This is a genomic window from Actinoallomurus iriomotensis, from assembly GCF_030269445.1.
Lineage (GTDB): Bacteria > Actinomycetota > Actinomycetes > Streptosporangiales > Streptosporangiaceae > Actinoallomurus > Actinoallomurus iriomotensis.
In genome coordinates this window covers 339914-453236 of record NZ_BSTJ01000008.1, presented here as the reverse complement: position 1 = coordinate 453236, position 113323 = coordinate 339914, and the positions used below count along the sequence as shown (strand labels likewise).

At 70.7% G+C, this 113323-nt stretch carries 102 protein-coding genes, 1 tRNA gene, 1 other RNA gene and 3 pseudogenes (2 of these 107 cut by a window edge); 52 read left to right on the top strand and 55 right to left on the bottom strand.

Going from position 1 to position 113323, the window contains the following annotated elements:
- Together QSK37_RS31700 and QSK37_RS31695 are read right to left on the bottom strand one after the other, a co-directional pair.
- On the bottom strand, positions 1-437 hold the beginning of the coding sequence (locus QSK37_RS31700; RefSeq protein ID WP_285628590.1) for a ferrochelatase. 559 nt of this gene lie to the left of the window's left edge; the window shows 437 of its 996 coding nt (coding positions 1-437); the start codon lies at positions 435-437; its stop codon lies off the left edge, out of view.
- A 42-nt stretch (positions 438-479) separates the two neighbouring features.
- The gene (locus tag QSK37_RS31695) at positions 480-1637 is read right to left on the bottom strand and encodes a lytic transglycosylase domain-containing protein (RefSeq protein WP_285628588.1); all 1158 of its coding nucleotides are present in this window, start codon (positions 1635-1637) and stop codon (positions 480-482) included.
- 500 nt (positions 1638-2137) lie between these two features.
- On the opposite strand from QSK37_RS31695, the gene QSK37_RS31690 reads away from it, so the two are divergent.
- From QSK37_RS31690 to QSK37_RS31655, 8 genes are all read left to right on the top strand, one after another.
- A complete protein-coding gene (locus tag QSK37_RS31690; RefSeq protein ID WP_285628585.1) occupies positions 2138-3445 on the top strand; it encodes a D-arabinono-1,4-lactone oxidase in 1308 nt (435 codons plus the stop codon).
- A gap of 272 nt (positions 3446-3717) precedes the next feature.
- A complete protein-coding gene (gene sepH / locus QSK37_RS31685) occupies positions 3718-5118 on the top strand; it encodes a septation protein SepH (protein ID WP_285628582.1) in 1401 nt (466 codons plus the stop codon).
- 107 nt (positions 5119-5225) lie between these two features.
- A complete protein-coding gene (locus QSK37_RS31680; RefSeq protein ID WP_285628579.1) occupies positions 5226-5777 on the top strand; it encodes a helix-turn-helix domain-containing protein in 552 nt (183 codons plus the stop codon).
- A gap of 3 nt (positions 5778-5780) precedes the next feature.
- Complete coding sequence (locus QSK37_RS31675) at positions 5781-6143, top strand: hypothetical protein (RefSeq protein WP_285628576.1); 363 nt, start codon at positions 5781-5783, stop codon at positions 6141-6143.
- Positions 6140-7030, top strand: coding sequence for an ABC transporter ATP-binding protein (locus QSK37_RS31670; RefSeq protein ID WP_285628573.1), 891 nt, complete (start codon positions 6140-6142; stop codon positions 7028-7030). The genes QSK37_RS31675 and QSK37_RS31670 overlap by 4 nt, the downstream gene beginning before the upstream one ends.
- Positions 7027-7824, top strand: coding sequence for an ABC transporter permease (locus tag QSK37_RS31665; protein ID WP_285628570.1), 798 nt, complete (start codon positions 7027-7029; stop codon positions 7822-7824). The genes QSK37_RS31670 and QSK37_RS31665 overlap by 4 nt, the downstream gene beginning before the upstream one ends.
- 122 nt (positions 7825-7946) lie before the next feature.
- Entirely contained in the window at positions 7947-8918 is a 972-nt protein-coding gene (locus QSK37_RS31660; protein ID WP_285628567.1) for an ATP-binding cassette domain-containing protein, read from the top strand.
- On the top strand, positions 8915-9727 hold the full coding sequence (locus QSK37_RS31655; protein ID WP_285628564.1) for an ABC transporter permease: 813 nt from the start codon (positions 8915-8917) through the stop codon (positions 9725-9727). Before QSK37_RS31660 ends, QSK37_RS31655 begins: the two co-directional genes overlap by 4 nt.
- Before the next feature lie 10 nt (positions 9728-9737).
- Here the strand turns inward: QSK37_RS31655 and QSK37_RS31650 are convergent, their stop codons facing one another.
- On the bottom strand, positions 9738-12905 hold the full coding sequence (locus tag QSK37_RS31650) for an AfsR/SARP family transcriptional regulator (protein WP_285628562.1): 3168 nt from the start codon (positions 12903-12905) through the stop codon (positions 9738-9740).
- Between the two features lie 161 nt (positions 12906-13066).
- On the opposite strand from QSK37_RS31650, the gene QSK37_RS31645 reads away from it, so the two are divergent.
- From QSK37_RS31645 to QSK37_RS31635, 3 genes are all read left to right on the top strand, one after another.
- Complete coding sequence (locus QSK37_RS31645; RefSeq protein WP_285581612.1) at positions 13067-13483, top strand: MarR family winged helix-turn-helix transcriptional regulator; 417 nt, start codon at positions 13067-13069, stop codon at positions 13481-13483.
- 189 nt (positions 13484-13672) lie between these two features.
- The gene (locus QSK37_RS31640) at positions 13673-14236 is read left to right on the top strand and encodes a YbhB/YbcL family Raf kinase inhibitor-like protein (protein WP_285628559.1); all 564 of its coding nucleotides are present in this window, start codon (positions 13673-13675) and stop codon (positions 14234-14236) included.
- Between the two features lie 241 nt (positions 14237-14477).
- A complete protein-coding gene (locus QSK37_RS31635; RefSeq protein WP_285628557.1) occupies positions 14478-16223 on the top strand; it encodes a hypothetical protein in 1746 nt (581 codons plus the stop codon).
- A 418-nt stretch (positions 16224-16641) separates the two neighbouring features.
- On the opposite strand, the gene QSK37_RS31630 is transcribed toward QSK37_RS31635, so the two are convergent.
- From QSK37_RS31630 to QSK37_RS31610, 5 genes are all read right to left on the bottom strand, one after another.
- Positions 16642-17169 (bottom strand): Imm21 family immunity protein, encoded by a 528-nt coding sequence (locus tag QSK37_RS31630; RefSeq protein WP_285628554.1) that lies wholly within the window; start codon positions 17167-17169, stop codon positions 16642-16644.
- Positions 17170-17761: 592 nt separating this feature from the next.
- Positions 17762-18154, bottom strand: an RNA gene (gene rnpB / locus QSK37_RS31625) — RNase P RNA component class A.
- 44 nt (positions 18155-18198) lie between these two features.
- Positions 18199-19311 (bottom strand): bifunctional RNase H/acid phosphatase, encoded by a 1113-nt coding sequence (locus QSK37_RS31620; RefSeq protein ID WP_432705617.1) that lies wholly within the window; start codon positions 19309-19311, stop codon positions 18199-18201.
- Complete coding sequence (locus QSK37_RS31615) at positions 19308-20051, bottom strand: zinc ribbon domain-containing protein (protein ID WP_285628551.1); 744 nt, start codon at positions 20049-20051, stop codon at positions 19308-19310. Before QSK37_RS31615 ends, QSK37_RS31620 begins: the two co-directional genes overlap by 4 nt.
- The gene (locus QSK37_RS31610; protein ID WP_432705621.1) at positions 20048-20872 is read right to left on the bottom strand and encodes a Nif3-like dinuclear metal center hexameric protein; all 825 of its coding nucleotides are present in this window, start codon (positions 20870-20872) and stop codon (positions 20048-20050) included. The genes QSK37_RS31615 and QSK37_RS31610 overlap by 4 nt, the downstream gene beginning before the upstream one ends.
- A gap of 110 nt (positions 20873-20982) precedes the next feature.
- On the opposite strand from QSK37_RS31610, the gene QSK37_RS31605 reads away from it, so the two are divergent.
- Both QSK37_RS31605 and QSK37_RS31600 read left to right on the top strand, forming a co-directional pair.
- Entirely contained in the window at positions 20983-21348 is a 366-nt protein-coding gene (locus tag QSK37_RS31605; RefSeq protein ID WP_285628545.1) for a DUF6191 domain-containing protein, read from the top strand.
- Between the two features lie 51 nt (positions 21349-21399).
- Positions 21400-21768, top strand: a complete 369-nt coding sequence (locus QSK37_RS31600; protein ID WP_285581595.1) for a hypothetical protein — start codon at positions 21400-21402, stop codon at positions 21766-21768.
- On the opposite strand, the gene QSK37_RS31595 is transcribed toward QSK37_RS31600, so the two are convergent.
- Positions 21752-24601 carry a helix-turn-helix transcriptional regulator gene (locus tag QSK37_RS31595; protein WP_285628542.1) on the bottom strand — a complete coding sequence of 950 codons (2850 nt, stop codon included), beginning with the start codon at positions 24599-24601 and terminating at the stop codon, positions 21752-21754. The genes QSK37_RS31600 and QSK37_RS31595 overlap by 17 nt on opposite strands.
- Before the next feature lie 128 nt (positions 24602-24729).
- On the opposite strand from QSK37_RS31595, the gene QSK37_RS31590 reads away from it, so the two are divergent.
- The 5 genes from QSK37_RS31590 (at position 24730) to QSK37_RS31570 (ending at position 31091) form a co-directional block, all read left to right on the top strand.
- The gene (locus QSK37_RS31590; protein ID WP_285581590.1) at positions 24730-25500 is read left to right on the top strand and encodes a class I SAM-dependent methyltransferase; all 771 of its coding nucleotides are present in this window, start codon (positions 24730-24732) and stop codon (positions 25498-25500) included.
- A gap of 96 nt (positions 25501-25596) precedes the next feature.
- Positions 25597-28548 carry a serine/threonine-protein kinase gene (locus QSK37_RS31585; protein WP_285628539.1) on the top strand — a complete coding sequence of 984 codons (2952 nt, stop codon included), beginning with the start codon at positions 25597-25599 and terminating at the stop codon, positions 28546-28548.
- A 250-nt stretch (positions 28549-28798) separates the two neighbouring features.
- Positions 28799-29950, top strand: a complete 1152-nt coding sequence (locus tag QSK37_RS31580) for a DUF222 domain-containing protein (protein WP_285628536.1) — start codon at positions 28799-28801, stop codon at positions 29948-29950.
- A 175-nt stretch (positions 29951-30125) separates the two neighbouring features.
- Positions 30126-30734: a DJ-1/PfpI family protein gene (locus QSK37_RS31575; RefSeq protein ID WP_285628533.1), complete on the top strand. Its 609-nt coding sequence runs from the start codon at positions 30126-30128 to the stop codon at positions 30732-30734.
- A 114-nt stretch (positions 30735-30848) separates the two neighbouring features.
- Positions 30849-31091, top strand: a complete 243-nt coding sequence (locus QSK37_RS31570; protein WP_285628530.1) for a hypothetical protein — start codon at positions 30849-30851, stop codon at positions 31089-31091.
- A gap of 24 nt (positions 31092-31115) precedes the next feature.
- Here QSK37_RS31570 and QSK37_RS31565 read toward each other — a convergent pair whose 3' ends face one another.
- The 7 genes from QSK37_RS31565 to QSK37_RS31535 all read right to left on the bottom strand — a co-directional run bounded on the left by QSK37_RS31565 (position 31116) and on the right by QSK37_RS31535 (position 38068).
- Complete coding sequence (locus QSK37_RS31565) at positions 31116-31865, bottom strand: class I SAM-dependent methyltransferase (RefSeq protein WP_285628527.1); 750 nt, start codon at positions 31863-31865, stop codon at positions 31116-31118.
- A 77-nt stretch (positions 31866-31942) separates the two neighbouring features.
- Positions 31943-33157 (bottom strand): CaiB/BaiF CoA transferase family protein, encoded by a 1215-nt coding sequence (locus QSK37_RS31560; protein WP_285628524.1) that lies wholly within the window; start codon positions 33155-33157, stop codon positions 31943-31945.
- A 24-nt stretch (positions 33158-33181) separates the two neighbouring features.
- Positions 33182-34375 (bottom strand): acyl-CoA dehydrogenase family protein, encoded by a 1194-nt coding sequence (locus QSK37_RS31555; RefSeq protein WP_285628521.1) that lies wholly within the window; start codon positions 34373-34375, stop codon positions 33182-33184.
- Positions 34372-35016, bottom strand: a complete 645-nt coding sequence (locus QSK37_RS31550; protein WP_285628519.1) for a carboxymuconolactone decarboxylase family protein — start codon at positions 35014-35016, stop codon at positions 34372-34374. The genes QSK37_RS31555 and QSK37_RS31550 overlap by 4 nt, the downstream gene beginning before the upstream one ends.
- Before the next feature lie 12 nt (positions 35017-35028).
- Positions 35029-35595, bottom strand: a complete 567-nt coding sequence (locus QSK37_RS31545; protein ID WP_285581576.1) for a VOC family protein — start codon at positions 35593-35595, stop codon at positions 35029-35031.
- 6 nt (positions 35596-35601) lie between these two features.
- Positions 35602-37131: a class I adenylate-forming enzyme family protein gene (locus tag QSK37_RS31540; RefSeq protein WP_285628517.1), complete on the bottom strand. Its 1530-nt coding sequence runs from the start codon at positions 37129-37131 to the stop codon at positions 35602-35604.
- A gap of 10 nt (positions 37132-37141) precedes the next feature.
- A complete protein-coding gene (locus QSK37_RS31535; RefSeq protein ID WP_285628515.1) occupies positions 37142-38068 on the bottom strand; it encodes a cyclase family protein in 927 nt (308 codons plus the stop codon).
- A 121-nt stretch (positions 38069-38189) separates the two neighbouring features.
- Between QSK37_RS31535 and QSK37_RS31530 the strand changes: the two genes are divergently transcribed.
- The 3 genes from QSK37_RS31530 to QSK37_RS31520 are packed head-to-tail and all read left to right on the top strand — an operon-like array spanning position 38190 to position 40577.
- Entirely contained in the window at positions 38190-38807 is a 618-nt protein-coding gene (locus QSK37_RS31530) for a TetR/AcrR family transcriptional regulator (RefSeq protein ID WP_285628512.1), read from the top strand.
- Between the two features lie 10 nt (positions 38808-38817).
- Positions 38818-39231, top strand: coding sequence for a nuclear transport factor 2 family protein (locus QSK37_RS31525; protein WP_285581568.1), 414 nt, complete (start codon positions 38818-38820; stop codon positions 39229-39231).
- Complete coding sequence (locus QSK37_RS31520; protein WP_285628509.1) at positions 39228-40577, top strand: phosphotransferase family protein; 1350 nt, start codon at positions 39228-39230, stop codon at positions 40575-40577. Before QSK37_RS31525 ends, QSK37_RS31520 begins: the two co-directional genes overlap by 4 nt.
- Positions 40578-40614: 37 nt before the next feature.
- On the opposite strand, the gene QSK37_RS31515 is transcribed toward QSK37_RS31520, so the two are convergent.
- The 4 genes from QSK37_RS31515 to QSK37_RS31500 all read right to left on the bottom strand — a co-directional run bounded on the left by QSK37_RS31515 (position 40615) and on the right by QSK37_RS31500 (position 45642).
- Entirely contained in the window at positions 40615-42171 is a 1557-nt protein-coding gene (locus tag QSK37_RS31515; protein ID WP_285628507.1) for a glycoside hydrolase family 13 protein, read from the bottom strand.
- Between the two features lie 82 nt (positions 42172-42253).
- Positions 42254-43213 (bottom strand): carbohydrate ABC transporter permease, encoded by a 960-nt coding sequence (locus QSK37_RS31510; RefSeq protein ID WP_285628504.1) that lies wholly within the window; start codon positions 43211-43213, stop codon positions 42254-42256.
- A gap of 14 nt (positions 43214-43227) precedes the next feature.
- Positions 43228-44103: a carbohydrate ABC transporter permease gene (locus QSK37_RS31505; RefSeq protein WP_285628501.1), complete on the bottom strand. Its 876-nt coding sequence runs from the start codon at positions 44101-44103 to the stop codon at positions 43228-43230.
- Positions 44104-44259: 156 nt separating this feature from the next.
- Complete coding sequence (locus QSK37_RS31500; RefSeq protein ID WP_285628498.1) at positions 44260-45642, bottom strand: ABC transporter substrate-binding protein; 1383 nt, start codon at positions 45640-45642, stop codon at positions 44260-44262.
- 274 nt (positions 45643-45916) lie between these two features.
- On the opposite strand from QSK37_RS31500, the gene QSK37_RS31495 reads away from it, so the two are divergent.
- Complete coding sequence (locus QSK37_RS31495) at positions 45917-46783, top strand: LLM class flavin-dependent oxidoreductase (RefSeq protein ID WP_285628495.1); 867 nt, start codon at positions 45917-45919, stop codon at positions 46781-46783.
- 18 nt (positions 46784-46801) lie between these two features.
- Here QSK37_RS31495 and QSK37_RS31490 read toward each other — a convergent pair whose 3' ends face one another.
- Together QSK37_RS31490 and QSK37_RS31485 are read right to left on the bottom strand one after the other, a co-directional pair.
- Complete coding sequence (locus tag QSK37_RS31490; protein WP_285628492.1) at positions 46802-47842, bottom strand: LacI family DNA-binding transcriptional regulator; 1041 nt, start codon at positions 47840-47842, stop codon at positions 46802-46804.
- 116 nt (positions 47843-47958) lie between these two features.
- On the bottom strand, positions 47959-50259 hold the full coding sequence (locus QSK37_RS31485) for a discoidin domain-containing protein (protein WP_285628490.1): 2301 nt from the start codon (positions 50257-50259) through the stop codon (positions 47959-47961).
- A gap of 321 nt (positions 50260-50580) precedes the next feature.
- On the opposite strand from QSK37_RS31485, the gene QSK37_RS31480 reads away from it, so the two are divergent.
- Positions 50581-52158: an alkaline phosphatase D family protein gene (locus QSK37_RS31480; RefSeq protein ID WP_285628487.1), complete on the top strand. Its 1578-nt coding sequence runs from the start codon at positions 50581-50583 to the stop codon at positions 52156-52158.
- A gap of 40 nt (positions 52159-52198) precedes the next feature.
- On the opposite strand, the gene QSK37_RS31475 is transcribed toward QSK37_RS31480, so the two are convergent.
- The gene (locus QSK37_RS31475) at positions 52199-52744 is read right to left on the bottom strand and encodes a TetR/AcrR family transcriptional regulator (RefSeq protein ID WP_285581549.1); all 546 of its coding nucleotides are present in this window, start codon (positions 52742-52744) and stop codon (positions 52199-52201) included.
- 125 nt (positions 52745-52869) lie between these two features.
- Between QSK37_RS31475 and QSK37_RS31470 the strand changes: the two genes are divergently transcribed.
- Entirely contained in the window at positions 52870-53751 is an 882-nt protein-coding gene (locus QSK37_RS31470; protein ID WP_285628484.1) for an SDR family oxidoreductase, read from the top strand.
- Between the two features lie 60 nt (positions 53752-53811).
- Here the strand turns inward: QSK37_RS31470 and QSK37_RS31465 are convergent, their stop codons facing one another.
- From QSK37_RS31465 to QSK37_RS31455, 3 genes are all read right to left on the bottom strand, one after another.
- Positions 53812-55176 (bottom strand): FG-GAP repeat protein, encoded by a 1365-nt coding sequence (locus QSK37_RS31465; RefSeq protein WP_285628481.1) that lies wholly within the window; start codon positions 55174-55176, stop codon positions 53812-53814.
- Between the two features lie 79 nt (positions 55177-55255).
- On the bottom strand, positions 55256-56461 hold the full coding sequence (locus QSK37_RS31460) for a L,D-transpeptidase (protein ID WP_285628478.1): 1206 nt from the start codon (positions 56459-56461) through the stop codon (positions 55256-55258).
- A gap of 219 nt (positions 56462-56680) precedes the next feature.
- Positions 56681-57442, bottom strand: coding sequence for an iron-containing redox enzyme family protein (locus QSK37_RS31455; RefSeq protein ID WP_285628475.1), 762 nt, complete (start codon positions 57440-57442; stop codon positions 56681-56683).
- Positions 57443-57569: 127 nt separating this feature from the next.
- Here QSK37_RS31455 and QSK37_RS31450 point away from each other — a divergent pair, with 127 nt between their 5' ends.
- The gene (locus QSK37_RS31450) at positions 57570-58892 is read left to right on the top strand and encodes an FAD-dependent oxidoreductase (RefSeq protein ID WP_285581539.1); all 1323 of its coding nucleotides are present in this window, start codon (positions 57570-57572) and stop codon (positions 58890-58892) included.
- A gap of 3 nt (positions 58893-58895) precedes the next feature.
- Here QSK37_RS31450 and QSK37_RS31445 read toward each other — a convergent pair whose 3' ends face one another.
- Positions 58896-60395 carry a coiled-coil domain-containing protein gene (locus QSK37_RS31445; protein ID WP_285628472.1) on the bottom strand — a complete coding sequence of 500 codons (1500 nt, stop codon included), beginning with the start codon at positions 60393-60395 and terminating at the stop codon, positions 58896-58898.
- Between the two features lie 266 nt (positions 60396-60661).
- On the opposite strand from QSK37_RS31445, the gene QSK37_RS31440 reads away from it, so the two are divergent.
- The 4 genes from QSK37_RS31440 to QSK37_RS31425 all read left to right on the top strand — a co-directional run bounded on the left by QSK37_RS31440 (position 60662) and on the right by QSK37_RS31425 (position 65243).
- Positions 60662-61018, top strand: coding sequence for a four-helix bundle copper-binding protein (locus tag QSK37_RS31440; RefSeq protein ID WP_285581536.1), 357 nt, complete (start codon positions 60662-60664; stop codon positions 61016-61018).
- 177 nt (positions 61019-61195) lie between these two features.
- Positions 61196-61648 carry a MarR family winged helix-turn-helix transcriptional regulator gene (locus tag QSK37_RS31435; RefSeq protein WP_285628469.1) on the top strand — a complete coding sequence of 151 codons (453 nt, stop codon included), beginning with the start codon at positions 61196-61198 and terminating at the stop codon, positions 61646-61648.
- Positions 61645-63459, top strand: coding sequence for an ABC transporter ATP-binding protein (locus QSK37_RS31430; RefSeq protein ID WP_285628466.1), 1815 nt, complete (start codon positions 61645-61647; stop codon positions 63457-63459). Before QSK37_RS31435 ends, QSK37_RS31430 begins: the two co-directional genes overlap by 4 nt.
- Complete coding sequence (locus QSK37_RS31425; RefSeq protein ID WP_285628463.1) at positions 63456-65243, top strand: ABC transporter ATP-binding protein; 1788 nt, start codon at positions 63456-63458, stop codon at positions 65241-65243. Before QSK37_RS31430 ends, QSK37_RS31425 begins: the two co-directional genes overlap by 4 nt.
- 1 nt (position 65244) lies before the next feature.
- Here the strand turns inward: QSK37_RS31425 and QSK37_RS31420 are convergent, their stop codons facing one another.
- Entirely contained in the window at positions 65245-65670 is a 426-nt protein-coding gene (locus QSK37_RS31420; RefSeq protein WP_285628461.1) for a PaaI family thioesterase, read from the bottom strand.
- Positions 65671-65781: 111 nt separating this feature from the next.
- Here QSK37_RS31420 and QSK37_RS31415 point away from each other — a divergent pair, with 111 nt between their 5' ends.
- The 3 genes from QSK37_RS31415 (at position 65782) to QSK37_RS31405 (ending at position 68433) form a co-directional block, all read left to right on the top strand.
- Entirely contained in the window at positions 65782-66657 is an 876-nt protein-coding gene (locus QSK37_RS31415) for an SDR family NAD(P)-dependent oxidoreductase (protein ID WP_285628458.1), read from the top strand.
- A 9-nt stretch (positions 66658-66666) separates the two neighbouring features.
- The gene (locus tag QSK37_RS31410; RefSeq protein ID WP_285628455.1) at positions 66667-67146 is read left to right on the top strand and encodes a MerR family transcriptional regulator; all 480 of its coding nucleotides are present in this window, start codon (positions 66667-66669) and stop codon (positions 67144-67146) included.
- Positions 67147-67332: 186 nt separating this feature from the next.
- Positions 67333-68433, top strand: coding sequence for a hypothetical protein (locus QSK37_RS31405; protein WP_285628453.1), 1101 nt, complete (start codon positions 67333-67335; stop codon positions 68431-68433).
- A gap of 70 nt (positions 68434-68503) precedes the next feature.
- On the opposite strand, the gene aceE is transcribed toward QSK37_RS31405, so the two are convergent.
- Positions 68504-71293: a pyruvate dehydrogenase (acetyl-transferring), homodimeric type gene (gene aceE, locus QSK37_RS31400; RefSeq protein WP_349498003.1), complete on the bottom strand. Its 2790-nt coding sequence runs from the start codon at positions 71291-71293 to the stop codon at positions 68504-68506.
- Positions 71294-71555: 262 nt separating this feature from the next.
- Between aceE and QSK37_RS31395 the strand changes: the two genes are divergently transcribed.
- From QSK37_RS31395 to QSK37_RS31375, 5 genes are all read left to right on the top strand, one after another.
- Positions 71556-71969, top strand: coding sequence for a secondary thiamine-phosphate synthase enzyme YjbQ (locus QSK37_RS31395; RefSeq protein ID WP_285628450.1), 414 nt, complete (start codon positions 71556-71558; stop codon positions 71967-71969).
- 149 nt (positions 71970-72118) lie between these two features.
- On the top strand, positions 72119-72541 hold the full coding sequence (locus tag QSK37_RS31390) for a DUF3052 domain-containing protein (RefSeq protein ID WP_285581524.1): 423 nt from the start codon (positions 72119-72121) through the stop codon (positions 72539-72541).
- Between the two features lie 120 nt (positions 72542-72661).
- Positions 72662-73123 carry a peroxiredoxin gene (locus QSK37_RS31385; protein ID WP_285628447.1) on the top strand — a complete coding sequence of 154 codons (462 nt, stop codon included), beginning with the start codon at positions 72662-72664 and terminating at the stop codon, positions 73121-73123.
- Positions 73124-73181: 58 nt separating this feature from the next.
- The gene (locus QSK37_RS31380) at positions 73182-73511 is read left to right on the top strand and encodes a hypothetical protein (RefSeq protein WP_285628444.1); all 330 of its coding nucleotides are present in this window, start codon (positions 73182-73184) and stop codon (positions 73509-73511) included.
- Positions 73512-73587: 76 nt separating this feature from the next.
- Positions 73588-73660 (top strand) — tRNA-Val (locus QSK37_RS31375).
- 134 nt (positions 73661-73794) lie between these two features.
- Here QSK37_RS31375 and QSK37_RS31370 read toward each other — a convergent pair.
- The 4 genes from QSK37_RS31370 to QSK37_RS31355 all read right to left on the bottom strand — a co-directional run bounded on the left by QSK37_RS31370 (position 73795) and on the right by QSK37_RS31355 (position 77002).
- Positions 73795-74166: a DoxX family protein gene (locus QSK37_RS31370; RefSeq protein WP_285628441.1), complete on the bottom strand. Its 372-nt coding sequence runs from the start codon at positions 74164-74166 to the stop codon at positions 73795-73797.
- A gap of 83 nt (positions 74167-74249) precedes the next feature.
- Entirely contained in the window at positions 74250-75107 is an 858-nt protein-coding gene (locus QSK37_RS31365) for an alpha/beta fold hydrolase (RefSeq protein WP_285628439.1), read from the bottom strand.
- A gap of 120 nt (positions 75108-75227) precedes the next feature.
- On the bottom strand, positions 75228-76136 hold the full coding sequence (locus QSK37_RS31360) for an NAD-dependent epimerase/dehydratase family protein (RefSeq protein WP_285628437.1): 909 nt from the start codon (positions 76134-76136) through the stop codon (positions 75228-75230).
- An 11-nt stretch (positions 76137-76147) separates the two neighbouring features.
- Positions 76148-77002, bottom strand: coding sequence for an SDR family NAD(P)-dependent oxidoreductase (locus tag QSK37_RS31355; RefSeq protein WP_285628436.1), 855 nt, complete (start codon positions 77000-77002; stop codon positions 76148-76150).
- Between the two features lie 32 nt (positions 77003-77034).
- On the opposite strand from QSK37_RS31355, the gene QSK37_RS31350 reads away from it, so the two are divergent.
- The gene (locus QSK37_RS31350; RefSeq protein ID WP_285628434.1) at positions 77035-77541 is read left to right on the top strand and encodes a MarR family winged helix-turn-helix transcriptional regulator; all 507 of its coding nucleotides are present in this window, start codon (positions 77035-77037) and stop codon (positions 77539-77541) included.
- A 327-nt stretch (positions 77542-77868) separates the two neighbouring features.
- Here the strand turns inward: QSK37_RS31350 and QSK37_RS31345 are convergent, their stop codons facing one another.
- Positions 77869-78420, bottom strand: a complete 552-nt coding sequence (locus QSK37_RS31345; protein WP_285628431.1) for a nitroreductase family protein — start codon at positions 78418-78420, stop codon at positions 77869-77871.
- 11 nt (positions 78421-78431) lie between these two features.
- Between QSK37_RS31345 and QSK37_RS31340 the strand changes: the two genes are divergently transcribed.
- On the top strand, positions 78432-79094 hold the full coding sequence (locus tag QSK37_RS31340; protein WP_285628428.1) for a TetR/AcrR family transcriptional regulator: 663 nt from the start codon (positions 78432-78434) through the stop codon (positions 79092-79094).
- 975 nt (positions 79095-80069) lie between these two features.
- Here the strand turns inward: QSK37_RS31340 and QSK37_RS31335 are convergent.
- The 10 genes from QSK37_RS31335 to QSK37_RS31290 all read right to left on the bottom strand — a co-directional run bounded on the left by QSK37_RS31335 (position 80070) and on the right by QSK37_RS31290 (position 90923).
- Positions 80070-80855, bottom strand: a complete 786-nt coding sequence (locus tag QSK37_RS31335) for an IclR family transcriptional regulator (RefSeq protein WP_285628425.1) — start codon at positions 80853-80855, stop codon at positions 80070-80072.
- A gap of 48 nt (positions 80856-80903) precedes the next feature.
- A complete protein-coding gene (locus QSK37_RS31330; protein WP_285628423.1) occupies positions 80904-81839 on the bottom strand; it encodes a PDR/VanB family oxidoreductase in 936 nt (311 codons plus the stop codon).
- The gene (locus QSK37_RS31325; protein ID WP_285628420.1) at positions 81836-82042 is read right to left on the bottom strand and encodes a hypothetical protein; all 207 of its coding nucleotides are present in this window, start codon (positions 82040-82042) and stop codon (positions 81836-81838) included. Before QSK37_RS31325 ends, QSK37_RS31330 begins: the two co-directional genes overlap by 4 nt.
- Complete coding sequence (locus QSK37_RS31320) at positions 82039-83085, bottom strand: aromatic ring-hydroxylating oxygenase subunit alpha (RefSeq protein ID WP_285628417.1); 1047 nt, start codon at positions 83083-83085, stop codon at positions 82039-82041. Before QSK37_RS31320 ends, QSK37_RS31325 begins: the two co-directional genes overlap by 4 nt.
- Before the next feature lie 169 nt (positions 83086-83254).
- Positions 83255-84076: an alpha/beta fold hydrolase gene (locus tag QSK37_RS31315; RefSeq protein WP_285628414.1), complete on the bottom strand. Its 822-nt coding sequence runs from the start codon at positions 84074-84076 to the stop codon at positions 83255-83257.
- A 24-nt stretch (positions 84077-84100) separates the two neighbouring features.
- Positions 84101-85543, bottom strand: a complete 1443-nt coding sequence (locus QSK37_RS31310) for an alpha/beta hydrolase domain-containing protein (RefSeq protein WP_285628411.1) — start codon at positions 85541-85543, stop codon at positions 84101-84103.
- Positions 85540-86580, bottom strand: a complete 1041-nt coding sequence (locus tag QSK37_RS31305) for an oligopeptide/dipeptide ABC transporter ATP-binding protein (RefSeq protein WP_285628408.1) — start codon at positions 86578-86580, stop codon at positions 85540-85542. The genes QSK37_RS31310 and QSK37_RS31305 overlap by 4 nt, the downstream gene beginning before the upstream one ends.
- Entirely contained in the window at positions 86577-88505 is a 1929-nt protein-coding gene (locus QSK37_RS31300; protein ID WP_285628405.1) for a dipeptide/oligopeptide/nickel ABC transporter permease/ATP-binding protein, read from the bottom strand. The genes QSK37_RS31305 and QSK37_RS31300 overlap by 4 nt, the downstream gene beginning before the upstream one ends.
- A complete protein-coding gene (locus QSK37_RS31295) occupies positions 88502-89443 on the bottom strand; it encodes an ABC transporter permease (RefSeq protein WP_285628402.1) in 942 nt (313 codons plus the stop codon). The genes QSK37_RS31300 and QSK37_RS31295 overlap by 4 nt, the downstream gene beginning before the upstream one ends.
- 40 nt (positions 89444-89483) lie before the next feature.
- Complete coding sequence (locus QSK37_RS31290) at positions 89484-90923, bottom strand: ABC transporter substrate-binding protein (protein WP_285628399.1); 1440 nt, start codon at positions 90921-90923, stop codon at positions 89484-89486.
- On the opposite strand from QSK37_RS31290, the gene QSK37_RS31285 reads away from it, so the two are divergent.
- The 5 genes from QSK37_RS31285 (at position 90913) to QSK37_RS31265 (ending at position 96131) form a co-directional block, all read left to right on the top strand.
- Positions 90913-91098 (top strand): hypothetical protein, encoded by a 186-nt coding sequence (locus QSK37_RS31285; protein WP_285628396.1) that lies wholly within the window; start codon positions 90913-90915, stop codon positions 91096-91098. The two genes, QSK37_RS31290 and QSK37_RS31285, sit on opposite strands and share 11 nt — an antisense overlap.
- A gap of 307 nt (positions 91099-91405) precedes the next feature.
- Positions 91406-92548, top strand: coding sequence for a 2-hydroxyacyl-CoA dehydratase family protein (locus tag QSK37_RS31280; RefSeq protein ID WP_285628393.1), 1143 nt, complete (start codon positions 91406-91408; stop codon positions 92546-92548).
- Positions 92545-93846, top strand: a complete 1302-nt coding sequence (locus tag QSK37_RS31275) for a 2-hydroxyacyl-CoA dehydratase subunit D (protein ID WP_285628390.1) — start codon at positions 92545-92547, stop codon at positions 93844-93846. The genes QSK37_RS31280 and QSK37_RS31275 overlap by 4 nt, the downstream gene beginning before the upstream one ends.
- On the top strand, positions 93847-95151 hold the full coding sequence (locus tag QSK37_RS31270; RefSeq protein ID WP_285628387.1) for a CaiB/BaiF CoA transferase family protein: 1305 nt from the start codon (positions 93847-93849) through the stop codon (positions 95149-95151). It abuts the gene before it with no gap.
- Positions 95148-96131 (top strand): PaaX family transcriptional regulator, encoded by a 984-nt coding sequence (locus tag QSK37_RS31265; protein ID WP_285628384.1) that lies wholly within the window; start codon positions 95148-95150, stop codon positions 96129-96131. The genes QSK37_RS31270 and QSK37_RS31265 overlap by 4 nt, the downstream gene beginning before the upstream one ends.
- A 101-nt stretch (positions 96132-96232) precedes the next feature.
- On the opposite strand, the pseudogene QSK37_RS31260 reads toward QSK37_RS31265, so the two are convergent.
- The 6 genes and pseudogenes from QSK37_RS31260 to QSK37_RS31240 all read right to left on the bottom strand — a co-directional run.
- Positions 96233-96388, bottom strand: a pseudogene (locus QSK37_RS31260) (alpha/beta hydrolase); the annotation flags it as partial.
- 283 nt (positions 96389-96671) lie between these two features.
- Positions 96672-96893: pseudogene (locus tag QSK37_RS51855) on the bottom strand (alpha/beta fold hydrolase); the annotation flags it as partial.
- A gap of 538 nt (positions 96894-97431) precedes the next feature.
- Positions 97432-98355 (bottom strand): CPBP family intramembrane glutamic endopeptidase, encoded by a 924-nt coding sequence (locus QSK37_RS31255; protein WP_285628381.1) that lies wholly within the window; start codon positions 98353-98355, stop codon positions 97432-97434.
- Between the two features lie 126 nt (positions 98356-98481).
- On the bottom strand, positions 98482-99168 hold the full coding sequence (locus QSK37_RS31250; RefSeq protein WP_285628842.1) for a response regulator: 687 nt from the start codon (positions 99166-99168) through the stop codon (positions 98482-98484).
- A gap of 2 nt (positions 99169-99170) precedes the next feature.
- Complete coding sequence (locus QSK37_RS31245; RefSeq protein ID WP_285628377.1) at positions 99171-100334, bottom strand: sensor histidine kinase; 1164 nt, start codon at positions 100332-100334, stop codon at positions 99171-99173.
- A 363-nt stretch (positions 100335-100697) separates the two neighbouring features.
- A complete protein-coding gene (locus QSK37_RS31240) occupies positions 100698-101213 on the bottom strand; it encodes a uridine kinase family protein (RefSeq protein ID WP_285628375.1) in 516 nt (171 codons plus the stop codon).
- Positions 101214-101233: 20 nt separating this feature from the next.
- On the opposite strand from QSK37_RS31240, the gene QSK37_RS31235 reads away from it, so the two are divergent.
- The gene (locus tag QSK37_RS31235) at positions 101234-101524 is read left to right on the top strand and encodes a hypothetical protein (RefSeq protein ID WP_285628372.1); all 291 of its coding nucleotides are present in this window, start codon (positions 101234-101236) and stop codon (positions 101522-101524) included.
- Positions 101525-101546: 22 nt separating this feature from the next.
- On the opposite strand, the gene QSK37_RS31230 is transcribed toward QSK37_RS31235, so the two are convergent.
- Positions 101547-102308, bottom strand: coding sequence for a hypothetical protein (locus QSK37_RS31230; RefSeq protein ID WP_285628369.1), 762 nt, complete (start codon positions 102306-102308; stop codon positions 101547-101549).
- A gap of 260 nt (positions 102309-102568) precedes the next feature.
- On the opposite strand from QSK37_RS31230, the gene trpD reads away from it, so the two are divergent.
- Positions 102569-103609, top strand: coding sequence for an anthranilate phosphoribosyltransferase (gene trpD / locus QSK37_RS31225; RefSeq protein WP_349498002.1), 1041 nt, complete (start codon positions 102569-102571; stop codon positions 103607-103609).
- A 383-nt stretch (positions 103610-103992) separates the two neighbouring features.
- On the opposite strand, the gene QSK37_RS31220 is transcribed toward trpD, so the two are convergent.
- On the bottom strand, positions 103993-104208 hold the full coding sequence (locus QSK37_RS31220) for a hypothetical protein (protein ID WP_285628363.1): 216 nt from the start codon (positions 104206-104208) through the stop codon (positions 103993-103995).
- 551 nt (positions 104209-104759) lie between these two features.
- Here QSK37_RS31220 and QSK37_RS31215 point away from each other — a divergent pair.
- Positions 104760-106076, top strand: coding sequence for an MFS transporter (locus tag QSK37_RS31215; protein WP_285628360.1), 1317 nt, complete (start codon positions 104760-104762; stop codon positions 106074-106076).
- 461 nt (positions 106077-106537) lie between these two features.
- Here the strand turns inward: QSK37_RS31215 and QSK37_RS31210 are convergent, their stop codons facing one another.
- Positions 106538-107032, bottom strand: a complete 495-nt coding sequence (locus tag QSK37_RS31210; RefSeq protein WP_285628357.1) for a hypothetical protein — start codon at positions 107030-107032, stop codon at positions 106538-106540.
- Positions 107033-107243: 211 nt separating this feature from the next.
- Here QSK37_RS31210 and QSK37_RS31205 point away from each other — a divergent pair, with 211 nt between their 5' ends.
- Both QSK37_RS31205 and QSK37_RS31200 read left to right on the top strand, forming a co-directional pair.
- On the top strand, positions 107244-108035 hold the full coding sequence (locus QSK37_RS31205; protein WP_432705616.1) for a DUF7662 domain-containing protein: 792 nt from the start codon (positions 107244-107246) through the stop codon (positions 108033-108035).
- Positions 108036-108094: 59 nt separating this feature from the next.
- Positions 108095-108733, top strand: a complete 639-nt coding sequence (locus QSK37_RS31200; protein WP_285628351.1) for a hypothetical protein — start codon at positions 108095-108097, stop codon at positions 108731-108733.
- Positions 108734-109012: 279 nt separating this feature from the next.
- On the opposite strand, the gene QSK37_RS31195 is transcribed toward QSK37_RS31200, so the two are convergent.
- Both QSK37_RS31195 and QSK37_RS31190 read right to left on the bottom strand, forming a co-directional pair.
- Positions 109013-109186 carry a hypothetical protein gene (locus QSK37_RS31195; protein WP_285628348.1) on the bottom strand — a complete coding sequence of 58 codons (174 nt, stop codon included), beginning with the start codon at positions 109184-109186 and terminating at the stop codon, positions 109013-109015.
- Positions 109187-109421: 235 nt separating this feature from the next.
- Positions 109422-110675 carry an alpha/beta hydrolase family protein gene (locus tag QSK37_RS31190; RefSeq protein WP_285628345.1) on the bottom strand — a complete coding sequence of 418 codons (1254 nt, stop codon included), beginning with the start codon at positions 110673-110675 and terminating at the stop codon, positions 109422-109424.
- Between the two features lie 281 nt (positions 110676-110956).
- On the opposite strand from QSK37_RS31190, the pseudogene QSK37_RS31185 reads away from it, so the two are divergent.
- The 3 genes and pseudogenes from QSK37_RS31185 to QSK37_RS31175 form a co-directional block, all read left to right on the top strand.
- A pseudogene (locus tag QSK37_RS31185) lies at positions 110957-111496 on the top strand (ATP-binding cassette domain-containing protein); the annotation flags it as partial.
- A 157-nt stretch (positions 111497-111653) separates the two neighbouring features.
- Positions 111654-112268, top strand: coding sequence for a hypothetical protein (locus tag QSK37_RS31180; RefSeq protein WP_285628339.1), 615 nt, complete (start codon positions 111654-111656; stop codon positions 112266-112268).
- On the top strand, positions 112258-113323 hold the 5' portion of the coding sequence (locus QSK37_RS31175; protein ID WP_285628336.1) for a sensor histidine kinase. The gene runs 176 nt beyond the window's last position; only the first 1066 of its 1242 coding nucleotides appear in the window; it begins with the start codon at positions 112258-112260; the stop codon falls past the right edge of the window. Before QSK37_RS31180 ends, QSK37_RS31175 begins: the two co-directional genes overlap by 11 nt.

Genomic DNA, 113323 nt, shown 5'->3' with positions numbered 1-113323 from the left:
TTGAAGTAGATCCGCAGCTTGTCGATCTCGGGCGCGCCCTCGACCTCGGCCCGGGCCCGCTCGATGTCCTCCAGGTACTGCCGGCAGCAGGAGTAACCGCTGTAGGCGGAGGTGACGAACGCGGCCGCCCGCCGTACGCCGTCGGCCTTCATCTCGCGCAGCGTGTCGGCGAGGAACGGCCGCCAGTTGCGGTTGCCCCAGTAGACCGGCACGTCGAGCCCATGGCCGGTGAGGTCGGCCTCGATCGCGGCCTTCAGGTCACGGCACTGCTGGTTGATCGGGCTGACGCCGCCGAAGTGGTGGTAGTGCTCGGCCACGGCCTCCAGCCGCGCGCGCGGCACGCCACGGCCACGCGTGACGTTCTCCAGGAACGGCATCACCTCGTCCGGCCCCTCGGGACCGCCGAAGGACAGCAGGAGCAACGCGTCGTAGGCCATGTCTCCATCAAACCAGCCGCGCGCGCGTACCCGCTCCGGGGCTCACGAGAAACGACGCGCGTAGGAGTGGGCGAGGGACAGGACCGCGTTCACATACGCCTGCGAGTGGTTGTAGGCCCAGATCGCCTTGGACAGCGAGCCGCGCCCGGCGCCGCTCGCGCACAGGTACTTGGCGGCCGCGGGCACGGCGTCGAAGGGGTCCATGATGTCGGCCTTGCCGTCACCGTCGCCGTCCACGCCGTACGAGCGCCAGGTGGCCGGCATGAACTGCATGGGCCCGAGCGCTCCGGCGCTGGAGGGCCCGACGTTGCGCCCGTGGTCACTCTCGATCTGGCCGATTGCCGCGAGCACGGTCCACGACAGGCCCGGACAGGTGCCCGCGGCCTGCTGGTACAGCTGCAGGTAGCTGGTCGGGCGGCCGCTCTTCTTGCTCGCCTTCGGCTGGTACTGCTTCTCGTGCAGGTTGATGATCTGACTCTGCGCGCCGACCGCACGCCGCAACCCGGACTGCAGCGTGTCGAGGTCGGCACCGGGCGCGTTGACGAGCAACCCGATGTCGGGAACCAGGCCGATCCTGCGCCCGGCCGTCCGCCCGACGAGCACGTTGATGCCGGGCAGGCCGAGCGACCCGGCCCCGCCCATCGTCGCCATGAGCTGGGTGCGGCCCTGGATCGCGTACTGCATGCCGGAGCGGAGCCCGAGCTGCCGCTGCACGTCGTCGGAGACGACGAACTGGTCACGGCCCAGCGCGGTCCACAGCGCGTCGTCGGTGGCGGTGTCGAGCGGTGTCCAGGCACGGAAACGAGCCGGGTCGACGGCGAACATGTTGGCCTGGCCGCCCTGCAGACGTATCGCGCCGGCGTCGACGGTGATGACGTCGCGTACGTGCGCGAGCTTGGACACCTTGGCCAACTGCCGCTTGCTCACGGGCTGCCCGGAGATGATGAGGAAGTCCGGCGGGACGACGTGCTTGAGCGCGGACGGCTGCTCGGACGCGGGCACGACGGTGGTGGGACGCGCCGCCGCCGCGGGCGTGCGTCCCGGCGTGGCCCGGCCGGTTTCGGACTGGCCGGTTTTGGGCTGGGAGGTCACGACGTACGCCGCGCCGCCGGCGACGGTGCCGGTCGCCGCCACGGCGATGGCCGCGACCGCGGCCGGGAGCCCCCGAAGCGCCAAGTGTCTGCGTGCGAAACGTCTCATCGACCATCCCAACGAATCTGCCCGGACGCTAGTTACCCACAATTCGGCCGGTCCCGGCCAGACCCCCGGGTGTTATCCACAGCGGGCCCTGCGGGCCTTCCGCCAGAGGACCGCGACACTTGACAATGGAAGTGGGCTGGAGCCCCCGTGGCGGGCGGGGACCATCTCGGACGGGGACCATCTCGGACGGGGACCATCTCGGACGGGGACCATCTCGGACGGGGACCATCTCGGACGGGGACCATCTCGGACGGGGACCATCTCGGACGGGGACCATCTCGGACGGGGACCATCTCGGACGGGGACCATCTCGGGCGGGGACCATCTCGGGCGGGGACCATCTCGGGCGGGGACCATCTCGGGCGGGGACCATCTCGGGCGGGGACCGCCTGGCACGCCGACTACCCCCGCGGGGACCGCTCCGCACAGAACCGCTCCGCGCGGAAACCGCACTCGACAGGCTTGCCGACGACCCGGATAACGTGAGTAAATCTCGGATTATGTCCTCCCCCAGCCCTGTGTGGCGGAACTGGACCGGTAACCAGCGCGCCACTCCCCGACGCATTGTCGCGCCGCGGTCCGCCGAGGAGGTCGCCGCCGCGGTCACGGCCGCGGCCGACGACGGTCTGACCGTTCGCATGGTGGGCACCGGTCACTCCTTCACCGGCGCCGCCGTCACCGAGGGTGTGCTGCTGCGCCCGGAGGGGCTGACCGCGCTGCGTTCCGTGGACGCCGACGCCGGTCTGGTGACCGCGGAGGCCGGCATGACGCTCCACGCGTTCAACGAGCATCTCGCCGCTCACGGGCTCGCGCTGGCGAACATGGGTGACATTCAGGAGCAGACCCTGGCGGGGGCGATCCAGACCGCGACGCACGGCACCGGCCGGGAGGCGGCCGGGCTGGTCTCGCAGGTCGCCGGGCTCGAACTCGTGCTGGCCGATGGCACGACCGTGACCTGCTCCCGGGACGAGCGGGCGGAGCTGTTCGACGCCGCCCGCGCCGGGCTCGGGGCGCTCGGCGTCGTGACGGCGATCACCTGGCACACCGTTCCCGCGTTCGTCCTGGAGGCGCGCGAGGAGCCCATGCGCTGGGACGCGGTGCTGGAGGGCCTCGACGACCTGGCCGCCGCCAACGATCACTTCGAGTTCTACTGGTTCCCGCACACCGACGGGTGTCTCACCAAGCGCAACAACCGGGTGGCCGGGCCGGCGAAGCCCCTGTCGGCGTTCCGGCACTGGCTGGACGATGAATTCCTGTCGAACTCCGTGTTCGGGTTCGCCAACCGGATCGGGTCGCGGTTCCCCGGCACGATCCCGGCGATCAACCGAGTCTCGGCTCGCGCCCTGGGCGCCCGCACGTACCGCGACCGCTCCGACCGGGTCTTCACGAGCCCGCGGCGCGTGCGCTTCAAGGAGCAGGAGTACGCGATCCCGCGCGAGGAGCTCGCCGACGCGTTGCGCGAGGTACGGTCGGTGATCGAGCGCAGCGGCCGGCGCATCGGGTTCCCCATCGAGGTACGCCTGCTACCGCCGGAGAACCCCTGGCTGTCGATGGCGTACGGGCGCGACAGCGCGTTCCTGGCCTTCCACGTGTTCCACTCGTCCGAGCACGAGGAGTACTTCCGCGACGTGGAGGATGTGCTGGCCGCTCTCGGCGGCCGTCCGCACTGGGGGAAGCTGCACACTCGCGACGCGGCGTATCTTGAGGGCGTCTACCCGCGTTTCGGGGACTTTCTGGCGCTCCGCGACAGGTTCGACCCCGAGAGGCGGTTTGCTAACGCATATACGACTCGTATCTTCGGTAAGTGAGCGGCAGGGGCACCCCCGCGACGGCATCGAACGACATCGCCTGGAAAAGGATGCACAAGAATCGTCAACCCCTCCACCTCGCACCCGGGTGAACAGGCAAGCTGGGACGACGCTGCGGGAACTTGACAGGATCACGTCGCTAGGACGGCGATGTTCGGACATGCCGGGTACGGTGCTGGCGGGCAGGTGCGTCCTGACGAGAGACTCAAGGAACCGGGGGAAGGGCACGCATGCGCCCCGAGCCACGTTGGACAGGGCACGAAAGGACACGCATGCAGGAGCTGCGCCTCGTCGCGGTCAGCGAGGACGGTTCGTACCTCGTCCTGGCCACCGCGGGCCGAGGCACCCGGTTCACGCTGCCCGTCGACGACCGGCTTCGCGCCGCGGTCCGTGGGCACTTCTCCCGCCTCGGCCAGTACGAGATCGAAGTGGAGAGTCCCTTGCGTCCCAAGGAGATCCAGGCTCGCATCCGCGCTGGAGAGACCGCGGAGGAGATCGCCGAGACGGCCGGTATCCCGGTGGAGCGTGTCCGCTGGTTCGAGGGACCGGTCCTGCAAGAACGCGAGTACATGGCGCAGCAGGCCCAGCGCGTGACGATCCGCCGCCAAGGCGAGTCCGCGCCCGCGCCGGCGCTCGGTGAGATCGTCGAGGAGCGCCTCGGTAAGCGGGGCATCGACCTGGAAGAGGTCGAGTGGGACTCCCGCAAGTGCGAGGACTCCACCTGGCGTGTCCGGCTGTCGTTCTCCTACGACGGCCGCCCGTACGCCGCGGAGTGGGCCTACGACCCGCGTCGCCGGCACATCTCCGCGGTCAACGAGGAGGCCGCGCGGCTGTCCTCGCTCGAGCTGGACGACCCGGTGGACGACATCGTCACCCCGTTCGTCCCCCGGCGCGCGATGAAGGTCGTCACCGAACCCGTACGCGAGGCGCCCCCCGCCTCGGCCCCCGCGCCGCGGGAGGAACCACCGCCGGTGGAGGAGCCCGCGTTCGTACGCGAGGTGCCGCGCCAGGCGATCCCGCGACCGGAGGCGCCGCGGCCGGAGGTGCCGCGCCCGGAGCCGGAGGAGCCGCGCGAGACCGGCCTGTCCCGCGCGCCGTCGCAGCGCGAGGCCGCCCCGGCGCGCGAGGACACGGCACCGCGTGAGACGGTGCCGCCGTCGCCGCAGGAGACCCAGCGCGAGACCGCTCGCGAAACAGCACCCGCGAAGCCGCAGGAGGAAGCCCCGGCGCAGGAGGCGGCACCGCCGCGTCCGCGTGAGACGGGCCCCGCCGAGCCGCGTGAGAGCGCCGCCGCCGCGCCGCAGGCACCGCCCGCCGAGGAGCCCGCACCGGCGCCGGCCGAACCCGCACGCCCGGCCGCCAAGCGCGAGCCGGCCGTACGCAAGCCGGTGCCCAAGCCGGCCGAGCCGAAGGCCGCGCCGCAGAAGCCCGCCGCGCGGGGACCCGTCCAGCCGAAACCCACGCCGCCGAAGCCGGCGCCGCCGAAACAGCCGAAGCCCGCCGAGGCCCCGGCGGCGGAGACCGAACAGCCGGCCGCGGCGGCCGCCGCGGGTGGCAAGGCCACGCCTCCGCCCGCACAGGAGAAGCGTCCGGCACGCAAGAAGGCCCGCGGCAAGCGGGCGTCGGTTCCGTCCTGGGACGAGATCATGTTCGGCGCCCGCCGCCCCGAGTAACGAAACCGATCCTCACGGCACCGGTCCGCCCGTGACGCGACGCACGGGGGCGGGCCGGTGTGCGCTCTCGTATCATTCTCATTATCGATAGTGATAACGTCTCCCCTGTGAGCACTTCGGCAGAGCGCTGGGCTGAGCTGGCACTTCATCCCGTGCGCATCCGGATCCTGAGCGCGACGGCGGGCAGTCGCCGTACGGCATCCGATCTGACGGGTCTGCTGCCCGACGTTCCGCAGGCCACGCTGTACCGGCAGATCGCCACGCTGGCCAAGGCGGGGCTGCTGGTCGTCGTGGAGGAACGCAAGGTCGGCGGCGCGACCGAGCGTGTGTACACACTGCCGGAAGGCGGGGTGACTCCCACCGCGGATGCGCTGGCCGCGGCCTCCCCTGAGGATCACGCGCGGTTCTTCACCGCGTTCGTCAGCAGTCTGCTGTCGGAATTCTCGCGCTACCTCGCCGGGGAGCACGGGGAGCACATCGACCTGGTGGCCGACGGTGTCGGCTACCAGCAACTGGTGCTGCATCTGGATGACGAGGAGTTCGCCCGCTTCGCACAGGGGTTCGCCGAGCTGGTGCGGCCCCTCCTCGCGATCGAGCCGGGAGAGGGCCGGACGCCGCGGTTGCTGGCGACGATCCTCCTTCCCCTGACGAAAGGCTGACACGTGGCGACGGTACGGATCACCAAGGGCCTGATCACCATCGAGTTCGGTCCGTGGGAGCGGTTCTTCGCCGGGCGCGCCCGGCACACCGTCCCGCTGACGGCGGTACGGCGGGCGGCCGCCACGGCCCATCCGCTGCGCGTCCCCCGCGGAACGAGAAGGGGACTGACCGTGTCGGGCATCACCAAGGTCGGCGTGTGGGGCCTCGTCCTTGGTCCACAGCAACTGGTCGCGGTCAACCGCCGGCAGCCCGGGTTGCACCTCCTGCTGGATCGCGGGAGCTCTGGCAGCGAATTCGACGAGGTGGTCGTCTCGGTCCCCGACGCCGACCGCCTCGTCGAGGACATCAGGGGCATGGCCGCATGAGCGACATCGAGGTGCGCAACCTGACCAAGACGTACGGCACGGTCACAGCCGTCGACGACCTCAGCTTCGCCGTCCGGCCGGGAACGGTCACCGCCTTCCTCGGCCCGAACGGCGCCGGGAAGACGACGACGATGCGCATGATGATCGAGCACGTCGTGCCCACGTCGGGCAGCGTGACGATCGGCGGGCGGCGCTACCGGGAGATCCCGCACCCGACCACCATGGTGGGGGCGGTCTTCGACTCCTCTTTCCACCCGCGCCACTCGGCCAGAGACCACCTGAGAATCTACGCCGCGATGGGCGGGTACCCGGACCGCCGGGTCGAGGAACTGCTCGATCTGCTGGGTCTGGCCGAATCCGCCCGGCGCAGGACGGGGGGCTTCTCCACCGGCATGCGGCAGCGGCTCAACCTGGCCACCGCCCTGCTGGGCGATCCTCGCGTGCTGCTGCTGGACGAACCCGGCAATGGCCTGGACCCGGAGGGCATGGCCTGGCTGCGCTCCCTCCTGCGCGACCTGGCCGCCGACGGCCGCGTCGTCCTGGTCTCCAGCCACGCCCTCAGCGAGGTGCAGCAGGTCGCCGACGAGGTGGTGGTCATCAGAAAGGGGCGGCTGCTCGCCGCCGGGCCCCTGCGTGAGCTCCTCGGTACGGCACGAGCCGTGCTGGTCCGCAGTCCCGACGCCGCCGAACTGGGCCGGCTCCTGAGGCGCAGTACCCATCCGGTCGAGGCCACCGGCCCGCAGGACCTGCGGGTCCGCGGCCTCGATCCCGCCCAGGTCGGCGACCTGGCCGCCGCTCACGGGCTGCGCGTCCACGGCCTGGCCTCCGAACACTCCAGCCTCGAACAGCTCTTCCTCGATCTGACCGGCGACCGGACGTGCGCATGAAGCCCCTGCTGCACGCGGAGTTCCGCAGGCTGCTCGCGACCCGGTTGTGGCCGACGACCCTGCTCGTGGCCGCCCTCCTCGGCGGCGGCCTGGTCGGCGTGCTCGCCTTCGCCGGGCCGGAGAACTTCCAGCCCCCGATGCCGGGGGTTCACACCGAGGCCGGTGTGCGAACCGTTCTCGGCTTCCTCGGATTCACCTCCTTCGTCCCCGCCGCGATCGGCACCCTGGCCGTGACCTCCGAGTACCGGCACCGGACCATTGATTGCACGTTCCTGTTCGCGCCGGACCGCTGGCGGGTGCTGGCCGCCAAGCTCGTCACCTACGGCGTCGCCGGCATGGTCTACGGGCTCGTCCTGTCCGCCACCGCCGCCGTGGCGCTGTTCGGCGCGGCCGCGGCCCGGGGCGTCCGGCTGGGCCTGCCCGCCGGGACCGTCATCGAGTTGCTGGCCCGCGTCGGTGTCGCGATGGCCGCCTACACGGTGCTCGGCGTGGGCATGGGCGCGCTGATCCGCCACCAGATCGCAGCGCTCTGCGTGGTGATCGGTTACCTGTACGGCGGGGAGCTGCTGCTCCTGATGATCCCAGGTGTCCGCGAGCTGTACCCGTGGCTTCCCGGCGGCGCGACCGCGGCGCTGACCGACTTCACCGCCGTGGCCGACGCCCTGGCCGAGCAGCAGTCCAGCTCCCCCGTCCACCTGTTGCCTCCGCTGGCCGGGGCACTGGTCATGCTCGGATACGCGGTGCTGGCGAGCACCGCCGCGATGGTCAAGCCGATGCGCCGCGACGTCGCCTGACCCGATTCGCAGTACCGGCCGTGTCAGGCACGTATCAGCGGATGTCAGGCGAATGTGCGTGAGATGCCAGGCCCCCCGTGGACAGTGATGGCAGGAGACATCACATTCCACGGGGAGAGCCCATGACTTACGCGATCCAGGCCGAGGGCCTGGTGAAGCACTTCGGCGACACGGTCGCCCTCGACGGGGTGGACCTCGCCGCCCGGGCCGGCAGCGTTCTGGGGGTGCTCGGCCCGAACGGGGCCGGCAAGACGACCGCGGTGCGGATTCTGGCGACCCTGCTCCGGCCCGACGCGGGCCGGGCGACGGTCGACGGGTACGACGTCGTGCGCGACGCGCACCAGGTCCGGCAGCTCATCGGGCTGACCGGCCAGTATGCGTCCGTCGACGAGATGCTCACCGGCACCGAGAACCTCGTCATGATCGGACGGCTGCTGGAGATGCCGCGCCGGGAGGCCAAGGCGCGCGCCGCCGAGCTGCTCGAACGGTTCGAGCTGTGGGACGCGCGCGACCGTGCGGCCAAGACCTACTCCGGTGGCATGCGCCGCCGGCTCGACCTGGCCGCCAGCCTCGTCGGGCGGCCGTCGGTGCTGTTCCTGGACGAGCCGACCACCGGCCTCGACCCGCACGCGCGCGGCGGGCTGTGGGACACCGTGCGGGGGCTGGTGGACGACGGCGTGACCGTGCTGCTCACCACGCAGTACCTGGAAGAGGCCGACCAGCTCGCCGACGAGATCGCCGTCATCGACCGTGGCAAGGTCATCGCGCACGGCACACCGGACGAGCTGAAGAGCCAGGTCGGCGGCCAGGTGCTCCAGGTACGGCCGGTCGACACGCGCGACCGCGAGACGGTCGCCGGGCTGGTCAGCATGGTCGTCGGTCAGGACATCCAGATCGAGGGCGACCTGGTCACCGCGCCGGTCTCCGACCCCGGCGTGCTGCCGAAGGTCGTCCGTCACCTCGACGACGCGGGCGTGCTCGTGGACGAGCTGGCACTGCGCCGGTCCAGCCTCGACGAGGTCTTCCTCGCCCTGACCGGCCACCGCGCCGAGGAGCCGAAACCCGAGCCCGAGCTCGAAGGGAGCCCGGCATGAGCGCCGCCACCGTCACCGCCCCACGCACGCTGTCCTCGCGCGTCAGCCCGCTCGCGACCGTCCGGCACACGCTGACCCTCGCCTGGCGCACGCTCGTGCAGATCAAGCACAACCCGATGGAACTGATCGACCTCAGCGTCCAGCCGATCATGTTCGTGCTGCTGTTCACGTACGTCTTCGGCGGCCAGATGGCCGGCGGTCATCCGACCGCCTACCTGCAGTACGCGCTGCCCGGCATCATCGCCCAGAACGCCCTGTTCGCCACCCTGAACACCGGTGTCGGCCTGAACACCGACATCACCAAGGGCGTCTTCGACCGGCTGCGCGCCCTGCCGATCTCGCGCATGTCGCCGCTGGCGGGCCGGATCGCCGCGGACACGGTCAAGCAGGTCTGGTCGATGGGCATGCTGCTGGCGGTGGGCATCATCATCGGCTTCCGGGTCAAGACCGACGTCGCCGGGGTGGCCGGCGCCCTGCTGCTCCTGGTGGTGATGTCGTTCGCGGTCTCGTGGGTCTCGGTGCTGATCGGCGTCCTGGTGAGCGCGCCGGAGAAGGTGCAGATCTTCGGCTTCGCCACGATCTTCCCGATGAGCTTCTCCAGCAGCGCGTTCGTGAACGTGCACACCATGCCGGGCTGGATGCAGGCCTGGGCCAAGGTCAACCCGGTGTCCTTCCTGGCGAACGCCACCCGCGGGCTGATCAACGGTGGCGCGGTCGCGACTCCGGTGGCCCAGAGCCTCATCTCGGCCGTCATCGTCGCCGTCGTCTTCGCCCCGCTCGCGGTGCGCGCCCTGCGCCGCCGCATCTGAGGACGAGGCGTCACGCCCGGGAGCCGGCCGCGTGCGCGTACGCGCACGCGGACTCGCGATTCATCGCCCGGCCCCGGGCGTACGCCGCGTCGAACCGCGCGTCGCCGATCGCCTCCCGCGCGGCCCGCTCGATGCGCGGCGGGTCGGCGAGCGACCGGTCCTCGGTGCCCCGTACGGCGACGGCGGCGCCGAGCAGCGTCGCCGCGCGCTCCGGCTCGCCCGTACGGACGGCCAGGTCCGCGAAGCCGACGAGGGCCAGCCCCGTGACCGGCGCGTCGAACCCCGCCATGGCCAGCCGGAGGGCCTCGGCGTGCCGGGCGAACCCGGCGTCCGTGTCGCCCTCCAGTGTGTGCAGGAGCCCGAGCAGCGAGTTGATCATGGCACCGAACTGCGGCGGTCCGCCCTCCCGGTGGTGGTCGACGGCGGTTTCGAGGTGTTCGCGCGCGGCCGGCAGGTCGCCCGCGCGGAGCGCGAACTCCCCGAGCGTGAAGCGGACGATGGCGAGGTCCTCGGGCGCGCTGCGGCGCCGGGCGCTGCGCAGGGCGGTGTCCAGCTCGGCCCGCGCTCCCTCTTCGTCCCCGACCGCGCTGTAGGCCTGGGCGAGGCGGATGCGGAGGAAGCTCGCGTCGTCGTGGCTCCCGAGTTCGAGAGAGAGGCCGAGCGCCTCCTCGGTGTAGCCCTTGGCGCGCACCGTCTCGCCCCTCCAGAGCGCGACCTCGGCGAGCCCGGCCAGCGCCAGCGACTGCCCCCAGCGCTCGCCGATGACGCGGAACTCCTCCAGCGCGGCCCCGAAGTCGGCCTCGACCTCCCCCACCTTCCCCAGATTGATCAGCCCGTGCGCGCGCATCGTGCGGCCGGTCGCCCGCAGCCACGGGTCGGGCGCGGTCAGCAACGGCTCCATTCCGGCCAGTGCTTCATCGCTTTGGCCGTCGAAGAACCGCAGGACCACCGGCGCGGCGCGGAGTACAGGGTGCAGGCCGTCGGGGTCGAGGTGGCGGGACGCCTCCAGGGCCGCCTCGAGGTGTGCGCGCAGGGCGGCCCGGCCGGGGGTGTCGAGGCCGGGGCTGCCGAAGGCGCCGAGCGTCCAGTACATGCAGGCGAGCGCCCGCGCCTGGGCCGGTCCCTCGCCCGGCAGCGCGACCGCCTCGGCGGCGAGCTGTTCTCCCTCGGCCCGCCGGCCGCGCATGAGCCAGTACCAGCCGAGCGCGGCGACGTAACGCACCGCGAGCGCCGTGTCGCTGACGTCGATGGCCCAGTGCAGCGCCGACTGCAGGTTGTCGTACTCCGCGTCGAGCCGCCGCAGCCACTCCACCTGATCGCGCGTGCGGAGGAGGGGCTCGGCGCTCTCGGCGAGTGCGAGGAAGTGGTGCGCGTGCGCCCGCCGTACGCGCCGCGCCTCACCGGTCTGGGACAGGTGGCCGGCGCTGTAGGCGCGGATGGTCTCCAGCATCCGGTAGCGGCCGGCGCCGTCCACGATGACGAGCGACTTCTCCACCAGCCCGATGAGGGCGTCGAACACGTCGTTGCCGCAGACCTCCTCGACGCTCTCCAGAGTGGCGCCCCCGGCGAAGACCGACATCCGGCGCAGGAGCACCTGTTCGGGCTCGTCCAGCAGGTCCCAGCTCCAGTCGACCACCGCGCGCAGGGTCTGGTGGCGCGGTAGCGCCGTACGGCTGCCGCCGGTGAGCAGCCGGAACCGGTCGTCGAGGCGGCCGGCGATCTGCCCGATCGTCATCGTGCGCAGGCGCGCGGCCGCCAGCTCGATCGCCAGCGGCATGCCGTCGAGGCGGCGGCAGACGGCGAGGGCCGCGTCGAGGTCGGCGTCGATGGTGAAACCGGGGCGCACCGCCGCGCCCCGCTCGGCCAGGAGGCGTACGGCCGGGTAGTCGAGCACGTCGCCGGCGGCGCGGGTGGTGGCGTCCGGAAAGGCCAGCGGCGGCACCGGCCAGAGGGTCTCGCCGGTGATGCCGAGCGCCTCGCGGCTGGTGGCGAGGACGCGCACCCCCGGACAGTCGGCCAGGACGCGGTCGGCGAGCCGGGCGCACGCGTCGATGAGGTGCTCGCAGTTGTCCAGGACGATCAGCAACCGCTCGCCGGCCAGCGCGGCGACGAGCCGCTCGACCGGGTCGGCCGAGGCCGGGGCCGTACCCCGCATGCTCCCGATCAGCGCGCGCTCGCGCAGGCCCAGCGCGGCGAGCAGGGCCTGCGGCACCTCGCCCGCGTCGCCGACGGGGGCCAGTTCGGCCAGCCAGACACCGCCCGGCATGCGGTCGGCCAGCCGGTCGGCGGACTCGACCGCGAGCCGGGTCTTGCCGGCTCCGCCCGGTCCGGTCAGGGTGACGAGGCGGTTCTCCTCCAGGAGCCGCCCGACCCGGTCGAGCTCCTTCTCGCGGCCGACGAAGCTCGTGAGCCGGGCGCGCAGGTTGGTGCGGGCCGTCGGGCGTGGCCCGGTGGGCGCGCCGCGCAGCACGTCCAGGTGCGCCTCCCGCAGTTCCTCCGACGGGTCGACGCCGAGCTCCTCGGCGAGCGTGCGGCGCGCGTCCTCGAACGTGGCCAGCGCGTCGGCCTGCCGTCCCGCGGCGCCCAGGGCGCGCATGTACTGCGCGCGCAGCCGCTCGCGGAGCGGGTGAGCGGTGACGAGGGCCTCCAGCTCGGCGACGTCCGCGCGGCCGAGCCGCAGCCGTGCCTCGACGTGGTCCTCGACCACGCCCAGGTGGCGTTCGGTGAGGCGGGAGACGTGCCCGCGGGCGAAGTCGGCGTCGGCGACGTCGGCGAGGGCCGGGCCGCGCCAGAGCCGCAGCGCCTCGGCGAACGCGTCGGCGGCCCCGGCCGGGTCGTCGGCCAGCAGGTCCTGCCCGCGTGCGGCGAGCCGGTCGAACTCGATGACGTCGAGGGTGCCGTCGCCGTCGAGGACCAGCCGGTAGCCCGCGGGGTGCGACTCGATCACCAGACTGGGCACCGCGCGCCGCAGGCGGGAGATCAGGGACTGCAGCGCGTTGGCCGTGCCGGAGGGAGGGGTGTCGCCCCAGACCCCGTCGGCGAGCCGCTCCGCGGTCACCACCCGGCCGGCGTCGAGGGCCAGCAGGATGAGCAGGGTGCGCAGGCGGGAGCCGCCGACCTCGACCGGCCGGCCGGCGGTGTCGGCCACCTCGAGGGGGCCCAGCAGCCCGATCCGCACGAGCCGTCCTCCCTCCCACGGTTGTCACATGCGGCCGCAGCCACGATATATCTCGATAAGTTCCCGTGTCTCGCCATAATCGTTTCCATCTTGCAGGCGGCCGCGAGGTCCCTCGGGCCGCCTCCCCGGCCACGACCGGGGACGATGGTTACGCTGATCAGGTGGAACGTTCGCTGCTCGACAGCCCGTCCTACCGGCTGATCCGGGTGCTCGGACGGTACAAGGCCGTCCTCGCCGGAGGGCTGGAGCGGCACGGGCTGCACCTGGGGCAGGAGTTCTACCTGGCCCAGCTCTGGCGTGAGGACGGCGTCACGTCCGCCGACCTCGCCGCGCGCACTGGCGTCTCGGCGCCCGCGGTCACCAAGGTCGTGAGCGGCCTGGAACGGTCCGGTCTCGTACGCCGCGAACGCGACCCCTCCGACGCCCGCCTCGTCCGCGTCTGGCTGACCGATGCCGGACGCGCCCTGCGCGAGCCGGTGACCCGGATCTGGTACGACTCCGAGCGGGAGTTCTGGAGCGGCCTCGACGAGGACGAGCGCGCGCGGATCCGCGCGATCGTCGGCGACCTGCTCGGCTGAACGCGGCGCCCGCCCGCTTGTGGGGCAGGTACGGCGGGCTCGCGCGAGAGGCCCTAAGGTGGGCCGGACGCCCGCCGCCGCCTCGTGTGAGCGAGACCGCATCCGGCACCGCTCCCGCGGATACCGCGGAATGCGAGGCCACCGGCCGGGCGCGGCGTACGATCGTCCCCCGGGAGCTATTGATCGATGATGACCACGTTTTGGCGGCCGGTCTGCCTGGCCGCCGTCGGACTGCTGTCGCTCAGTGGATGCGGCCTGGTCGGGCAGACCAAGATCGTACGCGGCAGCGTGCCGGACTCGATCACCGTGTCCAGCCCGGCGTTCCGCGAGGGCGCGCCGATTCCCGTCCGGTTCGCCTGCAAGACCGAGGGCGGGCAGGGCAAGACGCCTCCGCTGCGGTGGTCGGTCGCCTCGACCGGCGTGGGCGCGCAGGCGCTGGTGCTCGACGACCCGGACGCGCCCAGCGGGGCGTACGTCCACTGGGTCCTGTTCAACATCGACGCGACAGCGAACGAACTGCTCGAAGGCGTCGTGCCGCGCCGGGCCGAGCAGGCGGTGAACACCGCGGGCCAGACGGGGTACTCCCCGCCGTGCCCGCCAAAGGGCGAGCTGCACCGCTACCGGTTCACGGTGTACGCCCTGAGCGGCAAGGTGCCGCTGCCGAACGGCGCGAAGCTCAACCAGGTGCTCTCGGAGATCGCCCAGCGTACGGTCGCCCGCGGCCGGATGACCGTGCGGTTCGGTGGACCATGAGCCTGATGTCCACCGACGTGAAGACGGTAGATCTTCGTGGCCGAGGGCATGAGTTGATGGCCACTGACCCGAGTGGCCATTTGCGGCAAGTAGTGTGAGAGTAGATGTCCGCGAACCGTGTGACAAGGGTCATAGCGGTCGGCAACAATCGGTCTAGGTCCCTGGGGGCCCGGACGCCGGTGATCACAGAATCGGTCTCCGCGTCGGCGTCGACCGCTAGACCATGGCGTTGGGTGGTGCTATGTGGGGTCTGATCGTTGTCCTCGGACTCGTCGCGGTTGTCGTTCTCGTCGGGGTGCTGGTCGCACTCGGCATGAGGGCGAGCCGGGCGGGTGACGACGACGACTGGATGTCCGAAGACGAGCAGCCCCGCGGCCGCCGTGGAGGACGATCCCGCGGCCGTCGCGGTGAGCCCGTAGAGGAGTACGACTACGAGGAGGAGCCGTACGGTGAGCCGTACGGCGACATGCGTGTCGCCGGTACGCCCCTCGGTGGCCCTCAGCAGCTCCCACCCGCTCCCATGGGAGGGCCCTCCGGCCCCGGCGGTCCCGGCGGCCCGGTCGCGGGCGCGCCCCCCGGTCCTCCCCCCCCGCACGCCTCGCTGCCCGCGGCCCCCGGCCCGGCGCCCGCGCCGTCCGGCCGGTCGAACGAGGAGATGGACGACGACGAGTACTGGTCGACCATCACCTTCGACAAGCCCAAGTTCCCCTGGCGGCAGAACGGCGACCAGCCGGTCGAGCCGCGCGGCAACGACCCGCTCGGTCCGCCGCCGGGTGGCCATGGCGGCCCCGCCGGACCGCCGCAGCACGGCCCCGGACCGCTGCCGCAGGGCCCGATGGAGTCGCACCCGGTCGGCCCGATCGACACCCCGGCGCCGCCGACCGCCCCGCAGCCGGCCATCCCGGCGGACCCGCTCGACGCACCGGTGGGCCGCGCGAGCGAGACCGACCCGAACGCCCCCCTCCCGTCGTACGGCTCCGCCGAGCAGAGCGGCGGCTTCGCCCCGTACGGGTCCGAGCCCCCGCAGAACAACGGCTACGGCGACGACCCGCTGAACACCGGCGAGCGGCCGAGCTACGCCGACCCTCTGAACACCGGCGAGCGGCCGAGCTACGGCGCGCGCGGCAACCGTCCCCCGGCGCCCCAGCAGCCGCCCGCGCCGCCGGCTCCGCCCGCCCCGTCGCAGGCGCCGGCCACGGCCGTACAGCCGGCGGCGTCCGCCTCCGGCCCCGCCCCGTCATCCGGCGGCGAGGACGAAACCCGGCTGCCGAGCGTCGACGAACTGCTCGCCAAGATCCAGTCGGACCGCAAGCGCGGCTCGGCGTCCCCCTCCGAGAACGAGGCGCCGGCCGCGGGCTACGACCCGCTGAACGACCCCCTGAACGACCCGCTGGGCACCGGCGAGCGCCCGACGTCGTACGGGTCCGGCTCGTCGTCGTCCTCGTCCTCGTACGGGTCGTCGTCGTACGGCTCGTCGCCGTCGGCCGGGGGCGTACCCTCGGCGGGCAGCGGCTGGTCGTCGTCGGACTACGGCTCGGACCCGCTCGGCACGGGCTACTCCGGTTCGTCCTCGTCGAGCGGCACGGGCGGGTACGGCTCGTCGTCGTCCTCCTACGACAGCGGCTACGGCTCGTCGTCGGGCTACTCCTCGAGCGGCGACTCGTCCCCGTACAGCTCGTCGGACGACCCGCTGGGCACCGGCTACTCGGGCTCGTCGTCGGACTCGTACGGGTCCTCGTCCACGGGCGGCTACTCGTCCTACGGCGGCTCCTCCTCGTCGTCCTCGTACGGGAACGACTCGAGCTACTACGGACCGGGCTCCTCCGGCTACGACTCGGGCTCGTCCTCGACCCCGAGCCAGCCGACGGACGACCCCAACGCCACCCAGGCGTACCCGAGCAGCCCGTACGGCAACTCGTACGGAAGCAACGAGGACAAGGACAAGCGCCCGGAGGACTGGAACTCCTACGGCGACTACCGCCGCTGACCTCCAACGGAAGGCCCCGCTCCCCCAATTCCGGGCGAGCGGGGCCTTTCGCGTTCTTCAGAACCGAACGACTGGTCAGTCTGGACCGACCTCGCCTCGACAGCCCAGATGCATCCGTGCGGGTCGCCGCTACGCCAGTGGCCAACGATCTGCATACGGTCATCGGGCTGCGAGTTCATCGTGACGATCATGAAGTGGAATGGGCCGCCTTGGTGCCGCCTTCGTTGCGGAAGCCGATCCTGTACGGCCTACCGCACTCGCCGCAGGTGTGATCGTAAGAAGCTGTGTCCCTCTCAGTAGCCACCGGCCGACCATCGCATCAGCGATCTGTCAGGGCTACCTCCTGGGGTTGATCCCCAGTTTGGAAGATTTCGGGCCGCGACCGTGTGACCTGCATACGCCCAGGTCAGGAGGGTATTCAGGAGGTGCTGGCTGAGTTTGTCGTCGGCTGGAGCTGCACGAGGATCATCCAGTTGTCCTGATCCTTCAGATACGTGGCGCGGACTCTGTAACGGCCCGGTTCAAGGTCGATGAGTAGATGGTTGCCGGGCTCGATCTCTGAGCCTGGCCAGGCGGAGTCGAAGATCACGATCGGCTCATGGACGTCCCAGACGAGGTCTTCGTCCTCGTCCCACTGAACGTGGCTCCGCAGAGCGCGCTTGGCTGCGGCTACGAGTTCGCTCTCGGAGTAGGCGGCCGCCCATCGCAAAAATAGCCGTTCAGCCGGCAAATACGTTGTGGAGGCAGGTTCGTCTCCGAGGACCAGCGCGTGCTGATCGCCGATGGCGACGAGGCCGATGTATCCCTGGACCGAGCAGGCGCGGCCGTAGTCTCCCCAGGTCTCAACGGGCCCGTCGTCGTCGGTTGATCCGCCCCAATGTGAAAGCTGTGATTTTGGGGCGACCAGGAGAGGGCCACCCGCGGACTCGACCCAGGTGAGAGACATAAGCGTTTCGCCTCCATCGTTTGTCGTCGCTGTCGACAGTTTCCTGCAGTGGCCGCAGGGCCGTACCATTCCTCTCCCTGCTCCCGATAGCTGCCGACTCCGGGACTCTCGGGCGGGTTCCGTCAAAGCTCGAAGATCGGCGATGCCGACGCCGAAGGCGCCCTTGATGGGTTCCGTCCGACCCGGACAATCTCGCAGCGGGAGCAGCCCACGGTGAGCGACGTGACAGCCGGCGCCGGTCGCCCAAGCTCGTCCAACGGCTCGATGCGGAACTACGGGCAAGCGCGGCCCGGAAGAACCGAGGGAATCCGTGCCAGCCAACCGGCTGCCTGCCCGCCTGGAGCGGGAGCGCGCCGAGTCGGCGGCGCGTGCGGCCCGTCTTCGGGCCGCCTTGAAGACGGACAGGAAGTCTGCACAGGGTCGGACGGCCGTCCCAGGACGCACATCGTTCCGCTGATGCGTTTCCAACCCCGGCGAACCGCCGCCGCCCAATGATCTTCGAGGCCCTCCCGCGACCTCAGCCCGCGGGGGGCGTGGGGGGCGGAGCCCCTCACATCGGGGGTTCCGGGGGTCGCCCCCCGGACCGGCACAGTGGACGAGTCGGCCTGTAGGCCGGGTTCTGTCGCTCCGCCTCGGCGGAGGGGCGGCCATCCATCTAGGGCCGTCGTTGCCGGCGGCCTCGAGCGGTCTACCCGCAGGCTCGGGCAGGCTGCCCTCGATCGCCTGCGCGGGTCCGCCGTGGCGGGCCCTTCTTGACCTTGCTCCGGGTGGGGTTTACCGAGCCGCCCCAGTCGCCTGGGGCGCTGGTGGTCTCTTACACCACCGTTTCACCCTTACCTCCGCGGACGCGGAGGCGGTCTGTTTTCTGTGGCACTGTCCCGCGGATCACTCCGGGTCGGTGTTACCGACCACCCTGCCTTGTGGAGCCCGGACCTTCCTCGCCGGGGACCGTTCGGGTCCCCGCCGCGGCCGCCCGGCCGACTCGTCCACCAGCCCGACATTTTACCGTGTGACGACCCCCGCCCGCGGCTACCCGAGATGGTGGGTGTCGTTGAAGCCCTTGAGCACGGCGGGGCCGTCGGCGTACCAGTCGATCTCCGAGATCGACGACACGTCCAGGAACATGCGGTACAGGGACGACGGCGGCGCGTCCAGCGCGGAGCGTACGAGGAGCTTGATCGGGGTCACGTGCGACACGATCAGGACCGTCTGCTGCCGGAAGCGTACGAGGAGCTTGTCGCGTGCGGTGTTCACGCGGCGGGCCACGGCGGTGAAGCTTTCGCCGTGTGGCGGGGCCACGGACGGGTCGGCGAGCCAGGCGTCGAGTTCGGCCGGCCAGCGTTCGCGGACCTCGGCGAAGGTGTAGCCCTCCCAGTCGCCGAAGTCGGTCTCGCGGAAGCCGTCGTCGGTGCGGACCGGCAGGCCGAGGACGTCGGCGGTTTCCTGCGCGGTCTGGCGGGCCCGGCCCAGCGGCGAGGAGACGATCGCGTCGATCGAGCGGCCGGCCAGGGCCTTCGCCGCGGCCTGTGCCTGCAGCACGCCCGTCTCGGTCAGCGGGATCTCGCCGACGCCGGCGAAGCGCTTCTCCGCCGACAGGGGCGTCTCGCCGTGCCGGAGCAGCAGCGTACGGGTCGGCGCGCCCGTCGGGGCGGTCCAGCCCGCCGAGGTCTCCCGGTGAGGCTCCTCGTCGTCGGCCGAGGACGCAGCAGAGGACGACGCGGACCACTCGCGCCCCTGCGCTGCGGCGTCCATCGCCTCGTTGGCGAGCCGGTCGGCGTGCTTGTTGCGCTCGCGCGGTATCCAGGTGAAGCGGACCGAGGAGAAGCCGGAGGCGAGCTTGCGCGCCTCCATGGCCAGCGGCTTCATGTCGGGGTGCTTGATGCGCCAGCGGCCGGACATCTGCTCGACGACGAGCTTGGAGTCCATGCGGGCCTCGACGTCGGCGTCGGGGGCGAGCTCGGCGGCCTTCGTCAGGGCGGCGATCAGGCCGCGGTACTCGGCGACGTTGTTGGTGGTCACGCCGAGCGACTCGGCGGCCTCGGCGAGCACCTCACCGGAGACGGCGTCGCGTACGACCGCGCCGTAGCCGGCCGGTCCGGGGTTGCCCCGCGACCCGCCGTCCGCCTCGACGATCAGTCTCACAGGCCGGATTCCTTGGTACGGACGAGGATCCGGCGGCACTCCTCGCAGCGGATGACGTCGTCCGGGGCGGCGGCGCGGATCTCGTTCAGCTCGACGGTGTTGAGCTGCAGGTGGCAGCCCTGGCACTGGCCGCGCAGGAGGGCCGCGGCGGCGACGCCCCGCTGCTGGTCGCGCAGCTTGTCGTACAGCTTCAGCAGGTCGCCGGGGATGTCGGTGACCACGCCGGCGCGCGCCTGCTTGGTCAGCTCGGCCTCGCCGTCGATCTCGCGGTACGCGGCGTCGCGCCGGGCGGTCAGCTCGGCCAGGGCCTTGTCACCGGTCTCCCGGTCGGCCTCCACCGCGCGGAGCCGGGTCTCGGCCTCCTCGCGCCGCTCCATGACCTCCAGGACGATCTCCTCGAGGTCGGACTGCCGGCGCTGCAGCGAGGTGATCTCGGACTGGAGGTTCTCCAGGTCGCGGGCCGAGGAGACCTGGCCGGAGTCGAGGCGCTTCTGGTCGCGTTCGGCGCGGGCGCGGACCTGGTCGACGTCCTGCTCGGCCTTCTTCTGCTCCCGGTCGATGTCGCTGATCTCGGTCTGCGCGGCGACGAGCGCGTCGCCGAGCTCGCGCAGCCGGTTTTCGGCGTGTTCGATCTCCGCCAGCTCGGGTAGCGCGCGCCTGCGGTGGTCGAGCCGGTCGAGCGCGGTGTCGAGCTCCTGCAGGTCGAGGAGCCGCAACTGGGCTTCAGGTGCTGCTTTCACGTACTTCCTTCGTGGGATCGAAAGGTCCAAGCGTCGGTGACGGCCGCGGAGATCCGGGTCTCAACGTTAGTCTCCCCCAACAGCCCGGCCGCGTCGCGAAGCCATGGCCATTCGGTGGCCCAGTGCGCGGCGTCGACCAGCGCGGTCGCGCCCGCCTCGCGGAACTCCGAGGCCGGATGGTGGCGCAGGTCGGCGGTGAGGTAGACGTCCGCGCCCGCCGCGCGGGCGGCGCCCAGCAGCGAGTCACCGGCCCCTCCGCAGACCGCCACCGTACGGACGAGGGTGTCCGGGTCGCCGGCGACGCGCAGGCCGCCCGCGGTGGCCGGCAACCCCTTGGCGGCGCCCGCCGTGAACTCCCGCAGGGTCAGCGGGCCGGGCAGTTCGCCGACCCGGCCGAGCCCGCGCCGGGGATCGTCCGGGGAGGGGCTGAGCGGCCGCAGGTCGCCGGACAGGCCGACGGCGCGCGCGAGGGCGTCGGAGACCCCCGGATCGGCGACGTCGGCGTTGGTGTGCGCGGTGAACAGCGCCGCGCCGCTCCGGATCAGCCGGTGGACGAGACGTCCCTTGTGCGTGGTGGCCGGGACGCCGTGCACGGGGCGCAGCAGCAGCGGATGGTGGGTGACGATCAGGTCGGCGTCCCAGGCGAGCGCCTCGTCCGCGACCTCGGCGACCGGGTCGACCGCGAACAGCACCCGGCGGACCCGCGCGTCCGGATCGCCGCAGACCAGGCCGACGGCGTCCCAGGACTCCGCCCAGGCCGGGTCGTATCGGTCTTCGAAGATCCCGACGATGTCGGCCAGAGTGAGGGACACGCTCCGCAGGTTACCGTCCGAGATCACCGCGAGGGCGCATACCATTCGGGCGGGTCCTCGTAAGAGACTCGCTCGCAGTCTCGAGGAATCCTGGGGATCGGCAGAACGTTGGAGGATGCGTGAGATCACCGTTCCGGCGGCGTCGCAGGCGCCCGCGCAAGCGTACGGCCTCGCCTCCCCCACCCGAGGTCATCGACTGGCCGAAGGAGGGCACGGGCGGGGGCGGGCTGATGTCGGCGATCCGCGGTGACTCCGAGTCGGGTGCCGGTTTCGGACCGGGCATGTTCGCCGATCTGCAGGCCGCGTTCGGTGGCTCCGGAAAGCAGATCCAGCTCGAGGAGCAGGAGAAGGAGAAGACCCGCCGCCACGAGCTGCACACCGAGGCCGGCGGCCGGGGACGGGACGACCTCGACTCGGGCACGATCCGGATCACCAAGCGGCGCGAGCCGGACGAACCCGACCGGCCGGATGAGGACGAGGACTGAGCTCATCCCGACGCTAGAACAGATGTTCGAACACGTCGTAGTCTGATCCCTGTGAACGCCTACGTTCCGCCCGGCTGGCCTGCCGGTGTGCATCCCCCCGGCACCGAGAGGTTCGAGGAGACCGCGGTGGCCTGGCTCCTGGAGTTCGTGCCGGCCGAATACCGCCGTTACGGCGTGCTGCGCCGCTACCCCGTGGTTCTCGCGCGGATGGCCCGGCAGCACGTGTCCGCGAGCGTCGAGGCGGCCCGGCTGGGGTTCCGCACGGCCCGTACGGAGCTGTCCGGCGTCATCCCGCCGCACGGTGTGGAGGCCGTACTCGACATCTACCGGCGCGAGGGCACCCGGCTCGTGGCGATCGCCGAGGGCGTCGAGCTGGTCGATCGCGCCCTGCGCGGCGACTCGTTCACTCCGAGACTCTGAACAGGTGCGCGGCGGCGCCGCGGTTGGGCACGCCGAGCTTGTGCAGGATCCGCGAGACGTGCACGCCGACCGTGCGTTCGCTGATGAACAGCGCCTCGGCGATCTGCCGGTTGGTCCGGCCGTCGCTGAGCAGGGCGAGGATCTCCCCCTCGCGCGCGGTCAGCCCCGGCACCGTCTCGCCCGCCCGTACCAGCTCCAGGCGTCCCCGGCGGGACAGGTCCTCGATCTTCCTCCGCAGGCTGTCCGCGCCCAGCGCCACGACCGTCTCGTGGGCCGCGCGGAGCAGTGTCGCGGCCTCCTCGCGTGAGCCCTTCGTCGCGAGGAGCGCCTCGGCTCCGCGGAACCGGCAGTACGCCGCATGGTACGGCTCGCCGAGGTCCTCCCACGCGGCCCGCGCGTCCGCCCACGCGAGCGGGTCGGGCGTCGTGAGTCGCGTCGACTCCGCCTCGGCGGTGCGGCCGTACGCCTCCGGCTCCGGGCACGCGATCATGCCGGCGAGGAACTCCCGGCACTCCTTGAGGAGCGGGCCGGGGTCGCCGCCGAGCGACGCCTCGGCGGCCAGGCCGATCGCGCAGAGCTCGGGACCGAGCCGCAGGTACTCCGAGCCGCGGATCAGGTCCAGGCCGACCCGTACGCGTTCGCGGCACGCCTCGTTGTCGCCCTCGGCGGTCGCCAGCCAGGCGGCGCAGACGTGGAACGAGGTGACCAGCTCCCTGTTCTGCGACCGTGCGGCGATCTCCTCGACCGAAGACAACCGCGCGCGGGCGCCCTGGACGTCGCCGCGGCGCAGCGCGAGCTCGGTCATCGCCAGGGTGACGCCCCACCTCTGTCCGGGCGGCGCGTCGATGTCGCTGACCTCGTCGACGAGCCGGTCCGCGTCCGGCCAGCGGCCGAGCCGCACCAGGGCGCCCAGCGTGTTGCCCGCCGCGCACATGCAGGTCGTACGGCCGTAGCCGAGGCCGCGGCAGACGTGCACGCCCTCCATGCCGACCTCGGCGGCCTCCGCCCAGCGGCCCGCCCACAGCAGCGCGTCGGAGAAGTTGACGTAGGTGCGGCCCAGCTCCCAGGTGTCGCCGCGCGACTTGGCGAGCCGCAGCGCGGCGGCAAGCTCCTCCAGACCCTGCGGCGCCTCGCCGAGCATGGCGAGCGCGACACCCAGGGTGTTGCGGGCGTGGACCTCCAGGTCGGGCGCGCCCACGGCGACGGCCACGGCGATGGCCTCCCGGCAGCAGGCGGCGGCGTCCGTGTACCGGTTCTGGAGCATGAAGGCGTGCCCCTGGAGGGCGCGGACCTGGGCGCGCTCGCGCGTGGAGGCCTCGGCGGGCAGCAGCGCGACCGCCTCGTCGTAGGAGCGGCAGGCGGCGGCGACGTCCCCGGCCACCCAGTGGATCCGGCCGGCGAGGATGCGCAGGGCGGCCGCGCGCAGCGGTTCGGCGCCCGCGTCCAGTTCGGCCATCGACGCCTCGGTGAGATGGAGGGCGCGGTCGATCTCGCCCTCGGCCATCGCGACCTCGGCGGCGCACCGCTGCAACTCCGCGTGATCGAGGCCGCAGCGGCTCTCCGCGTCGGCCACATCCGGCCACAGCCGCAGCGCGCGCTCGTAGTGCGCGAGCGCGACGGCCCAGGCGTTCGACGTCTGCGCGTCGACCGCCGCGGCGACGAAGCCGGCGAGGGCCTGTGGCCGGTGCCCCGCCGCGTGCCAGTGGCGTGCCGACTCGGCCGGCACGTTCTTGTCCGCGAGGGCCTCGGCGACCGCCAGGTGCAGCCGGTTGCGCCGGCCGGGCAGCAGGTCGGCCTGGAGCGCCTCGCGCAGCAGGGCGTGCCGGACGTCGTATCCGTCACCCGTGACGACCAGGAGCCGGTGCGAGACGGCCTCCTGCAGTGCGGCCTCCAGTTCGCCCGCGGGCAGCTCGGTGACGGTGCCGATCAGTTCCTCGTCCCCGCCGCGACCGATGATCGCGACCGCGCGCAGGACCTGCTTCGTCGCGGGCGCGAGCCGTTCGACGCGGGTCAGCAGCACGTCGCGCAGGCTGGCGGTCAGCCCCGTGCTCGTCGGCCCGGCGGCGAGCAGTTCCTCGACGAAGAAGGGGTTGCCGTCCGACCGGTCGAACAGGGACCGGGTCTGACGCGTCGCGGGCTCGGTGCCGAGGATGCCGGTGACCTGGGCGGTCACCTCATCGACGGACAGGCCGGTCAGCTCGACGCGCTCGGCGCGGCCGGAGCGTTCCAGCTCCAGCACGATGTTGTGCAGCGGGTGGTCGCGGGGAACCTCGTCGCTCCGGTACGTACCGATGATCACCAGGCCCGCGTGGCGGAGGTTGGCGCCGAGCATCGCCAGCAGGTCGGCCGAGGCCGGGTCGGTCCAGTGCAGGTCCTCCAGGACGAGGACGGCCGGGCGCAGCGCGGCCATGCGCCGGAACAGCCCGAGCGCCAGCTCGTACAGGCGTCCGCGCTCGGTCCGGTCGCGCCGGCTCGTCGGGCTTCCGCACAGCTCGGGCAGCAGCGCGCCGAGCTCCTGCCGCGCCTCGCCGAGGACGTGGGCGAGCTCGTCGCCGCTCAGCTCGTCGGCCAGCGGCCGCAGGGCGGCGACGAAGGGCGCGTACGGCGCGGCGCCCTCGGCCAGGTCCAGGCAGGCGCCGGAGAAGACGATCGCGTCGTTCTCCCTGGCCCGCGCGGTGAACGTCTCCACCAGCCGGGACTTGCCGATGCCGGCGTCGCCGGAGACGAAGAGCAGCACGGAAGAGCCGTCCCGCGCCTGAGCCAGCGCGGCGTCGAGCCGGGCCAGCTCCGCGGTACGGCCGATGAGGGTAGGGCACGAGACTCGCCGGGCCACACCAAGGAGTATGGATCACGTACGGCGAATGCGGTGAACAAAGTCAGCAAATAGGTAAATATGCGGATGCACCGCTGTCCGGCGCGAAGTGATCATGTAGTTGAACGAACGTCTACCCGGAGGACGCGATGGTGGGTCCCATCCAGGTTCATCCGCAGAACGGCGTCGCCTTCACCGACGTGTGCGAGGAGCAGCTCCGCCCTCTCTACATCGCCTCGCTCGGCGCGCTCGACCCCGGACCGGGGACGCGCCTGCTGCACGTCGGCTGCGGTAACGGCACGGCCCTCGAACTCGCTGCGCGCAGCGGCGCCGAGGTGGCCGGCCTGGACGCCTCGGTGGACCTCCTGAAGGTCGCGCGCGAGCGGCTGCCCGACGCCGACCTCCGCGTCGCCGACGCCGCCGAACTGCCCTACGACCGGGGCTGCTTCGACCAGGTCATGGCCTTCGACGCGATCCAGTACACCGAGCCCCCGGCCGTCGCCGTGGCCGAACTGGCGCGCGTCACCCGGCCCGGCGGCTCGGTCGTGATCGGGCTGTGGCACAACTGGTCCGGCCGCGAGGCGAGCGCGTTCATCAACGCCGTACGCGGCCTCGTACCGGCCGGCTCCCCCGGCTCCCAGCCGGTCCGCGACCTTTATCACCTGCGCGAGGTGATGGTGGAGGCCGGCCTCGACGTGTACGCCTACGCCGAGGTGACCCGCAGGTACGACTTCCCCTCGCTCGACGCCGCCTGGGAGTCGATGCAGTCCTCCCCCAACGTGGCCCGCGCGATCGAGGTCGTCGGCATGGACGCCGCGTACCAGGTGTTCCTGACCAACTTCGGCAACCAGCGGCGCGCCGACGGGACCATCCAGCAGGACAACCTGTTCCAGTACGCCGTCGGCCGCGCCACCAGCTGAACTCCGGCGAGACCGGACGATGCCGGTATCGGCGCTCGGATCCGGCGCTATCGTTTGACGCGCTGTGGACGATGGCTTGACCGGGAGGACACACCCATGGCCGACGGCCTTCCGCTGCGCCCGGGCGATCCGCCCGAGCTCGGCGGCCACCGGCTCCTGCGCCGGCTCGGCGAGGGCAACCAGGGTGTCGTCTTCCTCGGGGAGAGTCCCTCCGGCGAGCAGGTGGCGATCAAACTACTGCACGCACGGATGGCGGCGGACCCCAACGCCCGCGACCGGTTCGTACGTGAACTGTCCGCGGCGAAGAAGGTCGCACGCTTCTGCACCGCGCAAGTGCTCGACGCAGATCTCGCGGGCGACCACCCGTACATCGTCAGCGAGTACGTCGAGGGACGCTCGCTGCGCTCCCACATCCTCGCCGACGGCCCCCGCACCGGCGGCGCGCTCGAACGCCTGGCCATCGGCACGCTGACCGCCCTCGCCGCGATCCACCGGGCCGGCATCGTCCACCGCGACTTCACGCCGCACAATGTCCTGCTGGGCCCCGACGGACCGCGCGTCATCGACTTCGGCATCGCCCGCGCGCTCGGCGCGGCGGGCAACAACGAGTCCGCCCGTGCCGGCACACCGTCGTACATGGCGCCCGAACAGGTCAAGGGCGACGAGATCGGCCCGCCCGCGGACATGTTCGCGTGGGGCTCGACGATCCTGTTCGCCGCGACGGGCCACCCGCCGTTCGGCAACGAGTCCGTGCACGCGGTGATGGAACGCATCCTGCACGACGAGCCGGACGTCTCCGCCCTGCCGGAGCCGCTGCGATCGGTCGTGTCCGCCTGCCTCGCGAAGGACCCGGCCCGCCGTCCGACCGCCCAACAGGCCCAGGCCGGCCTACTCGGCCACGAGGCCACCGTCGACGAGCCCCTGATGCCACCCCCGGCCTTCGGCGCGGCCCCACCGGAGCAGAAGCCGGCCACCCCTACCCCGGCCGCCCGCCTCCCGGCCGCCTCCCTGCCCGGCCAGCCGACCGGATCCCCGGCCGCCGAACCAGCCGCGCCCCCGGCCACCGAACCGGCTTCACACGCGGGCACCCAACCGCCCGCGTCTCTGGTCGACCAGCCAGTCGCGTCCCCGACCGGCCAGCCAGCCCCACTCCCGGTCACCGAACCGGCCTCACGCGCGGCCGCCCAACCGCCCGCCTCCCCAGCCGACCAATCGATCGCGCCTCCGGCCGCCGAGCCCGCCGCGTCCTCGACCGGACAACCGGTCGCGCCGCCGACCAGCCAGGCAGTCGCGTCCTCAGCCGGCCGACCGGCCGCGTCCCCGGCCGGCCAGCCAGTCGCCCCCCGGGCCACCGAACCGGCCGCGCCGCCGACCGGCCAACCGGTCCCGCCGCCGACCGGCCAGGCAGTCGCGTCCTCAGCCGGCCGACCGGCCGCGTCCCCGACCAGCCGGCCAGTCGCCCCCCGAGCCGCCGAACCGGCCGCACCCGCGACCGCCCAACCAGCCGCGCCGCCGCCCGGCCAACCGGTCCCGTCCCCGGCTGCTCGACCAGCCGCACCCGCGACCGCCACGCAGGCGGCCATCCCCGCGGACACCGTTCCCCAGCCCGTCGTCGCGGCGGCATCACCGCCTCCGGCGTTCCCCGCCTTCCCACCACCGGCCGCCGCCGACGAGACGGCCGCCGAAACCCCCGGCATGCCCCGACCGGCCACCGGGACATCCAGTGCGGCGCCACCGGCCGGGGAGGCACCGAGCCCATGGGCGGCGTCCATACGTCTGCCAGCGGCTGCCACGCCCGCCGCGCCGTCGTCCCCCGACGAATCCGCGCCGTCACCTTCCGAAGCGCCGTCGTCTCCCGCCACGTCCGCGCCTTCGCATTCCGCCCCGTCGTCGTCGCCCGCCGCGCCCGCGCCGCCGTCCCCCAACAGACCAGGGCCGTCACCTACCGGCGTGCCGTCATCTCCTCCCGCACCGCCGTCGCCGACGGGGCCGTCGGCTCCCAACACGCCCCCTCTTCCGCACGCCGCCGCACCGTCGTCTCCCACCGCACCCCCGCTCGCGCACTCCGGTACGCCCTCGTCTCCCCCCGCGTCCGCGCCACCGACGTCCACCGCGCCGCCGTCTCCGAACAAACCGGCGACATCATCTTCCGGCGCGCCGTCCTCTTTCACCGCACCCGCGCTCCCGCACTCCGCGACGCCGTCGTCTCCCACCGCGGCTGAGTCGCCATCCTCCGAACTGGTGCCGTCACGTTCCGCCGCGCCGTCGTCTCCTGCCGGCGCGCCGCCGACGGTGCCGGTGGCCGTGGCCTCGCCCTCGGGCTCCGGCCCGGCCCGTACGTCACCGGCATCGAGCTCCCCGCCGCGGTCCGTACCCTCGCCGGCGCGGTCGGCGCTGACCCCCGCCTCCACGCCCACCACCGCACCCGCGTCCGCCTCCGGGCGGCGGCGGACGGTCGGGTGGGCGCTCCTCGCCGGAGCGGCCGTGGTCGTCGCCGGTGCCGCCGTGGCGGTGCCGCTGTGGCCGGACGGCGGCGACGCCGCCACCGCTCCCCCGGTCCGTACGGCGGTCACCGTGCCGAGCACTCCCACGCCCACACCGACGCCGGTCACGCACCGGCCCCAGCTCAACGGCGTCCGGTCCGGCGCTCCCATCGCCAAGCCGACGAAGAAGCCGGCCAAGGGCTGCCGCGACTACCAGCGGGCGTACACCGTGACCCGAGCCGGTTCCGCACTGCTCAAGGTGTCGGTCTGCCGCGGCGCGTACACGGGCACCGCGGTCCTGGCCGACACCGCCGCCAAGGACGGCTGGGACCTCTGCCTCCAGCTCCGCGGGCACGTCGTCGGGGCCGCGAACACCTACATCAGCACGGTCCTGTCCTCCCGCGACGGCCGCGTACGCGCCTTCGACAACGGCCCCAAGGCGCGCTTCGGCCCGAAGACGAAACACACGGAGGATTCGGTGACCGTGAACGTCGGGCGGTGCCGCGGATCCGGCGCCGCCCTCCAGACCTCCTGGCAGACCCAGGACAAGCTCGCCGCCGGCTAGCGGAACTGGCGCTCATCGACCTTCGGACCACGGTGGTGGCCGAGGGCGGGAGTGAACGCGGATTCATCCCCGCACATCCGCCATCTGAGACCTATCAATGCCGAGAAAAGACAATTCACTCGTTTTCCATTTCCGGCACCCAGATCAACGAAACCTTTTTTGGAATGCCCGAAATGTCACTGGAGTGGATTGGAAAGGCTCGATATTGTGTTCGAGTCCAGGGCCGGAGACGTGCGGGGGGTGAATGCGCATGGTGACGTCCTTGCCCGGTGAGTTGTCCGACCGCGAGTTGGTCGAGGTGATGGTGGAGGCGCGTCAGCTGGCGTCGCGGGTGCAGGCGGTGGAGTTGGCGGCGATCGCGGAGCTGGCCCGGCGGCGGTTCGCCGAAGCGGAGGATCGTGATGCCGTGGTGGAGGTGCTTTCTGCGGCCGATCACGTGCACGACGAGGTGGCGGAGGCGTTGACGCTCACCTCTGCCTCGGCCGATGGGTTGGTCCGGTTCGCGACGGAGTTGACCGAGCGGCTGCCGGGTACGTTCGCGGCGCTGGCCTCCGGGCGGATCGACTACCTCAAGGCTCGGACGATGTGGCACGGCATCGACCAGGTCGATGACAGGCTCGCCTCCACCGTTGAGAAGATGGTGCTGCCCAAGGCGCCGGAGCAGACCACCGGGCAGATCCGCGCGAAGATCCGGCGGCTGATCAAACGGCTGGACCCCCAAGCGGCAGACCGGCGACGCGAAGAAGCTGAAACACACCGCGCCGTGGAGTTGGTCGAGACCGCAGAAGGCACGGCGCGGTTAAGCGGTGTGGACCTGCCCGCCGACGCGGCCGGCGCCGCGTACGGCCGCGTCACCGCGATCGCCACCGGCCTCGAACACGACGGCGACGACCGCGCCACCGACCGACTCCGCGCGGATGTGTTCCTCGGACTCCTACACGGCACGTTCGTCACCGGCGAGCCCCCCGCCGACACCACCGACCGCCCCACCCTCAGGACAGGCGACCCCGGCTGGACCGCGGTATACGACGCCATCGCCGAAACCGCCCGCACCGAACTGACCACCCTCACCAACACGCTCGCCGCACCGCCTCGCGACATCCACCGCGATGTCGTAGAGCTGCTCCCGGCACTGCGTCCGGCCGTGCGTCCAGGGACGGCTTTGTCAGCGAGAAGCGCCCCGCGCACGGCGTCGCCCGTTACCGGCCGTCCGCGGCGATGCGTCGGCTGGTCGGACACCGGGACCGCCGATGTCGCTTCCCGGCTGCCGAAGAGCCGACCACACCACCCCCTACCACCGTGGCGGCGCCACCTGCCCCTGCACCCTTGCCATGCTCTACCGCCACCACCACCGAGATGTCCTCTTACGAGGGCGAGCACGATTGTGCTCACGCTGAGCTGACCATGGCGAGCCTCGGGACGTCAGCAGGTCGGTTGGGACAGTAAGTACGGCGCTCAGGCTCGGAGCTCGAAGCGAAGAGCGCCGGCAGGCATGTCGTCAGCCGCTGATCGGCTCTCGACCTGGAACGGCGCGCCAGGGAGACTGGGCATCTGATCCCGTACATGAAGGAGTTGTGATGCAGGTAGCCGTGGTCACCTTCGACGGGTTCAACGAGCTCGACAGCTTCATTGCTTCCGCGCTGATCAACCGGTGTCGTAAGGATGGCTTGGAGTCCTTCATCACAACGCCAACGCCGGTGGTCACGTCGATGAACGGCGTCGAGGTGACTGGGCAGCGCCCGATGGAGTTCGTGACCGAGGCCAGCGTCGTGTTGATCGGTAGCGGAGTGAAGACACGCGACGTGGTCGCCGACGACCGGCTGCTTTCCATGTTGTCGCTCGACCCTTCGCGACAGCTGATCGGTTCACAGTGCTCTGGCGCGCTGGTGCTGGCTCGCCTCGGGCTGCTGGGTGGCATGCCAGCTTGCACGGACATCAAGAGCCGGCCCTTTGTCGAAGCCTGTGGCGTCACTGTGCTGGACGCGCCGTTCTACGCCGAGGGGAACATCGCTACGGCGGGCGGTTGCCTGGCGTCCCAGTATCTCGCCACGTGGGTGATCACCCGAATGCTCGGGGAGGATGCCGCGCGCGACGTCATCGGCTACGTGGCTCCGGTCGGCGAAAGCCAAGAGACTGTTGAGCGTGCCATGCGTGCCGTCCACTCGGGCGAGGTCGCACTGCGCTGAGGCCCCGCGATCAGCCCCCTTGGGGCCGCCTGCAGTTATGGCGACGACTCCCGAGCGCATTGAGGGTTTGCTGTCCCGGACCGGCCCGGTCTGCGGCTGCGTACGTTGGAGGACGTGTTCGCCTACGCCGAGGCCGAAGGGGTCACGCTGCGCCTCGACCTGTGGCTCGGTGCGGTGCGCCCTGGACGGATGCCCGACGTCACCCAGGTCCGGACCGAGGGCATCGAAGAGCAACTCCGACTGCACCCCACGGTGAAAGTCGAAGTCGACACCGGCTACCGGGTCGGCCCGCGACCTCCCCCACCAAGTCAGCGCCCCACCGAGGAAACCCGCCAAGAAGGATGCGGGGCCTGGTGAGAGGAGTCCGCGGTGGGCCGGTTATCAGCTCTTCGTGAGCCGGATGAGGCGATAGACGGGATCCGCGCGCGGCCGGTCCTGGTCCGGAAGTGCCTCGAGCCGCTCGCACAGGGCGGTCAGGTCGTCACCGGCGGCCTCGGCCCAGGCGAACGCACCGCCCAGGAGCCGTTCGCGCCACTGGCGTGGGGTTCGCCCCTGCCCGGTCCCGATGAACTCGGTCTGAGCGGTCACCGTCAGGCCGAGCCTGCTGACCAGGTCGGTCACGCGGCCGGTGGCGTCCGTCTCCGGTGCCGCGTAGGCCGCGCGCACGGGCTTGACCAGTGCGGTGGTGTCGCCGCCGACGGCGAAGACCGCGGCGTTCTTGTCCACCGTCGTGAGCAGTGACCCGCCAGGCCGCAGCACGCGTGCGGCCTCCGCCAGGGCCGCGGCGCCGGCCGGTCCGTTCATCAGGTGGAGGAGCCAGATCATCACCACGGCGTCCAGCGACGCGTCGGCCAGTGGAAGCCTGGTCACATCGCCGATCGTGATCCGGTGGGGCAGTCGCGCCGCGGCGACACGGGCCATCCCCGCGGAGAGATCGACTCCGATGACCCGCCGACCCGGTCCCCCGAGGCGGGCGGTGACGATCCCGGTACCGCATGCGAGGTCGGCCAGCCGCGCGGTGTCGTACGGCAACAAGGCCAGCACCGCGGCGGCCGCCGACGCGGCTCTGGCGTCCCCGCCGCGGGTCGCGTCGTAATGATCGGCTTCGCGGTCGTAGTCCAGCATGCTCATGCCGGACATCCAACACGCTTCGGATCACACCGCGTTCGCCCAGCGCGACGCGGACATCGACACCCAGCAGGTACGGCTCAGATGACGCCGCGTTCGGCCAGGGCGGCGCGCTCCTTCTCGCCCAGGCCCAGCAGGTCGCCGTAGATCTCGGTGTTGTGCTCGCCGAGCAGCGGGCCGAGCGCGCGTACGGTACCGGGCGTCTCGCCGAGGCGGGGAAAGACGTTGTGCATCGGGAGTTCTCCCAGCTCCGGGTGGACGAGACGGATGATGGCCTCGCGGGCGGCGAAGTGGGGGTCGGCGAACATGTCGCGGGCGGTGTAGATGCGGCCCGCCGGTACTCCTCCGTCGTGCAGTCGTGCGAGTAGTTCCTCCACGCCGAAGTTCGCGGTCCACCCGGAGATCAGTTCGTCCAGTTCCGTCATGTTGTGGCCACGTGCGGCGTGCGTGGCGTAGCGGTCGTCGGTGGACAGTTCCGGGTGGTCCATCACGGCGGCCAACCGTTTGAAGACCGTGTCCTGGTTGGCCGCGATCAGCACCATCTCACCGTCCTTGGCGGGGTAGACGTTGCTGGGCGCGACGTTCGGCAACACCGGTCCGGTGCGCTCGCGCTGGTAGCCGGCGACCTCCCACTCGGGCAGGAGTGACTCCATCATCGCGAGTACCGCCTCGTAGATGGCCGAGTCGACGACCTGGCCCCGGCCGGTCCGCCGGCGGCCGTTCACGGCGGCGAGCGCGCCGAGCGCGGCGAACAGGCCGGCGAGTGAGTCGCCGAGGGAGATCCCCGTCCGCGAGGGCGGGCTGCCGGGGTCGCCGGTGACGTGCCGCAGTCCGCCCATCGCCTCGCCGATCGAGCCGTACCCGGCGCGGGGCGCGTACGGGCCGGTCTGCCCGAATCCGGTCACCCGCACCATGACCAGGTCGGGGTTGGTCTCGCGCAGCCGGTCGAAGCCGAGGCCCCAGCGTTCGAGCGTGCCGGGCCGGAGGTTCTCCACGACGATGTCGGCCCGCTCGATGAGACGCCGGGCCAGGTCCTGTCCCTCGGGGGTCCGCAGGTCGCAGGTCACCGACTTCTTGTTGCGCGCGATGATCGGCCACCACAGGGAGCGGCCGTGCGGCTTCTCCCGGCCCCACTGCCGCATCGGGTCGCCCGTGCCCGGCGGCTCCAGCTTGATCACCTCGGCGCCGAAGTCGCCGAGGAGCTGCCCGCAGAACGGGCCCGCGATGAGCTGGGCCATCTCCACGACGCGAAGGTCGGCGAGCGGCCCGGCGGAGGCGGACGAATCGGTCGGCATGCCTTCTTGTCCTTCCGGTAGAACTCAGCGGAGGCCGAACTCCCAGTTGCCGCCGTTCCGGTACTCGCGCAGGACGCGGCGTGCCGCGCTCTGCGTGTGCACCTCGTCCGGGCCGTCGTACAGGCGTGCCTCGCGTGCGTGCCGGTACATCCGGGACAGCGGCAGGTCGTCGGTGAGGCCCGCCGCGCCGTACGCCTGGATGGCCCGGTCGATGACGTTGTGCAGCATCCGCGCGCCGACGACCTTGATCACGGAGATCTCGACGCGTGCCTCGTCGCCGGCGTCGATCCGGTGCGCGGCCTGGAGCGTGAGCAGCCGCGCGGACTGGATCTCGGCGTAGGACTCGAACACGTGCCGCTGCATGAGCTGCTTGTCCGCGAGCGGTCCGCCGAAGGCGCTGCGGGAGTTCAGTCGTTCGCAGAGCAGGTCGAAGGCGCGCTGCGCCTGGCCGAGCCAGCGCATGCAGTGGAAGATGCGGCCGGGGCCGAGCCGCCGCTGCGCGATGCGGAATCCTTCCCCGCGCGGGCCGAGCAGGTTGCTCGCCGGCACGCGCACGTCCTCGTAGGCGACCTCGTAGTGACCGCCGGCGAGGCCGAGCACGGGAAGGTCGCGCACGATCCGGTACCCGGGTGTGTCGGTCGGCACGATGATCATGCTGAACGCCCGGTGCGGCGGCGTGCCCTCCGGCTCCGTACGGCACATGACCGTCGTGTACGCGGCGGCCGCGGCACCGGTGGTGAACCACTTGCGGCCCCGGATGACCCACTCGTCGCCGTCCAGCTCGGCCGTGGTGCGCAGGCCGGTCGGGTCGGAGCCGGCGACGTCCGGCTCGGTCATCGCGAAGCTCGGCGACACCTCCCCCGCCACCATCGGCGCCAGGTACCGCTCGCGCCAGCGCGCGTCGGCGTACTCGTGCAGCATGAGGGAGTCCTGGAGGGTGAACGTGCCGAGGGCGAGCTGGCCCCACTCGCTGCGGCCCTGCACCTCGTTGACGAACACGTAGTCCAGGAACGGCAGGCCGCCGCCGCCCAGTTCGGCCGGGTGCCCGAGTGCCCACAGCCCGGCGTCCTTGGCCTCGCCTCGCAGCTCGCGGAGCTTGTCGGCGGCGGCCGCGCCGCCGCCGACAAGGACCGGCTCGGCGGGCTCGACCCGCTCGGTCATGAAGGCGTACACGGCGTCGCGCACCGGCCGGACGCGCTCGGGCACCTCGAACGTCATCGGCCGTCTCCGGCGATGTCGTCGGCGATGTCGCGCGAGCCGTACCCCTCGGGCGCGGCCACCTCGACGACGGGCTCCTCCACGTCGTCGAACTCCAGCCGCAGCACCTTCGCCATCGTCGCGTGCATGTCGTACAGGCAGGTGATGTAGGTGAGCAGGAGGATCTCCTCGTCGCTGAGATGTCTCCTCAGCACCGCGAAGATCTCGTCGTGCACCCGGCCGCCGTCGAGCACGAGACCGTCGGTGTAGGCGAGCACCGCGCGTTCCAGCTCGGAGAAGCAGCCGGCGGTCTGCCAGTACGCGACGGCCTGGACCTTCTCCTCCGGCACGCCCAGCGCGCGCAGCTGCTTGCAGTGCTGGGAGAAGACGAACCGGCTGCCGCGCGCCCAGCCGGCCCGCGACTGGCCGAGCTCGCGCAGCAGCGGGTCGAGCTTCGCGTCGCGGTAGAGCGCGAAGCCGCGTACGGCGTGCCGGAACACCTCCGGGGACTGGGCGAAGACGGTCCACCAGTCACCGGGTGAGCCGGTCGCGGTGCCGTGGTCGACGGCAGGGTCGCGGTCGGGGCCGAACAGGCGGTCGTAGAAGAACAGGATCCGCTCGTCGGTGACCTCGGCGCGGGGTACCTCTCGCAGGCGGGGCATGAGTCCTCCGGGTCAGGCGTGCGTGGGCGTACGGCGGTCGGCCGCCGTCCTGGGCGTGTGGGAGACGTCGGCGTCGGTGAACTCCCGGGTCCAGCAGGCGAACTCCAGGAGGATGCCGTCGGGGTCCTGGAAGTAGAAGGACCGGACGAACACGCCGTCGTACATCTCGCGGGCGATCCCGGCCGGGCTGTCGTCGTGGTTGAGGATCGGGCTGACCGTGACACCCTTGGCCTTGAGCCGGCGGCGGTACTCCTCGAAGCGCTCGGGCGGCACGGTGAAGGCCACGTGGTTCATCGAGCCGACCGCGCTCAGCAGGTCGCCCTGCTCGGGCCGGCCGGGCGGCGCCGAGATCCCCGGCACGCCGTCGGGCGCGTCGGGGAACCAGAAGAACGCCACGCAGTCGCCGCCGCCGCAGTCGAAGAAGAAGTGCTGGCCCATGCCGCCCGGCAGCTCAATCGTCTTGATCAGCGGCATGCCGAGGACGCCGGAGTAGAAGTCGATCGTCTGCCGCATGTCCGAGCACACCAGGGCGAGATGGTTGATTCCGCCCAGCTCGAACTCGGGGTTCCTTCCGGCCATGCTCACTCACTCCTCTGGGGTGGAGGCGAGGCGCGTGCGCACCTCGCGTTTGAGAATCTTCCCGGCGACGTTGCGCGGCAGCGCGGGCACGAACTCGACCCGCCGGGGCACCTTGTAGCCGCCGAGGTGCTCGCGGCACACGGCCGTGATGTCCTCGGCGGTGGCGTGCGCGTCCGGCCGCAGCGCGACCACCGCGCAGACGCGTTCGCCCCATGCCGGGTCGGGCACGCCGACGACCGCGACCTCGGCCACGGCGGGATGGCGGTGGATGACCTCCTCGACCTCGCGGGAGGCGACGTTCTCCCCGCCCGTAATGATCATGTCCTTCATCCGGTCGACGATGTAGACGAAGCCCTCCTCGTCCCGGCGCACGATGTCGCCGGTACGGAACCAGCCGTCGCGGAAGCTCTCCTCGGTCAGCTCGGGCTCGCGCCAGTACCCGGACATCACCTGGTCGCCGCGGATCACCATCTCGCCGGGCTCACCGGCCGGGACGTCGGCGCCGTCCTCGTCCACGACGCGCAGCTCGGCGAGGTGCATCGGGCGGCCGGCGGCGGCCAGCAGGTGCGTCTCCCCGGCGGCGGCGCGGCGGTGGTCGGCGCGGCCGAAGTGCAGGACGTTGCCGCCCAGCTCGGTCATGCCCATGCCCTGGTAGAAGTCGCAGCGCAGGCGGGCGAGGCCCTCCCGCAGCACCTCGGCCGGGATGGCCGACGCTCCGTAGCCGATGGCCTCCAGAGTGCCCAGGTCGTACCGCTCGATGCCGGGGTGGCGCAGCAGGAAGGCGATCATCGCGGGGGCGAGCCCGGTCTGGGTCACCCGCCACTCCTGGACCAGCCGCAGGAACGTCTCGTTGTCATAGGACCGCATCAGCCCGACCGTGGCGCCGCGCAGGTGGTGGACCACGAGGGCGTAGCCGCCGACGTGGCACAGCGGGAAGCAGAACAGGAAGACGGTCTCGTCGGGCAGCTCCCAGTGCAGCGCCGAGCCGGTGACGCCGGTGGTCAGCGCCCGGTGGCTGAGCATCGCGCCCTTGGGCCGGCCGGTGGTGCCGCTCGTGTACACCAGCCAGGCGAGGGAGTCCTCGTCCGCCCGCGGCGGCTCGGACGCGTCGGCGCCGGCCACCAGGTCGGCGTACGCGACGTCGCCACCACCGTCGAGGCCGACGAGGGTCTTGACGGTGGGCATGGACTCGCGCAGGTCGCGCATGGTGTCCAGGTACTCGCCGCTCACGATGAGCACGGCGGCCTGCGCATGGTCCACGATCGCGGCGATCTCGGCCGGGTGCAGGCGGTGGTTGAGGAAGGTCAGCGCCATGCCGGCCATGGGCACGCCGTAGTAGGCCTCGACGTACTCCGGCCGCGTGCCGGACAGCACGGCCACCCGGTCCCCCGGTGCGGCGACGGTGCGCAGGGCGTTCGCCAGCCGCCGTACGCGGTCGCGCAGCTCGGCGTAGGTGATGCTCTGCTCCTCGAACCGCAGCGCGACCCGCGCCGGGTGCCGGCGCGCGGGGAACTCGATGACGTCGCTGATGAGCATCGGTGTCGCCCTACTTGATCGCGAGGGGGTTGATCGGGGTGCCGATGCCGCGGGTGAACTTCAGCGGCGGCCCGGCGTAGAAGAACTCGTGGACGCCGTCCGCGGCGCAGTCCTCGGCGAGTTCCTCCAGGTCGAGCAGCTCGGCCAGGGTCAGGCCCATGTCGCGGATGAGCACCATGTGCAGCTCGAACAGCGCGCCCTCGCGTTCGCCGGGCAGCACCTCGATCCCCCAGTTGTCCGAGCCGACCACGGCGACGTCGCGGTCGCGCAGCCACTGCGCGGTGGCCAGGCCCAGGCCCGGCTCTCCCGCCATGAACGAGGCCGGGTCCCGCTCGGTGAGGAACTTGCGCCGGTAGCCGGTGCGGAACAGCAGGATGTCGCCCGGCCCGACGGTCACGCCGTGCGCCTCGCAGGCCGCGTCGAGGTCCTCCGGAGTGATCGCGGTGCCCGCCGGGAGCCAGTCGACGCCCTTCAGGCGCGCGATGTCCAGCAGCACCGCGCGGCCGGCGATGCCCCGCGCCTGGTGCTCGATGCCGTTGAACGCCGCGCCCTTGACGGTGACGCTGTCGCCCGGGTGACCGTTGTAGAGCCGGTCGTCGTAGTGGACGTGGGCGAGCCCGTCGTACTGCGAGGCGGCCTGGAGCGGCATGAAGACGTAGTCGTCGGCCCACCGGTAGCCGCCGGGCAGCACCTGTTCCTGGCCGTTCTCCGACATCAGCCGGATCGGATTGATCCGCGCCCCGCCGGGCTGGGGTCCGTCCGAGTCCAGGGGGATGCCGAGGTCGAAGATGTCGCCTCGCCGGACCAGTCCCGCGGCGGCGCGTACCCGCTCGGGCGTGATGAGGTTCGTCGCGCCGCGCTGGTCGTCCGCGCCCCAGCGGCCCCAGTTGCTGACCTTGCTCCCGAGTTCTCGCATGTCCGGCACGGCATCGCTCATGAGGACCCTCCACCGCCAAAAGTTGACTTGACAGTCAGGTCAACTTCTCCGCATCATTGGTCCGCCGACGCCGTACTGTCAAGACCTTGAGGCTGCGGACCCGGGCGGAAGGCGGAAGACGATGGCGGAAGAGAGCACGACGGCGCTGACCGAGCGCGGCGTGCGCACGCGGGAACGGCTGATCCAGGCCGCCCGCGAGGTATTCGAGGAGATGGGCTTCCTCGACACGCGGGTCCGCCACATCACCGAGCGCGCCGGCGCCGCGTACGGCACCTTCTACACCTACTTCGACTCCAAGGAGGCCGTCCTCCGGGAGGTCGCCGACCGGATCTTCGCCGACATGACCGGGCGCGACCGCCTGCCGCTCGGCCCGGACGCCTCCCCGCGGGACCGCGTGAGCCGCGCCAACCGCTCCTACTACACGGCCTACCTGCGCAACGCCCGGATGATGGCGATCATCGAGCAGGTCGCCACGTTCAACGAGGAGTTCCGCGAGATGCGGCGGCGGCACCGCGCCAGCGCGACCGGCCGCTCGGCCCGCGCGATCCGCCGCTGGCAGAGCGAGGGCCTGGTCGACGCGGGCCTGGACGCCGACCTGGCCGCACGCGCGCTCGCCGCGATGGTCGACCACTCCCTCTACCTGCGGCTCGTCCAGGGCGAGGGTGACGACACCGAACGTTTCCTGGACACCCTCGACGCGCTCACCGTCCGCGCGCTGGGACTGGATCGCCTCATCTGAAGGAGCCGCCGTGCACCCGGACCACGAGAAGCTCGCCGCCGGATTCGTCACCGCGATCACGACCGGCGACACCGAGGCACTGCGCCGGCTGTACGCCCCGGACGCGCGGATCTGGCACAACGGCGACGCGACCGAGCAGACCGTCGAGGAGAACCTCCGGACCCTGCGCTGGCTGGCCCGCAACCTGCACGACTTCCGCTACGAGGAGATCCGGCGCGACCCGGCCGCGCACGGCTACGTCCAGCGGCACGTGCTGCGCGGCCGGCTCCCCGACGGCACGGCGATCCAGGTGCCCGCGTGCCTGTTCGTCACGGTCGACGGCGGGCGCATCACCCGGATCGAGGAGTACGCCGACTCGCGCGCCACCGACGCGCTGCGCGCCCACGCCGCCGCCCGCCGCGCGGCGCGAGAGGCGAAGGGGTGAGCCTCGCCGGACGGCTCGCCGCCCGCCTCACGCAGGTCCGCGGCCGGCCGGTGGACGTGACCGGGTTGCAGCGGCTTTCGGGCGGGGCCAGCCGGGAGACCTGGGCGTTCGAGGCGGACGGCGAGCCGCTGGTGCTGCGCCGCGACCCGCCGGCCGCCCCGCAGCCGCGGGAGATGGCCCGCGAGGCCGCCGCCCTGACCGTCGCGGCGCGCGGCGGCGTCCCGGTGGCCCGGCTGGTCGACCACGGCGACGGCGCGGGCACCGTCGGCTCGCCGTATCTGATCATGGAACGCCTCGACGGGGAGACGATCCCGCGCCGTCTCCTGCGCGACGCGCGGTTCGCCGGCGTACGGCCCGGCCTGGCGCGTGAGCTCGGGCGGATCCTCGCCCGCATCCACGCGCTGCCGCCCGGCGAGATCGCCGACCTGCCCGGCGGCGACCCGCTGGCGCAGATCGTCGCCATGTACGAGGCCTTCGCCGAGCCGCGCCCGGCGATCGAACTCGCGTTGCGCCGGCTCGCCCGCGACCGTCCGCCGCCCGGCGGGGACGCCGTGGTGCACGGCGACTTCCGCACCGGCAACCTCATGGTCACGCCCGAGGGCGTCCGCGGCGTCCTGGACTGGGAGCTGACGCACCGCGGCGACCCGGCGGAGGACCTCGGCTGGCTGTGCGTGAAGGCGTGGCGGTTCGGCTCAACGCACCCGGCGGGCGGCTTCGGGTCCCGCGCCGAACTCCTGGCCGGGTACGCCGAGGGCGGCGGCACGGTCCCGTCCGCCGAGACACTGCGCTGGTGGGAGACGTACGGAACCCTGCGCTGGGCGGTGCTGTGCCGGCAGCAGGCCGAGCGCCACCTGTCCGGCGCGGAGCGCTCGGTCGAGCTGGCCGCCCTGGGCCGCCGGGTCTGCGAACAGGAACACGACCTGCTGCTCGCCCTCGGCCTGACCGAGCCGAGCGAGGTCCCCGACCCGCTCACCGAGCGCCCGCCCGGCCCGGCCACGCCACCGCACGACCGGCCCGGCGCCCTGGACCTGATCGAGGCGGTACGGGGGTTCCTCACCGACGAGGTGATCGCCGACGGCGACGAGCGGATGCGCTTCCACGCCCTGGTGGCCAGGTCCGCGCTGGGCATCGCCCAGCGGGAGCTCCTGCTGGGCGATGCTCACCGCGCCGCGCACCACGACCGCCTGGCGGCGCTCGGCCGCCGCGACGACGCCGACCTGGCACGCGCCATCCGCGCGGGCGACCTGGACGACCGGATGGACGAGGTGGTCGCCGCCGTACGCGCCACGGTGACCGACAAGCTCACGGTCGCCAACCCTCGCCACCTGGCCGTACCGGACGCCTGACCGCCGCCACCGGGCGGCAGGCGCGTACGGATCGGTGTCAGAGCAGCCAGACCGCCGTGTCGGAGGGCAGCAGGCCGCCGTCGACCGCGCCGCTGGCCAGGCAGATCTGCTGGTGCTCCGGCAGGCGCACCGGTTCGCGGCCCAGGTTGACCACGCAGGTCAGGCCCGAGTCGCGGGTGAAGGCGAGCACGTCCTCGCCCAGCGGAAGCCACGTCAGCGTGCCGTCGCCGAGCTTGTCCCGGCGGATCCGCAGTGCCGTCCGGTAGAGGTTGAGCATCGAGGACGGGTCCGGCTCCTGCGCCTCGACCGTCAGCGGTCCCCAGTCCGCGGGCTGCGGCAGCCACGGCTCGCCGCCATAGCCGTACGGCGGTGCGTCGCCGGCCCAGGGCAGCGGCACGCGGCAGCCGTCGCGCCCCCGGTCGGTGTGGCCCGACCGCGCCCAGATGGGGTCCTGCAACAGGGCGTCGGGGATGTCCTCGACCTCGGGCAGGCCCAGCTCCTCGCCCTGGTAGACGTAGACGCCGCCGGGCAGCGCCATGGCCAGCAGGGCCGCCGCGCGCGCCCGCCGTACGCCGAGGTCACGGTCGGAGGTCATGCCGTGCTTGCGGTCGCCGTGGTCGAAGGAGGTGTCCGGGCGGCCGTACCGGGTGACGGGCCGGGTCACGTCGTGGTTGGACAGCACCCAGGTGGGCGGCGCGCCGATCGGCGTGTGCGTGGCGAGCGTGTCGTCGATCACCCGGCGCAGCGCGGCCGGGTCCCACGGGCAGGACAGGAAGTCGAAGTTGAAGGCCGTGTGCAGTTCGTCCGGGCGCAGGTAGCGGGCGAACCGCTCCTGGTCCGGCAGCCAGACCTCGCCGATCAGGAACCGGCCGGGGTAGGTGTCGGAGACGCGCCGCCACTCGCGGTAGATCTCGTGCACGCCGTCGCGGTCGGTGTAGGGGTCCAGGCCGTCCGGCTCGGCGTCGGGGTCCTTGATGAGGACGGCCGCCGAGTCGATGCGCACGCCGTCCACGCCCCGGTCGAGCCAGAACCGCAGCACGTCGAGGAACTCCTCCTGTACGGCCGGGCTGTTCCAGTTGAAGTCGGGCTGCTCCGGGGCGAACAGGTGGAGGTACCACTCGCCGTCCGGCACGCGCGTCCACGCGGGACCGCCGAAGATGGACTGCCAGTCGTTGGGCGGACCGCCGTCCACCTCGCGGCCGGGCCGGAACCAGAACCGCTCCCGCGCCGCCGAGCCGGGCCCGGCCGCGAGCGCCTCCTGGAACCACGCGCTCTGGTCCGAGGAGTGGTTCGGCACGACGTCGATGATGATCTTGATGTCGCGCTCGTGCGCCTCCTGGATCAGCTTCTCGGCCTCGGCGAGGGTGCCGAAGATGGGCTCGATGCTGCGGTAGTCCGCGACGTCGTAGCCGCCGTCGGACATCGGTGAGGGGTACCACGGGTTGAGCCAGATGGCGTCGATGCCGAGCTTGGACAGGTAGTCCAGGCGGCCGCGCAGCCCGGCGAGGTCACCAAGGCCGTCGCCGTTGCCGTCGGCGAAGCTCCGCAGGTAGACCTGGTAGATCGCGGCTCCCCGCCACCACGCTTCTTGCATGCTGCGCTACTCCTTCGAGACGACGTGTCGTGGTTCGATCCGTGGTTCGGCCGAGGGACGCACTCGGACCCGCCAGGGCGGATCAGCCCTTGAGGCCGCCGGCGGTGAGGCCGGCCATGATGTTGCGCTGGAAGACGAAGAAGACGACGACCGCGGGAATGCTCGCGATCACCAGCGCGGCGATGAGTACGTTCTGCGGCATCTCCTGGGACAGCTGGGAGATGGCGACACTGACCGGCATCCGGTTCGTGTCGGGCATCACCAGCAGCGGCCAGACGAAATCCTTCCAGACGTTCACCACGGCGAAGATGGACACGACGCCGAGGATCGGCCGGGAGACCGGGAGAATGATCGACCACAGCATGCGTGGCGCGGAGGCCCCGTCGATCGCGGCGGCCTCGAGCAGCTCCGACGGGATGGAGTCGAAGAACCGTTTGAGCAGGAAGATGTTGAACCCGTTGGCGGCGGCCGGCAGCCAGATCGCCCACGGCGTGTTGAGCAGGTTCAGGTGCAGGATCGGCAGGTCGCGTACGGTCAGGTAGGCGGGCAGCAGCAGCACGGTCGGCGGGATCATCAGCGTCAGCAGCATCCCGCCGAGCACGACGTTCCCGAAGATCGGCCGCAGCTTGGACAGCGCGAACGCCGCGCAGACGTCCACGGCGACCTGGATGAGCCAGGCGCCCAGGGCGTAGATGAAGGTGTTGAGCAGGTAGCGGCCCAGGTCCATCTGTTGCCAGGCCTTCTCGTACACCCCCGGGTGCGGATGCTCGGGGAAGACGCTCGGCGGCATCCGGACCAGCTCACCGGACGACTTCATCGCCCCGGTGACCATCCAGTACAGCGGGAAGACGAAGACCAGCGTGAACACCACGACGGTGAGGGTGAGCACGGTCCAGTAGATCACCCGCCCGCGACGGGTCCGCAGGCTGTGCGGCGAGACGAGCGTTCGCGGGCCCGTATCCGCCCGCCGCGGTGAGCGGGCCCGCCGTACGGCGGGGCGGGCGTGCGTCGTACGGACCGGACGGTCCAGGACGTTCGACATCGAGGCTCCCAACCTCAGACCCGGGCGGGCCGGCTGTCCCGGTCATCACGGGAGAGCCGCAGGTAGACGGCGGAGAAGACGACGAGGACGAGCATCAGCATGAGGCCGAGGGCCCCGCCGCCGCCGTAGTTGTTGAAGTTGAAGGCGTACTGGTACATGAGGTAGACGACGCTCACGGTCGCGTTGTCCGGGCCGCCCCCGGTGAGCAGGAACGGTTCGATGAACACCTGCATCGTCGCGATGATCTGCAGCAGGAGCATCACCAGGAGGATCAGTTTGGTCTGCGGGATGGTGATGTGCCGGATCCGGCGCAGCAGCCCGGCGCCGTCGAGCTCCGCCGCCTCGTACAGCTCGGCCGGCACGGTCTGCAGCGCGGCGAGGTAGATCAGCGTGCCGCTGCCCATGTTCGTCCACGTCGCGACGATGACCAGCGAGATCAGCGCGGTCTTGCTCGAGTCGAGCCAGGCGAGCGTGGGCAGGTGGACGAACCGCAGGATCTCGTTGAACAGGCCGGGACCGGGGTTGTAGAACCACTTGAACAGCAGCACCGACACGGCCGGCGGCAGCATGACCGGCAGGTACACCACGAACCGCAGGTAGCCGCGCGCGTGCCGCAGCTCGTTCAGCAGCAGGGCGGTCACGAACGGCACCGCGTACCCGCAGATGAGCGCGAGCAGCGTGAAGATCGCGGTGTTCTTCCACGCGGCGCTGAACGACGGGTCCTGGAAGATCCGGTGGAAGTTCTTCAGGCCGACCCACTTGGTCTCGCCGATGAAGTTGGTCTTCTGGAAGCTGAGGATGACCTCGCGCACGATCGGATACCAGGAGAACAGCGCGAAGCACACGAGAGCGGCGCACAGGAACCCGTACGCGGTCAGGTTGCGCCGCACGCCACGTCCGCGGCGTGCTCTCGCGCTCCACCGCGTACCTCTCGACAGCGAGATGTCCATGTGTCTCCGTTTCTCCCGCTCGTACGGGCCGGTCCGTCGTGCGCAAAGCCTTGGTGCGGGGGCCGGTCCGCACGGTGACCGGCCCCCGCGGCTCTGTCAGTCGGCGTTGGCGAGGATGCCGTTGACCTTGGTCTCCGCCTTGGAGAGCAGGCTGTTGATGTCGGCGTTCCGGTTCGTCAGCACCGACGAGACGACGCCGTCCAGGACCGCGTAGATCTGCTGGGCCTGCGGCGGCTCGAGGCGGTACTTCACCTTCGGGTCGCCGTCGGCGAAGGCCTTGTAGTTCTGCACCGGCAGGTTGGCGTTCTGGGTGCGGACCTGGAGCTCCTCGGCCGCGGGCGGACCGGTGAAGATGTTGGGCTGCGGCAGGCCGACCGGCTGCTTGTCGGCGTTCTTCTGCGCCCAGTCGAACTGGCCCTTGCCCGGCGTGAGGTTCTCGAACTCCAGCCAGAGGATGCCGGCCTTGATCTGGTCCGGGGTGTCCTTGCGGTTGAACATGTAGCCGTCGCCGCCGATCAGGGTGCCCTGGGCGCCCGGCATCGGGGCCAGGCCGTAGTCCTCGAACTTGCCCTGGAACTGGTCCTTGATGGTGGGGATGTTGTCCGGCGCGGACAGGTACATGCCGAGCTTGCCGGAGGCCATCATCGGCTGGACGTCGGCGATCTGCAGGAGCTGCTTGCTGCCCATGCTGTTGTCGGTCCAGCGCATCTGCTGGAGGTTCTGCAGCACGGCGTGGCCCTGCGGGCTGTTGAACGCCGCCTTCTTGCCGTCCGGCGTCACGATGTCACCGCCCTGGGAGTACATCTCCGCGGTGAAGTGCCAGCCGCCCTGGTTGTTCGCGCTGTAGTCGGCGTACCCGACGATGCCGTTGCCGAGGGCCGCGATCTTCTTGGCGTCCGCGCGCACCTCGTCCCAGGTGGCAGGCGGCTGGTCCGGGTTGAGCCCGGCCTGCTGGAAGAGCTTGCGGTTGTAGAGCAGGCCCATCGAGTAGTTCGTCTTGGGCAGGCCCCAGAGCCGGCCGCCGCCCTTGAAGACGTTGAGCAGCTGCGGCTGCAGGTACTGGTAGTTCTTGACGCCGGAGACGTACTTGGTGATGTCGGCCGCCTGGCCGTTCTCGATGATGTTCTTCGCGTCGGTGAGGTAGACGTAGTAGACGTTCTCCATCTGGCCGCCGGCCAGCTTGGCGGTGAACGTCTTGGGATCCTCGCAGGGGAACGCGTCCTTGCTCACGATCGTGATGTTCGGATGCAGCTTCTCGAACGCGGCGACGTCGTTGTCCCACTCCTTGCGCAGCGCCTTGGAGCTCTTCGGCGGCTGACAGCCGACGGTGATCGACACCTTGGTGTTCGGGTCGAGCGGTCCGACGTCGGCGGCGGAGCCGCCCTTGTCGCCGTTGCCACTGCCGCTGCCACACGCGGCGACGCTGGCCAGCGCGGTCACTCCGGCCACCACGGCCGCGAGACGACGTGCTCTCTTCAATGGACTTCCCTCCTGAGCGGCACCCCGAAGGCCGGCAACCTGACGTGTTGCCAGGAAGATACAGAGACGGGCAGGAGAGAGCAAGACACAGTCATATAGATGAAAAAACTGAACAACGCTCGCCTCGTGGCGCTGTTCGCGGGGCACGGAACTCGCGTCACGACCACCTACCTGCGGGGATCCAGTGACGTGGATCACTGGCCGCCGAACGGGGATGCCCGGCCGGTCGGAGCGTCGTGACAGGATCGTGATGCTGGAGGCGCAGCATTCCGGGGTGCGCACTTCGATCAACATTCCGAACTTCGGGGACTTCGCCGACCCGCGGACGGTGGCGTCGGTGGCCGTGGCGGCGGAGCAGGCGGGCTGGGACGCCCTGTTCGTCTGGGACCACCTCACCCACGACCGCCGCCGGCGTCCGTTCGGCGACCCGTGGATGCTGCTGACCGCGGCGGCGCTGGCCACCACGCGGATCAGGCTCGGCACGATGGTCACTCCGGTCGCCCGGCGCCGGCCGCAGCAGCTCGCCCGGCAGGTCGCCACTCTGGACAACCTGAGCGGCGGGCGGGTCATCTTCGGCGTCGGGCTGGGCGATCGGGACGACTTCGCCGGCTTCGGTGAGCCCACCGACCCGCGCGTCCTCGCCGAGCGCCTGGATGAGGGCCTGGATCTGCTGGAGCGTTACTGGACGGGCGAACCCGTCACCCACCAGGGGCGCCACTATCGGGCGGAGGACGTCGCCCTGCTGCCCGCTCCGGTGCAGCGCCCCCGTCCGCCGATCTGGATCGCCGGGTTCTGGCCACGCCGTCGTCCGATGCGACGCGCGGCGCGGTACGACGGGGCGGCGCCCTTGTTCATCTCCGCCACGCACGGCCATGCCCCGCCGGTCGACGAGGTGCGCGACCTGGTCGCCTACGTTCGCGAGGAGCGCGAGGCACGGCAGGGCAGGCCGGCGACGGAGCCCTTCGAGATCGTGGTCGGCGGTGTCAGCCCCACCCGTCCGGGCGAGGCGTCCGAGGTGCTCGGACCGCTGATCGAGGCGGGCGTCACCTGGTGGGACGAACGGCAGCGCATGGACCGCGACGACCTCGACCGCCTCGCTCCGACGCTCGCCCGCGTCGAGCAGGGCCCGCCGGCCGTCTAGTACACCCGGGGTGCTCGGTCAGGCGGTGGTGACGCGGGCCGGGGCGGTGGAGCCGCGGACGACGAGTTCCGGCTCGTACAGGAGCTCCTCCGCGGTGAACGCGGTGCGGTCGATCTGGTTCACGAGCATCTGCACCGCGGCGCGGCCCATGGACTCGATCGGCTGACGGACCGTGGTCAGCGGCGGGTGGGTGCAGTTGATGAACGCCGAGTCGTCGAAGCCCACCACCGACACGTCGTCCGGCACCGACAGGCCGGCGCGGCGGACGGCACGGATGGCGCCCAGGGCCTGGGGGTCGCTCGCGCAGATGATCGCGGTGAAGCCGTTCGCGATCAGCCGGCGGGTGACCGCCTGGCCGCCCTCCAGGGAGAACAGCGCGTGCTCCACGGCCGTGTCGGGCAGGTCGAGGCCGGCCGCCTCGGCGGCGGCGGTGAACGCGGCCAGCTTGCGCCTCGACGGCATGTGGTCCTCCGGGCCGAGCACCAGGCCGATGCGCTCGTGGCCGAGCGAGAGCAGGTGCCCGAACGCCTGGTCCACCGCGACCATGTCGTCGGTCGACACGCGCGGGAAGGTCAGCTCCTCGACGGCGGCGTTGACGAGCACGACCGGCAGCCGCAGCTCGTACAGCCGGTGGTAGTGCTCGTGCGGGGAGTTCGCCTCGGCGTAGTGGCCGCCCGCGAAGACCACGCCCGACACCTGCTGCTCGATCAGCATCTCGATGTAGTCGGCCTCGGACAGGCCGCCGGCGGTGCGGGTGCACAGGACGGGGGTGAAGCCCTGCTGGGCGAGCGCTCCCCCGATCACTTCGGCCAGCGCCGGGAAGATCGGGTTGCCGAGCTCGGGCAGGACGAGGCCGACGAGCCGGGCGCGTTCGCCGCGGAGCTGGGTCGGCCGTTCGTAGCCGAGGACGTCGAGGGCGGTGAGGACCGCCGCGCGCGTCGCGTCGGAGACGCCGGGTTTGCCGTTGAGGACCCGGCTGACCGTCGCCTCGCTGACGCCGACCTTCTTGGCCACTTCGGCGAGCCGGCGCGTCTTCGCTTCCCCGGGTGCACGTGTCACGCCGCAAGCATACGGCCAATGCACGCAAACGGCTTGCACGAATGAACGTCGCTTGCGCTCACGAGTGTCGGACGTCCGGGAGGAGGATGCGTCCAGTCCTCCTCCCGGACGCGTCTCTAGGAGGCGTACACCTCGAACTCGGACAGCTGCCCGGCCGGCCAGCCGGTGTTGGCGGTGATCTCCACGCGCACGTACCGCGTCTTGGCGGCGGTGAAGGAGACCGTGGCCGTGTTGCCGCTGGACGGGTCGAACGTGACGCCGCGCGAGCCGGCGAGCGTCGTGTACGAGGAGCCGTCGGCCGAGCCGAGGATCGACAGCGTCTGCGTGCGCGTCGCCCAGGCCGAGGAGGGCGGCAGCTTCAACACGACCCGGCCGACGCTGGTCGAGGCGCACAGGTCGACGGTGATCCGCTGCGGGAAGGTGTTGTTCGCGCTCTCCCAGTAGCTGTTCGCGTCGCCGTCGACGGCGTTCGTCTCGACGTAGTTCTGCGTGTGGCTGCTCGCGGTGACCGCCTTGCCGCGCGCCACGTTTCCGCTGCCCGGCTGGCAGGTGGGCGGCGGGTCGGTCGGCGGCGGGGTGGTGCCGTCACCGCCCGGGTAGATGTAGTTCGGGTCGGGCCACTGGCCGGTGCAGACGGTGGAGCTCAGGCTCCAGCCGGAGTTGCCGCTGCCGTACGTCGGGGCGAACGAGCCGCCGACGCAGTTGTGGATGTCGACGCCCGCGCCGATGTAGGACGCCGTGACGCCCGTGAACGTCGCGGTCGCCCCCGCCTGCGCCTGGATCATGTACGTCCCGGTGCCGGCGACGTTGACGTTGGTGAAGTTGACGGTGTGCGTGGCGCCGCCCTCGATGAACTGGATGGCCTCGTACGAGCTGTCGATGATGTCGGAGTCGGTGACGTTCACCGTGGCGTTGATCGCCTCGTTCAGCCCGTCGAACCAGAGGGCGCCGACGCCGAAGTGCCAGTTGTAGTCGGAGTTGCCGGCCCGCAGCAGGGCGTTGCGCGCCACCGTGATGGTGCCCGCGACGGCGGTGCCGCTGCCGGAGTTGACGCCCGGATAGCGGTTGGCGACGTGGATGCCGCCGCCGTTGGTGACGGTGTCGGAGACGACGTTGTCGGAGATGGTGAAGTCCCGGCCGCCGTACGTCACGATGTTGTTGGCCAGCACGGGCGCGACCACCGTGTCGTGCGTGAACGAGTCGTTCACGTTCGGCTTGTTCTCGGGCCAGCTCGCCAGGCCGTCGTCGCCGGTGTTCCGTACGAAGGTGTTGGTGACGGTCGAGTTGGTCACGCCGGTGTGGAAGTTGACCCCGTCGGCGGTCTGGTCCAGGATCCGGCTGTTCTTGATCGTGAAGTGGTCCATCGGGCCGTCCATCCAGGCCCCGACCTTGGTGTGCTGGATCCACAGGTCGTCGACGGTGGAGTTGCTCATCGCGCCGCCGAGGCCGTTGACCTGGTCGGCGTCGACCCGCTCGGTGATCTCGCCGATGATGGCGAAGTCCTTCAGGGTGACGTTCTGGCTGGGGCCGCCGTCGGCGACGTACTTGCCGTAGATGCCGGCCGCGCGGCTGCGGTTGTTCGGGTCGCGGCCGGTGAGCACGCTGTACCACGGTCCGGCGCCGGCGAGCGTGACCCCGTCGACGATCACGTGGCCGTAGAGCGTGTAGGTGCCCTGCGGGATGTAGACGACCTTGTTCTGCGCCTTGCCCGCGTCCACGGCGGCCTGGAAGGCGGCGGTGGAGTCGGTGGAGCTGTTCTTGGCGGCGCCGAAGGAGTCCACCGAGAGGGACCCGGCGGGCTGCCCGATCGGCGCGGGCACCGCCTCGAAGTCGGCCAGGTCCACCGTCACCGCGGCGGTCGTACTGCCGGAGGTCTGGATCCGCACCTTGGCGCCGGCGGCGAGCGTCGAGCCGAACATCGTCCGGGTCTCGTCGTAGAAGTGGTGCGGGTTCCCGTCACCCGGGTTGTTGCTGAACGGGTAGCCGCCGTAGTACCAGGAGTACTTCGAGGTGAGGGACAGGTCCTTGAGCTTGGTGCCGTTCACGATGAGGTCGACCGGGGTGGTGATCCCGGCGCCGTTCGCGCCGTCGGGCACGCTGTAGCGCACCGACATGGCGTTGGCCGCCTTCGGGAGGGTGAACTCCACGTACTTGCCGGACCCGCTGAGGGTGACCGCGCGGCGGCCGGACGCCTCCGAGGGCAGGTGGGTGTAGACGCGGTCGGAGCCGACGACCGTGCCGTTGGTGGCCGCGTTCTCGGCCTCCACCTCGGTGAACGGCACGGTCGCGCCGCGCCCGGGGAAGGACCACGGCGTCTCGGCCGTGGTCGCGGCGGAGGCACTCGGCGCGGACAGGGCGGGGACCGCGGCGAGCACGCCGCCGGCGAGGCCGAGGGCGGCCGTCACGGCGAGCGCCATCGCCGTGAGCTTCCGGCGTGGGGTGGGGGGATGACCTGACGTCACCATCGCTTAACCCTTCTGGCGAAGAGCCGGAGTCATCCAGGGACGCGCTGACGACGAACCCCGGCGGGGGGATGGGGTCGGCCGCCGCACGGGGCGGCGTTGGGCTGAGCACACAGTAGGACGGCAAATCTTTTCGCGCAATAAACAGACGTAACATTGCAAAAATCTCTCTAACTCCTCCAGTGAAGTCGGTGTCATGAGGCGTCCACACGATGTTGTCCGCCTCGTCAGAGGCCCGTTCCATGACCGGCAGAAACGCCACCTGAACTGGATGACGTGCAGCTATCGCGACGGAACCTGCTGATCGGGGCCGCCGGACTGGCCGTGGCCCCCCGGATCCCCCGCCGTCACGGCGATCCGTTCACGCTGGGCGTCGCCTCGGGCGACCCGACCCCGGACGGCGTGGTCCTGTGGACGCGCCTCGCCCCGCGGCCCCTCGCCGAGGACGGGCACGGCGGCATGCCGTCCCGCGACACCGAGGTGGAGTGGCAGCTCGCCGAGGACGAGCGGTTCACCAGCGTCGTACGGTCGGGCACGGTCACCGCCCGGCCCTCGTGGGCGCACAGCGTCCACGTGGAACCGGCCGGTCTCCAGCCGGGACGCGAGTACTTCTACCGCTTCCGCACCGGCGGGTACCTCTCCCCCACCGGACGGACCCGTACGGCGCCGGCGCCGGGGACCGCCCCCGGCCTGATGTTCGCCACCGTGTCGTGCTCCAACTACGAACAGGGCTACTTCACCGGCTACCGCAGACTGGGCGAGCAACAGCCCGACCTGGTGGTGCACCTGGGCGACTACATCTACGAGTACGCGCCGGGCGGGTACAAGGCCGCCTCCGGCGCGATCGTCCGGCCGCACACCGAGGGCCACTGCCAGACCCTGACCGACTATCGGCGGCGGCACGCGCAGTACAAGACCGACGCCGACCTGCGGGCCCTGCACGCGCTCGCGCCGTGGATCGCGGTCAACGACGACCACGAGGTCGAGAACAACTGGGCGGGCTCCCATGCGGGCACCTCGGACCGGCCCGGGTTCGCCGAGCGCAAGCGTGCCGGGTACCGGGCGTACTACGAGCACATGCCGCTGCGCCGCGCCTCGACGCCGCGCGGGTCGCGCATCCAGCTGTACCGGCGGCTGGGCTGGGGATCACTGGCGACCTTCCACGTGCTGGACACCCGGCAGTTCCGCGCCGACCAGCCGTGCGACGACGGCATCCGGCTCGACTGCGACGAACGCCTGGCGACCGGACGCGTCCTGGCCGGGCCGGACCAGCGGCGCTGGCTCGCCGCCGGTCTGCGCTCCTCGACCGCGCGCTGGAACCTGCTGGCCCAGCAGATCTTCATGGCGCAGCACGACTACCACCTCGGCCCCGGCAAGGAGGTGCTGGTCGACACGTGGGACGGGTACGCCGCCGAACGCGACCGCGTGCTCGGCGACGTCGTCGCCTCGGGCGCCCGCAACCCGGTCGTGCTCACCGGCGACATCCACGCCCACTACGCCAGCGACCTGCTGACGAACTTCGACGACCCGGACTCGCGGCGCGCCGGCGTCGAGCTGGTCACCACCTCGATCACCAGCGACGGCGACGGGTACGACGACCCGGCTGGACGCGCGGTGGAACTGGCGGAGAACCCGCACATCGCCTACGCCGACCAGCGGCGCGGCTACGTCGTGTGCCGACTGTCGGCCCAGCGGCTGCGGGCCGACTTCCACACGCTGCCGTACGTGTCGAGACGGAACGCGCCGAGCACCGTCACGGCGAGCTTCACGGTGGAGGACGGCGCCCACCGCCTCACCCGGTCCGCCACCCCGGCGCCCGGGCGGCAGGCCGCCGCCGTCGCGGCTCCTCACTGAGAGAACCGGCCTCGGTCGGTGCTGGTGGCGGAGGGAGAGATCAGCCCAGCGTCGTGGTGGCCGCGCGAAGGTCCTCCAGGGCGGCCAGCGCATGGTGGGCGAGCCCTGTCGCGTCATCCCGATCGGCTTCGGACCACCGGGCGTAGCCCCGCTTGAAGGCGAGGACGCCCATCTCGGCCGCGAGGTGCGCGGTCGGATCGGGAACGCCGCGGGCGACGAGCGCGCCTGTCATGGCCGCCGCGAGACCGATGCTCTTCAACGCGTCCCGCTCCTGAAGCTCCGCGCTGGCCGCCACGGCGGCTTTCAGGCGGGGACCGAGGTCGCGATTCAACGGTCCCATCTCGCTCGACGCACGCTCGAGACCGGCGGCCACCGCCTCGAGCGGGCTGGCGCTCGCCGGGGCCTGCGCGATGCCTTCGGCGAGGAGCCGGCTCAGTGTCGCCTGCCCGGCCACCAGGACCTCACGCTTGTCGGAGAAGTGCCGGAAGAAGGTGCTCCTGGTGACTCCGGCGCGCTCGGCGATCTGCGCCACGGTGGTGGCGTCGAACCCCTGCTCGGTGAAGAGGTCCACGGCCGCGACGACCATTCGCTCCCGCGCCCCCGGTTCCCATCGGGCCATGCCGTCACCGTAACAGAGTGATGCGACAGGTGTCCCGTCACCCTGTTACGGTGATGGGACAGTAGTCCCATCACTCTGTCGGGAGAGCCCTCATGCATGTCTTCGTCACCGGCGGTACCGGCACCATCGGCTCCGCCGTCGTCGCCGAACTACTCGCGAGCGACCACACCGTCCTCGCGCTGGCCCGCTCGGACGCCTCCGCGCAGGCCCTCGAAAACGCCGGGGCCGAGCCGCTGCGAGGAGACATCACCGACCTCGACGTCCTGCGTGCCGGTGCCGCGCGGTCCGATGGCGTGATCAGCCTGGCGTTCAGCCGCGACTACGGCGACCCGGACGGGCTCGCACGGGCCGTCGCCCAGGAGAGCGCCGCCGTCGCCGCTCTGGGCAACGAGCTCATCGGCAGCGGCCGTCCGATCGTCACCGTCTCGGGCACGCCCTGGGTACCGGGCCGTCCCTCCACCGAGGCCGATCCGCTGCCGACCGACGGGCCCGTCGGCGGCCGCGGCCGTTCCGTCAACGCGCTGCTGGAACTGGCCTCGCGCGGTGTGCGCGCCACGGCCGTCCGGATGCCGCGAACGGTCCACAACGAGGGCAGGGGTGGATTCGCCGGCCTGTTGACCGACCAAGCGCGCCGCACCGGAGTGGCCGGCTACCCGGGCGACGGCACCCAGCGCTGGCCGGCCGTGCACGCCCTCGACGCGGCGGTCCTGTTCCGGCTGGCCCTCGAATCGGCACCGGCCGGAACGGCCTGGCACGCCGTGGCCGACGAGGGCGACGCGGTGCGCGACATCGCGACAGTCGTCGGCCGGCGGCTGGGCCTGCCGGTCGAGGCGGTGCCGGAGGAGACCTTCGGCCCGTTCGGCCCGATCTTCGCGATGGACCAGCCGGCGTCCAGTACCCACACCCGCGACGCGCTCGGCTGGCAGCCGACACACTCCAGCCTTCTCGAGGACCTGGAGAACATTCGGCCCTGAGACCGCCATTCCTGTCCCCCGGCCGGGCCGGACCGCGGGCCAGGGCACTCCGCCGAACCGTCACACCACGGCGTAGCCGAGGAGCTCCCCGTTGGAGCCGCTCTGGACCGGCGTACGGGTCCGGCCGTGGACGCGGTACACCGTGCCGCCGAAGCCGCCGGCGCCCGGGGCGCCGACGTACAGGTCGCGGCCGTGCGCCGTCAGCGTCCAGCCGAACTGGGACGTACGGCCAGCCGGCGACATGATCAGGGCGCCGCGGGTCAGGCCGCGGCCGCGGTGGCCCGTCAGCACCTGGACGGCGCTCCGGCCGGTCGCGCTCGCGACCAGGTCGTCCGTGCCGTCGCCGTTCAGGTCGGCGGTGGCGAGCGTGGTGCCGAAACGGCCGTAGCCGCCCGCCTTCTTCAGGGTCCACACGTCGTCCCGGCCGGAGGCGTACAGCACGTGGACCGCGCCGGCGGCGTAGTTCTCCGGGATCCGGGTCCGGTCCTCGCCGGGCGCGCCGACGGCGAGTTCGTCGACTCCGTCGTGGTCGACGTCGGCGGCGGCGACGGCCGCGCCGAACTTGTCGTACCGCTCCGAGACCCCGCGTACGCCGGCGCTGTCCTGGGTGATCCGCCGGGACCGGTGCGCGGCCGGGTCGAGGACGGTCACCGCGCCCGAGGACTCGTCGCCGTCGCCGGGCGCGCCCACGGCCAGCTCCCGGTCGTGGCCGCCGTCGAAGTCACCGATCGCCAGGGCGGAACCGAAGCCGTCGGTCTGGCTCGTCCGCTGGCCGACCCAGGAGGTGCGCTGAGTGATGAGGCGCGCGTCGCGGAGGCCGTGCGTGTACACGGCGACGCCACCGCCGCCGGAGAGGCCGGGCGCGCCCACGACCAGGTCGTCGCGCCCGTCGCCGTCCAGGTCACCGGCCTCCAGGGCGGTGCCGAACCGGTCGCTGCCCGGTGTGCGGTGGAGGTCGCGGACGCCGAGGACGCGGCCGGGGCGCAGCCCTCGCGGCGAGCCGTAGTACAGGGCGACCACGCCGGTGCCGTCGGCGCCGGGCCGCGGCGGGTCCTGGTCGGGGACGGCGACGGCGAGGTCGTCGCAGCGGTCTCCGTTGAAGTCGCCGGTGACGAGGGTGGCGCCGAACCCGGCACCGCGCCCCGGGACCGGCATGAACAGCCAACTCACGTGACCGCCGTAGCTCACGGCGACGGTCCCGGCGCGGACGCGCCCGGCGACGGTGGCGTACGGCGCGCCGATCGCGTGGTCGCTCCGGCCGTCGAAGTCCGCGGCGGCGTGGCCGTGACACGGCCCCGCCGGGGTGAACGCCGCGCCTCGCACGGGGCCGCGCCGCAGCCCGTCGGCGGGACGGCCGAGCGGTCCGGCGGCGGAGACACAGGTCAGCAGGATCACGGTGGCGCCGGCGCGCACAGCGGTCTTCACAGCCTCAGGCTGCACGCGCCGGGAGAAGCCCGGATTCACGGACAGTGTCCAGCAGTTGACTTCTCGGTCGACGATGCCGTCAGTGCCGGTGTAGGGCGCTGCCCTTCAGCCACCTGGCCCAGGACTCCTGGTAGTAGGACCAGCCGTTGTCCGGCTCCACCTGCCGGTCGGTGCCGGTGATGTCGACCGGGTCGCCGGGCTGGGACTGCTTGTAGTACCAGATGGCGTCGGTGGCGGGCTGGCGGATGCACCCGTGGCTGCAGTTGCTGACGCCGAGACAGCCCTCGTCGCCGGGCGTCTGGTGGAGGTACTCGCCGGCGCTGGACACCCGGACCGCGTAGTGGATCAGTTCGCTGTAGTAGCCGGCGTCACCGGGGCCGCGGCCGGGCGAGGTCATGGTGACGTCCTCGTCCTTCTCCATGTTGAGGTGGATGCCGCTCGTCGTGGTGTACTCCGCGGAGCCGCCCATTCCCGCGCTGATCGGGACGTGCCGGACGACCTTGCCGTCGTGCTCGACGCGCATCTGGTGCTTGGCGATGTCGAGGTAGGAGATGTGCGACGCGCCGATCCGGTAGGTGCGGACCAGGTCCTTGCCGCCGTACAGGTCCTTGCCGCCCTTGACCCCGCTGAGGTGGGCGATCAGTTTGACCGTCTGGTGCGCCGGCCAGTAGGTCTTCGCCCGGTAGACGACCTGCTTGTCGTCGAACCAGTGCCACGCGCCGAGGACCGGCTTCTCCGCGATCACCTGGAGCGACCTCTCCACCGCGGCGCGGTCGTGCACGGCCTTGTCGAAGTTGAGGATGATGGGCAGGCCCACCCCGTACGTCTCGCCCCTACGGCTCTCGAGGACCTCGTCCTGGGCCGCGGTGAACGTCTCTCCGGTGGCCTTCTCGGTGTTGAAGCTGCTCTGTGCGGTGGACACCCGGCCGTCGGCGTTCTCCGCGCTGGCCCGTACGTTGATCCTGCTGCCCGGCTGGAGACTCCACCGGGACTTCCACTGGGTGCGGTCCGCGTTGTACTCACCGGAGATCCGCTGACCACCGCTGTCCAGGACGACGTCGGCGAGGCGCCCGCCCGTCGCGCGGACGACGACCGGGGCGTCGGGGTGCACGCCGGAGCTGCCGCCGGCGGGAGTGATCACCACGCGCGCCGCCTCGGCCTTCTCTTTCACGGCGTTCTTGCCCGCGGAACTGCCACCGCCGCCGCCACACCCCGCACTGGCGATGATCGCGGCGCCGGTGGTCGTGGAGACGAACCATTTCAGACCACTGGCAGTTACGTGCATTCGCAACCCTTCCTGCGGCTCGGACCGTTCGACGCAAAGCGTGATCGACCATGAGATACCCACGCTGAGCAGCAGAGATGCCACCGTATCGCAGCAGCGAGAAAGGCCGCAGGAAGGAGTGCTCGCGACATATCGCCACGAACTAGTGCCCGACCATTCCGATATCAGGCGAGAATTCGACCAAAGTCCGTCGGATTTGATCGAGAATTCACCCTCACATTACCCAACCGCGTGGAAACCCGCGTCGAAACCGCGCCGGAAGAGTTCGAGTGAACGCCGTGCGGCCGCCTCCACCTTCGTCCGGTCGGCCTCGTCCCGCACGGTGATCTTGATCAGCTCGAACGCCTCCCGCGGGTGCGCGTCGTCGTACTCGGCGTGCTCGGTGAGCCACCGCAACGCGTGCGGGTCGTCGGCGTACCGCTTGCGGAAGGCGGGCAGGACGAGCCGCGTCCACTCCCCCGTCGCACCCTCGATCGCGTAGTTCACCGCGCCGAACGCCTCGGCGAGCGAGCCGCGGTAGCACATCGACCAGAGGTACTCGTAGAGCGCGCCGACCTCGGGGCCGGGACGGTGGGAGACGAGTTCTTCCAGGCCGATGCCGTGGGCGGCGGCCCAGTCGGCGTACCACTGGGCGTGCAGGGCCTCGGTCCGGATGTTGCCGATCAGCCAGTCGCGCGCGAGGTGGTCGCCGGGCGTCTGGCCGAATGTGGTCTTGGCCAGGTACACGCCCATGTACTTCGGGAAGGCCTCGACGACGCAGAAGAAGTCGAGCAGGACCCGGCGCCAGGCCGCCTCGGGGAACTCCCCGTCCGCCGTCGCGGTGAACAGCGGCGACTCTAAGACCGCCGACCATTCCGGCCGGAGCGCGTCGATCATGGTCAGGGCCCATTCCGGATGGGGCGTCTCGGTCAGCTCCCGCTTCACCATCCGGTGGTGCTGGGTACGGGAAGGCGGCCGGGTGGCGTGGCTGTTCGTCGTCATGGCGCGACTCCTCGCTCTCGGCCTCCCAGTATCCGCGCCCTATACAGAGGGTCAACATGCCGCTTTCATAGAACCGACTCGCCCCGTGGAGCTTTTGTCCGCCCCCGTCCGTCCGGGGAGGCCGTACATGAACCGCGACCACGCCGTCGTCATCGGCGGCAGCCTCACCGGGCTTCTCGCCGCCCGGATCCTCTCCGGCCACTTCGCCCGCGTCACCCTCGTCGAGCGCGACCGGTACCCGGCCGGTGCGGCGTTCCGGCCCGGCATCCCCCAGTCACGGCACCTGCACGTCCTGTGGACCCGGGGGCTCCGCCTGCTGGAGGAGCTGTTTCCCGGGCTGGAGAAGACGCTCCTGACCGCGGGCGCCGTGGAGATCGGGGTCCCGTCGGACGTCTTATGGCTGACCGCGGCCGGCTGGCGCACACGGTTCGAGGTGACGCGGATGCTGACGTTCAGCCGCCCGCTGCTGGACTGGGCCTTACGGTCGCGGCTCCCCGGCGACGCGCCCTGTCTGGACGTGCTGGAGGGGCACGAGGTGGTGGATCTGGTGCCCCGGGGCCGCGACGTCGCCGGGGTGGCGCTGCGGTCGGGCGAGACGATCGCGGCCGACCTCGTCGTCGACGCCACCGGACGGGGATCGCGGGCACCCGAGTGGCTGACGGCCCTCGGCTACCCCGCGCCGCCCGAGACGCTGGTGGACCCGCTGCTGGGGTACGCGAGCCGCTTCTATGCCATCCCGGACGGCTTCGACCCGGGCTGGAAGGCGCTCTACCTGCAGGCGGACCCGCCGGAGAGGCGCCGTACGGGCGGGCTGTTCCCGCAGGAGGGCGGCCGGTGGATCTGCAGCCTGTCCGGCGCGGGCGGCGACTACGGTCCGACGGATGAGGAGGAGTTCCTGGCGTTCGCCAAGGGCCTGCGCGACCCGGTGTTGTACGAGGCGATCCGCGCCGCGGAGCCGCTCGGCCCGATCCGCGGCTTCCGCCGCACCGCGAACCACCGGCGCCACTACGAACGGCTGCCCGCCTGGCCGCGCGGCTTCGTGGTGATGGGCGACGCGGCGTGCGCGTTCAACCCGATCTACGGGCAGGGCATGAGCGTGGCGGCCATCTCCGCCGTCGCCCTGGACCGCTGCCTGCGCGAGGACCGCGACGACCTCGAACGCCGCTTCCAGAAGAGAGCGAGCCGCAGCGCCGCGGGTGCCTGGCTGGTGGCCACCGGCGAGGACCTGCGGTACCGGGAGACCGTGGCCGCCCCGACCCGGCTGAGCACGCGGCTGATCAACGCGTACGTGGACCGGGTGGTGGCGGCGGCGAACGTCGACCGCCGCGTGTGCGCGGGCCTGCTGGACGTGCTGGCCCTCACGTCCGCCCCGGCGTCGCTGTTCTCTCCGGGCGTCCTGGCCCGAGTGGCGGCCAACACGGTACGGCCCGCGTCACCGCCCGGGAGGTGAGGGTCAGGAGGCCGGTTCCTCCGGAGGGAGGAACCGGTCGCGGCGGAAGGATTCCGGCGGGCCGGTCACCCCGCCCAGGTCGTGCCCCGGGGGTAGGTCCTGGCTGGGAGGCGGCGGAGGCGGAGGCGGAGGCGCGGCGAACGGGCCCGGCGGCGTCGAGTACGGACCGGAGGTCGAGGCCGGGGGGGCACCGAACTCCGTGGGACGCGCATGGCGTGAGCGGGACGGGCTGCTGTTCACGAGCCGCTCCAACTCGCCGCGGGCCTCGTCCGCCTCGGCGCGGGCCGCGTCGCGTTCGGCGATCATCGTGGCCAGGGCGCCGCGGAGCTGGTCGACCATCTGGGAGTGCTCGCGGGACTTGAGCTGCTGCTCGACGAGCCGGGACTGGTGCTGTTCGAGTTCGCCGCGGCACTCCGCCAGCTCGGCGGCGATCCGCTCGGCCTCGGCCAGGCGCGGCTTCGCGGCGTCCAGCTCCTCGCGGCACGCCACGAGGTCGGCGGCCAGCGAGTCGCGCTCGGCGACGATCTCGTCGCGTTCGAGGCTCATCTCCTCCGCGTGGGAGCGGGCCTCCAGCGCCTGACGGTCGGCCTCGGCGCACGCCTGTTCCGCGGCGGCGCGGGCCTTCTGCGCGGCGTCGGCGTCGGCGCGGGCCTCGTCCAGCTCGGACTCGGCCGTGCGGAGCCGGGTACGCGCCTCCTCCAGCTCCGCCGACCGTTTCTGCGCCTCCTTGGCGCCGGCGAGCTCCTCCCGCGCCACGTCCAGGGCGGACGTGAGCTCGGCGACCCGCCGCACGAGCCGATCACGCTCCTCCCGTACGGCGGCGATCGCGGTGTTGGCGGCCTCGGCGGTACGGGTCGCCTCGTTGCCCATCTCGCGGGCGGTGTCGCGTTCGGCGCGTGCGGCCTCGAGCTGGGCGGCCAGCTCGGCCACCCGCGCCTCGGCCCGCCGTACCTCGTCGTGCGCGGCGCCGAGCTGGGCGAGCCCCTGCTGGGCCTCCAGGCGCGCCGCCTCACGCTCGCGGTGGGCCTCGGCCAGGGCGGTCGCGGCCTCGGCCCGCGCCTCGGCCAGCCGGCGCTCCACCCCCGCCACGCTCAGGCCTCCCGTGAGCGACATTGCCAGCAGCTCCGCGACGTCCTCCAGCCGCTCCACCATGTCCCACGTACGCGCCACCTGGCCGGCGAGTCCTGGAGTGTCCTGGTCGCGCCGCCGCCGTTCAGCCGCGGCGTTCGCGCACGCGCCGCCGTTGTCCGGGCAGTACCGCACCACCGGCGACGAGTCACCGTGCTGCGGGAGCGGCCGCCCGCAGTAGGCGCACGGGCGCGTCCCCGCCCGGCCCACCTCGTTCGGGGCCGCCTCCCCGGCCGGATCCTCATCGGTCCCGGCGGTCGGCTCGGCGGGCTCCTCCGGCGGCGGGAGCACCGCGTCCTGATCCGGTGTCCGGCTCTCGTCCTCGTCAGAGGACACGGCGGATGCGGGAACGTTCTCGTCCGTCGGGCCGGACACGCTCATCCCCCCTCGAGTATCGGGATGATCTGGACTGTCAGCCCAAAGACCGTATCCGGTTCCTGTCACGCGCGGAGTGCACAACCGTAACTCGCTCCCCCCAGAGGTCCGGATCTCGCGGCGTGGCGAGCGGAGCAAAATAATGGGCGACCCTTATAAAAGCGGCGACTGTCGGCAACTCGGACGCGCGGCCTGGGGAATATGGCCACATGAGGGTCATAAGTTGCGGCCCGCGAAGTAGGCGGGGCCACGTCCGAGGAGGAACCGTGAACTACGGGGGAAAGATCAGCGGCGATATGCAGAAGTGCATCGACGCCTGCATCGAAAGCTACAGCTGTTGCGAACAGACGATCGCGCACTGCCTGCAGCAGGGCGGCCAGTACGTCGACATGATGATGATGGGCCCACTGATGGACTGCGTCGACGCCGCCCGCGCATGCGCCGACATGATCACGCGCCAGTCGCCCCAGGCCGTGGAGATGGCCGCCACGTGCGGCCGCGTGGCGGACATGTGCGCCGAGGCGTGCATGACGATGAACAGTGACCCGGTGATGAAGCGCTGCGCCGGGATCTGCCGGACCTGCGCCGAGGCGTGCCGCAGCCTGGCCGGCGTGCGGGCCTGAGCACGGCCAGGCCCCCGTCCGGCCGTCCGACTCGCCGGGCGGGGGCCGAAACGTCCGGCGGATGCCCGGAACAGGTGACCCACTCCCCCTCTCGTACGCAGTCGCGTACTGATCAACGGCCACTCGCGGTAAAAATCGATTGAAACCCTTCGCCATGGCTTACTAATCTCCTCGGCCGTGGAGGACTTCCCGGAACTGCCCGAGGCGGCCGTCGCGGCGTCCATCGGCGCGACGAACCTCGCGCAGCGGATGCGCGCCGAGCGGCCGCGTGACGGCACGACCCTGTCGATGATCAGCGCGCTCACTCACCTGGGTCGTGAGGGGCCGCTGACGGCCGGCCGTCTCGCCGCCCTCCAGCGGGCCAAGCCGCAGACGCTGACGCGGACGCTCGCCCGGCTGGAAGAACGCGGCTGGATCGCTCGCGGGCCCTCTGACACGGACCGGCGGCAGGTCCTCCTCCACCTCACCGAGCAGGGCGCCGCGCGGCTCCGGGAGGACGTACGATCCCGCACCGCCTGGCTGGCACAGGCGATGGAGCGCCTGTCGCCCACGGAGCGGGAGGTGCTGCGGATCGCCGGGACGCTCATGGCGGACCTGGCGACCTGGGACGACATCGAGGACGCCCGGTGAGGTCCGCGCCCCGCGTGCGGGTCCTGCGCGACTTCGCCTCCGCCGCGCCCGGCCTGTTCGCCGCCGCCCTGGTGTTCATGGTCGTCGAGGCGCTGCTGCCCAACGTCGTCCTCATCGCGATGGGCCGTACGGTCGGCGGCATCCCGGCCGCGGTCGAGGACGGGCTCGGCTCGCCGGCCGGGCACCGGATGCTCGTGCGGCTCGGGGTCGCGGGCGGCCTGTACGCCGTCTCCCTGCTGCGCGGCCCGGTGGAGGACGCGCTGAGCTCGGTGGTCCAGGCGCGGATGACCGTCGTGACGCGGCGGCGGCTGATCGAGGCCGTGTCCGCCCCGGCCGGGATCGACCATCTGGAGGACCCGGCCGTACTGGACCGGCTGTCCTCGGCCCAGGGCGAGCTGATGAACCAGGAACCCGCGGGCGCCGCGATGGCGCTGATCGGCCGTACCGGTGACCGGCTGTCGGGCGTGCTGGCGTGCGCGGTCCTCGCCGCGTTCCGCTGGTGGCTGGGGCTCGGCGTCCTGGCGATGTGGCTGGTGCTCAACCGGCCGCTGCGGGCCCTCGTACGGTCGCGGGTCGGCACGTACCGCCGGGCGACGGAGACGTTGCGGCGCAGCTGGTACTTCGCCGGGCTGGCCCGGGGTCCGCAGGCGGCCAGGGAGATCCGGGTATTCGGCCTCGCCGACTGGCTGGTCGGCCGCCACCGCGCCCTGTACGGCGAGGCCATGCGGCCCTCGTGGGCGGAGGCCCGGCGGATCAACCGGCGGATCGCGCTGCTCAGCGCGCTCGTCCTCGGCGTGTACGCGGCGAGCGCCGCGACGCTGGGCCGGGCGGCGTACCACCACACGATCACGCTGGGCGCGCTCGTCGTGATGCTGACGATGCTCCCCGCGAGCATGCAGGCCGGCAGCGTCAACGCGGCCGACTTCGCCCTGGAGGGCATGCTCGCCTCGGTGCCGGACCTCGACGCGCTCACGAGCGACCTGACCGCCGCCGAGCCCGAGGGGGACGACGACGCCGCCGTCCCGGTCACGGACCTGCCGCGCGAGAGCGTGGTGTTCGAGTCCGTGGGATTCCGCTATCCCGGGAGCGATCAGGACGTGCTGTCCGGCCTCGGCCTGACTCTCGCGGCGGGCACGTCCACCGCGATCGTCGGGGTGAACGGCGCGGGCAAGACCACCCTGGTCACGCTGCTGGCCCGGCTGCGCGACCCGACCGCGGGCCGGATCCTCATCGACGGCGTACCGCTGACCGGCCTGCCGGCCCGCGCGTGGCAGCGGCAGGTCGCCGTGGTCTACCAGGACTTCACCCGCTTCCCGCTGACGGCGCGGGAGAACGTCGCCCTCGACCTGCTCGGTGAGCCGGTCGACCCCGAGGCGCTGGCACGCGTCGCGCGCCGCGCGGGCGCCGCCGACCTCGTCGACGGGCTGGCCGGCGGGTGGGACACGGTGCTGTCCGCGCAGTACGACGGCGGCCAGGACCTGTCCGGCGGTCAGTGGCAGCGCGTCGCGCTCGCCCGCGCGCTGTACGCCGTCGAGCGCGGAGCGCGGATCCTCGTCCTGGACGAACCCACCGCGCAGCTCGACGTCCGGGCCGAGGCGCGGTTCTACGACCGGTTCCTCGACATCACCAAGGGGGTGACGAGCGTGGTGATCTCACACCGCTTCTCGACCGTACGGCGGGCCGACCGGATCGCGGTGCTCGACGGAGGACACGTCACCGAGACCGGCACCCACGACGAGCTGCTGCGGGCGGACGGGACGTACGCGGAGATGTTCCGGCTCCAGGTCGCCCGCTTCGGGGAGAGCCGATGAGCGCCTCCGGCAATGTGCTGCGCGTCCTCGTGGGTCCCGCGTGGCGGGCGGCGCCGGGCGTGCTCGCGTGGGCGGTCGCCGCCACGACCGTGGCCGCGGTCGCGTCGGCGACGTTCCCGCTCGGGTTCCACCTCATGGTCGACGGGGCCCTCGCCCACGACGGGGCACGCGTCGTCACCGGCGTGTGCGTGGTCGCGGTGCTGTTCACCCTCGCGTGGACGCTGTCGACGATGGCGGCGGCGCGCAACTCCACGCTCACCGACCGGGTCGGCTCGTACCTCATGGCGCGCATCGCCATCCTGATCAACGCCGTGCCCGGCGTCGAACACCTCGAACGCCCCGACCTGCTCAGCGAGATCGACCAGCTCCGCGAGGGCCGCCGTACGCTCGCGGGCGCCGCGCGGCAGCTCCTCGCCGGATGGCAGGTGGCCATCCGCAGCATCGCGATCATCGTGCTGCTCGCGACCGTGTACCCGCCCGTGATGGCCGTGCCGCTCGTCGGCCTGGCGCCGATGCTCGCCGACCGGCGGGCGAGCCGTGTCCAGCAGGCGTCCGGTGACGCGCTCGCCGCCGACCGGCGTCTCGCGGACCAGCTGTTCGGCCTGGCGACGACCGCCGACACCACCAAGGAGCTGCGCACGTACGGCGTCACCGGCGCTCTGGCCGCCCGGCACTCGGCGATCGCCGAACGGGTGCGCGCCGGCTCGGTCCGCGCGGCGCTGCTCGGCGCGGCCTGGGAGGGGCTGGGGTGGGTCTGCTACGCCGCCGGGTTCGTCGTCGTGATCATCGTGCTGGTGCTGCGGGCGGTCCACGGGCACACCTCACCCGGGCAGGTGGTCATGGCGGTGAGCCTGATGCGCCGCGCCCAGGTGCAGGTCTCGAGCGCCACCGACACGGCGGGCTCGCTCGCCGCCGCGGTCCGTACCGCCCGGCGACTGCTGTGGCTGGAACGGTACGCGGCGGCGACGCGCTCGGCGGCGGACGGGGCGGTGCCGTCGGCGTTGCGCACCGGCATCCGGCTGGAGTCGGTGACCTTCGCCTACCCGGGCCGGGACGAACCGGTGCTGCGCGACGTCGACCTCACCCTGCCCGCCGGCGCGACCGTCGCGGTCGTCGGTGAGAACGGCGCGGGCAAGACGACGCTGGTCAAGCTGCTGACCCGCATGTACGTCCCGTCCGAGGGCCGGATCCTGGCCGACGGCGAGGACCTGGCCGCGATGCCGGCCGACCGGTGGCGCGAGCGGACGACCGCGGTCTTCCAGGACTTCCTGCGCCCGAGCCTGACCGCTCGCGAGGTCGTGGGCGTCGGTGACCTGCCGCGCGCCGGCGACGACGCGGCGGTCGGCGGCGCGGTGGCCCGCGGTGGGGCGCGCCGGGTCGTGGAGCGCCTGCCGGACGGCCTGGCGACGCCGCTGGGCCGGTGGTTCACCGGCGGCCACGAGCTGTCCGGCGGGCAGTGGCAGCGGCTGGCGCTCGCCCGCGGCCTGATGCGCCCGGCGCCGCTGCTGACCGTCCTCGACGAACCGACGGCGAGCCTGGACGCCGTCGCCGAGGCACGGCTGTTCGCCCGGTTCGCGGAGGTGTCCCGCGCCGGACGCGAGGCGGGCGGTGTGACGGTGCTGGTCTCACACCGCTTCTCCACCGTACGGATGGCCGACCTGATCGTCGTCCTGGACCAGGGCCGCGTCGAGGAGGTGGGCGACCACGAGACGCTCCTCCGCGCCGGCGGCACGTACGCCCAGCTGTTCACCCTCCAGGCCCGCGCGTACCTCGACCCGCCGTGAACTATCGCGGTTCCAGGATCGACTTGGTGAGCTGGGCGCGGGCGACCGTGCGGCCGCTCGTCGTCGCGGTCACGGACAGGAACGCGAGCCGCCGGGTACGGCGGTCCACCTGTCCGCGCACCTCGACCCGGTCACCGTCCCTGGCCGCCGCGACGAGCTGCGTGGCGATCGCGTGGGTCACCGCGTCCTCCGCCCCGGACAGTTCGGGGAGCAGCGCCAGGTAGGCGGCCAGCTCGAGCACCGTGCCCAGCGCCGCGGCGTGGAGGGCGCCCCTCCCGTTGCTCGCCAGGCCGTCCACGACGAACCACGCGCCGGCGGCGGGCGCGTCCGGGTCGATGAGCCGGGCACCGAGGGATCGCTGCAACGGGACGTCCAGGGCCGCCGCGGCACGGGCCGCCAGAGCCGCGCCCGTCAGGAGTTCGGCCATCCCCCGATCCTGCCGCCGCCGGGGAAACCCGCGGTGTAGCCCGCTGGACCGGCGGATGACCAGGACGCCGCGCTTGCGTTCGAGCGCGCTCGAACTCCTAGCGTCTCCGGCATGACATCACGAGCAGGGAATCAGCGGACATGGATCATCACCGGCGCGTCGGCGGGCTTCGGGCGCGCCATCGCCGAGCGTGCGGCCGGGCAGGGGGACAACGTCGTGCTGGCCGTACGGCGGCCCGCCTCGGTGGCCGACCTCGCGGCCGCCCACCGCGACCGGGTACTGGTCATCGAGTTCGACGTATGTGACACCGGGCGGGCCGGTGACGTCGTGCGTTCGGCGCTCGACCGGTTCGGCCGGGTGGACGTGCTGGTCAACAACGCCGGACGCGGAGTGGTCGGCGCGGCCGAAGAGGTCGGCGAGGAGGAGCTGCGCGCCTCGCTGGAACTCCACCTGCTGGGTCCGGCGGCGCTCGTACGGGCCGTGCTGCCGTTCTTCCGCGAGCAGAAGTCGGGCACGATCGTGCAGATGAGCAGCCAGGGCGGGCGGATCTCCTTCCCGGGCGTCGGGGCGTACTCCGCGGGCAAGTTCGCACTCGAAGGCTGGTCGGAGGCGCTGGCCGGCGAGGTCGCGCCGTTCGGGGTCCGGGTGATGCTCGTGGAGCCGAGCCGGTTCCGCACGTCGTTCAACGCGCCCGACGTGCTCCGGTTCGCCGGTTCCAGCCCCGTGTACGCCGGGGTGCTGGGGGCCGTCCGCGACGACATGGCCGGCGCCGACGGTGTCCAGGAGGGCGACCCGGTACGGGCCGCGGAGATCATCGTGGACCTGGTCGCCGGCGAGGAACTGCCGCTGCGCCTGCCGCTCGGCCGCGAGGCGGTCGAGCGCATCGGACGGTCCTACCGGCGGGGCCTGGACGAACTCGAACGCTGGGCCCCGACCGCCCACGCCGCCGACTTCCCCGATGCCGCCACGTCGGCCCGGCCGATCTAGGGTGATGACGTGGCCACCGATGATCTGATGTCCCGAGCACTGTCCGCGCTCGACGAGGTCGACGGCCCCATGTCCGTCGAGGTGATCCACCGCCTCGTCGACGCGGGCGACGCGACCGCACCCATGACGATCACCGAGGTCGCCGACCTGCTCGGCATGTCGCCGCACACACTGCGCTACTACGAGCGGGTCGGCCTGGTCACGGTCGACCGCGACGCCGACGGCCACCGCAGCTACGGCACGGGGGCGGTACGGAGACTGGTGTTCCTGACCCGCATGCGCCTGTCCGGAATGGCCATGCGCGACCTGCAGCACTACGTACGGCTGGTCGACGAGGGCGATGACACGGTCCCCGAACGCCTGGACATGCTCCTCGAACACCGCGACACGATCCGCCGCCAGCTGAAGGAACTGACGCTGTCGCTGGCGGCCACCGAATACAAGATCGCCACCTACGGCGGCCACACCGGCACGCGGCAGACCGACTGAGGGTAAGCCGCTCTTCACCATCCTCACCGCTTCGCCAGTCAGATCAGCGTGCCATCACGCTCATCTGGCCTGTTTCGGACCGGCGACCATGTCAACCCGGAAGTGGGACTAAGGGTCAAGAAGGTGCCGAAAGCCCGTATATCGGGGTGCCTCCCGATACGGGCGTCCGCCACCAGAAGGAGATCCATGTCCATCTCGTCGAAACGCGCCGCGGTCATCGGTGCCCTCGCCCTGCTGGGCCTCGGCGCCGTGACCGGCCCCGCCAGGGCGACCGAGGAGACCGGCTGGCGTATCGCCGCGGTCTCACCGACGTACTCCGGCGACGAGTTCCGGGACGTCGCGGCCACGGGCCCCGACGACGCGTGGGCGGTCGGAGAGGGGCCGTGCTGCGGCACGGACGAACGACAGGTCAGCCACTGGGACGGCGCCTCTTGGCAGCCCGTCGCCCTCCCCGCCGTACCGCAGAATGTTCGGTACCCGTCGCTGACCACCGTCGGAGCGTCGTCGGCGAACGACGTCTGGGTGTTCGGGGAGGGCATGGACGGACCCGCGTTCGCCCACCACTGGGACGGCACGGCGTGGCGAACCACCGTGTTCGGCGAGGACAACGGCATCAAGGACAGCGCCGTCATCGGCCCGGCCGACGTGTGGGTGGCCGGGACCAGCACCGCCTACCAGCCGCTCGTTGAGCACTACGACGGCGTCCAGTGGACGAACACTCCTCTGCCGGTCACTCTGTGGGACGTCAACGCCATCAGCGCGAGTGCCGCGGACGACGTGTGGCTGATGGGCTCGGACGGCAGCGGGCCCGTCATGCTGCACTGGACCGGCTCGGAGTGGCACACGGTCGCCCTGCCGCCGCCCCCGTTGGATGCCGGCGTCCGGGTGGCGGCACGGGACGTCCTCGCCGTCGGCCCGCAGGACGCCTGGGCGACCGGGGCCCTCACCCACCAGGGCGTTCTAGCCGGCCCGGTGCTGTGGCACTGGAACGGGCAGGGCTGGAGCCTGGTGGAGCTCGACGCGCCGGATGACTCGCTCAACACGCTGGCCTCCGACGGGGCGGGCGGGGTGTGGGTGGTCTCCTCCGGGCTGCGTCCCGGGGCCGACCTGCTGCACTACTCCGGTGGCGCGCTCACCCGGGAGCTGGCTCCGGCAGAGTCCGGCGCTACCCCGGACGTACGTGAGCTCACGCTGATCCCGGGCACGCGCTCCCTGTGGGGGGCCGGGGCTCTGGTGAACGACGGCGACGCGGCGGCGGTCGTCTACCGCTACGACCCCGCGTCCTGATCCACCCCGTCCACGGACACGAGAGCGGGGGCGTCCGCGCCGGACGCCCCCGCTCTCAACGGTCCGGGGATCAGCCGGGGGTGGTCATCGAGTCGGTGGTGGTCTCCGCCGGGGTCTTGTCCGCGCCGACCACGACGTCCGCGCCCTCGCCGAGCTGGTAGCGCTCGATCGCGCGCTGCAGGACCTCCTGCTTGACCTCGCCGAGGCGGGCCAGGCGGGTCAGCACCGCGAGGGTGATGGACGCCGCGTCCACGTGGAAGAAGCGGCGGGCGGCGGCGCGGGTGTCGGAGAAGCCGAACCCGTCCGTGCCGAGTGACGCGTAGTCGCCCGGCACCCACTGCGCGATCTGGTCGGGGACCGCGCGCATGAAGTCGCTCACCGCCACGATCGGGCCCGGCTGGCCGTCGAGGACGCGCGTGACGTACGGCACGCGCTGGTCGGCCTCGGGGTGCAGGAGGTTCCACTCGTCGGCGGCGATGGCCTCGCGGCGCAGCTCCGTCCACGACGTGGCGGACCACACGTCGGCGGCCACGCCCCACTCCTCGGCCAGCATGCGCTGCGCCTCCAGGGCCCAGCGGACGCCGACGCCCGACGCGAGGATCTGCGCGCCCGGCGCCTCGCCCTCGACCTCCGGCGCCTCGGCGTACCGGTACAGGCCCTTGAGCACGCCGTCCACGTCGAGGCCGGCCGGCTCGGCGGGCTGCTGGTACGGCTCGTTGTAGACCGTCAGGTAGTAGAAGATGTCCTCGCCCTGCGGGTGCTCCTCGCTGGAGCCGTACATGCGCCGCAGCGCGTCCTTGATGATGTGGGCCAGCTCGAACGCCCACGCCGGGTCGTAGTAGACGCACGCCGGGTTGGTCGAGGCCAGCAGCGGCGAGTGACCGTCGTTGTGCTGGAGGCCCTCGCCGGTCAGCGTCGTACGGCCCGCCGTGGCGCCCAGCAGGAAGCCGCGGCCCATCTGGTCGCCCAGCGCCCAGATGCTGTCACCGGTGCGCTGGAACCCGAACATCGAGTAGAAGATGTAGACCGGGATCATGTGCTCGCCGTGCGTGGCGTACGAGGTGCCCGCGGCGATCGCCGAACCCATCGCGCCGGCCTCGCTGATGCCCTCGTGCAGCATCTGGCCCTGCTCGGACTCCTTGTACGACAGCAGCAGCTTGCGGTCGACCGCCTCGTACGTCTGGCCGTGCGGGGAGTAGATCTTCGCGGACGGGAACAGTGAGTCCATACCGAAGGTGCGGTACTCGTCCGGCGCGATCGGTACGAACCGGGCGCCGATGTCCTCGTTCTTGATCAGGTCCTTGAGCAGCCGGACGAACGCCATCGTCGTGGCGACGTTCTGCTTGCCCGAGCCCTTCTTCAGCTCCGCGTACACCGGGTCGCCGGGCAGCTTGAGGGCCTTGGCGCGGTTGTGCCGCTTGGGCAGGTAGCCGCCGAGGGCCATGCGCCGCTCACGCATGTACTGGATCTCGTCGGAGTCCTCGCCCGGGTGGTAGTACGGCGGCAGGTCCGCCTCGAGCGCCGAGTCGGGGATCTCCAGGTAGAGCCGGTCGCGGAACTCCTTCAGCTCGGCCTTGGTGAGCTTCTTCATCTGGTGCGTCGCGTTGCGCGCCTCGAAGTCGGGCCCGAGCGTCCAGCCCTTGATCGTGTGGGTGAGGATCACGGTCGGCTGGCCGACGTGCTCGCGCGCGGACTTGAACGCGGCGTACAGCTTGCGGTAGTCGTGACCGCCGCGCGACAGCTTGCGGATGTCGTCGTCGGTCATGTGCTCGACCATCTTGCGCAGCCGCGGGTCGTCACCGAAGAAGTGCTCGCGGATGTAGTCGCCGGTCTCGACGGAGTACGTCTGGAACTGGCCGTCCGGCGTGGTGTTCATCTTGTTGACGAGCACGCCGTCGACGTCCTGGGCGAGCAGTGGGTCCCAGTCGCGGCCCCAGATCACCTTGATGACGTTCCAGCCGGCGCCGCGGAAGTACGACTCCAGCTCCTGAATGATCTTGCCGTTGCCGCGTACGGGACCGTCGAGCTGCTGCAGGTTGCAGTTGATGACGAAGGTCAGGTTGTCGAGCTCCTCGCGGGCGGCCAGGCCGATCGCGCCGAGCGACTCCGGCTCGGCCATCTCGCCGTCGCCGAGGAAGGCCCACACGTGGGAGCGCGAGGTGTCCTTGATCTTGCGGTTGTACAGGTAGCGGTTGAACCGCGCCTGGTAGATCGAGTTGATCGCGGTGAGGCCCATGGACACCGTGGGGAACTCCCAGAAGTCCGGCATCAGCCGCGGGTGCGGGTAGGAGGACAGGCCGCCGCCCGGGTGGGAGATCTCCTGCCGGAACCCGTCGAGGCTCTCCTGCGGAAGGCGTCCCTCCAGGAACGCGCGCGCGTAGATGCCCGGCGCCGCGTGGCCCTGGATGAAGACCTGGTCGCCGGACTCGCCGTGGTCCTTGCCGCGGAAGAAGTGGTTGAAGCCCACCTCGTACAGGGAGGCCGCCGAGGCGTACGTCGCGATGTGGCCGCCGACGGAGAGCTCGGGGCGGTTCGCCCGCGACACCATGATCGCGGCGTTCCACCGGATGTACGCGCGGATGCGGCGCTCGACGTACTCGTCGCCGGGGAACCACGGCTCGCGCTCGGGCGAGATCGTGTTGATGTAGTCGGTGCTGCGCAGGCCGGGCACGCCCACCTGCTGCTCACGTGCGCGCTCCAGGAGGCGCAGCATCAGGTAGCGGGCGCGACTGCGGCCCTCCGTCTTGATGACGGTGTCGAGCGACTCCAGCCACTCCCGGGTCTCATCGGGGTCGATGTCCGGAAGCTGACTGGGGAGGCCGTCGCTGATGATCGAAAAGCGCTGGCGTCCGGAAGCCACGGGGTCCCCTTCTTACTCACCCAGGTGCAGGTCTGGATCGTCGGTTGTCCAGACCATCGTCGTACGTCGTGCCCGTTAACGCATCTCTACCCCCGGGTAACCGTAGTGCCCTCGCTCCCGGCCGGGGCGTAGCGCCGTGTGGAGAGCCCGTACTCAGGGGATACCCGCCGTCAGGAGGTGAAACGACCGTCGCGCCCGGACCCGGATCGATCTTTCCCAGACCACACCCGGACAGCCGTGCGGGACAGGTAGACAGAGGCACATGAGAACCGAAGTGATCCGGGTGGCCACCGGCAGCCGCGACACCGTTCAGGACATCACCGGCGAGTGCGCGGACTTCCTCGGCCGGACCGGCGCGCGCGACGGGCTGCTGCACGTCTTCGTGCCGCACGCGACGGCGGGGATCGCCCTGATCGAGCTGGGTTCGGGGAGCGATGTGGACCTGCTCGACGCGATGCGCGCGCTCCTGCCCAAAGACGACCGATGGACCCATTCCCATGGGTCACTCGGACACGGCAGGTCACACGTGATGCCGGCGCTCGTCCCGCCGTACGCCACGATCCCCGTCGTGGAGGGGAAGATGGCCCTTGGGACCTGGCAATCCGTGGCCGTCGTCGACCTCAACGTGGACAATGTCGTGCGCAACGTACGGCTCAGCTTCATTGACGGCGGTTGACACGGGTGGACGGGTTTGCTCACATGCGGGCAAGACACTTGCGCGCGGGGTGGTCCGGCGTGTGAACTGTCCGGCAATGCCGCACCTCACGAGCGGCAGACAATGATCATCGTGGCCCGGCATACGGCCCCGACACAGGGAGGACGTTCGTGAGCGCGACCGCGGGTCAGGCGCAGAGCAGCCTGGCCGAACGGCTCGGTATCAAGCCGAGCCAGGTGGTGCAGGAGATCGGCTACGACGACGACTGCGACGAGGAGCTGCGCAGCTCCATCGAGGAGGTCTCGGAGAACGAGCTGGTCGACGAGGACTACGACGACGTGGTCGACGTCGTGCTGCTGTGGTGGCGCGACGACGACGGTGATCTGTTCGACGCTCTGTCCGACGCGCTCACCACGTTGGCGGACGGCGGCCACATCTGGCTGTTGACGCCGAAGGCAGGGCGCGACGGCCACGTGGAGCCCAGCGACATCGGCGAGGCCGCCCAGACGGCCGGTCTGTCGCAGACGAGCAGCATCAGCGCGGCCCGCGAGTGGTCCGGCACCCGCCTGGTGACGCCCAAGGCACGGCGTTGACCCACCTCGCACTGGGGGATCGTCATCACTCGCGGCATCCGCGAGTCTCCTGACCGCCTCTTCGGTACCGGGTGGCAGACTGGCGCTTGCGTCCGAAAATCCGTTGAGAGGTTACAGAACATGGCGATTGAGGTTGGCGACGCCGCACCGGACTTCGAGCTGAAGGACCAGCACGGCACGCCGGTGAAACTTTCGGACTTCAAGGGGAAGAAGACCGTCGTCCTGGTCTTCTATCCGCTGGCGTTCAGCGGCATCTGCACGGGGGAGCTCTGCACGATCCGCGACGAGCTCCCCACGCTGGGCGGTGACGACGTCCAGGTCCTGGCGGTCTCCGTCGACTCGGTCTTCGCCCACCGCGCCTGGGCCGAGAAGGAGGGCTACGAGTTCCCGCTGCTCTCCGACTTCTGGCCGCACGGCGACGTGGCCAAGGCGTACGGGATCTTCAATGAGGACGCGGGCCTCGCCCAGCGCGGCACGTACATCATCGACAAGGACGGCGTGGTCCGGTGGAAGGTGGAGAACGCCATTCCGGACGCCCGTGACATCGACGAGTACCGCAAGGCGCTCGCCGAAATCTCGTAGTCTCCTGCGGCCGGACCCGTCCCACGGCGGGTCCGGCCCCGGACACTCTGGAGGGGCCATGCCCTGCTATCGCTGCGGGGCCCGGCAGACCGACCCGATCCGCGGCGCGAGCCCCTGGAAACGCGGGGTCCGCGACGAACGTCAGGTCCTGGTCTGCCCCGGATGCCAGACCATCGACGGCTGGGCCGGCGACCTAGACCACTGCACGGCCTGCCACTCATCGGTCCTGGTATGCCGCCTCGGCGAGATCGAGTGCCGCGACTGCGGCCACGTACGCACCGCAGAACGCACCGGAGACACTCTGGTCACCTCCGGAGCCCCAGGCCTGTCAGAGGAGGTCGAAGCGGCCCTGAGCCGCGTCCTCCGCCGACGAGCCGCCCCGACCTGACCCGAAGAACCCGTTCGGTTTGCCAGGCAGCCCGTTGATTTCGGTAGGCTTTCCCGGTCACCGGAACTCCGGTAGCGGGCGCATAGCTCAGTGGTTAGAGCACTGGTCTTACAAACCAGGAGTCGCTGGTTCGAATCCAGCTGTGCCCACCCCTTGATCGACCTGCGAAACGGCGCCTGACCTGCGGCTAAGCGGTCAGGCGCCGTTGGTGTGAGGTCCGGCCGTCTCCGGCTGTGACCGGCTCTCGGCGGCGCTGGCTGGACCGTGCCGCCCCGGCCTCGGTTCAGAACGCGTATGGCCCGAACCTGCCCCATGCCACAATGGCGGCCAGGATCAGCAGTACTCCGCTGGGCGCCAGCGCCTGGAGCTCTCCGCGCCGCAGGTGCATCACCGCAGCGCCGGTCATGATCAGCGCCAGCCCGGTTGCGGCGAGCGGGACCAGAATCGGCGTGACGTTGACCGCGGCGGGCAGGATCACGCCGATCGCGCCCAGTACCTCCAGCGCACCGATCGCGTTGGGAGCCCAGCGCGGTGCGTCCTGGGCCCAGTCCTGAGCGGCGATGTATTTCTCGCGTGACAGGGCCAGCTTGAAGATCCCGGAGAAGAGGAAGGCCGCGGCGAGTAGTGCGGCGATGACCCAGAGAACGATGTTCATGATTTCCCCTCGGCAGAAGGAGCGTGCGTACGGGAGTTGGCCAGGTGGCCGGATGGGGGGAGGACGTCGGCCAGGGGGTGACGTCAGGGGAGGAATGTGGTCAGTGTCTTTGTGAACCAGTCGGGGTCTTCTTCGGCGACGAAGTGTCCTGTCGGGGCGACCGCGCTCTGGAGGTTGTCGGCGTGGGGGGCCAGGGCCTGGACGGTGGCGGTGCCGGAGTGGGTGGAGCCGATGGCCAGGACGGGCATGGGGAGATTGCGCTGGGCGAGCAGAGCGCGGTTGTCCCGGCCGTCGTCCAGGAGGGTGCGGTAGTGCTCGAAGCCGCCGCGCAGCCGTTCGCGGCCGCTGTATGCCTGGGCGTAGGCGGCGAGGTCGTGGTCGCTGAAGGTGCCGGGGTTGGACATGGCGGTGAACGTGGCGGTGAAGAACTCCAGTTCGTGGCCATCGAAGAGCATTTCGGGAATGTGCGGGGTCATGAAGAAGCCGAAGTGCCACATGCCGCCCTCGGCGACGTTCATCGCCTCTTCCAGGCCGAGGCCGGGCAGGATGGAGTCGACCAGGATCAGATGGGAGACGTCCTCGGGATGGGCGGCGGCCCAGGCAAGGGCGACCATGGAGCCGATGTCGTGGCCGGTCACGGCTACAGGGCCGGTGAGGTTCAGGGCTGCGAGGATGCCGCGTAGGTCGTCGGCCTGGTTGGTCTTGGCGTAGCCGCCCTCGGGTCGGTCGCTGCCGCCGGTACCGCGCAGGTCGGGTACGACGACGGTGTGCCGGTGGGCCAAGGCGGGCATGACGCGGGCCCAGGCGCGGGAGGTCTGGGGCCAGCCGTGCAGTAGCACCAGGGCCGGTCCGCTGCCTCCGACGGCGACCGACAGGCGGGTGCCGTTGGTCTCGATCCGCTGACGGGAGAAGCCGTCGGGAAGCCAGTCGGCAGTGCTCATGAGAAGCCCTTTCATCGAAGACAAGTGGTCAAGAGGTGTGGTGGGAGGGCCGCGTTGAGGCGGCTTCGGGTAGAGGGCTGCGCCAGCGCAGGTGAGGATGTAGCGGTGGCGCAGCCGTGGTCACGCCCCGGGGATGGCGAGCCGACGCAGGCGTTCCTCGCCGATCATGGTCAGCATGTCGGCGTGCTGGGGCTGCCAGCCCAGGTCGTGCTGTGCGCGGATGGCGCGGATGCGGCTGGAGGCGGCCATGACGAGGGCACCGAATTCGCCCCACACGCTGCCGGCCTCCTCGAGGGTGAGGCTGCGTGCTGTCACTCCGAGGTCGGCGGCGACGCGTTCGGCGATCCAGCGGTTGGGGGTCTCTCCGGCCACCGCGTGGTACAGCCCACCGGGCCGGCCCTTTTCGAGGGCGAGGGTGAACAGGCGGGTCACGTCGTCGATGTGGACGTGACTGTAGGTGTTCAGGCCCTGACCGACGTAGCAGGCCGCGCCTGTCCCGGCGACCGACTGATAGACCATCGACAGGTGGCCATGGTCTCCTGGCCCCCAGATCAGACCGGGCCGGATGACCATCGCGCGCAGCCCGTCTTGAGCGGCGGCCAGGACGGTGTCCTCGGCGGCCTTGCGGAAGTCGGCCAGGGGTTCGGGCGTGAACTGGTCGTCCTCGGCGAAGACGTCTGGGCTCCAGGCTCCTGCGGTGCGCTGCAGTAGCACTCCGCTGCCGGACAGGAAGATCAGCGTCTTGTCTGTGCCGGCCAGGGCCCGGGTGAGGTCCTGGACGGTGGCGGATTCCTGTTCCGGACCGGCTTGGGCGGCATAAATGACCGCGTCGGCGACGTGTGCCGCCTCGACGACGGCGGGTCGGCGCTCGTCAAGGTCTCCCGACGCAGGGATGATGCCCTGTGCGGTGAGGCTGGCGGCTGCGGTTTCGGCGCGGGCCAGACCGATGACGGTGTGGCCTTCGGCGGTAAGGTGCCGGGCCAGGGCGCCGCCGACGAAGCCGGTGGCACCGATGATGAAGATGTTCATGACGGGCTTCCTCAGGAGGGCAGGGCGCTCAGCTCGCCGCCGTCGGCGTACAGGATGGCGCCGTTGATGTAGGAGCTGGCCGGGCTGATCAGGAACGAGACGATCTCGGCGATCTCGCTGGGGTCTCCGGCGCGGCCGCGGGCGTTGGTCTTGTCCAGCATCGCGGTGTGTTCGCCGAGCATCGCCTTGGTGCCCTCGGTGTGCACGGGACCGGGCGAGACGGTGTTGACCCGCACACCGGACGGGCCGAACTCGGTCGCCCAGTAGCGGGTGAGGATCTCTGCTCCCGCCTTGGAGGCGCCGTAGGCGGCGCCGACGGGGGCGGGCATGCGGGCCGCGCTGGAGCCGACGATCACGATCGAGCCCTGCCCACGCTCTGCCATGCCCGGTGCCAGCGCGCCAACGAGCAGGAACGGGGCCCGCGTGTTGACCGCGACGTGCCGGTCGAAGCTCGCGGCGTCACTCGCCGCGGTCGGGACGAACTCATACAAGCCCGCACTGTTGACCAGGATGTCCACGGCTCCGGCCTCGGCGGCCAGGCGGAGCACGTCATCCGCATCGGCGAGGTCGGCAGCGACGAAACGGGCGTTACCGTCTTCCGCCGCGATCTCCTTGACAAGGGCTTCGCCACGAGTCTGATCGCGGCCATGCAGGACAACGTCCGCGCCTTGACGGGCCAGGCTCTGCGCGACGGCCTTGCCAATGCCTGACGTCGCTCCGGTCACGAGTGCGGTACGGCCCTGCAAGGCGGTGCTGACGCTCATGGTGATCTTCCTTGCTGTCGTGTTCTCGGCGCGCGGGACGGGCGATGCCCTGCGCGCTTTCGAAATCAATCTATGCGGCAGATGTTCTGTTGGCAAGAACATCTGCTGAGCAGCATATGCGATAGGATGTGTGGGTGAGCGCATCCACGTCCGGGAACCAGCAGCCGCGTGACGAGTCGGAAAGCCTGACACTGGAGACCGACCTGGGCTGGGCGATTCGCTTGGTCTCTGCGGCCTTCCGTCGCGTCGCCACCGAGTCCGTCACGGAATTGCCCGGCGGAGCCCGCGGTTACCTGGTCCTGGTCGCGCTGGCCGGCGGCAGCGAGCCGCCTTCACAGCTCGCCCTGGCAAAAGAGCTGAGCCTCGACCGCACCGTCACGACCTACCTGCTCGAAGCCCTCGAAGCCGACAACCTGGTAGCCCGCAAACCCGACCCCCGCGACCGGCGCGCACGCCAGGTCCTCATCACCGACGCCGGACGCGCCCGCCTCGCGCAGGTGCGCCAGAGCCTCGGCGCAGCCGAAGCGCGCCTCCTTGCCGACCTCGACCCCAAGGACACCGCACAACTGCGAACACTGCTGGCCCGCGTCGCGCAGACCGCTCAACGCGAAGTCGCCGCTCCCGACGAAACAGAGTGCTAAATCGTTTCCGCCGCGGCGTCGTCGGTAAGCGCCGCATACAGCGCGGCACATCGCGGAACTTCCCGCGGAGCGCTTAACCAAGACGCCGATCGCTCGCAGGTACGCCTGCGAGCGCCCATCGACATCCATCAGGGTGCCCTTGATGATGGCGGAGCTCTCCGTTTTCGTCGCCGGATGCCTCCAAGTGTCGGGCCTGGCGGAGCGGCACAGGCCGGAGCGGCATAGGCCGGCGCGACCGAGGTGGTTTTCTCCCGGCCGGCTCTTGCGGCGAGGCTGACCAGCACGGAGCCGGAGGTTCCCGGGCCAGGTCGTCGGCATGTGGCGGCGTCAGCCGGTCTTGCCCCAGTGGTCGTAGTAGGTGATCTCCTGTACCGGTGGCCGCGCGCCGGGTGAGAACGTGGTTGTTGTGGTGTAGCCGACCGCGAGGAGCGACACCTGGGTGACGCCGTCGGGAATTCCCAGCAGCTTGGCCACATCGGACTCGTGCTCGGCAAGGTGGTAGCCCACGATGCTGCTGCCGAGCCCCCGCGAACGCAGTGCCAGCTGCAGGCTCCACAGCGCCGGGTACACCGAGCCGTAGAACGCGGAAAGCACGGCGTTTCCCCCGGCCGGTCGGCCGGAAAGGCAGGGCAGCAGCACATACACCGGGATCCGCTCCAGCATGTCAAGCGGGTACCGGCCGGATGCGAGGGTGCGCGGCGGCGCCAGGTGGCCGTACTTCGCCTGTGACTTCTCGCCGGCCGCCCGGATCATCCCGGCCAGCTGGTTCTTCAGGTGCTGGTCGCGAATCACCAGCCAGCGGAAGCCGTCGGCGAACGCGCCGGCGATGGGCGCCTGCTGCGCGATGCTCAGGCATTCGGTCAGCACTTCGGGTTCCACCGCGCGAGACGTTGACCAGGGACAAGGTGCTCGCCGCCGCGCTGCGGCTGGCGGACACACACGGCCTTGCCTGGCTATCGATGCGCAAGCTCGCCGCGGAACTCGGTGTCGAGGCAATGTCGTTGTACAACCATGTGGCCAGCAAGAGCGATCTGCTGGACGGCATGGCATCCCGCGTATTCGAACTGATCGAGCTACCCGATCCGGCGCTGCCGTGGCCGGACCGGATCCGGGCGCTCGGCGTCGGCGCGCACAACACGTTCAGCGCCTATCCCGTCGTGGTCGGCGCGCTGGCATCGGACCAGGCCAACCCGCGCTCGATCGGCGCGCTGCGGCTCATCGACGCGCTGCTCGGCGCGCTGCTGGACGCCGGCCTCGATGAGCGCGCCGCGGCGCAGCGGTATCGGTCGCTGCTCGGCCTGCTGTTCGGCCTCGTACTGTCCGATTCGATGACCGCGGCAGGCGATCGGCCCGAGCGTGACGCACCGATCGCGGACTGGTTCGGCCGCATTGCCACCGCCGACGCGCTGCCCAGCCTGCACCGCGTCCTGCCGGCGCTGCTGGACCAGAACTGCGCCCCGGACGTGGAGCAGGAGATCGAATTCTTCATCGCCGGGGTGCGATCGGTGGCGCGGACACGCCGGAAACAAGCGGGCCGCGGCAAGCAGCGCTGACCAATGGCCAGAGCGGCCTTCGGCGAAGCCATCTTCTGTTCAGGGACCGCTGCTGCTGTCGGAAAGCGCATCCGTCGCATCGGAATACGTCAAGTTCACTGACCAGACCCACATAGTCGGCTGCCTCTGCTCGCGGTCCTGCTATCTGCGGGACGACTTCAGTCCCTTCCATCCGCCGACGTCACGTTGTCATGAGGGCCAGGCCGACCGCTGCCGATCGGAAGCCGCGATGAAGCCCTCTCTGCCAGACCGGGTCTTCGACCTGCGGTCGCCGCCCGGCGGGCCACCGGCCGAGGTAGGTCGCGATCTCGACGGGCGCGGTCTCGCAGGAGTGTCGCGAGTCCGGGCCGGAGCACGGTGGCCTGCGGGGATCGGTGTGGCCGAGCAGGCATCGGACTCGCGCAGGGGCACGCCGGCCTCGATGGCCAGGTCCGCGCAGGCGTCGCGCAGGGCGCGCGGGGTGAGGTCCGGGCCGGCGGCGCGTCCGGCGAGGCGGACGGTGCGGAACACCTGCGAGTCGGCGACGCGCCGGCCGTTCCGCGTCGCCACGATCGGGCCTTCCGCGCGCCCGCCGGCCGCCCGGCCGATGGCCCGTGCGACGCCAGGAGGCAGGACCAGCCGCCGGGTTCCACCGCGGCGCGTCACGGTCAGCGTCCGGCGAGCGTGCGTGCTCCGGCCCCGGGGCTTCCGCGTCCCTGCCCGGTGAGTCTGGGGCGGCCGCGGCATGGCCGCGTGGATCGCGACCGGCTCTGCCTTACGCGGGCGGGGTATCTCGACCTTCGAGCTCCGGCCGATGGCGCAGACCTGATCCGCCTGCCGGTCGGATCGAACATCGCCAAGTCCTTGGAGGACTGATTAACGAATATGAGAGAGCAGGCTGACCAAGGGCGCGCTCGGCCGCGAAGCCGCAGGTCAACATAGCAACTGGACACCGTTCGTGAACCACCACCAGCACCTCGGCACCCGCTCCGCGTTTCAGCAGGTCGGGTTCTGGTAGGCGCGAACGGTCGCGCGAGGAGCGCCGAGTGCACGCGAGATTCCGCGAGCGGCCGCCCGTACCGTGGGGGCCAGGGCGTGCGGACGGGCGTTGTCGGTCTGGACGACGAGAGAGACGGACGCGACGACGGTATCGTCCGGGCCGAAGATCGGCGCGGCGACCGACACAGCGTCCTTGGTGACCTGCCGGGAGCTGACCGCGTAGCCGTCCCTGCGCACGTCGGCGAGGACGCGGCGCAGGCGGCCCGGATCGACGATCGTTTCGTCGGTGAAGCGCCGCAGCGGCGCGCCGAGGACCTCCTCCTGTACGTCCGCGGGAGCGTAGGCCAGCAGCACGAGGCCCACGCCCGTCGCGTGCAGGGCGAAACGGCCGCCGACGCGGGTCAGCACGCGTACGGCCGCGCGGCCCGCGATGCGCTCGACGTACAGCACCTCGGTGCCCTCGCGCACTGCCAGCTGCACGTTCTCGTGGGTGACCTCGTAGAGATCTTCGAGGAACGGCATCGCGTGCTCGCGAAGGCCCAGCCCGCGCGGCGCCAGGGATCCGACCTCCCACAGCCGCAGCCCGATCTGGTAGCGCCCGTCGGGTCGGCGTTCCAGGGCGCCCCAGTCGAGCAGCTCGGCCGCCCGCCGGTGCGCGGTGGCCAGCGAGACGCCGGACCGCTGGGCCAGCTCGGTCAGGGTGAGGGCGGGAGTGGACGGGGTGAACGCCCCCAGCAGGCACAGGACCTTGCTGGTGACGGATCGGCCGGGCTCACTCCCCATGCCACTCCTCCTATCCGAGTCCGTGGCAGCTGCCCCCCCTGGTGCGCGTCAGAGTTCCAGCACGAGGCGGGGGGACCGGGCGCGCGACACGCAGATCATCATCGTGTCGCACGCCGCGCGCTCCTCCTCCGTCAGCAGCGAGTCGTGGTGGTCGGGCTCGCCGTCGAGCACGGTGGTCTCGCAGGTGCCGCAGGTGCCCTCGCGGCAGGACGACAGGATCTGGAGACCGGCCTGCTCCAGGGTCTCCAGGATCGACCGGTCGGGAGGGACGACGAACGTCGTGCCGGACAGCGCGAGCCGGACCTCGAAGCTGGTACGCGGGCCGGTGTCCTCGATCGCCTTGAACCGCTCGACGTGCAGGGATCCGGAGGGCCAGGTCGCGCACCGGTCCTCGACGGCGGCCAGCAGAGGCTCGGGGCCGCAGCAGTAGACCGCCGTGCCGGGGCACGGCTCGCCGAGTAGGGGGTCCAGGTCCAGCAGACCGGTCTCATCCTGCGGGCACACCTCCACCTGGCTTAGTGGACCCAGCTCAGGGAGGAAGGCCATCGAGGCCCGCGTACGGCCACCGTACACGAGCCGCCAGGCGGCGCCGCGTGACCGTACGGCGGCGATCATCGGCAGGAGCGGGGTGATGCCGATGCCGCCCGCGATGAACAGGTACCGAGCGGCGGGCACGAGCGGGAAGTTGTTCCGTGGTTCGCCGACCGTGACGACGTCGCCCTCGGCGAGGTCGTCGTGGACGGCACGCGACCCGCCCCGGCCGCCGGGCTCGCGCAGCACCGCGACCTGCAGGGACGATCGGTCGGCCGGGTCGCCGCACAGGGAGTACTGCCGGATGAGGTCCGATCCCAGCTCGACGTCGACGTGCGCGCCCGGCTCCCACCCGGGTACGGGGCCGCCGTCCGTACGGCGCAGTGTCAGCATCACCACCCCGTCGGCCACGGTCTCCTTGCGCGCCAGCACCATCGGCAGGTCGGTGGTCATCGCGTCCCGGCCAGGTCCCGTGCCGGTGCCGGGGCGGTGGCGTGATGCCCCTCGGGATGGGCGAGCAGCCATTCCCACAGCTCGACCGGGTCCTCGGCCTCGTGCTCGGCGCCGCAGTGGCAGACCCCGACCAGCCGGTCGGTGCCCAGCCGCCAGTGCACGCGGTAGACCCGGTCCCCGCTCAGCACGGCGACGCGGCTCATGCCGGCTCCTTCACCGGAGAGGCGGCCATCCGGGCCAGGATGCGGCGCGCGGCCAGGCCACCGGTATCGATGTTGATGCTGAGCTCCTGGTACCCGTCGGCCTCGGCCGCGATGACCTTCTCCAGGATGTTCAGCGCCGCGACGTCCTGCAGGACGACGGCTCGGTTGCTGTCGTGGAGGAAGCCCGAGACCTTCGCGTCCTCCAGGGCGAAGTCGCGGGCGACCGCCCAGAAGTCGTGCGTGCTGTGCTCGGTCTCCGGCGTGATCGCGTACACGACCTCCACGTGAAAGGCGTCCGGGTCGGTGCCGTCGTCGTTCGGCAGCACGCCGGCCGGGGCGATGCGGCTGTGCAGCAGGTACAGGCACGGCGGGCGGTACTCGATGTCCTGCCAGCGCGTGATCCGACCCTTGATCCCGGTCGACTCGGCGTAGAAGGGCGGGCAGGCGGCGTCGGCCATGCGGCGGCTGACGTAGATGACGCCCTTCTCGTCGTCGACCTCGGTGGTGATGGGCGTCTCGGCGACCTCGGGCGTGCCGATGTACCCGCCGTGCAGGTACGTCTCGTGCGACAGGTCGAGCAGGTTGTCGACCAGCAACCCGTACCGCGCGGCCAGCGGCTCCATCCCCCGCACGGTCGTGTACGCGGGGTCGGCCAGCCACGGCGCCCGCGGGATCAGGTCGGGATCGGCGAGGTCACGCGAGCCGATCCAAACCCAGACGAACGAGTCCTGCTCCACCAGCGGGTACGACGCCACCCGCGCCGTACGCGGGATGCGTTTCTGGCCGGGCACGAACACGCATGATCCGGACGTGTCGTAGGTGAAGCCGTGGTAGCCGCAGACGATCGTGTCGCCGTCGCGACGGCTCTGCGACAGAGGGAAGCGCCGGTGCACGCACCGGTCCGCGAGCGCCACCGCCGTACCGTCCTCGGCGCGGAAGAACACCAGCGGTTCACCGCAGACCGTACGAGCGAACAGGTCGGTGCCGATCTCGTCGGCGTAGGCCGCGACATACCACTGGTCGCGCACGAAACTCGAAATCACGTCCCGCTCCTCGAAGATGCCGGAAAGGTGCCCATACAGTGACCTATGCGCCCACCTCGCGAAATAGAGGTTTTCAGTGGCTGAAAAATTACGGGCCTGCTGGGCGACCCACGGCCCGGTCGGGTTCGCCGTTGGTGCCGGCCGCGTTCTTACGCGGCCACTGGGCCAGTCAGGAAGTCAGCTCGTCGAGGTACACGGCGACCTCGGCGACCAGCCGTTCTGGACGCTCACGCGCGACGAAGTGCCCCTCGTCCTCGAACAGCACAGCCTTCGCGCGCGGAACGCTGCGGGCGGCCCGTAGCGCCGACTCGGGCGAGATGACGCCATCGCGCATCCCGGCGAGGATGAGCACGGGAACGTCGATGGTCCGCAGGATCGCGCTGAGTTCTTCGTTGGTCTTGGCCTCGGGGAACGGCATGCCCTGGTTGATCTGGGCCTCCTCGGCGCTGTACTCCAGGTGGCGCCGCATGAGCGAGGCGATGGTCTCCTCCCGGAGCGCGGCCCGTTCCGGCGTGTCCGTGGAGCCCCCGAGGATGCGGAACTGCTTCTCGATGACGTCCCTGTTCCCGCGGTTCTCGACAACGGCGCGGCGGCCCGCCGAGGAGGACGTATCACCATCGCGGTCGTGCGGGGTGCCCACCACCGAGATGAGCGCTTTCAGCCGCCGCGGATGGCGCCGCGCCAGATGCCAGCCGATGCCGCCGCCGTGCGAGACACCGGTGTAGACGAACCGGGACACGCCCAGATGGTCGGCGAAGGCGATCACGTCATCGGCCCATTGGCCGAGCCATCCCTGCTCCGGCGCCGCCCGCAGATGGGTGGAACGGCCGAACCCGCGCGCCTGGATGGTGAACACGTGGCAATTCGTCGGCCCGTTCGCGAGCACAGCCGGGTACCCGTCGAACCCGGAGGCACTGGACAGGACGACTTCGTCACCGCTCCCGTATTCGTCGTACCAGAGCTGCACGTCGTTCGTTTCGAAAATGGGCATGAGAACCTCCGTAGTAGCCCGAATTCAGCATGCGGGGAACAGCGTCAGCGCGCGCTGCTCGGCCGCGACCAGCAGCGGCTCCACCTCCGGCCAGAGCAGGAAGCCCTGAGCGAGCAAGGCCAGGCAGCTTTCCCGGTAGCGGTTGAGGTAGTCCTCGGCGGTCGGGTACCTGGCATTCAGCGACTCGGCGGAGAACGGCGTCATGTTCCCGGCCAGCCAGGTCATCGCCGCCGGCTCGATCGTCGGCATCCACGGTGAGGGCCGGCATGCCCCAGGCACTGGTGTGCTGTGCGGGTGGTATCGCGCGACCGGTGTGGAGATCCACGGGGTGCGGATACCTCCCAGGACGTTGCCGTGTTCGTCCCGTGCGAGGGACACCGCGTCCCCGTGGCGTTCCCCGTCGAACACGAAGCGGTCCGCGTGCGGCGGCGCCTGGCCTTCGGCGACCCACCGGTCCAGAAGGGAGAAGACGGCGCGGGCGACGAAATCCAGCCGGGCGTCACTCCTCATCTCCACGATCCGCCGGCTCGGGACCGGCAACCCGCGGCGGCGGTACTGCTCCTGGTTGGTGTTGACCTGATCCGGGCCGGTGCTGTCGTGCGAGGTACCCGCCACCTGATACAGCCGGTACCGGTCGGCCGGATCGTCGCCGTCCGGACGCAGGACCGGGCCATGGGTTTCGGACTCGACCTCACTGAGTAGTTCGATCACGGGCGCGTCTTGCCCGCCGATGGTGCGCCGACCGTCCCCCATACCGGGCAGGCCGGTGTCGTCCGACAGACCGGGGTAGCCCGCACCCGCCGCTCCTCCCGAGGAGATGCCGACGACGTAACCGTCGAAGACGGCCGCACCGCCGGGCAGCCGCCGGCGTTCGTGAAAGCCCTCGCCGAGGAATACCCGGCAGAAGCTGCCGGTCATCGACCAGCCCGAGAGGTAGGCGCGGGCGATGTCCGGTCCCTCGTCCCACAACCCGGCGGCGCGTGTGCGCAGCGCGGTGACGATGTCCGCGACGATGTCGTAGCGCAGGCTGGGCGTGGGGATCGAGAGCTCGCCGTACCGGACCGGGTCGAACTCCGTCCGCATGGATTCGGCGATGCGCGGCTCCTGAGTGATGCCCACCCAGGCCGCGCCGGTACGCATGATCCACGGGTGCAGCACGCGCCATGTGTTGGCCGTGTCGTACTCGGGATGCAGCGGTTCGGCCTGCACCACGCCGTTGAACCGCACCGGGTCCGCGGGTCGGCGGACGAGAACCCGGGTCGTGTAGGGGACGTCGGTATCGGCCGGCACCGCGCGCAGGTCGGCGTCATAGGTCCACGCGGTCGCGGTGCCTGTGACCAGGTACTCGTCTTCGCGGTACCCGGCGGAGGCGAGGTCGACGCCGAAGCCGGTTCCGGGGATCCGGGCGGCTCCGAGCGGCAACGAGCCGGCGGATGTCTCGAGCGGACGGGCGCGGAGGACTGTCATTTCGATCCTTCGGTCGTCGTCGACCGCGACTCGCGGGGGATATCGTCCTCGGCGTCCGGCGGAAGTTCGCCATAGCGGTGGCACGCGACGGCGCCGTCGACACCGGTGGGTCGTAGCACCGGTCGTTCCTGGAAGCACCGGTCCACGGCGAACCGGCAGCGGTGCGCGAACGGGCACGAGTCCCCGAGGGGCGCCGCGCCCCTGGGCTCGATCCGGTAGCTCGCACGCAGTTCACGCCGTTGTCGTTGCCGCAGCGGGTCGTGTACGGGGGCGGCGGCGAGCAGAACCCGCGTGTAGGGGTGCTGGGGCGACTGGACCACGGATGCGGCGCTGCCGGTCTCCATGACGCGTCCCCGGTAGAGGACCAGGACGCGGTCGGAGACGTGCTCGATGACGCTCAGGTCGTGGGAGATGAACAGATAGCTCACCCCCAGTTCGCGCTGGACATCGGTGAGGAGGTTGAGTATCTGTGCCTGGACGGACAGATCCAGGGCGCTGACGGCCTCGTCGCAGACGACGAGCCGGGGACGAACGATGAACGCCCGCGCGATCGCGATCCGTTGCCGCTGGCCGCCGGAGAACTGTGCGGGATAGCGGGAAGCGGCATTCTCCGGCAGTCCGACCCGGTCGAGCATTTCCGCCACCTGCCGGCGTACGTCTCCCGTCCCGCCGCGCTCCCGCCGTAGCCTGGCCACGAGCGGCTCGGCGACGGTGTAACCCACCGTCTTGGTCGGGTCCAGTGAGCTGACCGGGTCCTGGAAGACGACCTGTATGTCGGTGATCGGCTTGCGTCGCCGTACGCGACGCGGATCCAGTTCGCTGCCCTCGAAGCGTACGGTGCCGGCCGTGACGGGGGCGATCCCGAGGATCGCCTTGGCGATCGTGGACTTTCCGGAGCCCGACTCACCGACCACGCCCAGCGTTTCGCCGGGAGCGACGGTCAAATCGACGGAGTCGACGGCACGGAAGCGCTGGCGCCGCCTGCCCGGATAGTCGACGCACAGCCGCTCGACCTGAAGCAACGGGTCGGTCTTCATCGGCGTGCCTCCCCGCCCAGCAGGGTGTCCACCCTGAGGCAGCGGGAGAGCCGCCCTTCGGATATGTCCTTGACGGGTATCGCTCCTTCCGTGCATCCCGGCTGCGCGAGGTCGCACCGGCTCGCGAAGCGGCAGCCGGCCGGCCAGCGCTGTGGCGTGGGAACGGAGCCGGGAATGGCCTGGATCCGCTCTCCGATGTGGGTGTTCTCCGGGCTGGACAGCAGCAGGGCCCGCGTGTAGGGATGTGCCGGCCGGTCGAAGACCGCGCCGGCCGGCGCGGTCTCGACCACCTGGCCGGCGTACATGACCACGACTTTCGTGCAGACGTCGGCGACGACGCCCCAGTCGTGTGTGACCAGCAGGATCGCCATGTTGTTCTGCTGCTGCAGCGAGCGCAGCAGGTCGAGGATCTCCGCTTGCACGGTCACGTCGAGAGCCGTGGTGGGCTCGTCGGCGATGAGCAGTTCGGGGCGGCCGGCGATCGCCATCGCGATCGCGACCCGCTGGGCCATCCCGCCCGAGATCTGGTGAGGGAACCGGCGGGCGACGGCCTCGGGGTCGGGGATTTCGACCATGCGCAGCAGCTCGATCGCGCGGGCGTGCGCCGCCTTGCCCTTGATCCCGTCGACTGCCCGGACGACCTCCGCGACCAGGGACCCGATGCGGAAGGAGGGGTCGAGCGCGGCCATCGGTTCCTGCGAGATCATGGCGATCCGGCGGCCGCGCAGCTTACGGAACGCGCGCTGGTCCAGATCCTGCACCGGGCTGCCGTCGAAGACGACCCGTCCCGAGGTGATCTGGCAGTTGCCGGGGAGCAGCCCGATCACCGCGCGCGCCGTCATCGTCTTGCCGCTGCCCGACTCGCCGACCAGGCCGACGGTCTCTCCCGCCGCGATGTCGAAGCCGACGGCGTCGAGCAGGGTGAGTGGACGCTCACCATCGGTCGCCACCGACAGGTCGCGCACCGAGAGCAGCATGTCGGTGGCGGGTTCGGGCCGGCCCGCCGTCTCGGGCGTGCCGGTTCGCCGTTTGCGGCGTGAGGCGGGTGCGGCGGCGTACTTCTCCGCGCTGACGTCGCGGACGACGTCGCCCAGCAGGCCGAAGGCGAGCACCGTGAGCGCGATGGTCGCCCCGGGCGGCACGAGCATCCACGCGTCCTGGTTGAACACGGATGCGGCGTCGGCGACCATCCCTCCCCAGGTCGCCGCGGGCGGGGGAGGTCCCAGAGACAGGAACGTCAGACCGGTCTGCACCCCGAGAGTGACGGCCGCGAACAAGGACGCCTGGATGATGATCGCGCCGCGGCATCGGGGAAGCACGTGCCGCACGACGACCTGCAGCCGGGACAGGCCCATCAGTTCCGCCGCGGTCACGTAGAGCTCCTCGCGGGCGGTGAGCGCCGCCCCGCGGATCACCCGCATCAGGCCGGACGAGCCCAGCACGCCGAACGCGATCATGGCCGAGGTCATGCTGTGGTTGAAGATCGACAGCACCGCGAGCAGGATGATGACGACCGGCACCGACATGACCACCTCGGCGACGCGCATGGCGATCCGGTCGAAGGTGCCGCCGAGGTACCCGGCGAGCAGACCCGTCGGCAGCGCGACGATCAACAGCGTGACCACCGCCTCCAGTACGCCGAGCAGTGAGCTGCGACCGCCGTGCAGCAACCGGCTGAGCAGATCGCGTCCCAGGCTGTCGGTGCCCAGCCAGTAGCCGCCCGACGGCCCGGACCGGACCGCGGACAAGTGCTGGGCCAGCGGGTCGTACGGCGCGATGAGCGGCGCCAGCGCGCAGGCGAGGATGAGTACGACGAGGAACGCGACGACGATCGCGCCCCTGGGCGACCTCAGCACCGACCGCACCAGGCCCGTGTTCGCCGCGTTCGCCGCCGGGCGGGGCGCCGGTTCGGGCAGCGTTGTCAAGATGCCCTCACTTTCGGGTTCAGCATTCCGTATGCGAGGTCGACGAGCAGGTTGAGGATGATGACCACGACGGTGAAGTAGACGCCGATGCCGAGGATCACCGGCAGATCGTGGTCCGTGGTCGCCTGCGTGGCCAGGCTGCCGAGACCGGGGAGCACGAACACGCCCTCGACGAACACCGTGCCGCTGAGCATGGACACGGCGACCACGCCCAGCACCGTGACCACGGGGATGGCGGCATTGCGCAGCATGTGCTTGAGCACGATCCGCGACTCGGCGACACCGTTGCCGCGCAGGACCCGGATGTAGTCGGTGTCCTGCACCTCCAGCGTCGCGTCGCGGGCCTGCTTGGCCACCGCCGTGACTCCGAACAGGCTGAGCGCGATCACCGGCAGGACCAGTGAACGTAGCCAGTGACCCGGCGACTCGGCGAGCGGAACGTAGCCGGTCGCCGGGAACAGGCGGATCTTCACGGCGAACAACGCCACCAGGACGATCGCCACCCAGAAGTTCGGCAGCGCGAGCCCGGTCAGCGACAGCACGTCGACCACGCGCGCCGCCGGCCCGCCGCGGATCGCGCTGAACATCCCGAGGGCGGTGCCGGCCACGGCGCTGACCAGCACGCAGCACAGCACCAGTGACACCGTGACCCCGAGCCGGGCGTTCAACTCCGAGGTGACGGCGTCACCGGTGAACAGGGAGGCCCCGAGATCACCGTGGAACAGCCCGGAGAGCCAGTGCCAATAGCGCTCGAGCCACGGCTGGTCCAGACCCATCTGCTGGTGCAGGGCGGCGATGCCTTCCGGCGTCGCGTTCTCCCCCAGGATGGTGCGCGCCGGGTCGCCCGGCACGAGCGATTCGAGGGCGAACACCACCACCGATACCAGCAACACCAACGGAATCGACAGGGCGACCCGGTGGGCCAGCAGCTTCAGCATGTCCGTCGTCCTCCTTCCGGCGTGGACGATTTCCCGGCGCCTACTTGCTCTTCCAGGCGAGATCGGCGGTCGGAGCCACCGGCATCGGGTTGGGGTTCAGCACCGAGGTCTTGACATTGGTCAGCTTCGGGCCGACGTACAGCAGGTTCTGGGTGGAGAACACCGGGACGTACCAGGCGAGGTCGTGATAGCGCTGGGAGGCCTGCTGGTAGAGACGCGTGCGGTCGGCGCCGTCGGACGCGAATGCCTTCGCCAGCGTTGACTCCAGTTGCCGGTCCTTGTTGCCGAACGGGTTGAACAACCCATTGGAGATCTGGTTGTGCGCCTGGAACATGTCGGTCCCCGCGCTGGGAAAGATGATCGCGGGGTACTTCTTGCTCAGCGCGTCACCGCTGAACTGCCCGATACCGGTCGATTCCACGTGCAGCGTGGCCTTGATCCCGATGTCCCCGAGCGCGTGCACGATGGCCTGCGAGTAGGTGGTGTTCCGGTCGAGGAGGGATTCGGTGAGGACGGTCATCGAGAAACCGTTCGCGTAACCCGCCTCGGCCATCAGGCTCTTCGCCTTGGCCAGGTCGTAGTCGTATCCGGCCTGCGGCAGGTACCCGTCGGTTCCGGGTAGCAGCACCTGTGTGCTGGGAGCGGCGTACTGTCCGCCGAGGGCGTTCGCCAGGCCTTTGCGGTCGAGCGCGTAGGCGATCGCCTGCCGGACCCGAGCGTCGCCCAGTGGCTTACTGGTCTTCCCGGCGGAGTCGGCCAGGATCAGCGTCCAGTTGAAGAACGGTGCGGACAACACGTTCAGTTTGGCTTGTTTCGCCGCCTCGGCCGTCGAGGCGGCGCCGCCGGCGAACTGCACCTGCCCGGTCTGTGCCGCGGACAGCACGGCCTGCGCATCGCCGATGACGCGGATGGTGACCCCGCCGAACATCTGGGCGGAGGGGTTGAAATAGCCGGGGTTCTTGTCGTAGGTGTAGCGACTGTTGGTGACCGACGTCTTACCGTTGTAGACGTACTGCCCGGTTCCGTCGCTGGCCGTCAGCAGAGACTGGGGATTCGCGAGGCCCTTCGGTCCGATGATCGTCCCGATCCCGTGGTACTGCGTCATCGTCATGGCGGCGTCGGGGTTCGGGGACTTGTAAGTGACGCGCACCTTGTCCGGCCCCACGGCGGAGATCGAGTCGACCGGCCCGGCGTCGCCGACCAGGCCACCACCGGCCTTGCGGAAGTAGTTCATCGACGCCACCACCGCGTCGGCCGTCAGCGGGCTGCCGTCACTGAACTTGACCCCTTGGCGCAGGGTCATCTCGAAGACCTTGTTGTCCTGGCCGACGTAGTTCCAGGAGGTGGCCAGGTCCGGTACGAGCTTGCCATCGCCACTGAGATGGATCAGCGAGTCGTAGGCCAGCGCGGTGAAGACCGCCGAGAGCCCGTTGCCGCCCAGCGCCGGGTTGAGGCTGATCGGCGGCCCCGTGAACTGCAACGTGAGTTTCGATGACGAGGCACCGCCCGAAGACCCACCGCTGGACGACGAACACGCCGCCGCGCCGAGCAGGGTGATCGCGACAGCGCTGATCGCCCCCACCATCATCGGCGAGCGCCGTCCGCTACGTGAAGGTCTGCGCATTGTTTCCTCCTCATCTCCGGGGAGCGGCTGACCGCCTCACGCCAGCGCGGCAGTGCCGACCGTGATCGGGCAACGACGGCCGTGGCGCGGAGGCACCGCCGCCGGATCGCCGTCGAGTGTGCGGTGGATCGTATGTTCCTGATCTGCCAGGCGTCAACGGTTGTGTCGCACATTCTCCTCGGCGTACTGTTTGCGGGCGACTGGGCATGTGGATAAACGGTGCGGCTAGAAGGCTTCCCGCGAACAAAGGGATGTAGCTTGTTGCCACCAGTCGCGAGCTTATGTCGTGTTATCCGGTCCGCTGGTGGGCTCGCGATAACGGAATGGGGTGAGTGATCATGGATGCGCTCGGCCAACTCGCGGCGCTGTACGAGACACGTACCGGTCCGGTGCCCGCCGCCCTGGACGGTCGGCCGACGGTGGCGTATGTGGGCGCGGACGTTCCCGTGGAGGTTCTCTCCGCCGCCGGATTCGCCCCGTTCCGCTTTTCCGGCCGGTCCGGCGCGTACGAGTCGGCCGCGCGCTACTGCGGCCCGGGCATCGACGGGGCCGCCGTCTCCCAGCTCGCGCGGTTGCTGGATGGGGACGCGGCCGCCTCGGCCGGCCTGACGCTGTCCGCCGACTGCGAGGGCACGGTGCGATTGTTCTTGTACCTGCGCGAGATCCAGCGCCTGGAACGACGTCCGGGCATACCGCGGCTCACCTTCTTCGACCTGCTGCACCTGCCGCAACGTACGTCGGCCGTCTACAACCGGACTCGGCTGGACGCCTTCATCGCCGAGATGAGCGATTGGGCGCACCGGCCGATCACCGACGCGGACCTGCGGGATGCCGCTGCCGAGCACGACCGGGTCCGCGCGCTGATCCGTGCGGTGGGAACCGAACTCCGCAGCGCGCCGGACGGACCACGGCTGACCGGGGTCCAGGCGCTCGCGGTGATCGGCGCGGCCTTCGTCAGCTCACCGCGGGTATGGTGCGCACTGGCCGAGCAGCTGCTGGCCGACGCCGGCGATCTGCCGCGCCGGCAGGGAATCCGGGTGTTCCTCACCGGCTGCGGCCACGACAACCCGTCGGCCTACCAGTTGATCGAATCGCTCGGAGCGGTCATCGTCGGTGAGGACCACGACTGGGGCGCCCTTGCCGGCGAACGGGACATCGGACCCTCGCAGCACATCCGCAGCACGCTCGGGCGATCCCGCGCGCTGGCCGCGCCCGCATCCGCCGGGCATGCCGCGGCAGTACGCGCCGAGCAGACGGCACGGATGGCCGCCGCCTGCGGCGCGGACCTGGTCGTCGCCTGGGCTCGGCAGTACGACGACGCGCCGGCGTGGGATGTGCCGGTACAACGCGAGTCCCTCGAGCGCGTGGGCATTCCGCTCGCGACCGTTCCAGCACAGCCGTATGGCGCGGCAAGCCACGACGACGCCGCCGACCTGCTGATGAGCGCACTGCACGAACGGACCGCGGAGATGTCCCGATGAGCGAATTCACCCGAGGCCGTCGCAACGACGCCAGCCTGCCCTCCGCGAAGGCGGCCACCACCTACCAGCGGCAGTGGTTCGCCCGTCTGAAGGAGCGCGCCGCCGCCGGTGATCCGGTCGCACTCGTCAACGCCGACGCGCCGCAGGAGATCCTGCGGGCACTGGACATCCCCTATGTGGTCAACCAGTGGTGGGCATCGGTGTGCGCGGCGAAACAGCGGTCCGGCCCTTACCTCCGGCTCCTCGCCGAGCGCGGCTATCCGGCGGACCAGGAGCAGTACAACAGCCTGGCGCTGGCGTCCACGTTCGACGACGATCCCCCGTGGGGCGGGCTTCCCCCGATCAGCTTCGTCCTCGCCGAAATGACGGGGGACGCGCTACGAAAGGTGTTCGAGGCCTGGCAACGCGAACGGGGCGCCACCTTCCTCGGCTTTGAACGGACTGTTCCGCGCGAGGTGGACCCGTACTGGTGGAACCGCATCGAAAACGATTGGGAAGCACTGGTCGGCAAGCAGCGGATTGACCTGATGACCGCGGAACTGACCGGCGTCATCCGCCATCTCGAAGTCACCACCGGCCGGACCTTCGACGAGGAACGCTTCCGTACGGTGATGGACCTGGTCAACGAGCAACAGCGGTACAACCGGGCGACTCGTGACCTGATCGCCCGCACGAGCCCCGCCCCGATCACCATCGCCGACAGCATTCCCAGCGTCATGATTCCCCAATGGCATCGGGGAACGGAATGGGCCCGCGATGCGGCGCGCACCTTCTACGAAGAAGTGCGCGAACGCGCCGACAACGGCGAGTCACCGTGCCCCGACGAGCAGATCCGCCTGATGTGGGTCGGTACGGGCCTGTGGTTCGACATGGGCTTCTACAGCTGGTTCCAGGAAACGTATGGAGCGATGTTCGTCTGGTCGATGTATCTGGGCCTGGCGGCCGACGGATACATCCGACACGGCGAGGACCCCCTGCGCACTCTCGCCGGCCGCTTCGCCGCGTTCCCCGACATGATCAACGCACCGCCCTGGGCCAGCGAGTGGTACGCCAAGGAAGCCGTGCACAACCGCATCGACGGCGCCGTACACATGGCGACCACGGACCGGAGGGGCAACTACTTCGTCAACCGCGCCATCGAGGCGGCCGGTGTTCCGGTCCTGCAGATCGTCGGCGACAGCGGCGATGCGCGCAGTTGGAACCAGGAGGCCGTGCAAGCACAGGTCGCCGAGTTCATCGAGAAGCGGGTCGCACCAGTGGCCGCGCGGCGGCGAGCCCGCGAGGAGCGCCGCCGATGAGTGCCCGGCAGGACGCGACCCCACCTTCGAACCACCAAGGAACCTTCCATGACTGAGTCCACTGCCGAGATCCCCCGCCCGCTGGAGGGCGTCACCGTCGTCGACCTGACCATCGCGCTGGCCGGCCCGTACGCGACTCTCCTGCTCAGTGGTCTCGGCGCCCGCGTCATCAAGGTGGAGAACCCGGACGGGGGCGACCGGGTGCGTAACAACGCGCCCTACTTCGGCCGCGAGGGGCTGTCGATGCGGCGGCAGCACGACGACGACATGTCGCTCGGCGTGCTCGAACGGACCCGCGGCAAGGAAAGCGTGACGCTCAACCTCAAAGACCCGGCGGCCGCCGAGGTCTTCGCCGACCTCGTCCGCCACGCGGACATCGTGGTGGAGAACTACAGCCGTGGCACGGCCGATCGGCTCGGTGTCGGTTATGCGGCGGCACAGGCCGCCAATCCACGCATCGTCTACTGCTCGATCTCCGGATTCGGGGCGGGAGGCGTCCCAGGCGCGGGCAAGGCCATGGACGCGATCATCCAGGCGCTCTCCGGCACGATGATGACCTCCGGCGAGGACGGCGATCCGCCGGTGCGTGTGGGCATCCCGGTAGGGGACCTGTCCGCGCCGCTGTTCGCCGTGATCGGCATTCTCGGTGCGCTGCGCCAAGCGGAGGCCACTGGAATCGGGCAACATGTGGATGTGTCCATGCTCGGTTCCCTCACGGCGTTGGTGGCCGGCGAACAGTCCCATCTGCTCGAGCCGCTCGGCCGGTCCGGTCGCACCGGTCGCTTCATGCCGCGGCTTGCGCCGTTCGGAGTATTTCGTACCGAAGACGGATGGGTCGCGATCTGCGCCCCGGAAACGAAGTTCGCCGAAGGCGTCCTTGCCGCACTCGGGCAGCCCGAGTTGCGCCACGACGAGCGGTTCGCCAGCCGAGACGGCCGGGTGGAGCACGCCGACGAACTGCACGAGCGCATCGAGGAGTGGACGAGAACGCGCACCACAGAAGACGTCGTCGCGACTCTAGAGGCACGCGGCGTACCGTGTGCGCCGGTGCGCAGGCCGGCTGAAGCGGTGGGCGACGAGCTGTTGCTGTCCCGGGGCGACACGATGCCACTACGGCACCCGGCCTACGGGACCGCCGAGGGACTGATCGGCAGCGGCCTGCCCGTGCACTTGTCGCGTTCCCGGACCGGTTACCTTTCGTCGGTGCCGGCCCTCGGCGAGGACAACGAGCGGGTGTACCGCGATCTCCTCGGATATTCCGGTGACCGGATCGACGAGCTCGCCGGCCGGGGAGTAATCGGATGAGTCCGGCGCCGTCCCTGGACCTGCCGAGGTCACAAGCGGGCTCGTCGTCGCAGCACCTGCTGACCACGTTGCTCGGTGACTACTGGATAGGGCGCACCGAGCACCTGCCTTCCGCCGCGCTCGTCGCCCTGCTCGGTGAATTCGACATCGGCCCCACAGCGGCCCGCGCCGCGCTCAACCGCCTGGCCCGGCGAGGAGTCGTGGTCCCCTCGAAAGTGGGCCGCAACTCCTACTACGGCTTGGCGCCCGGGACCTCGGACATGCTCCTGGCCGGCGGCTACCGTTTCGTTTCGTTCGGTCAGGAGAACGAGTCCTGGGACGGGCAGTGGACCATCGCGATGTTCACCCTGTCCGAGCGCGAGCGCGAACTGCGCTACTCGGTCTACTCGCGGTTGCGCTGGCTGGGGTTCGCGCCGCTCTACGACGGCACCTGGGTCTCGGCCAGGCCGGTCGCGGAGCAAGCCCGCCAGGAGTTGGACGAGCTGGGCCTGGGAGAGGTCACCATCTTCCGTGCGGTCGAGCACACGCCGTCGGCACGGCGGCCGATCGATGCCTGGGACCTGGACGAGATCGCGGCACGCTACACCGAGTTCGTCTCCGCCTACGAACCTCTCCGCACACAGGTCCGCAACGGTGACGTCGGCGCGAGCCAGGCCCTGCTGTCCCGCACGCACATCATGGACAGTTGGCGGAGCTTCCCGGGTATCGACCCGGACCTGCCGTCGAACCTCCTGCCCAGCAGGTGGCCGCGCCGCGAAGCGTACGAACTGTTCGTCGAGGTCTACGACCAGCTTGGTTCTCTCGCCGCGATCCGGGTGCGGCAGATCGTCGAACGGTACTCCCCCGACCTCGCCGAACTGATCAAGTACAACACGACCGACGATCTTCTCGAACTCGGCCGCCAAGCTCTCGAACGGCGCCGCGTGCCGCATCAGGTGGAGACCGCCGGCAAAGCGCCCAGCCTGAACGCCACAACCTAGATGGTTGATCGTATATGGGTACGGTTCCTTTTCAGGGACTGGTTGAGCTGGGGTTTTGAGGGTTTGGTCGCACGACGCGGTGGAGATCCTGGCCGATGATCTCAACTGCAGAAACCCGCACGGGAGCCCAGCGTCCGGCGCAGGCCGAGGCCGGTTTCCCACGGGGTGGCGTTGTCGCGACGGTTCTGCAGGATCAGGACGTCGCGGGGACCATGCGCCGTGACCTTCACGGGTGCCTCGTTCGGAGCCAGTCGACACCTGCGCCAGCACGGCTTGGTCCTGGTCCGATGGCTTCCCGTCGGCCAGGTCGGCCGCGGCCTTCCAGATCTGGGTCAGCAGCGGAAGCGTCTCGTTGTGCAGCAACAGCGAATAGGTGACCTGCCGGAGAGTCAGCCCGTTCAGGGACATGGTCGTGCCCGGCACCGGGGCGGGCGTACGGTCGAGGCGGTCGGCCAGGGTCAGGTAGCTCCTGGTCACCGTGGGGATGTCAGTGCCGAGCCCGAGGGTGTCGTTGTGCGCGGCCGCGATGCGGGCGGCGTCGGGGAACCGGTCGGCCATGCCCTTGTTCCAGGTGGCGGCCTCCTGCTGCCAGACCAGGTTCGGGTCGACGTTGCCTTCGAGGATCATCCGGTCGGTGTTGCCGGGGAACAGCGCGCGGTACATCGCGCCGAGGTACGTGCCGTAGGACTGGCCCCAGTAGGAGATCTTCTTCTCCCCCAGCGCCTGGCGGACCCGGTCCAGGTCCCGCGTTGTTCGGCGTATTGAAGAACCGTATGTCGCCCACCGACGAGGCGCACTGCCGCGCGGTCGTACGCGCCTGGACGACGTTGGCCGTGATCGAGCCGTCGGCGGCGGGGTAGGGGAACAGGTCCGCCAGGTCGGGGTCGTTCAGGCGGCAGCTGATCGGCGTGCTGTGCCCGACTCCGCGGGTCGAATCCGATCAGGTCGTACCGGTCGAGGACCGACGCCGGCAGGGTCGGTGCCATCTGCCCGGGCATGTCCAGGCCCTCCAGCGCCGGTCCACCCGGATTGAGTAGCGGTGGTCGAGGCCGAAAGCGTCGCTTGGGCCGCCGGCTTACCCGAGTCCGAATCCGAGTCGGACGAACACGACGTGATCATGTTCGCCAGCACTCCGATCCCGACCGGCATCGCCACCGCGACGCGGGAATTGCCGGTCGGGAAAACGTTTTTCATCGTCAAGTCACGCCTTTCAGGCAGGTATCTGCCGCGAATGGGATGTACGGGACGGCGGGCGCGTCGGCCGATGAATCAACACCCACAACGGAATCTCAGAGATCGCTCAGGCCGGGGTCGGTGCGGCGGACGCCTTGCGCCGGCGGATCTGGCCGCGGCGCCGGGCCCGGCGCAGGAGCAGGACCGTCGTGGTCCCGCAGACCAGGAGCGCGATGATGCTCGCCTCGGGGCCGAAGCTTCCGCCGCTCAACAGCGACGAGCCGGACACCGAGCTCTTGAACAGCCCCAGCGTGTGGTCGGACGAGCCGGAGACGTTGGTCCCGAAGATGCCGCCCTCGGCGAAGTTCCAGCCCAGGTGCAGCCCGATCGGCAGCCACAGCGTACGCGTGAGGGTGTAGGCCGCGGCGAGCATCAGCCCGCCCTCGATGGCGATGGAGACCGCACCGTAAAGCGTGGCGCCGGAGTTGATCAGATGCAGCGCGCCGAACACGATCGCGGAGACCGCCATCGCGCCCCAGGTGCCGGTCTTCTCCTCGACGATGCGGAACAGCACGCCGCGGAACATCACCTCTTCGACGACGGCCACCGCGCACGTCATGCCGAACGCGCCGATGGCGGCGGCGAGGTTGCCCCACCCGTGGATGCCGTACCCGCCGAAGACGGCGATGATCGCGATGGTGACCGCGAACAGCCCGATGCCGAGCAGTGTCCCGCGGCGTACCTCGGCGACCGCGCCGGGCCGGCCCACCTCGCCCGCCTGACGGCGTTCAAGGACACGCACCATCTTGGCGTACCCCAGCAGCACGAGCCAGGCGAGAAGCGGCCCGACCAGAACCCCGACGATCAGGAGCGCGACGGCGTTGCTCTGTACGCCCGAGTAGATCGAGCCGATGACGCCGTCGGCCACCACGCTCAGCACCAGGAGCACGATCAGGCGCACCCACGCCGGTCGCGGCCCCCGCTGGGGCTTCTCCCCGCGCTGTTGCTCCACCCGTTCCTGCTCCGCCGTGGAATCGGCGTGTTTCCCCACAATGGCCTCCATCAGGTCGCGGCCTCGGATGCGGGCCGAACCGCCGGAAACGCTACGGACGGCAGGGCCGGGAATCATCACGCCGACGTGGGCAACCTGGGTAGCTCGCTCGGGGGATAACGCCGGTCAGTACCCAATGACCAGGCCGTTCTGGTAGGCGAAGACCACCACCTGTACGCGGTCACGCAACCCGAGTTTGCTCAGGACGCGCGAGACATACGTCTTGACGGTCTCGTGGCTGATCGTGAGGGCCTCGGCGATCTCGGCGTTGGACAGCCCGTGCGCGATCAGCGTCAGGACCTCACGCTCCCGGTCGGTCAGTGGCTCGGCCGGGTCCCATTCGCGTTCCGCGACACGGACCCGCGAGCCGAACCGGCCGATCAGCCGGCGGGTCACGGCGGGCGCCAGCAACGCCTCACCGGCCGCGACGGTACGCACGGCCGCCACCAGTTCGTGCGGCCGCGAGTCCTTGAGCAGAAAGCCGCTGGCCCCGGCGCGTAGCGCGTCGTAGACGTACTCGTCGAGGTTGAACGTCGTCACGACCAGCACCTTCACCGGGTCGTCCACGTCCGGGCCGGCCAGCAGCCGGGTCGCCGCGATGCCGTCCAGCAGCGGCATCCGGATGTCCATCACCATCACGTCCGGGCGCAGCCGCCGGGCGAGTTCGACCCCGGTCCGGCCGTCCTCGGCCTGACCGACCACCTCCAGGTCGGGCTGGGCGTCGATGATCGTGACGTAGCCGGCCCGGATGATGCTCTGGTCGTCGCAGACCAGCACGCGAGTCGGGCTCCCCGCCGCCTGCGGGTCGGGCATGGTCACCGCCCGCCTTCCGCCGGGATGCGGGCGTGCACGGTGAAGCCGCCGTCCGCGCGACCGCCGGCCCGCAGCTCGCCTCCGACCACGCTGACCCGCTCACGCAGCCCGGTCAGCCCGCGTCCGTCGGCCGAGCGCGGCGTGGCACTACCGGAGCCATCCGTGCTCACCTCGATGTCGACCTCGGCCGCGTCGTGGCGGACCCTGACGACCGTACGGCGGCCGGGCGCGTGCTTGAGGGCGTTGGTCAGCGACTCCTGCACGACCCGGTACGCCGCGAGCTCTGCGCCGCGGGTCATCGGCCCCTGCTCACCTACCTCGCTCAGCTCGATCGGCTGTCCCGTCGAGCGGGTCTCCTCCACCAGGTCCCGCAGGCTCCCGACCGCCGGTGCGTGCTCCGGCTCGTCGTCCACCGGGTCGAGCACGCCAAGGAAGTAGCGCAGCTCGGCCAGCGCACGGCGGCCGGTCTCGCCGATCTCGGCCAGGCCGCTCGCCACCTGGTCGGGCAAGTCGGTGGCGAGAAACGTGGTGGCGTCCGCCCGGATCACCATGTTCGTCACGTGATGGGTCACCACGTCGTGCAGCTCCCGGGCGATGCGCGCACGTTCTTCCGCGATCGCCGCGTCGGCGGCCTGCCGCCGGCGTTCGGCCTCCTGCCGGGCGCGCGCCCGCATCCAGGCGCCCACCGACCAGCTGCCGGCATAGGCGATCAGAAAGAACGCGAGGAAGTCGACCGGGCGTTCGGGTGAGCCCTGGGCCTCCACCACGACCGCGAGGACGATGTACCCGGCGATCCCGGCGACGGCCGGCACCCGGCGAAAGCGGTCCTGGTACGCCCCGACGCTGTACAGCGCGACGATCAGACCCTCGCTGGCGAACGTGGGCGGATAGCCGAACATCTCGTGGACGGCGAACGCGACGGCGATGACCGTCAGACACAGGCCCGGCCGGATACGGCGCACGACCAGGGGAAGGCATTGGGCGAACAGGAGCACGAGAGCGAATGCGTCGACGGGACGGCGGGCGTGCTCCGCCATGATCATGCCCTCGTGCGCCACGCCGGGGGTGAACGCCAGGACCGCGACGAGCGCTGCCAGCGCACCGTCACGCACGGCCAGAACGCGCGCCCGCCACCACCTCGGGATCAGCAGGATCCGATCCGGCATCGCCGGCATGTTCCCGAACACGCAGAGAGCCTAACGGCGCGGGCAGCGTCCCGACTCAGGTCATGGCGCATCGTCCGCTGGCGATGACGATCGCACCGCGCCCCGCGGCCGCGCCGAACCTCTCCAGGCCGACACCTCAGGGGCCGACACGCCCGCCCGGCCTTACATCAACGACCACTCGCTGACCGGCGCCTCGAGGCGGTCGTCCACCCCTCCTGACCACCGTGCCGAATACGTGCCCAAATTCCGTCGGGCGACTGAATCGGCATGTGTTCGCGCACGCCGTTTGCGTGACGTTCGGACGAGCCGGAGCTGGACCAAGCCCTCGCCCACGGCGCCCGCGCGGCCTGGCCTCGTGGTCGTTCATCGCAGGACCCTTCCCGCCATCTCGGTCACGAGATCGTCAACGGTACGGGTGCCCTCCAGGCACAGGTCGGCATGGTCACGTCCGGGCAGGACGTGGTCGAGGTAGCCGGCGCGACCTCGCTCCAGGTAGCCGCGGATGCTGGGTGCGATGTCGGCTCCGGCCTCCAGCTTGCGCAACATCTTGCGGGCCAGCCCGATGTCCATGGGGATCTCCAGCCACACCTTCAGGTCCGCCTTTGAGCGCACGGCGTCGAGGGTGAGGGCGAAGATGCCTTCGGCGATGACCAGCTCAGTACCGGCGGCGCGATGCCGGTCGATCTGTTCGAGGACGACGTCGACATCGAGATTGGCCGGATCGCTGAAGTCCACCCATCCGCCGGGCGGTGCCGGACGGTAGTAAGCGTCCATGCCCACGACCGGCACCGCCAGCGTGCGGCCCAGCGCCTCGGCCAGTACCGATTTCCCGGATCCGGGAAGCCCGGAGATCGCCACGAGACGCTGCGCGGAAGACATTGCCGCTCCGAGGAGTGAGTGTGAGTGACGTACAGGCCCAGGACGAATCATTCGAGATAGGGACCGATTCCGCCGACGCCATGCCGTACCCCGCACAGCTTGGCATTGACGTCGAGTGTCTCAGGGCTGACCTCGGTGAGGTAGGCGCATACGCCGATGCGCGGACGCTGTCCGGCGACGGCTTTGGCTTCGGGCGTGGCTTGGACAGGATCGATGACCTGCTCGCCGGGATACTGCAGGCGGTGGCGCCGCACCAGGCGTCGGCGTCGCATCCCGACACCGTAATGATCAGACGACAGTCGGAGATGTGAACTCACCAGTCCCCCATGAGTGTCATGTCGGGCACGGATCGTCGAGGCGGCGGGCCAACTCGAGCATCACGAGCGCCCGCGCCGTCTCGGTCGCGGTGAAGGGCAAGCCCGGCCGGTGCAGGCGGATCGGGCGGCCCGTCGCGGGCGCCAGCAACAATGTCTCGCGGCTGCGGGCCCGGCCGGCGGGCAGGGGGTGCGCGTCGAGCATCGCGGCCAGCGCGGCCGGCAGCCGGCGGGGATCGGCCCCCACGGATGAGGCCAGCAGCAGCGCGCGGGTGATCGGGTCGACGAGCTGGTGCATGGTGGCCGGCAGGACGCTCACCTCCCGGCCACCGGCCGAGGTGAGCGCCCTCACCAGAGTCTCGGCCGGTATCGGTGCCGGCATCCGTACATAGAGCTCGTCGACGGTGCCGCCGAGGTCGGACTGGCTGTTCAGCGACATGATGTTCCCACCGGCGGCCGCGATCGCGGCGGCCAGCGCGGCGAGCTGACCCGGTGTGTCGCGTACCTGGGCGCGTACCCGCCACAAGCGGGCCGGCGGCGACGCGATCACGTCCCGAGGGCGCGACCGGCGGTGCGCCCACCATAGGTGCGCAGCGACGAGCGCACACAGGGCGACGCCGAGGCTGATCAGTATCACCGAGCCGGACTCGCGATGCCCCAGCGCCGTGGAGAAGACGTGCGCGATGCCGGCCGCGATGAACAGGGCGCCGAACTCGACGGCCTCGCGCCGCCATGTCCCCCGGTGGCCGGGCGCATGGCCACGGCGGATCTTGAGTCGCATGACAACCACGATGCGGAGCCTTCGTTGCGACGGTGGACACACAGGGTGACACCGATGTAACGACGTCACTCGGCAGGCACGCCACGGCTTCTCCATCCGCGCGGCGGGACGCCCCGACATCGTTCGTCTACCCGGCCTGCCCAAGTTGCCGTCGATACGCTGAACGATCAGATGGCGGCGCAAAAAAGCGTCTTCGTGCATGGCCCGGCGATGTCCCGGCCTGCCGCCGCTTCGCCGATGACGACCCAGCGGAGATGTCGATGAGCTCGCCGACGTGGCCTGCCTTGCTGAACGCCTTGCTGGCCGGAAAAGATCTGACCGCCGCCGAGGCCGGGTGGGCGATGCGTCAGGTCATGGCCGACGACGTCGAGCCCGTGGCGCTGGCCGGATTCCTCGTGGCGCTGCGCGCCAAGGGCGAGACCGCGCAAGAGATGGCCGGCATGATCGAGGCGATCTTGTCCGCCATCGGCCCAGTCCCCATGACCGTCGACGCCGTCGACGTGGTCGGCACCGGCGGGGACCAAGCTCACACCGTGAACATCTCCACGATGGCCGCGATCGTGGTGGCCGCTGCCGGAATCCCGGTGATCAAGCACGGCGGCCGGTCGGTCTCCAGTTCCTCCGGGTCCGCGGACGTCCTCGAAGCGCTCGGTATCCGCCTCGACCTGTCACCGGCCGACGCGGCACGCTGCCTGGACCAGGCGGGGATCTGCTACCTGTTCGCGCCTCACTTCCACCGCGGGCTGCGGCATGCCAGCCCCATCCGCCGCACACTCGGCGTCCCAACCGTGATCAACTACATCGCACCGCTGGTCAACCCCGCCCAACCACGATTCGGATGCGTGGGATGCGCCAACGCCGACGTGGCGCCCGTGCTCGCCGAAGTGCTCGCCGCACGCGGCTGCACGGTGCTCGTCGTGCGTGGGAACGACGGCCTGGATGAGATCTCCACCGCCACCTCGACCCGCGTGTGGGTAGTGAAGGACCAGACCATCACCTCGACCCTCATCGACGCCGCCGACTTCGGCCTGCCGCGGTCCCAGCCCGCCGACCTGCGCGGCGGTGACGCCCACCACAACGCCGTGGTGGTACGCCGCCTCGTCGAAGGCGAAGCCGGTCCGATCCGGGACGCCGTGCTGATCAACGCGGCCGCCGCGATCGCCTCCTACCGCGGCCTGAACGGCGCGCTGCACGACGCGCTCGCCGCCGGGCTGGGCGAGGCGGCTGCGGCCATCGACTCCGGCGGCGCCAAAGACGTGCTGGACCGCTGGGCGCACGCCGCCTCGATCATCGGGACCTGACTCTGCCGATTGGCGGGGCCCGAACGCCGGCCAGCGCACGTACGCGCGGATGCGGTCACACCTCGGAGAAAACGCTCTCCCACTCCTTGCCTTGATCGATCCGCTTCGGCAACTGTCCGCATTCCCCCACCGAGCGACCCATCAAGGCCGGTGACAGCGGCGTACGACAGTCCCAACGTCAGGGAGTTGTCGGGCTCGGTAAGACCGCCGGCGGCGACCTGCCGGCGCAGGCAGCAGCTCACCACCCAACCCGTTTCCTCCATAACTCCCTGACTGCGGCGGCCTGCGCTCCACCTTGCCGCTGGGCGACACCCATCCCCGTACGCGATGCTTCACGAGCAGGACGTGGCTGAAGGCTGTCCAAGAGGATCGTCTACTCGCGGTCAGCCCTGCTGCCGCGTGCTCAGGTACCCCGTGAGGCGCTCACTGTGGGCCGGATCGGCAGCGGACTGCGGCGGAGGGAAATGCTGGTCGGAATAGCCGTCGGTCAACGCCCGCATCGGCAGTACGGTGCCACCCCTTGTGGAACAGACAGCCTTCTGAATGCTGGGATGCAGCAGCGTGGTGTCGGGGACGATCCAGGTCGTGGCGCCGCGCATGCCGTCGGTGAGTCGGTAGACGGGCCCGCGCGTTCACCGGTCCTGGACTGCTCGATCTGGTCTCTTGGCAAGGCACCACCACCGTCCCCGACACGGCGAAGTTCCGGGCTCTGCTGGATGCCTATGTCGTCGCTGGAGGACCTCCTGAGGTTCTCCCTGACCGGGGTGGGCTGCCGGTCGAGCGGTGGAGCATCCTCTGGCACCGGATCTGGATCATCGACTGGTACCTGTTCCAGGCCCTCCACGGGCTCAATGATCCCGACACCGACGCGATCAGCCAGCTCGTCATCCGCCGCCACCTCACCGAAGCTCTGGAATGTCTGGACACGCCATCGACCTGACCCCGGGGCACCCAAACGGCGTGGCGGCGGCTGGTGTCTCGGAGGCTGAGGAGGGCCAGGCCGGCTTCGCGTCACTAGCAGCGATCATGCCCACGGTGGCGTAGTGTCCCCGCCCGAAGGCAGCGGCACGATCGGAGGCGACAGCGATATGGACAACGACAACGAGCCTGCTACCCCCGCCATCGGATGCGGTGTCGGTGTCCTCACCCTGTGAGCGGGTCCGGCTTAACAGCTCGCCTCGGCTTCTTCGACCCGGTCGCCGCGCATCTGCGTCGGATCACCGGCCCGCTGCGCGACAACCGCCGGTTCCGCCGTTACTTCATCGCGAATCAGGTGAACGCCGCGGGGACGACGATGGAGGTCGGAGCGCTCGCCTTCACCGTGCTGGCCAGCGGTGGCGGCCCGAGTGGGATCGCCATGGTGCTCATGGCGAACATGGTCACCGGAATCCTGGTCAGCCCGCTCGCAGGAGTGGCCGCCGACAGGCTGCCCCGCGCGGCGATCATCGCGGTCGTCCAGGTCATCATTGGCCTGGTCACCGTCACCGAGTGCGTTGTGATCTTCGCGGGCCGGGCGCAGGTGTGGAACCTGGCGGCGCTGGCCGCCACGAACTCGGCCGCTGCGTCGTTCAGCTCCCCGGCACAGACCGGGCTGATGAGCGTCATCGTCCCCAAGGACCAGCTCGGCGAGGCGAACGCGCTCGCGCAACTGTCCCGGCACACCATCGTCACCATCGGACCCGCGATCGGCGGCACCATCGTGGCCACCGCCGGGGCCGGTTACGGCGTCGGGTTGAACGCGACCTCGTTCTTCGCCTCCGCGCTGCTGATCGCCGGGATCCGCGCGCCGCGCGTACCGCGTCAGGTGGCCGGCATCCGCGCGGATCTGATCGAGGGATGGCGGGCGGTCCGTACCCGCTCCTGGATCTGGACCTGCCTTACCGGTACGGCGGTCATGGTCCCCGCCTGGCACATCGGGTACGGCATCCTCGGCCCGCCCTGGGCGAAAGCACACTTCGGAGGGGCATGGGCGTGGGGTCTCATCGCCTCCAGCCTCGGCTGCGGCATGGCGGCCGGCGCAGCAGTGTCACTGCTGTGGCGTCCCCGCCGCGCTGGGTGGGTGAACTGCCTCGGCGCCGCCGCGCTCGCGATTCCGGATCCGCTGATGGCCGCCGGCGCGCCGCTACCGGTCGTCATGGCCGCCGTGGTGGTCGCAGCGGCCGGGTTGTCGGTTTCGACCGTCGTGTGGCAGACCGCCGTGCAACAACTTGTACCCGTCGACCAGCAGGGCCGGGTCTCGGCCTTCGTCAGCATTGGCGAGATCTCGCTCGCACCCGCCGGATACTTGCTCGTCGCCCCAGCAACCGGCGCGATCGGCGTACGCGGCACACTGCTCGGCTGCGGACTCGTCCTGGCCGTCGCGAATCTTGCACCGCTGTGCAGCCGTGACGTCCGAGCCCTCACGTTGCTCGACACCCCACCCCGCGAGGACAAAGGCACCACCGATGCCATAAGCGCCGTGCCCTGACTCGCGACGAAAGGCCCCGCTGTAAGCCGCTGACTGCGGTGGAGCCTCCCACCACGGGTCGCTATGTCGTGGGCCGTCAATGACTCGCAAAGCGACCAATACTAGGGGGTCCGCTCCGGCACGCAGCTGCTCTAGCGGATGCCTGGAGACCGGGAGCCGCTGCGTGCACCTCGGTTCGCGATGGTAAGCGGGGCCATGATGGCTGGGAGCCTGTATGAAGCCAACCAGATACCCCCACGATCTGGCCGTCCCAGCGCAGCCACCGGGGAGGCCGCCGCAATAGAGAGCAGGCAGCCTGTGCCCCGGCCCCTTACTGCGGCGCCAATGCCCGGCCGGGTCATGCGCATGTGAGCCAGCGTGAAAGCTGACGGAGAGTTACACCACCGGGCGCGCGGCAGCGCGCGGTTCGCGGCAGAAGAGGATGCTGGCCACGACTCGCTCAGACGCGGCAGATGAGTGTGTCAGGTCGCGGGCGTGACGGGCCAGACGATTTCGCCGGCGCGGTTCCGCGGAGTGATCAGGACGATTGCTTTGGCCGCCAGGGCTTTGGCCGTGCCGGTTCGACGAGAAGTGAGGTATCGCCGCAGAGCGTCGGTCGGATCAGTGCCGGGCAGTGCGGGCAGTGAGCGGCCGAGAAGGTCTACACGCCTGCCCTCGTAGCGCGGCGGATCTCCTGGGTATCGACCGAACTTGGAAGGTCCGAAATCCCGAGTTCCCCGCCAGCGAGGAGGAAACGGCCAGCCATCGATCTCGGCGTAGAACGACCAGACATCGAAGTCCTTGACGCCATTACTTCCGTTCACGTAGTGCAGCGCGGCACCCTGGCACAGGGCACGACACAGAAGACGGCCGGAGTACCGGCCGGATCCTCGCGGATTGCGCAGGAACAGCTCACTCTCGGCGTCCTCGGCCAACTCGGCCAGACGGAGCAGGTCCCCGCTATCGATCGGCGCCAACGACCGATCCAGATCTCCAACGGACACTCGGACATCCTGTCGCACGACAGGACCGATTCACTAGTCGTCCGATATGCGCTCGCCGGGCGACTCGACAGCGCGTCCCGCCTGGCCGTCAGGTGCGCTCGACCTGCGGCATGAGCGGGTGATCTGTTCAGGCCAGGGCTCGGAGTGTAAATGACCGCTACGTATATGGCGTGGATTGGTCGAGATGGCTAACGTCATCAGCGTTGCGTCGGAGCCGTGTAGGAGCCCTCATGGCCAAGTACGAGCGTGGCAGAGCTATCTGGCCGCACGACCTGAGCAGATGAGTCGCGTCACGATGAGTTTCGATGAGATCGAAGCGCTCGTCGGATCGCTTCCTCCTTCTGCGCGTAACCATGGTGAACGGTGGGCGAACGACTCCAAGGTCCAAGCTCAGGCATGGCAGGCCGCAGGCTGGCGTGTCGAATCGGTCGACCAACGCGTCGGGCGAGTGGCATTCACACGAAGCACCGTTGGCGGTCCCCGTCCCATCGCGCGGAAACCCAGGCCCAGCCCGGCAATACCGGCACCCCAGCCGATCATGGTTTCAACATTGTCAGCCGAAGACGGCATGCCTGAGGCGCGGGCCCAGGCATTGCTCGTGACATACCTCGTCAGCGAGGGTTGGCGGATCCAGCGCGTCGCGGATACGACCACGGAGGAACAGGGGATCGACGTTCTCGCGACTCGTGGTGACCGGACCCTCGCCGTCGAGGTGAAGGGCTATCCGGGACGACGGTATTCCGATCCGCGCCGCGTCGGCGAGACCAAACCAACGGCGCCGGCGACACAGGCACGACATTGGTACGCGCAGGCGATTCTCAAGGCGATGCTGATGTGCAGCGATCATCCCGGCCATGAGATCGCCATCGCCCTACCGGATGTGCCGACCTATCGCTCCCTTCATCAGCGAACTCGCGGAAGCCTTCAGCGGATCGATGTCACGATCTTCTTCATCGAAGATGATGGTCGCGTCTAGAAAGGCTGACTACAATGCCCGATTCCTGGGAGGTTTCGGTGGGACGGCTAGAAGCCGATATGCGTAAGCTCATCCGCGGGTGGGTAACCGCCGCTTGCCGCGAGTGGTCTTATCCGAATGTCTCTGAGCCCTACTTCGACGCCGTCTACGAGCGGCTACCAGTCGGCGTCCGGACGCTGGTGGCTTCGGGCCATCGAGACGAGCTGATCAAGCCGGTCGGAGGATACCGGTTCACGCTGCAGGGCCTGCCACCTGGTAAAGGTCCCTATGCATGGGTGAGCCGAAATGAGCAGGCGCAGGCGCCGGCCATCAACTGGGAGTATCTGATCCAGGCCGCCGAATACGCCCGAGTCTATGGGACGCTCTCGCCCAAGGGCTATCTCATCGCGGTGGAAGACCGGCTTATGGACATCACCGTCTCCGACCCTGATGGCGCCTTGCGATGGTACATCGAGGTCAAGGAGCGGGCGATCGACATACCTGGTCTCGTCGACCGGATCGGCACCTACGGTCATGAGGGTGTCGATTTGAACGCGCCCGACCGTGGCAACGATGCCCTCCGTAAGGCCAAATATCTGATCCAGTACCGGCCTGTCTACCTGTCCATCAGTGCCATCGGGCTTCGACGCGACTTCCAGGTCGCCTACGCGGCCGGGAACCGGTTCGCTCTGATCGATGACATGGTCCCGCTGATCTGATCCACGGCATCGGTTACGGCGCACAATTAAGCCTCATGACCACGCTGATTGTCGATATGAGCGCCCGATCAGCGGCACGAGCGGATAGTTGATCATAATCATGGCGCCTTCGTCAGGAAAATGCGCTGGACGTTGCCGGTCGCCCAGTTCGGGGGCGCCTCCGCTACTTCGGGACCTCGCTATCTGCGGCTCCGCTCGTGCAAAGCCCTCCAGTCACTGCCTGTAAGATCGCGGACTTACCCCGTTAGTGCAGTAGCTCGATCAGCCGGGCTGGCTAACCTATTCGCTTGTGGAGCCTTCGCCGGCTTCGTGCTCGTCGCCGGCGCGTTCCTCGATGACCGGGTTCGACTCCTCGGCAGAAAGGTCCTGCTCGCGCTTGGCGAAGCTCCTCGCCTTGAGCTTTCGGTACCCGAAGGCGGCTCCCGCGACGACGAGGCCAGATGCGATCGTCACCCCGGCACCGATTACTCCGCCCTTCGTGAAGCCATCATCGAAGCCCTGTGGTAGCCGTGGCCCCATGCCGGGTTGCCCATGCTTGTCCCCTTACGCATTGCTCATGAATCGGGGTAGAGCCTATGACCGCCGCGAGGTGGGCGCGGCCGAGGCCGTGTGAGCCACGGGCCGCGCCTATACCCGGCGGTGCGAGTTGAGGGCGGCATCCGTGTTCCCTCCGGCGGAGCATATGGGCTCAGCGCATGAACTCGATCTCGGGGTAGGCCGGCGAGGGATGATCGAGGATGGGGGCGCTCTGGTGGGTGAGGAAGCGTTCGAAGAAGGCGGCGGTGTACGCGCGTACCACGGTCGGGGCACGGTGGTCGTCGATGTCGCCGAAGTCCAGGCGCCATGCCTCGGCGGGCAGTTGCTCGTCCAGGCCCCACGCGCGGGCGTTCACGGCGAGGTCGGTGAATCGGTAGTGGCCCGAGCCGTCCAGGCGGAGCCAGTGGTGCCAGCCTCGCAGCCGTGGCAGGAACACGCTCCAGGTGGGGTCCTGGTCCCCGCCGTCGCCGGGTGCGTGCCAGCCGCTGCCGAACACCAGGAACGGGCGGCGCAGGCCGGCCCGCTGGACCGGGCCGATCACCAATCCGTCCAGGTCGATGCCGGCCCGGACGCGCTTGTCCTCGTGCATCGCCTCGGCGGTGGTCGAACCGCCCAGCGAGTGGCCGAACATTCCGATCCGGTGCAGGTCGAGGGACCGTGCCAGGCCGGCGGGCAGCGGGCGGTGTTCGGCGTCCGGATTCGCTCCGTGGGAGATCCGGGAGAGTTGGTCGAGTACGAAGGTGGTGTCGCGGACCCGTATGGCCTGCAGACGGTTCCAGAGGCGGTCGTTGTCCTGGTCGGAGCCTCGGGCGCACAGCGCGGCATCGTCCTTGACGAGCCGCCCGCGGGGGAACTCCACCTCGGCCGCTTCGTGCGTACTGGCCGTCGCGACGACGACGAAGCCGCGGCTGGCCAGCTCTTCGTCGATGAAGGTCGTGTCGGTGCGGTCGGAGCACCAGCCGGGATAGAACAGGACCACCGGGTGCCGGACTCCCGCGACCGGGGCGTCGATGTGGCTGTTCGTGGTCGCGGCGGTGATCGCACCCGGCGGTAGATGGTGATCGGCCTCGAGCTGGGCGGCCTCCCCGGGCGGCATGTACGGGGCGACCGGATGGCCCGTGGTGTCCTGTGCGGGGTACCACAGCTGCACGATCAGCTCCCGTGGTCGTTTCCCGTCGCCCAGCGGGTCGGTGCGTGAGGCGTCGACGAGATGGAGCAAGGCCGTGCCGACCTGGTGCGGTCCGGTGGGCGGCGGGAGGTACAACGGGGCGGTCGCCTTCTGGCCGGAGACCGCTGTCCCGTGCGCGTGGTCGGCCGTTGACGACGTGGCCGTCGCCGGCGTGGCGGTCGTCAGCGTGGCCGCCGCGAGCGCGGCGAGAGTCTTCCGTGCGTTGTCGATGAGCATCGGCACCTCGGGTGATCGTGGTGAGTACGAGCCCGGTCTCGGTGGGCTGCTGACGGCGACGCTAGATCGGCGTTCGGCGCGAGGCGTCAGACCGCGGGCCCGACTCTTCGCCGCCGCGCGGTACGCGGGTGCCATGGGGGGCGGGCTCGCCGGGCCGCGCGCGGCCCGGTCAGGGGAAAGGGAGCGGTGCCCGGTGCGTCGTACCCTGGTACCGGTCCGGCCCGGTGATTCGCGCCCACGGTCGGATGCCGGGGAGATGGTCGCTTTCTAGCGTCGGCGTCATGATCGAAGTTCGCGGTCTTACCAAGCGGTACGGCCCCAAGGTCGCCGTCGACGATCTCTCCTTCACGGTCCGGCCCGGCACCGTGACGGGGTTTCTTCGCCCGAACGGCGCCGGCAAGTCGACCACGATGCGCCTCATCGTCGGCCTGGACGCGCCGACCCGCGGGCACGTCACCGTCGACGGCAGGAGCTACGCCGACTTCCGGGCGCCGATGAGAGAGGTCGGCGCTCTGCTCGAGGCGAGGTCCGCGCATCCGGGCCGGTCCGCGTTTCAGCACCTGATGGCGCTCGCCCACACGCACCGCATTCCACGCCGCCGTGTCGAGGAGGTGATCGAGATGGTCGGTCTCGGCGCCGTCGCGCGCAAACGGGTCGGAGGCTTCTCGCTGGGCATGGGCCGGCGTCTCGGCATCGCCACCGCGCTGCTCGGCGATCCGCGGACGATCATCCTGGATGAACCGGTCAACGGCCTCGACCCGGAGGGCGTGCGGTGGATCCGTGACCTGCTCCGGTCGCTGGCGGCCGAAGGACGGACGGTTCTGCACGCGACATCGGTTCGACGGCCGCCACGCTCGGCGTACCCGTGTTCGAGCTCGCGCCACGACCGGTCTCGCTGGAGGACGCTTTCATGACGTTGACCCGCGGCTCGGTCGAGTACCACGCGTCCACCCGGGACGCGGCCACGGGGTGGGCGGCGTGAGCGCGACGACGGCCGGATGCCGGCTGACCATGAGGGGTGTCGCCCGCGCGGAGTGGACCAAGCTGTGGTCCCTGCGGTCCTTCCGGATTCCCCTGCTGTGCACGATCGGAGGTACCGCGGCGCTGGGCGCTCTCGTCTCGGGCGCGTACCGCCCAGGAACCGAAGGGCAGGTCGATCCGGTCTCGATCGGCCTGTTCGGCATGAGCCTGGCGACCGCGGTGATCGCGGGGCTCGGGATCATGTCGGTGACCGGCGAGTACTCGACCGGCACCATCCGTTCCAGCATGACGGCCGTGCCCAGGCGGTGGCCCGTGCTGTGGTGCAAGGCCGCCGTGTTCGGCGCCGTGGCGCTCGGTGCTTTCGCGGTCACGGTCCCGGCGATCTTCGCCCTCTCGCAGTCAATGCTCTCCGGCACCGACATGCGGGCGTCACCGTCCGATCCGGGGATGGTGCGCACGCTCGTGGGCCTGGTGGCGTCCGTCGAACCGCTGACCGAGTTGCATCCGGCCGCCGGAGCGCCGCCGCCACTCCTCTCCTACGCGGCGATGGCCGGCTGGGTCCTGTTCGGCCTGCTCGCGGCGAGTGCGCTGCTGAGCCGGCGTGACGTGTGACGACGCCGTGGCGAAGGGCTCGCCACGGCACGACCCCAGGACCGGTGCGTCCGCGCCGGCCCGGTGGGTCCGCCTGGTCTCCGGCTTCGTACGCGGGGTCGACGCACGTCATCCACTGTGGTGGGACGTCGGGCCGCCGATCGCGCTGGCACTGGTCACGCTGCCTTCCTACCTCGGTGCCGGGCCCGTGACCTGGGCGGTGTGGCTGGGCTTCGTCGTCCCCCTGCCGTGGCGCCGCAGACATCCCTTCCGCGTTCTGCTCGCCATGGCGGTTCCGGCCGTGGTCTCCCTGTGGAACGGGGCCGTGCCACCCAACGCTCTGGGACTCTGCGTCGCCCTGTACGGAGTGGCCCTGCGCTCGGCGATCTCACGTGTGACCTGGAGCGGGCTGCTGACCGGTGCGGCCATCGCCGCGGACGTCACGTGGTGGCCGGGCGACGGCCTGGGACTTCGGATCCTCACCGGTCTCATGCCCTGCGCCGCGAGCGTTCTGCTCGGATTGTTCGTCCGCATCCGCCGGGAGGAGATCGCCGCTCTTGAGGACAAGGCCGCCCTGCTGGAACGAGAACGCGATCAGCAGGCCCGGCTCGCGGCGGCCGCCGAGCGAAACGCGATCGCCCGCGAGATGCACGACATCATCGGTCACAATCTGTCGGTCATCGTCGGCCTGGCGGACGGAGGCAGATTCGCCGCGGCGAAGGCTCCGAACCAGGCCGTACAGGCGCTGGAGGCGATCAGCGACACCAGCCGGCAAGCCCTGGGCGAACTGCGGCGTGTGCTCGGTATCCTGCGAGACGGCGATCCGGCGCGACGGCCGGCGACTCTGGCGCCGCAGCCCACTCTGGCCGACCTCGGCGAACTGTTGACTCGGCTGCGGGACACCGGGTTGACCGTCCGGTACACCACCACCGGAAGTCCGCATGACCTGTCCGCCGGATACCAGCTGATGATGTATCGCATGGTGCAGGAATCGTTGACGAACGTCCTCAAGCACGCCGGTCCGGACTGTGAGGCGCAGGTGCGAGTACGACATGGTCCGGAAGGGGTGTCGGTGA

Excerpts from the sequence above, each read along its gene's own strand:
- QSK37_RS31420 (WP_285628461.1), bottom strand. The coding sequence starts at position 65,670 with ATGGCCGAACTCCTGACGGGCGCGGCTCTGGCGGCCCGTGCCGCGGCG.
- QSK37_RS31665 (WP_285628570.1), top strand. The coding sequence starts at position 7,027 with ATGAAGCCCCTGCTGCACGCGGAGTTCCGCAGGCTGCTCGCGACCCGG.
- QSK37_RS31585 (WP_285628539.1), top strand. The coding sequence starts at position 25,597 with ATGGCCGACGGCCTTCCGCTGCGCCCGGGCGATCCGCCCGAGCTCGGC.
- QSK37_RS31540 (WP_285628517.1), bottom strand. The coding sequence starts at position 37,131 with ATGCTCATCAGCGACGTCATCGAGTTCCCCGCGCGCCGGCACCCGGCG.
- QSK37_RS31530 (WP_285628512.1), top strand. The coding sequence starts at position 38,190 with ATGGCGGAAGAGAGCACGACGGCGCTGACCGAGCGCGGCGTGCGCACG.
- QSK37_RS31455 (WP_285628475.1), bottom strand. The coding sequence starts at position 57,442 with ATGACGACGAACAGCCACGCCACCCGGCCGCCTTCCCGTACCCAGCAC.
- QSK37_RS31370 (WP_285628441.1), bottom strand. The coding sequence starts at position 74,166 with ATGAACATCGTTCTCTGGGTCATCGCCGCACTACTCGCCGCGGCCTTC.
- QSK37_RS31230 (WP_285628369.1), bottom strand. The coding sequence starts at position 102,308 with ATGCGACTCAAGATCCGCCGTGGCCATGCGCCCGGCCACCGGGGGACA.
- QSK37_RS31545 (WP_285581576.1), bottom strand. The coding sequence starts at position 35,595 with ATGGCCGGAAGGAACCCCGAGTTCGAGCTGGGCGGAATCAACCATCTC.
- QSK37_RS31245 (WP_285628377.1), bottom strand. The coding sequence starts at position 100,334 with ATGCCGGATCGGATCCTGCTGATCCCGAGGTGGTGGCGGGCGCGCGTT.
- QSK37_RS31475 (WP_285581549.1), bottom strand. The coding sequence starts at position 52,744 with ATGGTCGTCGCGGCCGTGGACCTCTTCACCGAGCAGGGGTTCGACGCC.
- QSK37_RS31690 (WP_285628585.1), top strand. The coding sequence starts at position 2,138 with ATGTCCTCCCCCAGCCCTGTGTGGCGGAACTGGACCGGTAACCAGCGC.
- QSK37_RS31395 (WP_285628450.1), top strand. The coding sequence starts at position 71,556 with ATGAGAACCGAAGTGATCCGGGTGGCCACCGGCAGCCGCGACACCGTT.
- QSK37_RS31240 (WP_285628375.1), bottom strand. The coding sequence starts at position 101,213 with ATGTCTTCCGCGCAGCGTCTCGTGGCGATCTCCGGGCTTCCCGGATCC.
- QSK37_RS31250 (WP_285628842.1), bottom strand. The coding sequence starts at position 99,168 with ATGCCCGACCCGCAGGCGGCGGGGAGCCCGACTCGCGTGCTGGTCTGC.
- QSK37_RS31275 (WP_285628390.1), top strand. The coding sequence starts at position 92,545 with ATGAGCGAATTCACCCGAGGCCGTCGCAACGACGCCAGCCTGCCCTCC.
- QSK37_RS31550 (WP_285628519.1), bottom strand. The coding sequence starts at position 35,016 with ATGCCCCGCCTGCGAGAGGTACCCCGCGCCGAGGTCACCGACGAGCGG.
- QSK37_RS31635 (WP_285628557.1), top strand. The coding sequence starts at position 14,478 with ATGTGGGGTCTGATCGTTGTCCTCGGACTCGTCGCGGTTGTCGTTCTC.
- QSK37_RS31425 (WP_285628463.1), top strand. The coding sequence starts at position 63,456 with ATGAGCGCCTCCGGCAATGTGCTGCGCGTCCTCGTGGGTCCCGCGTGG.
- QSK37_RS31405 (WP_285628453.1), top strand. The coding sequence starts at position 67,333 with ATGTCCATCTCGTCGAAACGCGCCGCGGTCATCGGTGCCCTCGCCCTG.
- QSK37_RS31640 (WP_285628559.1), top strand. The coding sequence starts at position 13,673 with ATGACCACGTTTTGGCGGCCGGTCTGCCTGGCCGCCGTCGGACTGCTG.
- trpD (WP_349498002.1), top strand. The coding sequence starts at position 102,569 with ATGAGCTCGCCGACGTGGCCTGCCTTGCTGAACGCCTTGCTGGCCGGA.
- QSK37_RS31470 (WP_285628484.1), top strand. The coding sequence starts at position 52,870 with ATGCATGTCTTCGTCACCGGCGGTACCGGCACCATCGGCTCCGCCGTC.
- QSK37_RS31200 (WP_285628351.1), top strand. The coding sequence starts at position 108,095 with ATGCGTAAGCTCATCCGCGGGTGGGTAACCGCCGCTTGCCGCGAGTGG.
- QSK37_RS31460 (WP_285628478.1), bottom strand. The coding sequence starts at position 56,461 with ATGCACGTAACTGCCAGTGGTCTGAAATGGTTCGTCTCCACGACCACC.
- QSK37_RS31560 (WP_285628524.1), bottom strand. The coding sequence starts at position 33,157 with ATGCCGACCGATTCGTCCGCCTCCGCCGGGCCGCTCGCCGACCTTCGC.
- QSK37_RS31655 (WP_285628564.1), top strand. The coding sequence starts at position 8,915 with ATGAGCGCCGCCACCGTCACCGCCCCACGCACGCTGTCCTCGCGCGTC.
- QSK37_RS31325 (WP_285628420.1), bottom strand. The coding sequence starts at position 82,042 with ATGAGCCGCGTCGCCGTGCTGAGCGGGGACCGGGTCTACCGCGTGCAC.
- QSK37_RS31315 (WP_285628414.1), bottom strand. The coding sequence starts at position 84,076 with ATGCCCATTTTCGAAACGAACGACGTGCAGCTCTGGTACGACGAATAC.
- QSK37_RS31535 (WP_285628515.1), bottom strand. The coding sequence starts at position 38,068 with ATGAGCGATGCCGTGCCGGACATGCGAGAACTCGGGAGCAAGGTCAGC.
- QSK37_RS31670 (WP_285628573.1), top strand. The coding sequence starts at position 6,140 with ATGAGCGACATCGAGGTGCGCAACCTGACCAAGACGTACGGCACGGTC.
- QSK37_RS31385 (WP_285628447.1), top strand. The coding sequence starts at position 72,662 with ATGGCGATTGAGGTTGGCGACGCCGCACCGGACTTCGAGCTGAAGGAC.
- QSK37_RS31450 (WP_285581539.1), top strand. The coding sequence starts at position 57,570 with ATGAACCGCGACCACGCCGTCGTCATCGGCGGCAGCCTCACCGGGCTT.
- QSK37_RS31365 (WP_285628439.1), bottom strand. The coding sequence starts at position 75,107 with ATGAGCACTGCCGACTGGCTTCCCGACGGCTTCTCCCGTCAGCGGATC.
- QSK37_RS31590 (WP_285581590.1), top strand. The coding sequence starts at position 24,730 with ATGGTGGGTCCCATCCAGGTTCATCCGCAGAACGGCGTCGCCTTCACC.
- QSK37_RS31305 (WP_285628408.1), bottom strand. The coding sequence starts at position 86,580 with ATGAAGACCGACCCGTTGCTTCAGGTCGAGCGGCTGTGCGTCGACTAT.
- QSK37_RS31575 (WP_285628533.1), top strand. The coding sequence starts at position 30,126 with ATGCAGGTAGCCGTGGTCACCTTCGACGGGTTCAACGAGCTCGACAGC.
- QSK37_RS31310 (WP_285628411.1), bottom strand. The coding sequence starts at position 85,543 with ATGACAGTCCTCCGCGCCCGTCCGCTCGAGACATCCGCCGGCTCGTTG.
- QSK37_RS31330 (WP_285628423.1), bottom strand. The coding sequence starts at position 81,839 with ATGACCACCGACCTGCCGATGGTGCTGGCGCGCAAGGAGACCGTGGCC.
- QSK37_RS31205 (WP_432705616.1), top strand. The coding sequence starts at position 107,244 with ATGGCTAACGTCATCAGCGTTGCGTCGGAGCCGTGTAGGAGCCCTCAT.
- QSK37_RS31565 (WP_285628527.1), bottom strand. The coding sequence starts at position 31,865 with ATGAGCATGCTGGACTACGACCGCGAAGCCGATCATTACGACGCGACC.
- QSK37_RS31265 (WP_285628384.1), top strand. The coding sequence starts at position 95,148 with ATGAGTCCGGCGCCGTCCCTGGACCTGCCGAGGTCACAAGCGGGCTCG.
- QSK37_RS31510 (WP_285628504.1), bottom strand. The coding sequence starts at position 43,213 with ATGTCGAACGTCCTGGACCGTCCGGTCCGTACGACGCACGCCCGCCCC.
- QSK37_RS31415 (WP_285628458.1), top strand. The coding sequence starts at position 65,782 with ATGACATCACGAGCAGGGAATCAGCGGACATGGATCATCACCGGCGCG.
- QSK37_RS31335 (WP_285628425.1), bottom strand. The coding sequence starts at position 80,855 with ATGGGGAGTGAGCCCGGCCGATCCGTCACCAGCAAGGTCCTGTGCCTG.
- QSK37_RS31360 (WP_285628437.1), bottom strand. The coding sequence starts at position 76,136 with ATGAACATCTTCATCATCGGTGCCACCGGCTTCGTCGGCGGCGCCCTG.
- QSK37_RS31380 (WP_285628444.1), top strand. The coding sequence starts at position 73,182 with ATGCCCTGCTATCGCTGCGGGGCCCGGCAGACCGACCCGATCCGCGGC.
- QSK37_RS31555 (WP_285628521.1), bottom strand. The coding sequence starts at position 34,375 with ATGACGTTCGAGGTGCCCGAGCGCGTCCGGCCGGTGCGCGACGCCGTG.
- QSK37_RS31280 (WP_285628393.1), top strand. The coding sequence starts at position 91,406 with ATGGATGCGCTCGGCCAACTCGCGGCGCTGTACGAGACACGTACCGGT.
- QSK37_RS31190 (WP_285628345.1), bottom strand. The coding sequence starts at position 110,675 with ATGCTCATCGACAACGCACGGAAGACTCTCGCCGCGCTCGCGGCGGCC.
- QSK37_RS31355 (WP_285628436.1), bottom strand. The coding sequence starts at position 77,002 with ATGTTCTTGCCAACAGAACATCTGCCGCATAGATTGATTTCGAAAGCG.
- QSK37_RS31660 (WP_285628567.1), top strand. The coding sequence starts at position 7,947 with ATGACTTACGCGATCCAGGCCGAGGGCCTGGTGAAGCACTTCGGCGAC.
- QSK37_RS31580 (WP_285628536.1), top strand. The coding sequence starts at position 28,799 with ATGGTGACGTCCTTGCCCGGTGAGTTGTCCGACCGCGAGTTGGTCGAG.
- sepH (WP_285628582.1), top strand. The coding sequence starts at position 3,718 with ATGCAGGAGCTGCGCCTCGTCGCGGTCAGCGAGGACGGTTCGTACCTC.
- QSK37_RS31695 (WP_285628588.1), bottom strand. The coding sequence starts at position 1,637 with ATGAGACGTTTCGCACGCAGACACTTGGCGCTTCGGGGGCTCCCGGCC.
- QSK37_RS31295 (WP_285628402.1), bottom strand. The coding sequence starts at position 89,443 with ATGCTGAAGCTGCTGGCCCACCGGGTCGCCCTGTCGATTCCGTTGGTG.
- QSK37_RS31515 (WP_285628507.1), bottom strand. The coding sequence starts at position 42,171 with ATGCAAGAAGCGTGGTGGCGGGGAGCCGCGATCTACCAGGTCTACCTG.
- QSK37_RS31630 (WP_285628554.1), bottom strand. The coding sequence starts at position 17,169 with ATGTCTCTCACCTGGGTCGAGTCCGCGGGTGGCCCTCTCCTGGTCGCC.
- QSK37_RS31485 (WP_285628490.1), bottom strand. The coding sequence starts at position 50,259 with ATGGCGCTCGCCGTGACGGCCGCCCTCGGCCTCGCCGGCGGCGTGCTC.
- QSK37_RS31220 (WP_285628363.1), bottom strand. The coding sequence starts at position 104,208 with ATGCGCGGCGCCACGACCTGGATCGTCCCCGACACCACGCTGCTGCAT.